This window comes from [Borrelia] turdi (assembly GCF_030439285.2).
GTDB lineage: Bacteria > Spirochaetota > Spirochaetia > Borreliales > Borreliaceae > Borreliella > Borreliella turdi.
Genome location: NZ_CP124018.1, coordinates 807,402 through 908,244, shown reverse-complemented (window position 1 = coordinate 908,244; position 100,843 = coordinate 807,402). Strand labels below are relative to the sequence as shown.

82 protein-coding genes, 1 tRNA gene and 1 pseudogene (1 of these 84 running past the window's edge) are annotated in these 100,843 nt (G+C 27.6%); 27 read left to right on the top strand and 57 right to left on the bottom strand.

Going from position 1 to position 100,843, the window contains the following annotated elements:
* The first annotated feature begins 1,865 nt into the window (after positions 1 to 1,865).
* Positions 1,866 to 2,795 carry a P12 family lipoprotein gene (locus QIA31_RS04815; RefSeq protein WP_301394444.1) on the top strand — a complete coding sequence of 310 codons (930 nt, stop codon included), beginning with the start codon at positions 1,866 to 1,868 and terminating at the stop codon, positions 2,793 to 2,795.
* Positions 2,796 to 3,203: 408 nt separating this feature from the next.
* Here the strand turns inward: QIA31_RS04815 and QIA31_RS04810 are convergent, their stop codons facing one another.
* From QIA31_RS04810 to QIA31_RS04800, 3 genes and pseudogenes are all read right to left on the bottom strand, one after another.
* A complete protein-coding gene (locus QIA31_RS04810; protein WP_363325308.1) occupies positions 3,204 to 3,761 on the bottom strand; it encodes a virulence associated lipoprotein in 558 nt (185 codons plus the stop codon).
* 97 nt (positions 3,762 to 3,858) lie between these two features.
* Positions 3,859 to 4,014 carry a hypothetical protein gene (locus QIA31_RS04805; protein ID WP_363325307.1) on the bottom strand — a complete coding sequence of 52 codons (156 nt, stop codon included), beginning with the start codon at positions 4,012 to 4,014 and terminating at the stop codon, positions 3,859 to 3,861.
* A 156-nt stretch (positions 4,015 to 4,170) separates the two neighbouring features.
* A pseudogene (locus tag QIA31_RS04800) lies at positions 4,171 to 4,436 on the bottom strand (zinc ribbon domain-containing protein); the annotation flags it as partial.
* Between the two features lie 268 nt (positions 4,437 to 4,704).
* On the opposite strand from QIA31_RS04800, the gene QIA31_RS04795 reads away from it, so the two are divergent.
* Positions 4,705 to 5,505, top strand: a complete 801-nt coding sequence (locus QIA31_RS04795; RefSeq protein ID WP_301394443.1) for a complement regulator-acquiring protein — start codon at positions 4,705 to 4,707, stop codon at positions 5,503 to 5,505.
* A 677-nt stretch (positions 5,506 to 6,182) separates the two neighbouring features.
* On the opposite strand, the gene QIA31_RS04790 is transcribed toward QIA31_RS04795, so the two are convergent.
* The 3 genes from QIA31_RS04790 to arcA all read right to left on the bottom strand — a co-directional run bounded on the left by QIA31_RS04790 (position 6,183) and on the right by arcA (position 9,928).
* A complete protein-coding gene (locus QIA31_RS04790; protein WP_301394442.1) occupies positions 6,183 to 7,607 on the bottom strand; it encodes a YfcC family protein in 1,425 nt (474 codons plus the stop codon).
* 43 nt (positions 7,608 to 7,650) lie between these two features.
* A complete protein-coding gene (gene argF / locus QIA31_RS04785; protein ID WP_151060481.1) occupies positions 7,651 to 8,634 on the bottom strand; it encodes an ornithine carbamoyltransferase in 984 nt (327 codons plus the stop codon).
* 64 nt (positions 8,635 to 8,698) lie between these two features.
* Positions 8,699 to 9,928, bottom strand: coding sequence for an arginine deiminase (gene arcA, locus QIA31_RS04780; protein ID WP_301394441.1), 1,230 nt, complete (start codon positions 9,926 to 9,928; stop codon positions 8,699 to 8,701).
* Positions 9,929 to 10,086: 158 nt separating this feature from the next.
* On the opposite strand from arcA, the gene QIA31_RS04775 reads away from it, so the two are divergent.
* From QIA31_RS04775 to QIA31_RS04765, 3 genes are read left to right on the top strand one after another with little or no spacing between them, the layout of a single operon-like run.
* Positions 10,087 to 11,700 (top strand): hypothetical protein, encoded by a 1,614-nt coding sequence (locus QIA31_RS04775; protein ID WP_301394440.1) that lies wholly within the window; start codon positions 10,087 to 10,089, stop codon positions 11,698 to 11,700.
* 13 nt (positions 11,701 to 11,713) lie between these two features.
* Positions 11,714 to 12,319, top strand: a complete 606-nt coding sequence (locus tag QIA31_RS04770; RefSeq protein ID WP_301394439.1) for a ribonuclease H family protein — start codon at positions 11,714 to 11,716, stop codon at positions 12,317 to 12,319.
* Positions 12,288 to 12,839 (top strand): hypothetical protein, encoded by a 552-nt coding sequence (locus QIA31_RS04765; RefSeq protein WP_301394484.1) that lies wholly within the window; start codon positions 12,288 to 12,290, stop codon positions 12,837 to 12,839. The genes QIA31_RS04770 and QIA31_RS04765 overlap by 32 nt, the downstream gene beginning before the upstream one ends.
* Positions 12,840 to 12,848: 9 nt before the next feature.
* Here QIA31_RS04765 and QIA31_RS04760 read toward each other — a convergent pair whose 3' ends face one another.
* The 3 genes from QIA31_RS04760 to uvrB are packed head-to-tail and all read right to left on the bottom strand — an operon-like array spanning position 12,849 to position 21,116.
* Positions 12,849 to 16,298, bottom strand: coding sequence for an LPS-assembly protein LptD (locus QIA31_RS04760; protein WP_301394438.1), 3,450 nt, complete (start codon positions 16,296 to 16,298; stop codon positions 12,849 to 12,851).
* Positions 16,253 to 19,105 (bottom strand): excinuclease ABC subunit UvrA, encoded by a 2,853-nt coding sequence (uvrA, locus tag QIA31_RS04755; RefSeq protein WP_301394437.1) that lies wholly within the window; start codon positions 19,103 to 19,105, stop codon positions 16,253 to 16,255. The genes QIA31_RS04760 and uvrA overlap by 46 nt, the downstream gene beginning before the upstream one ends.
* Before the next feature lie 16 nt (positions 19,106 to 19,121).
* Complete coding sequence (gene uvrB / locus QIA31_RS04750; protein ID WP_301394436.1) at positions 19,122 to 21,116, bottom strand: excinuclease ABC subunit UvrB; 1,995 nt, start codon at positions 21,114 to 21,116, stop codon at positions 19,122 to 19,124.
* Positions 21,117 to 21,247: 131 nt separating this feature from the next.
* Between uvrB and QIA31_RS04745 the strand changes: the two genes are divergently transcribed.
* From QIA31_RS04745 to QIA31_RS04730, 4 genes are read left to right on the top strand one after another with little or no spacing between them, the layout of a single operon-like run.
* Positions 21,248 to 22,957 carry a phospho-sugar mutase gene (locus QIA31_RS04745; RefSeq protein ID WP_301394435.1) on the top strand — a complete coding sequence of 570 codons (1,710 nt, stop codon included), beginning with the start codon at positions 21,248 to 21,250 and terminating at the stop codon, positions 22,955 to 22,957.
* A gap of 22 nt (positions 22,958 to 22,979) precedes the next feature.
* Entirely contained in the window at positions 22,980 to 25,199 is a 2,220-nt protein-coding gene (locus tag QIA31_RS04740; RefSeq protein ID WP_301394434.1) for an AAA family ATPase, read from the top strand.
* Between the two features lie 20 nt (positions 25,200 to 25,219).
* Positions 25,220 to 28,348: an isoleucine--tRNA ligase gene (ileS, locus tag QIA31_RS04735; RefSeq protein ID WP_301394433.1), complete on the top strand. Its 3,129-nt coding sequence runs from the start codon at positions 25,220 to 25,222 to the stop codon at positions 28,346 to 28,348.
* A complete protein-coding gene (locus tag QIA31_RS04730) occupies positions 28,342 to 29,172 on the top strand; it encodes a hypothetical protein (RefSeq protein WP_301394432.1) in 831 nt (276 codons plus the stop codon). The genes ileS and QIA31_RS04730 overlap by 7 nt, the downstream gene beginning before the upstream one ends.
* A 9-nt stretch (positions 29,173 to 29,181) precedes the next feature.
* On the opposite strand, the gene QIA31_RS04725 is transcribed toward QIA31_RS04730, so the two are convergent.
* The 3 genes from QIA31_RS04725 to QIA31_RS04715 are packed head-to-tail and all read right to left on the bottom strand — an operon-like array spanning position 29,182 to position 34,225.
* Positions 29,182 to 30,117: an ROK family protein gene (locus tag QIA31_RS04725; RefSeq protein WP_301394431.1), complete on the bottom strand. Its 936-nt coding sequence runs from the start codon at positions 30,115 to 30,117 to the stop codon at positions 29,182 to 29,184.
* Positions 30,118 to 30,150: 33 nt separating this feature from the next.
* Positions 30,151 to 32,997: an AAA family ATPase gene (locus QIA31_RS04720; RefSeq protein ID WP_301394430.1), complete on the bottom strand. Its 2,847-nt coding sequence runs from the start codon at positions 32,995 to 32,997 to the stop codon at positions 30,151 to 30,153.
* On the bottom strand, positions 32,984 to 34,225 hold the full coding sequence (locus QIA31_RS04715; protein WP_301394429.1) for an exonuclease SbcCD subunit D: 1,242 nt from the start codon (positions 34,223 to 34,225) through the stop codon (positions 32,984 to 32,986). Before QIA31_RS04715 ends, QIA31_RS04720 begins: the two co-directional genes overlap by 14 nt.
* Before the next feature lie 74 nt (positions 34,226 to 34,299).
* Here QIA31_RS04715 and topA point away from each other — a divergent pair, with 74 nt between their 5' ends.
* The 4 genes from topA (at position 34,300) to QIA31_RS04695 (ending at position 40,742) form a co-directional block, all read left to right on the top strand.
* Positions 34,300 to 36,849, top strand: a complete 2,550-nt coding sequence (gene topA / locus QIA31_RS04710; protein WP_301394428.1) for a type I DNA topoisomerase — start codon at positions 34,300 to 34,302, stop codon at positions 36,847 to 36,849.
* Positions 36,850 to 36,851: 2 nt separating this feature from the next.
* On the top strand, positions 36,852 to 39,323 hold the full coding sequence (locus QIA31_RS04705) for an ATP-dependent RNA helicase (protein WP_301394427.1): 2,472 nt from the start codon (positions 36,852 to 36,854) through the stop codon (positions 39,321 to 39,323).
* A 128-nt stretch (positions 39,324 to 39,451) separates the two neighbouring features.
* On the top strand, positions 39,452 to 39,967 hold the full coding sequence (locus QIA31_RS04700) for a hypothetical protein (protein WP_151060464.1): 516 nt from the start codon (positions 39,452 to 39,454) through the stop codon (positions 39,965 to 39,967).
* Complete coding sequence (locus tag QIA31_RS04695; RefSeq protein WP_301394426.1) at positions 39,960 to 40,742, top strand: phosphodiester glycosidase family protein; 783 nt, start codon at positions 39,960 to 39,962, stop codon at positions 40,740 to 40,742. The genes QIA31_RS04700 and QIA31_RS04695 overlap by 8 nt, the downstream gene beginning before the upstream one ends.
* Here the strand turns inward: QIA31_RS04695 and QIA31_RS04690 are convergent.
* Positions 40,735 to 41,280 (bottom strand): hypothetical protein, encoded by a 546-nt coding sequence (locus QIA31_RS04690; protein WP_301385970.1) that lies wholly within the window; start codon positions 41,278 to 41,280, stop codon positions 40,735 to 40,737. The two genes, QIA31_RS04695 and QIA31_RS04690, sit on opposite strands and share 8 nt — an antisense overlap.
* 80 nt (positions 41,281 to 41,360) lie before the next feature.
* Between QIA31_RS04690 and QIA31_RS04685 the strand changes: the two genes are divergently transcribed.
* Positions 41,361 to 41,732 carry a hypothetical protein gene (locus tag QIA31_RS04685; RefSeq protein ID WP_151073693.1) on the top strand — a complete coding sequence of 124 codons (372 nt, stop codon included), beginning with the start codon at positions 41,361 to 41,363 and terminating at the stop codon, positions 41,730 to 41,732.
* Between the two features lie 141 nt (positions 41,733 to 41,873).
* On the opposite strand, the gene miaA is transcribed toward QIA31_RS04685, so the two are convergent.
* The 9 genes from miaA to QIA31_RS04640 all read right to left on the bottom strand — a co-directional run bounded on the left by miaA (position 41,874) and on the right by QIA31_RS04640 (position 49,289).
* The gene (gene miaA / locus QIA31_RS04680; protein WP_301394425.1) at positions 41,874 to 42,794 is read right to left on the bottom strand and encodes a tRNA (adenosine(37)-N6)-dimethylallyltransferase MiaA; all 921 of its coding nucleotides are present in this window, start codon (positions 42,792 to 42,794) and stop codon (positions 41,874 to 41,876) included.
* A complete protein-coding gene (locus QIA31_RS04675; RefSeq protein ID WP_151060459.1) occupies positions 42,781 to 42,981 on the bottom strand; it encodes a DNA-directed RNA polymerase subunit omega in 201 nt (66 codons plus the stop codon). The genes miaA and QIA31_RS04675 overlap by 14 nt, the downstream gene beginning before the upstream one ends.
* Positions 42,982 to 43,020: 39 nt before the next feature.
* Complete coding sequence (gene cmk, locus QIA31_RS04670; protein ID WP_151073690.1) at positions 43,021 to 43,557, bottom strand: (d)CMP kinase; 537 nt, start codon at positions 43,555 to 43,557, stop codon at positions 43,021 to 43,023.
* Positions 43,554 to 44,420, bottom strand: coding sequence for a YicC/YloC family endoribonuclease (locus tag QIA31_RS04665; protein WP_301394424.1), 867 nt, complete (start codon positions 44,418 to 44,420; stop codon positions 43,554 to 43,556). Before QIA31_RS04665 ends, cmk begins: the two co-directional genes overlap by 4 nt.
* 10 nt (positions 44,421 to 44,430) lie before the next feature.
* Positions 44,431 to 45,837 (bottom strand): UDP-N-acetylmuramate--L-alanine ligase, encoded by a 1,407-nt coding sequence (gene murC, locus QIA31_RS04660; RefSeq protein WP_301394423.1) that lies wholly within the window; start codon positions 45,835 to 45,837, stop codon positions 44,431 to 44,433.
* Complete coding sequence (locus QIA31_RS04655; RefSeq protein WP_301394422.1) at positions 45,827 to 46,768, bottom strand: hypothetical protein; 942 nt, start codon at positions 46,766 to 46,768, stop codon at positions 45,827 to 45,829. Before QIA31_RS04655 ends, murC begins: the two co-directional genes overlap by 11 nt.
* Positions 46,743 to 47,690: an RluA family pseudouridine synthase gene (locus tag QIA31_RS04650; protein WP_301394421.1), complete on the bottom strand. Its 948-nt coding sequence runs from the start codon at positions 47,688 to 47,690 to the stop codon at positions 46,743 to 46,745. Before QIA31_RS04650 ends, QIA31_RS04655 begins: the two co-directional genes overlap by 26 nt.
* Positions 47,691 to 47,702: 12 nt before the next feature.
* Positions 47,703 to 49,037, bottom strand: a complete 1,335-nt coding sequence (panF, locus tag QIA31_RS04645) for a sodium/pantothenate symporter (protein ID WP_301394420.1) — start codon at positions 49,035 to 49,037, stop codon at positions 47,703 to 47,705.
* 75 nt (positions 49,038 to 49,112) lie between these two features.
* Positions 49,113 to 49,289: a DUF997 family protein gene (locus tag QIA31_RS04640; RefSeq protein ID WP_301385956.1), complete on the bottom strand. Its 177-nt coding sequence runs from the start codon at positions 49,287 to 49,289 to the stop codon at positions 49,113 to 49,115.
* A gap of 72 nt (positions 49,290 to 49,361) precedes the next feature.
* Here QIA31_RS04640 and coaBC point away from each other — a divergent pair, with 72 nt between their 5' ends.
* Entirely contained in the window at positions 49,362 to 50,534 is a 1,173-nt protein-coding gene (gene coaBC / locus QIA31_RS04635) for a bifunctional phosphopantothenoylcysteine decarboxylase/phosphopantothenate--cysteine ligase CoaBC (protein ID WP_301394419.1), read from the top strand.
* Between the two features lie 27 nt (positions 50,535 to 50,561).
* Here the strand turns inward: coaBC and QIA31_RS04630 are convergent, their stop codons facing one another.
* The 18 genes from QIA31_RS04630 to QIA31_RS04545 all read right to left on the bottom strand — a co-directional run bounded on the left by QIA31_RS04630 (position 50,562) and on the right by QIA31_RS04545 (position 77,814).
* Complete coding sequence (locus QIA31_RS04630) at positions 50,562 to 51,968, bottom strand: HEAT repeat domain-containing protein (RefSeq protein WP_301394418.1); 1,407 nt, start codon at positions 51,966 to 51,968, stop codon at positions 50,562 to 50,564.
* On the bottom strand, positions 51,965 to 53,485 hold the full coding sequence (murJ, locus tag QIA31_RS04625; RefSeq protein ID WP_301394417.1) for a murein biosynthesis integral membrane protein MurJ: 1,521 nt from the start codon (positions 53,483 to 53,485) through the stop codon (positions 51,965 to 51,967). The genes QIA31_RS04630 and murJ overlap by 4 nt, the downstream gene beginning before the upstream one ends.
* Positions 53,478 to 54,605 (bottom strand): tRNA guanosine(34) transglycosylase Tgt, encoded by a 1,128-nt coding sequence (gene tgt, locus QIA31_RS04620; protein ID WP_301385950.1) that lies wholly within the window; start codon positions 54,603 to 54,605, stop codon positions 53,478 to 53,480. The genes murJ and tgt overlap by 8 nt, the downstream gene beginning before the upstream one ends.
* 21 nt (positions 54,606 to 54,626) lie before the next feature.
* A complete protein-coding gene (locus QIA31_RS04615; protein ID WP_301394416.1) occupies positions 54,627 to 55,694 on the bottom strand; it encodes an LptF/LptG family permease in 1,068 nt (355 codons plus the stop codon).
* Complete coding sequence (locus QIA31_RS04610; RefSeq protein WP_301394415.1) at positions 55,691 to 56,980, bottom strand: LptF/LptG family permease; 1,290 nt, start codon at positions 56,978 to 56,980, stop codon at positions 55,691 to 55,693. Before QIA31_RS04610 ends, QIA31_RS04615 begins: the two co-directional genes overlap by 4 nt.
* On the bottom strand, positions 56,955 to 58,481 hold the full coding sequence (locus QIA31_RS04605) for a hypothetical protein (protein WP_301394414.1): 1,527 nt from the start codon (positions 58,479 to 58,481) through the stop codon (positions 56,955 to 56,957). Before QIA31_RS04605 ends, QIA31_RS04610 begins: the two co-directional genes overlap by 26 nt.
* A 7-nt stretch (positions 58,482 to 58,488) precedes the next feature.
* The gene (gene pnp, locus QIA31_RS04600) at positions 58,489 to 60,657 is read right to left on the bottom strand and encodes a polyribonucleotide nucleotidyltransferase (RefSeq protein WP_301394413.1); all 2,169 of its coding nucleotides are present in this window, start codon (positions 60,655 to 60,657) and stop codon (positions 58,489 to 58,491) included.
* 14 nt (positions 60,658 to 60,671) lie between these two features.
* Positions 60,672 to 60,938, bottom strand: coding sequence for a 30S ribosomal protein S15 (rpsO, locus tag QIA31_RS04595; protein ID WP_151060444.1), 267 nt, complete (start codon positions 60,936 to 60,938; stop codon positions 60,672 to 60,674).
* A gap of 167 nt (positions 60,939 to 61,105) precedes the next feature.
* The gene (gene truB / locus QIA31_RS04590) at positions 61,106 to 61,954 is read right to left on the bottom strand and encodes a tRNA pseudouridine(55) synthase TruB (RefSeq protein ID WP_301394412.1); all 849 of its coding nucleotides are present in this window, start codon (positions 61,952 to 61,954) and stop codon (positions 61,106 to 61,108) included.
* Positions 61,955 to 61,956: 2 nt separating this feature from the next.
* Positions 61,957 to 62,319, bottom strand: coding sequence for a 30S ribosome-binding factor RbfA (gene rbfA, locus QIA31_RS04585; RefSeq protein ID WP_151060442.1), 363 nt, complete (start codon positions 62,317 to 62,319; stop codon positions 61,957 to 61,959).
* Positions 62,320 to 62,343: 24 nt separating this feature from the next.
* Complete coding sequence (infB, locus tag QIA31_RS04580) at positions 62,344 to 64,929, bottom strand: translation initiation factor IF-2 (RefSeq protein WP_301394411.1); 2,586 nt, start codon at positions 64,927 to 64,929, stop codon at positions 62,344 to 62,346.
* A 2-nt stretch (positions 64,930 to 64,931) separates the two neighbouring features.
* Positions 64,932 to 66,398, bottom strand: a complete 1,467-nt coding sequence (nusA, locus tag QIA31_RS04575; protein WP_301394410.1) for a transcription termination factor NusA — start codon at positions 66,396 to 66,398, stop codon at positions 64,932 to 64,934.
* Positions 66,399 to 66,411: 13 nt separating this feature from the next.
* The gene (rimP, locus tag QIA31_RS04570; RefSeq protein ID WP_301394409.1) at positions 66,412 to 66,849 is read right to left on the bottom strand and encodes a ribosome maturation factor RimP; all 438 of its coding nucleotides are present in this window, start codon (positions 66,847 to 66,849) and stop codon (positions 66,412 to 66,414) included.
* A 100-nt stretch (positions 66,850 to 66,949) separates the two neighbouring features.
* Positions 66,950 to 67,567 carry a ComF family protein gene (locus tag QIA31_RS04565; protein ID WP_151060438.1) on the bottom strand — a complete coding sequence of 206 codons (618 nt, stop codon included), beginning with the start codon at positions 67,565 to 67,567 and terminating at the stop codon, positions 66,950 to 66,952.
* A 1-nt stretch (position 67,568) separates the two neighbouring features.
* Positions 67,569 to 70,160 carry a DNA mismatch repair protein MutS gene (gene mutS, locus QIA31_RS04560; RefSeq protein ID WP_301394408.1) on the bottom strand — a complete coding sequence of 864 codons (2,592 nt, stop codon included), beginning with the start codon at positions 70,158 to 70,160 and terminating at the stop codon, positions 67,569 to 67,571.
* Between the two features lie 215 nt (positions 70,161 to 70,375).
* Positions 70,376 to 70,909: an OmpH family outer membrane protein gene (locus QIA31_RS04555; protein WP_301394407.1), complete on the bottom strand. Its 534-nt coding sequence runs from the start codon at positions 70,907 to 70,909 to the stop codon at positions 70,376 to 70,378.
* A 21-nt stretch (positions 70,910 to 70,930) separates the two neighbouring features.
* Positions 70,931 to 73,396: an outer membrane protein assembly factor BamA gene (bamA, locus tag QIA31_RS04550; protein ID WP_301394406.1), complete on the bottom strand. Its 2,466-nt coding sequence runs from the start codon at positions 73,394 to 73,396 to the stop codon at positions 70,931 to 70,933.
* 17 nt (positions 73,397 to 73,413) lie between these two features.
* Positions 73,414 to 77,814, bottom strand: a complete 4,401-nt coding sequence (locus QIA31_RS04545; RefSeq protein WP_301394405.1) for a translocation/assembly module TamB domain-containing protein — start codon at positions 77,812 to 77,814, stop codon at positions 73,414 to 73,416.
* An 85-nt stretch (positions 77,815 to 77,899) separates the two neighbouring features.
* Here QIA31_RS04545 and tmk point away from each other — a divergent pair, with 85 nt between their 5' ends.
* Together tmk and QIA31_RS04535 are read left to right on the top strand one after the other, a co-directional pair.
* On the top strand, positions 77,900 to 78,508 hold the full coding sequence (gene tmk, locus QIA31_RS04540; RefSeq protein ID WP_301394404.1) for a dTMP kinase: 609 nt from the start codon (positions 77,900 to 77,902) through the stop codon (positions 78,506 to 78,508).
* A gap of 13 nt (positions 78,509 to 78,521) precedes the next feature.
* Positions 78,522 to 79,151: a hypothetical protein gene (locus QIA31_RS04535; protein WP_301394403.1), complete on the top strand. Its 630-nt coding sequence runs from the start codon at positions 78,522 to 78,524 to the stop codon at positions 79,149 to 79,151.
* Here QIA31_RS04535 and QIA31_RS04530 read toward each other — a convergent pair.
* From QIA31_RS04530 to QIA31_RS04450, 17 genes are all read right to left on the bottom strand, one after another.
* Complete coding sequence (locus tag QIA31_RS04530) at positions 79,148 to 80,254, bottom strand: thymidine kinase (protein ID WP_301394402.1); 1,107 nt, start codon at positions 80,252 to 80,254, stop codon at positions 79,148 to 79,150. The two genes, QIA31_RS04535 and QIA31_RS04530, sit on opposite strands and share 4 nt — an antisense overlap.
* A gap of 90 nt (positions 80,255 to 80,344) precedes the next feature.
* Complete coding sequence (locus QIA31_RS04525; RefSeq protein ID WP_301394401.1) at positions 80,345 to 81,826, bottom strand: hypothetical protein; 1,482 nt, start codon at positions 81,824 to 81,826, stop codon at positions 80,345 to 80,347.
* An 11-nt stretch (positions 81,827 to 81,837) separates the two neighbouring features.
* Positions 81,838 to 83,760: an ATP-dependent zinc metalloprotease FtsH gene (ftsH, locus tag QIA31_RS04520; protein ID WP_301385920.1), complete on the bottom strand. Its 1,923-nt coding sequence runs from the start codon at positions 83,758 to 83,760 to the stop codon at positions 81,838 to 81,840.
* On the bottom strand, positions 83,757 to 85,079 hold the full coding sequence (tilS, locus tag QIA31_RS04515; protein ID WP_301394400.1) for a tRNA lysidine(34) synthetase TilS: 1,323 nt from the start codon (positions 85,077 to 85,079) through the stop codon (positions 83,757 to 83,759). Before tilS ends, ftsH begins: the two co-directional genes overlap by 4 nt.
* A complete protein-coding gene (pth, locus tag QIA31_RS04510) occupies positions 85,079 to 85,645 on the bottom strand; it encodes an aminoacyl-tRNA hydrolase (protein ID WP_301394399.1) in 567 nt (188 codons plus the stop codon). The genes tilS and pth overlap by 1 nt, the downstream gene beginning before the upstream one ends.
* 4 nt (positions 85,646 to 85,649) lie before the next feature.
* On the bottom strand, positions 85,650 to 86,198 hold the full coding sequence (locus QIA31_RS04505; protein WP_301394398.1) for a 50S ribosomal protein L25/general stress protein Ctc: 549 nt from the start codon (positions 86,196 to 86,198) through the stop codon (positions 85,650 to 85,652).
* A gap of 23 nt (positions 86,199 to 86,221) precedes the next feature.
* Positions 86,222 to 86,293: transfer RNA gene (locus QIA31_RS04500), tRNA-Gln, on the bottom strand.
* 62 nt (positions 86,294 to 86,355) lie between these two features.
* The gene (gene spoVG / locus QIA31_RS04495) at positions 86,356 to 86,649 is read right to left on the bottom strand and encodes a DNA-binding protein SpoVG (RefSeq protein WP_301394397.1); all 294 of its coding nucleotides are present in this window, start codon (positions 86,647 to 86,649) and stop codon (positions 86,356 to 86,358) included.
* 103 nt (positions 86,650 to 86,752) lie between these two features.
* Positions 86,753 to 87,103, bottom strand: coding sequence for a ribosome silencing factor (gene rsfS / locus QIA31_RS04490; RefSeq protein WP_151060424.1), 351 nt, complete (start codon positions 87,101 to 87,103; stop codon positions 86,753 to 86,755).
* The gene (locus QIA31_RS04485; RefSeq protein WP_301394396.1) at positions 87,078 to 88,262 is read right to left on the bottom strand and encodes an LCP family protein; all 1,185 of its coding nucleotides are present in this window, start codon (positions 88,260 to 88,262) and stop codon (positions 87,078 to 87,080) included. Before QIA31_RS04485 ends, rsfS begins: the two co-directional genes overlap by 26 nt.
* Positions 88,259 to 88,840 carry a nicotinate (nicotinamide) nucleotide adenylyltransferase gene (gene nadD, locus QIA31_RS04480; RefSeq protein ID WP_301394395.1) on the bottom strand — a complete coding sequence of 194 codons (582 nt, stop codon included), beginning with the start codon at positions 88,838 to 88,840 and terminating at the stop codon, positions 88,259 to 88,261. Before nadD ends, QIA31_RS04485 begins: the two co-directional genes overlap by 4 nt.
* Before the next feature lie 85 nt (positions 88,841 to 88,925).
* Positions 88,926 to 89,912, bottom strand: coding sequence for a GTPase ObgE (gene obgE, locus QIA31_RS04475; RefSeq protein WP_301394394.1), 987 nt, complete (start codon positions 89,910 to 89,912; stop codon positions 88,926 to 88,928).
* Positions 89,913 to 89,958: 46 nt separating this feature from the next.
* A complete protein-coding gene (gene rpmA, locus QIA31_RS04470; protein ID WP_004791364.1) occupies positions 89,959 to 90,204 on the bottom strand; it encodes a 50S ribosomal protein L27 in 246 nt (81 codons plus the stop codon).
* Positions 90,204 to 90,524, bottom strand: coding sequence for a ribosomal-processing cysteine protease Prp (locus tag QIA31_RS04465; protein ID WP_151060420.1), 321 nt, complete (start codon positions 90,522 to 90,524; stop codon positions 90,204 to 90,206). Before QIA31_RS04465 ends, rpmA begins: the two co-directional genes overlap by 1 nt.
* 4 nt (positions 90,525 to 90,528) lie before the next feature.
* Positions 90,529 to 90,840 carry a 50S ribosomal protein L21 gene (gene rplU, locus QIA31_RS04460; protein ID WP_151060419.1) on the bottom strand — a complete coding sequence of 104 codons (312 nt, stop codon included), beginning with the start codon at positions 90,838 to 90,840 and terminating at the stop codon, positions 90,529 to 90,531.
* A gap of 57 nt (positions 90,841 to 90,897) precedes the next feature.
* A complete protein-coding gene (locus QIA31_RS04455) occupies positions 90,898 to 91,428 on the bottom strand; it encodes an adenine phosphoribosyltransferase (RefSeq protein WP_301385904.1) in 531 nt (176 codons plus the stop codon).
* A 69-nt stretch (positions 91,429 to 91,497) separates the two neighbouring features.
* Positions 91,498 to 92,052 carry a DUF2147 domain-containing protein gene (locus tag QIA31_RS04450; RefSeq protein ID WP_301394393.1) on the bottom strand — a complete coding sequence of 185 codons (555 nt, stop codon included), beginning with the start codon at positions 92,050 to 92,052 and terminating at the stop codon, positions 91,498 to 91,500.
* 260 nt (positions 92,053 to 92,312) lie between these two features.
* Between QIA31_RS04450 and flgF the strand changes: the two genes are divergently transcribed.
* The 10 genes from flgF to murG form a co-directional block, all read left to right on the top strand.
* Positions 92,313 to 93,161, top strand: coding sequence for a flagellar basal-body rod protein FlgF (gene flgF / locus QIA31_RS04445; RefSeq protein ID WP_301385901.1), 849 nt, complete (start codon positions 92,313 to 92,315; stop codon positions 93,159 to 93,161).
* Between the two features lie 12 nt (positions 93,162 to 93,173).
* Positions 93,174 to 93,971 (top strand): flagellar basal-body rod protein FlgG, encoded by a 798-nt coding sequence (flgG, locus tag QIA31_RS04440; protein WP_301385899.1) that lies wholly within the window; start codon positions 93,174 to 93,176, stop codon positions 93,969 to 93,971.
* A gap of 53 nt (positions 93,972 to 94,024) precedes the next feature.
* Positions 94,025 to 94,606, top strand: a complete 582-nt coding sequence (locus tag QIA31_RS04435) for a hypothetical protein (RefSeq protein ID WP_363321940.1) — start codon at positions 94,025 to 94,027, stop codon at positions 94,604 to 94,606.
* Positions 94,607 to 94,729: 123 nt separating this feature from the next.
* Positions 94,730 to 95,728, top strand: a complete 999-nt coding sequence (locus QIA31_RS04430) for a flagellar basal body P-ring protein FlgI (protein ID WP_301394392.1) — start codon at positions 94,730 to 94,732, stop codon at positions 95,726 to 95,728.
* Positions 95,718 to 96,038, top strand: a complete 321-nt coding sequence (locus QIA31_RS04425; protein WP_301394391.1) for a rod-binding protein — start codon at positions 95,718 to 95,720, stop codon at positions 96,036 to 96,038. The genes QIA31_RS04430 and QIA31_RS04425 overlap by 11 nt, the downstream gene beginning before the upstream one ends.
* A 152-nt stretch (positions 96,039 to 96,190) precedes the next feature.
* Complete coding sequence (gene rpoS, locus QIA31_RS04420; RefSeq protein WP_301394390.1) at positions 96,191 to 96,991, top strand: RNA polymerase sigma factor RpoS; 801 nt, start codon at positions 96,191 to 96,193, stop codon at positions 96,989 to 96,991.
* Between the two features lie 46 nt (positions 96,992 to 97,037).
* Positions 97,038 to 97,910, top strand: a complete 873-nt coding sequence (locus tag QIA31_RS04415; RefSeq protein ID WP_301394389.1) for a divergent polysaccharide deacetylase family protein — start codon at positions 97,038 to 97,040, stop codon at positions 97,908 to 97,910.
* Entirely contained in the window at positions 97,907 to 98,923 is a 1,017-nt protein-coding gene (gene tsaD, locus QIA31_RS04410) for a tRNA (adenosine(37)-N6)-threonylcarbamoyltransferase complex transferase subunit TsaD (RefSeq protein ID WP_301394388.1), read from the top strand. The genes QIA31_RS04415 and tsaD overlap by 4 nt, the downstream gene beginning before the upstream one ends.
* Positions 98,924 to 98,927: 4 nt before the next feature.
* Complete coding sequence (locus QIA31_RS04405) at positions 98,928 to 99,722, top strand: PfkB family carbohydrate kinase (RefSeq protein ID WP_301394387.1); 795 nt, start codon at positions 98,928 to 98,930, stop codon at positions 99,720 to 99,722.
* A gap of 147 nt (positions 99,723 to 99,869) precedes the next feature.
* Positions 99,870 to 100,843: the 5' portion of an undecaprenyldiphospho-muramoylpentapeptide beta-N-acetylglucosaminyltransferase gene (murG, locus tag QIA31_RS04400; RefSeq protein WP_301394386.1), read on the top strand. It continues 118 nt past the right edge of the window; only the first 974 of its 1,092 coding nucleotides appear in the window; its start codon is at positions 99,870 to 99,872; the stop codon falls past the right edge of the window.

The following is a 100,843-nucleotide window of genomic DNA, read 5'->3' as shown; positions in this document are numbered from 1 at the left end:
AATTTATAATTTTTTAGTATAAAACAACTAAGAACCACAATAAATAAATTAAATAAATAAATTAAATAAATAAATTAAATAAATAAATTAAATACTCTGAATTTAAATTTTCTATTTTAAATTAATTATTTTTTCAATAGTTATTGTGTTTTATAGTAAAGATTATATAGACATAATATCATGCAAAACAATTTTCGATATAAATATAAAGTATTTTATTATTTATTTAATTTATTATAATTTCTTCCATATTGGATACGCAATTAATAGCAAAATTTTCAAGGCTTGTTTAGGTGAATTTGTTCAATAAGCGTGTGTGATTTTAGAATTAATAAGTTTTAATAATTTTATGAAAATTTATAACATACCTTCTATTTTTTTTGAATACCAAATTTGATTTGATTAACAAATTTATACTTTGTCTTATAAAATGCTTTGTTTTGTTTGTTTCATTATGTATGACTTCCAAGGATTTAATTGTAGTTTTATAGCTTTCTAAAGAATTTAAAATAAAAGAAAATGCATCAAATAATTCTTTTTTTAATTCTAAACTAAATTTAGTTGTATTTTTTACCTAAAGAAGATAGAGAAAAATATGTACAAAAATTAGAAAAATAACCTGACAACTAATATGGAGTACAGTCTTTCAAACGCTTGTTTTGAGAAGACACATCTGAAAAAGATGCCACAGGCTATAAGATTGATTTTTAGCTATTTTAAAACATATTTCTAAAACTTTAGAGCATTATCGACAAAATTGCTTTACTATATTTAGAATAATAATTTGTTAATTTTAATTTGTAATATTATTTAGTATTTAGCAATATTGTAATTTTATTTTCTTTTCTGCATTTTTCATATCTTGATGCAAGTTACTAAAAATAAATGCAATGAAAATTATTTCAATAATGTCAAGTTGCCAATATCGGTGTCAATAAAAATCAAATAAAAACAAGATAGAATAATAGAAATATGAGTACTAATACTTTCTTTACTAGTACTCAGTACTCATATTTCTATTATTCTTTTTTTACTATTCTTTAATAAGATGCTTTTTTTATTGTTATAATTGAAGATTATAATCTTGCAATAATAATTTTATCTTTGATATTTGTTCTTGTGAAGATCATCAACGGGTCCTAATAAATAGATCAAAATATATTTATATATTTGACATTCTAACAGGAGAATGTTGTTTTAACATACTCATTAATTAAGTATAAATAAATAGAAAAAATAATAATATAGCAAAAGTTTTCTATACTATAAAAGTAAAAAAATTAAAATGAACACAAAAATAAATAGTTTTCCAATTTTGGCATTTTTATTTTTATCCATTAAAATCTGTATTTTTTATTTTAATAGAAATAAAAAGAAATATTTTAGCAGCGTTACAGATAACAGAGGAAGAAAACTGAGCTGTTCTCTTAGAACTTTGAATTTTTTATTTGAATAAAGCCCAAATTTTTATTTTTAACTAAATCGGGCAATAGCCAAGTTCAGTGATATTGAACTTTTTTCTTTTCTTAATTCATTTTTTATTTTTTTATAGTCACTAACTAAATCTAATATACTCAGATTATTGTTTTTTGATTTTTATAAGAAGGATTTTCCCTAATATTACAAGTATTCTACATAGAATTAAGCAAAAAAATTTATAAATATGAATATTTTTTAATTTTAAAAAATTTATTAATTTCTTTACTTATCAGATATTCTCCAAATGATTAAATAAATAAAAAAGTATAAAATATAAATTTTTATTTATATTTTATTGCAATTAAAACAAAATGATATATAATCTTAATTAGTAATTAATATTTATAATATAAGTTCTAAATAAATAGAAAAGGGGAATATTTTTCATGCAAAAAAATTTGTTTTTATATACATTGTTAACGATAGGATTGATATCTTGTAGTCTAGATTCTAAATTATTTGGTAATAAAGAACAAAAAAATAAAAATGATATAAAAAATGCCTTAGATAGTATTCAAAAAAATACTCTTAATAAGTTATATGATAATCAAGAAGAAAAAAAAGGTTTAAAAAATTTTGAGGAATTGAAAGATGGGAGTTTAATTTCCCCCACTCCCGCAGAATCCTTAGCGTCCACAAGGCCCACTATAGAGAAGGAGAATATAGGTCCTGTGGTATCTTTAAAAACATCTAACAATAAAGCTAGTATACCACCAACAACAACCATTCCAATTGAGCATAATCAAAAAAAAGAGATAAAACAAGAACAACTTTTCCCTTCTACTAATGAAGAAAAGAGAGCAGATAAAGAAATAGAAAATATAGAAGATGCTATTAGGGGCTCTGGATTTCCCAAGTTAATTGAGGATATTAGGTCACTTAAACGTGAATATACTTCGATAAAAAGTGATTTTTATGATGTAATAGGTAAGATTAACAATAAAATAACATCACTAATGAAAAATCCTCGTGAAAATAGAACTAAAATAAAGAAGCTGAGACAATTGCAAAATAATTTAAATACAAAAAACGAATTTGATGAAATCATGAATCACATTGATATTGCAGAACAAGATATAGGATCTGCAGCTTTATTCTTTAACGAAGCTAAGGAAAGTTTAAAAGAAGGCATTATTAAAAGATTGGAAAATGAAAATAAAACAGCACTACTATTATCTAAACACGCTTTAAATAAAGCAGAAGATGCTTTAAGTAAATTAGAAAATTATTCTTCTAAAAAGAATTTCGCAATGGGAAGAGATAAAATTATAAAAAAACTTATTGAACAGGCAAAAATTGCTTTAAGTAAGTCTTAAAATAGATAATAAAATATATAAATATATTAATATTTAAAATTAGTTAGAGCCAGAGCCTTTTCTTAAAGAAGGCTCTCTTACTTATGTCTTGATAAAATACCAATTATAAGCCTTTACTTTATCTATCAATTTTGACCTTTATTCTTTTGTTTTCTAGCTTTTTATATACTAGGAAGTTTTTTTATATTTTACTTTTAATTTTTAATTTTTAATATATTCAGGGGTATTAAGTTAGTTATAATAGTTATATCTTTTATATTTAGCTTGCATGTCGTTTAATCTTTTTTGAAATTTTTTTTAGATATTAATTGTGGTTCATATTAATTATAGATTATAATTTTTTTTATAATCTATAATTAATACTCTAAGCCTATCTTTTATTATAGATAAGCTTAGAGTATTTCAATTTTAATACACAACCCAAAGGGTTTTTATTGACAATAAATCATTTTTTAGCTTTTTTGCTTCGTTTTCTTTTTCTTCGATCTGTTTTTGAATTTTGGTTACATGAGATTGAAGCGTAGTGCTATTATTTGTTTTTATAGAATTTTTATCGTTTTTATAATCTATTAAAAGCTGGCTTAACGTTTTTGAGACGATTATCTTTATAGATAAGAGTTCTTCAAACCAATTTTTAAGCTTATTTAAATCTGAAATGTCTAATTTTTCTAGAGAATCTTTTTCAGGATATATACGATCAATTACTTCGTCAAAAATACTTACAAAAAGAGTAATAAGATTAAAGAATTTTGCCCCTTGTTCTAGCGATATCATCAGCATCATTTTTGAAAATTCTTTTAATTCATCAGGATGAATGGTATTTAAGATCTCGTAGGTCCTTCTTCTAAATTTAATAGATCTTTCAGTATTGTCAGATGTTAGTTCATTTGCTGGTGGTCCCCACTCCATTGCCTTAAAGATTGACATTCCATATTGATCTTTAGGTTCTTTTTTCATTTTTTCCATATATCTTTCTCTATCTTTGTAAGCTGTTTCTATTAAATTTTTTAAATTATCAAGCAGTGTGTTTTGGGTTTCTTTTATTGGGGTCTTCTTCTGGATTTTAACTTACTTCTTGATTAGGGGTTTCTTCTATTTTAGAGTTTAGGCTTTTATTATTAGATTGATGCTTAACGTATTTTTGATTGGTGTTAAAATCTGGATTGCAAGCAATTAAAAACAGAAAAACAAATATACTTGCAATTATATTATATTTCATAAATATTCTCCTCGTATTAGATCAAAAATTAAATATTCAATATTCAATATAATTCAATATCTAATATTTAATTATCATAATAATATTTTCATTGCTAAAAATTTTATAGTATTTTAAACTTTTCCAGGAACATATTAAATTCATTTCTATTGATTTTTATAAAATTAAGTTTTTACATAATAATAAAGCTTTAAGATTTAGAGATGAATTTATATCTCTATCATATAAATATTACAACTACCACAAGTGTTCACCTAGTATCACTTAATTTTAGAGTTGTATTTTTAATACCACAATTGTTGCATAGCTTGTTTAATGAAAAGTGCCTATCTAATTTATGCAAAAAGGATCCATGCCATTCTGGTTTATGATAATTGTCTTACAAAATAAGACCATACTAAATCATTAATACTTAGGTTAAATGCTATGAAACTATTTATCTACTAAATCAAACCGATTAATCCAAACAAAAAAATTAATATTCTGCGCTTAATATTTTTAAAAAGAGAAGTTAATTCTTCTCTTTTTTTTCATATAAGCTAACCAAGCCCAAACCAAAACCATGAAGTAGAAATTAAATTTTTAATGTCAAATAAGTTTTGATATCATTTGAAAATAATATCAAATTATTATATTATTTTTTATATTAAAATTAATAAATACTAATTATAATATAAAAAGGAGAATATTTTGAAAAAAAATAAATTAAATATCATTAAGCTTAACATTATTGCAGCAATATTAACATCAATTTGTATATCATGTGCACCTCTTAACAAGGTTAATCCAAACAAGCTAAAGAGCCATACCAATCCTAGAAAGCTAAAAAAAACAAAAAGCCGTACCAATTCAAAAAATCTAGCAGAAAATAATCAAAATCTTGAAAATGAATCTCAAAATTCAAAATTTTCAAATCAAAATTCTCAAGAAGAAATCTTACTCCTAAAATTAGCAAAAATTGATAAAGATCTGAAAGATCAAAAAAAACAGGAAGATATACAAATAGCTAATATTACAGAATATGATTTTCTAGAAACTTTTAAACTTCAAAGAGATGAAACTTTTATGTACAATACAAAAATGATATTAAAAAGAATAATTTACCCATCCTTAAATTACGAAAAAGAAAAAATATTGCTATTAAAAGAAATTTTTGAAAAACTTGATAACGATTATCAAAACCGAAAAATAGCTCGTACGCTTCTTGAAACATCTAGGGATATTCAACTTTATATAGAAAAAATACATTCAATAAAAATAGAAGATTTAAGCAAAAAAAAATCCGAAGAGCTGCTACAAGATATGGAACGTAGTTTAAAGGGAAAACAAAATTTCGCAAAAACCTTAAACGCAACCATTGAAGCTTATAGCAAAGATTCCAACAATCTTAAAACCAATCTAAAAAATCTAGCAACTCACATAAGAAATAAATACTACCATATTACTCTTTATATACCAAATAAATTCTACGGTTACAAGTACGGCAAATAAATTTAAAATTATTGTCTCTACTCTGTATTTGCTTTATAATAAGATAATATTTGAATAATGAATAACTAAAGAACATAAGGGAATATTAATGATAAAGATAAAAAGAAGTACTACAGGCGAAACCAAAAAGAACAAGAGTAACCCTGAAATACTTGCTGAATGCATCATTGATACCTACGGTAGTTGTTATGATTATAATAGATATTGGATGTTTTAGTACAGAGCCTTTTTAAAAAGCATAAAAAAGCTCTTGATGAACTAGAAAAAATAAACTTAGAAAAAGAGTATTCTAAGCTTAGTAAAATGCTAAAGAGTGCCTGATTGTTTCTAGTTATAAAGACAACACTTTAGAAAACGCAATAAAGAAGTATATGAAAGCTATAGAGCAAACTAGCAAAGCTTGAAAATAAAATAGAAAGGTAGTAAAAGATTGTACAGGGGCTAAAAGTGTTGCCGAAGAATAGAAAAAGAAAAAAAGCGTAGACCATTTAAAAACAGCTGGGGATATTATTCCTGTTATTAAAGAAACTATTGAAACAGCCTGCCTGTCTTATGCTGATACTTTTGTTACTGGTAACACCAGCTTATCTTGTAACGAATTTAAGCAAGCTATTAACGAGTTTAATGCTGCTGATATAATTGTGGGTCCTATTTCTGGGATGACATATGGTGAACTACTAAGAACTCAAATAAACGTTGGCTATAATAACTAAAATGGAAATAAAGAACTCAATAACAAATAATGGCAAAACAAACTTAAACCAAGTAGCATAACTTAATTTAGATATCCCTAATACAGCCATTATAACTCCGCTTGTAGGTGTTATTAAATTAATAAGTCCAGATGAAGTCTGCATAGCAATAACAACCGAAGACCTTGGCATTGACAAAAAATCGACAAGTGGCGCCATTATTGGCATAGTTAGACTAGCATGCCCTGATGAAGATGGAACAACAAATCCTATAAATATTTGAATAATTTCATTTAAAATGATAAAAAAAGGCCTGGGAAGATTATATAAAAAATTAGTAGCAGCGTTTAATATAGTAGCTGTAATCAAACCATCATCGCACACTATCATAACACCCCTAGCAAGCCCAATAATAAGAGCTGCTGTCATTACACTTTCAGAGCCTTTTACAAAAGCATCCCACATTTCAGATTCATCTAACCTACAAATAAAAGCGGCTATAATGGCAACTCCAAGATATAACATTGTCATTTCTTGCATCCACCAACCAAGCTTAACAATACTAAATACCAAAATCAATATCATAAGTCCAAATAAAAGTAAAACTAGTTTATGAGCAAAAGTAAAGTTAATAACATTCTGGGTATTGTTTCTAACAGAAAGCTCATTTTTTTCAACAAAATGTTGATAATGTTCATTTTTTTGAGAATAAACAAGTGATTTTGAAGGATCCTTTTTAATTTTAGATGCATAAACAGAAACATAAATTATAGCAATTAATACTGACACAAAATAAAGAACAATTCTAAAATAAAACCCATCCTGCAAACTAATAGAAGCTATTTCGGATGCAATTCCTGTAGCAAATGGATTTACAGTAGAAGCCATAGTACCCACCCCAGCTCCCAAAGCAATAATAGACGCTCCAACAAGACTATCATAACCCAAAGCCACTATCAGGGGAATAATAACAAAATAAAAAGGAAGGGCCTCTTCGCTCATTCCTGTTACAGTTCCACCAATTGAAAAAATAAACATTAACAAAGGAATAAGCAACTTATCCTTATGTCCCAACTTCTTAATTAAACAATAAATTCCTGCATTTATTGCTCCTGTTTTCATAATAATCCCATAAGCACCTCCAACAATTAAAACAAAAATAACAACTTCGGCCGCATGTTCCATGCCTTTTGACATTGCGGTTAAAATAGTCATAATAGGGTGTAAAAAACCTCTGGGACCTCGATCTATAGATTGATAAGTTCCGGCAACGATTATTTCCCTTTTAGAGCCATCACTTATTTGCCTAAATTCTTTATCAAACTTACCAGCAGGAATTATATATGTTAAAATAGTAACAAATACAATTAAAGAAAATATCATTGTAAAACTACTTGGCATTTTGATCATAACGTTTATTCCTTCTAAATAATTTCATATAAATAAATTACCATTATCCCAAAGTCGATACCATAATAGCCTTAATAGTATGCACCCTATTTTCAGCAACATCAAAAACAACTGAATTTTTACTTTCAAAAATTTCTTCTGTAACCTCAATTCCATTAAGTCCATATTTATCAAAAATATCTTTACCAACCACAGTATTTAAGTCATGAAAAGCGGGTAAACAATGCATAAATATTGCATCATCTTTTGCTATGCTCATCAATTCTTTATTGACCTGATAAAACTTTAAAAGATTTATTCTATCTTCCCAATTACTCTCACCCATAGATACCCAAACATCCGTATAAACAACATCAGCGCATCTAACAGCCTCTTCTTTAGAATCTGTAATTGTAATTTTACCCCCACTCTTTAAGGCCAAAGACTTGGCCTTAAGCGTCAAATTGGGATCTGGAAAAAGCTCTTTGGGGGCAAAAATTCTGAAATCAAGACCCATAATGGCGCAGCCTTTCAATAAAGAGTTGGCAACATTTCCCCTGCCATCGCCACAAAAAACTATTTTAATTCCTTTTAAACTTCCCTTGTGCTCTTTTATTGTCATTAAATCGGCTAATATTTGAGTTGGGTGAGAAACATCTGTCAATCCATTGTAAACAGGAACATTAGAATAATTAGCCAAGCATTCAACACTTTGTTGAGAAAATCCTCTAAATCCAATGGCATCATACATGCGCCCCAAAACTCTAGCAGTATCTTTAATAGACTCTTTTATGCCTATTTGACTGCCTTTAGGTCCTAAATACGTAATATTTGCTCCTTGGTCATACGCTGCAATCTCAAAAGCACACCGAGTTCTTGTTGAATCTTTCTCGAAGATTATAACTATATTTTTACCTTTAAGCTTCTGCACCTCAATTCCTGCATATTTTGATTTTTTTAAATCGATCGATAAATCAAGTAGATATTCAATATCTTTGCTTGTAAAATCTAAAAGATTTAAAAAGCTCCTATTTCTTAAATTATACATAATAACCTCTAACCTTTACAATTAATTAATTTTTAAATCTTATTTAACTAATTTAGCCCAAATATTAAATATCTTCTCTTATTAAAGGCATAGACATACATCTTGGACCACCACGCCCCCTTGAAAGCTCGCTAGACGGAATTCTATGAACCTTAATACCATTTTCTTCAAACAACTTATTAGTCAGGTGATTTCTAGAATACGCAATTACTTCGCCTGGAGCTATAGCTAAAACATTAGCACCGTCACTCCATTGTTCTCTTGCAGCATGTATTAAATCTCCACCTGCACATTTTATTATGTCAATCCTTCTACCAAGATAGAAGCTCAAAACATCTTTAAGTCTAGCCCTTTCCTTTTTAATATGAATTTTACTGGAACTTGAATTATAAGTTAAAACATAAATCGAGAAATGCATATCATCACTCGTAAAACTTGTAAAAACGCTATAATCAATTTGAGTAAAAACTGTATCTAAATGCATATAAGCCCTATTCTTTGGAATTTTAAAAGCCAAAATTGTGTTAAATGAGGTCTTATTTTCAAAAAGACTAGTAGCTAATTTTTCTACAGACTCTGCTGATGTTCTTTCAGAAATCCCAATAACCAAAAGATCTTTATTTAAAACAAACTCATCTCCACCTTCTAAAGAAGTCTTTTCCCATCTGTTAAACCAAATTGGAACATTTTTTTTATAAACGGGATGGTATTTGAAAATATATTCCGCAAATATTGTCTCTCTATGTCTAACTTTAGTAAACATTTTATTTATTGTAATTCCATTGCCAATACTAGCAAAAGGATCCCTAGTAAATAAAACATTAGGCATAGGATCAATAATAAAAAGACTTGCTCCATTAACCATATCATCAAGAGAAGATACATAATTTTTAAGCTCCTCTCTTGCAACACCCGAAATCATTTTAGAGACCATAATATCGATAGTCAAACTAGAAAAATAATCTTTTAAAAAATCAATTGTACAATCTGTTTTTACTTCTGCCTCCAGAATAAATTGAGATATAAATTTATTTTTGAGCGATACAGAAGAAGCAAGAACCTCACTAACAAGATCCTCAACATACTCAATTTCAACTGAATTATTTTTCAAAATACCTACAAAGACTTCGTGCTCTTGTCTTGCAACTTCAAGATAAGGAATATCATCGAATAAAAAATTTTTCATAACAAAAGGCGTTAAATTTTCCAATTCTTCTCCTGGTCTATGAAGCAAAACTTTTTTCAAACGGCCTATCTCAGAAAATATATTTATTGGGTTTAAACATCCTTTCATAGATTTTCCCTTTATAAAATTGCCATATATTGAAATATTATACTTTATATTCAAAAATATCAATTATATATTAGGTAGAAAACTTACTAAAAACAAAAAAGCTCTAAAATAAAGCTTTAAATCAAAAACATTGATAAGAATTATGCTAAAATACTACCATGAAGAAAATCAATGGATTAATATTAATATTAGCTATACACATCTTCACATTCTCTTGTGCTTTAATTGCGAATAACAAACCAAAAAATCTAAGCACATCAGAAATCATATTAACACAAAACACACCACTAGAAAGCTCTTTAATAAAGAATCCTTCTAGTACAGAATATCGAATACCAATATCTAGCATCCAAGAAATTTTGAACAATAACAATAGTTCTTTTTTAATAAAACAAACAGCAGCAAAAATAAAAATAAGCCCACAAAAACTAGAAGAAATCAAAAACTATTTAAATGCTTACAAAAATTATTTAAACAATGAAACAGAATGGATAAAATTTATAAATCAAAGCAGCGTCAATGGCAATCTAACAATTAAAATTGATACTGCTTTTGAAAAAAAAACAAATTTTAATCACACAAATTCAGATAATGAAAAATTGATAGCATTAATAGAATTACAAATGCATCTAGAAAAAGAAATTTTAAACCTAATTGAACAAACATTCCATGATAAAAATTTGGGATACATACAATTAAGCCATATCAATTCATTTTTCCCTCAAAAAAATATAAATTCAATAACAAAAGAAATAATAGATGGGGAAGAATATGTTGCACCGCATACAATAGCAAATCAATTATTAAAAATAAAAGATAAAAAATATTTTGAACAATTTATGTATTTTTTAAAAGTTGAAAACAACATAATAAAAACAATACTTGAAAAACAAAGAATTGCAGATCTTCACAATGAATTGTATTATTCAAAACAACCACCAAGAAGAAGGAAAAGATCAACTATTGATAATTCCGATAATAAAAATCAATATGATCTAATACCCAAAATAATAGACCCAAATACAGGCATTGAAATAACCCCTAAAAAATTAAGATCTCTTTTATCAAATGGCGATATAATATTAATAAAACCAAAAATAGATTGGACAGAGTTTTTTTATTTTTGGCAACATGTAGGAATATTTGATGAAGAAAAATACGAAGCTACTAAAAAAATTGCATTTGATGGAAATGATAATTTTGATATAAAGTCAATAATTACAAGCAATCAAATCAAATTTGATACAGCATCTACTCAAGGATCAGGATATGAAAAACTTTCAACATACGTACAATCAAGAATATTAAAAATATTCTCACCAATAACAGACACAAGAACAATTCAAAAAGCTATTAATTTTGGAAGAAGCAGATACATTGACAATAACTTTGGATATATGATTCCATTAATATCCTCTAATTTATGGACAGATTCATTTAATCTTGAAGAAATTCATAACAAAACCTATTGTTCTTTAGTAGTTGATAGAATATATAAAATAGCAGGACTTAATGTATCAAGAAATTACGAAATTTCAGGAATAATTACTCCTGGAGAAATAAATGCAGCCGCTTACAATTTTTACATGTCTTATACGATTACAGGAATACTCCCAAGCGTGCTTCCAAAAAGACTCATTAAACCAAGCTTAAAAGAAAAATTCATTGGTTATAACAAAGAAATAGTAGATACAATGGAATTTAAAAAATCGAAAGAAAAAATCTTTGGAAGAGCTTGCAATATAATAAACCTCTGGTGTTTAGGAAGTTAATACTACTATCCATATGAAAAAATATTATGCATGCATTTTGATCAATAGTAATGAAAAAATTATTTTCAAATCATGGGAAGAATGCAAAAATACCATTAAGGGGAAAAATAATAAAATAAAAAGTTTTAAAACAATAGAACAAGCTCAAAATTGGTTATTCTATAATGGGAATGAGGATAAAATTCATCATCACCCAATTGGTATATATTTTGATTCTGGAACAGGAAGAGGAAAGGGTGTAGAAATTAGGGTTGTAAACGAAAAAAAGATTTCAATATTGGATAAAATCCTAGATAAATCCTTGATTAATGAATATGGCAATCATTATGTCAAAGATTTTCAAGGGATTAGTAATAATTTTGGAGAACTGCTTGCCTTATATGCAGCACTCAAAATAGCATTAAAAGAAAATGTAACAAATATATTTGGCGATAGTAAATTAATAATTGACTATTGGTCAAAAGGAATCTATAATGGCAAAAAATTAAAACAAATTACTATTGATTTAATCAAAAAAACAGTTAAACTAAGGAAAAAATTTGAAGAACAAGGTGGAAAAATTTCTCTTATTTCAGGAAATGAAAATATTGCAGATCTTGGTTTTCACAAAGCTAAGTAAAAATAGTACCAAAAAATACATAAAAACAATATTCCTGATTTCAATGGCTTATTTTTATTGTTGCACTACAATAAAAATAAGCCCAGATGATTATGAAACTAATTTTAAAGTTTTAGATTCTCCCTTTAAATACATTGACATAGATATAATCAAAGGAACAAATGAATATATTTATATTCAAATTACAAACAATAGCTTAGACCCAGTAAAAATAAATTGGCAAAACACTAGCCTTAACAATAATAAAATTGTCTTAAAAAAAGAAGATCTTACAATAAACAATGAAACAAGGTATAAAAATAAATATAGTGAATTTTTTATTGGCCCCAAAACTTCATTTAAATTTGAAGCATATCCACTAAAAACTTTCTCTAAAGACAAAAATAACAATATCTTAAACTTAGCTATTAAATATCCATCTATTTTTAAACTCAACATAACAAAAATAGGTATTGACACAAAAAAAACAATAAATATTTTAATAACAAGAACTATAAAAACCAATGTTACCAATATATAAAAACCGTTATTATTTTTTTGCTTTTCTATTAATGATAAGATCGTAGTTTGTGTCTTTATTGTTTTCAAATGATGCTTTTACAGGAGCAAAAAAATTCCAAGAAATATAAATTGTAAAATTATTTCTCCAAATGGGAGAATAAATCCCATCAGATCCTTTTATCAAATCTGGCTCTAAATGATATTCGCCAACAAATTTCCAATCATAAAAATTGAATTTAAAGCCCGATGAAAATTTTTTAATTTTAAAAAGTGAATTTTTTCTGTCTTGAAGATTAAAGAAATTAAAAGATTTCAACAAATCAGTAAAGATATTAACGGTTTCAAGACCAATTTGATCCATATATACTTTGAAGTATCTAAAAATCTTAGTATTGACAGAAAAAGTAGAAAAGTAAATTTCTAAAAATTCTGTATATTTAAATTTAAAAGTTAATGCAGACCAAAGTTCATTATCAGTAAATTTCTGCAAATTTATTTTCCAGCCAGCATCTATCCCCAAAGTAAAAGAAAGTTTCTTATCAAACAAATTTAAAACGCTAAACTCCTTCTTATAACTAGAATCTAAAGAATACGGAACAAGTTTAGTCGTAATACCAATCTTAGAAAAATCCCCTTTTAAAGAATCATAATTATATTCAAAATCATCTTTCATAGCAAACAAAACCTGAAAATCAAAAACATTAAGTTTAAACGAAAGTTCAGAAATTCTATTTATCAAAGGATCATAAGCAGCTAAAAAAACAAATTTAAAATAGTTTAAATATTTCGGCTCAATTTTATAATACAAAGCAGGAGACATTTCTAAATTTTTATAAGGTGATGATGGCTTTTGAGGCTCCAAAGGATTCAATAAAGATTGCTTAACAGAAATTTCGGAGTTTTTAATGGGGTCTTCTTTAAATTTTTTATAATATTTAATTCCAATTCCAGCTTCTTGTAACAAATAAGGAAAATCTAAAGAAAATTTAAGCTCAGAAGAAACCTTAATATCTTCAAAACTATTTTTTAATTCACCTGAAAGATCAGCATTAAAATAATTATAATCATAAACAAAAGAAGCTGTTAAGCTTTGATAAAAAGTTTCCGGATCAGATAAAAAAATACTACCATTCTTATTAACTAAAGATTTTGCATCAGTATCATATTTCTTATTAAATGAATACAAAGTAGACTTATTTTCAAACTTTAAAATACTTCTAGAAAATAAAGGATACCTAATAAACGGAAGCAAGTTTAAATTTATTTGATTAATAATAGAGTGTTCACTTTTTTTATCTTTATCTTCAACTTCAAAGTTTTTATTTAAAGGATTGTACTCAACAGTATTAAGATATAATGAATTTTCAAAAGTAATTAAACGATTATAAAAATCTGCATGAATTTTTATATCCGTTTTATTTTTTATATCAAATAAATAATTTTTTATCTCATAATTAAAGTCCTTTGGACTTGTAATACCATAATTATTGAAAAAAACATTATTTCTTAAATAAGGATTAATGCTAAACCTAATAAAAAAAGAATCAAATTGATCAGTATTTTCCAAAGTAATTAGTTCTGGGGGAACATATAAATTTTTATTTAAATCTTTTATTTTTTCGGCCTTTTTGTCTTTTGCACTCTGTTTATTATTATCCTTATCTTTTAGATTTTTAATTTCTGGGCCCATTATCATTTCTTTAGTATCAGCTGAAAATGTCCATTGATTATTGTAAAGGTCTTTTTGAAAATTCAAATCAATATATGGGATATAAATTCTCTCTAAATAAAACCATTTTCTTGTAGGATCATTAATCCCTTTTGGCTTCTCTAAAGGAGATCTAATATAAAGATTATCATAATCTGACAATTTGAAACTTAAGCCCAAATTATTTAATTTGTAATCTAAAATTGAACCATCATCAAATTTCCGACTATAAAAAGAAGATAAATTCCAATCAAAAGTGTTAATTTTAGTTTGCTCTTTAACCAAATCTTTATCTAAATTTAAAAGAGAAAAAAATGAAGCACTCTCTATTCTATCTCTAAAATCAATATTAACATATGGATCAGAATAGTGTTCTAAAACAACTGAAAAAAGTGCATCGCTTAAAAGGAATTCTGTTTTTAATTTAAGTAAATATCTAAAAGGAACTTCAAACCCCAATATATCTCCTTTGTTAAGATTAGAAAAACTAAAAAGGGATTGTTTTAAAGTTCTATTGTCAAAAGGATAATATCCTTCATCGTAACTATAAACATTCCTAGTAAAACCTAATCCAAAATTTACTTCCAAAGTTTTAAAACGCCCAAAAGTATTGCTTAAATCAAAATCAATTCCAGAATAAAATCCTAAATTAGCATAAATATCAAAAATCACCTTAACATAATCTTTATTAAGATTATGTGCTAAATTTTCTGCAAAAAAATAAGTTAAATATCCATTTCTTATATAAGGTTTTTTACCTGAATTATAAACAGAATTAAAATCAAAATCTAAAAAAGAAGAATCTTCACTTGAAGATTTATTGCCAAAAAGATAAATAGTATTAAAAACAGAAAAACCTTTTCGTGGATTTAAACCTAAAGATGGATTAAAAAATAAACTATCTCCCGGCCTGAAAAAAAAAGGAATATAAAATACTGGGACTCTTCCCATATAAAATATAGCATTTAAAAAGCCAAAATCTCCTGAAGGCAATACCCATATTTTAGCAGCTTTGATCGAGTAGTAAGGTTCAGGAATTTTACTAGTTGTTGCAAAAGCTTGCTCCAAAATAGTAACATCATTGTCTATCTTTTTTATAACCTTTCCTCCAAACGAAAGAATATGATCTATTTGATTTTTTTGCATTTTTTTTTGAAGAATACCATCTTTTAATAGAAAATTTTGAGAATCAAAATCAACAAAAAATTCATTACCATAAAAATAAAGCTTTTCATTGCTATCTATATCAAGAATATATTCAACATTTCCAATAGAATAAAGTTTTTTAGAATCCTTATTAAGGACTATCCTATCACCTTTAATATTATGTTTCTTATTCTCTTTAATATCTTCAACCAAGATATTAACTCTTCCTTCGAAAACAATACTTTCGTCCTTAGTAAGCCCATAGGTAAAATTTTCAAGATTGTCTGTAGCTTCAATTATTATTTTATATCTACCAGATCCAACAAGTCCTTTTCCTTTGACAAAAAGCCCAGGATCTATTCCAAACTTTTTTAAAAGCAATTCTCGTATTTTTAAAACATCCGTTTCTTCTAGGCCTTCTTGTAAGGCCCATTTTTTCAAATCTTCATCAGTTGAAAGCTCAAGTTCTCTTAAATAAGATTTTTGACTTAAAGTCAGCTTACTTCTTTTTTTAGAATTTTCGTCATTTACAGTTTGAGCAAAAATTACATTAGAAAATGTAAAAAAAATTAACAATATTACAAAAAATTTTTTAAAAACATTCCTGTATAGGAATTCTCGCATTTTGCAACCTCTTCAGGAATACCAGAAACAACAATATTTCCCCCTGCCAATCCACCATCAGGCCCCAAATCTATTATATAATCTGCCTGTTTAATTACATCCAAATTGTGTTCTATTAGTACAACTGTATTGCCATTAGAAACTAACTGCTGCAAAACCTCTAACAACTTCTTTATGTCATCAAAATGCAATCCAGTTGTAGGTTCATCAATAATATAAAAGGTTTTGCCTGTACTCTTTTTGCTCAACTCAAAAGCTAACTTAATGCGTTGAGCTTCGCCTCCTGACAAAGTTGTTGCAGATTGCCCTAACTTAATATATTCAAGCCCAACTTCAATTAAAAATTTCAAATAATGGCTAATTTTTGGAACATTCTCAAAAAAATTTCTAGCTTCAAATACACTCATCTCTAAAACATCATGTATATTCTTTCCCTTATACCTAACTTCTAAAGTTTCCTCATTAAATTTTTTTCCCTTGCACAAATCACAAGGAACAAAAACATCCGGTAAAAAATGCATCTGAATATTAAGATATCCGTCCCCTTGGCATTTCTCACACCTTCCACCTTTAACATTAAAAGAAAATCTACCAGCTTTAAAACCTCTTGACTTTGCTTCCGGTAGTCTGGCAAAAAGCTCTCTAATTTCTGTAAAAAATCCTACATAAGTTGCTGGGTTTGATCTTGAAGTTCTGCCTATTGGTTTTTGATTTATTTGAATAATTTTATCGATTTTTTCGTATCCAACAATATCTTTAAAACCATCACAATACTTTTCATCAAGCTTTAATCTGCTATCAAGAGCTAGAAAAAGTACTTCGTTAAGCAAAGTACTTTTTCCGCTACCAGAAACACCTGTTATTACAGTAAAAACTCCTAAAGGGATGCTTACATCTATATTTTTAAGATTGTTTTTATTAGCTCCTAAAAGCAAAATTTCTCCCTTATTTGTCTTTCTTCTAGAGTCTGGAACATCTATTTTAAACTTACCGCTTAAATATTGCCCGGTTAAACTATTTTTACTATTTAAAATATCAATTAAAGCTCCCTTTGCAACTATTTTCCCCCCAAGAATTCCAGCACCGGGGCCCATATCAATAATATAGTCTGCGGTACGCAAAGTTTGCTCGTCATGCTCAACAACAATTACTGTATTGCCAAGATTTTTAAGATTAACAAGAGTAGAGATTAATTTTTCATTATCTTTTTGATGAAGCCCGATACTTGGTTCATCAAGAACATAAATAACACCCGAAAGTGCTGACCCTATTTGAGTAGCAAGCCTAATGCGCTGAGCTTCACCTCCAGATAGACTGCCTGATATTCTATTTAAATACAAATAAGAAAGACCAACATCAATTAAAAATTTAAGCCTACTTTTAATTTCCTTTAAAATTTCTTTAGATATTTTTTCATCCACCAAATCAAGCTGTAAATCTTCAAAAAACATATAAGAATCAAATACAGATAAATTACTAAGATCTTGAATGTCTCTCCCATTGATTTTCACAGTTAAAGCTCCAACGCTTAAACGCTTGCCCTTACATGAATTACAGATTTTTTTAGACATCAAATTTTCATAAAAAATTTTAGTACTCTCTGATTCTGTTGTAAGATATCGTCTTTTTAAAAGAGGTAAAAGCCCTTCAAACTTTTTAGAATAATGAAACCCTCCATCTACTGCCTTTGCTTCCATTTCTTTAGACTGGTAAATAAAATCTATTTTTTCATTTGAGCCGTATAAAATTTGTTTAAGAACTTTGTCTGGAATGTCTTTTACAGGAGTATTTAATTCAAAATTAAAATGCTTAGCAAGTCCTTTAAAAATAGCCAAGGACCAAGATGAACTTGTCTTAAACGTAATAAAAGCATCATCATTAAAAGAAAGGCTAGTATCAGGACAAATACTCTCAAAATCAAACTCAAGTGTAACACCAAGGCCAGAACACTCACTACAAGCACCAAATGGGCTATTAAACGAAAAAAGCCTGGGCTCTATAAAAGGAAGCGAAAACCCACATAAAGGACAACTATTATGCTCTGTAAAAAGCTTATCTATTTTTTCCAAATCATTCTCAATTTCCGCTCGCAAATATCCATTAGAAACAAGAAGAGAAGTCTCAATAGATTCTGCAAGCCTAACTCTAGCATTATTGTCAAGTTTAATCCTATCAACTATAATTTCAATGGTATGTTTTTTATTTTTATGCAAATTTAAATTAAGTGCATCTTCTATTAAATAATCTTCAGAATTTATTCTCACTCTATTGAAGCCTTGATTTAATATTTTTTCTAAAACTTTTTTATGAGAACCTTTAGAACCCCTTACAATTGGTGCAAAAAGTATAACCTTAGATCCCTCAGAATAACTTAAAATAGTATTAACTATTTTATCTAAAGATTGCTTTTCTATTAATCTACCATCATTTGGACAGTATGCTTTGCCTATTTTGGCAAATATTAGTCTATAATAATCATAAATCTCAGTAATTGTTCCAACAGTAGAACGAGGATTATTGCTTATTGTTCTTTGCTCAATAGCTATAGAAGGAGAAAGTCCATCTATATAATCAACATTGGGTTTTTTCATTACACCCAAAAACTGTCTTGCATAAGCTGAAACAGACTCCATATACCTTCTTTGCCCTTCTGCAAAAATAGTATCAAAAGCCAGAGAAGATTTACCAGAGCCACTCTTGCCAGATATTACAACTAAACCATCTTTTGGAATATCCACATCAATGTTTTTCAAATTATGTTCTTTTGCTCCCCTGACGATAATTTTTTTTTCCAAATTTTTTACCAAAGATTATACCTCTCTTTTATTTACTACTAGCTGCACTAATTTTGCTACTAAGCTCTTTTATTTTATCTCTTAAAACAATTGCATCTTCAAATCTTTCATCATTAACAGCTTCTTCTAGCTCAAACTTAAGCTTATCAATAAGCTTTTTTTTAGACAATCTCTTGCCTGAAATAATTTTTTCAAGGTCATAATTAATATTTTTATTTTTATTATTAAGTTCTTTTTCTAAAAAATTTTGAATCTTCTTAACAATTGTCTTAGGAATAATATTATTCTTCTTATTATAATCAATCTGAATTTGACGCCTTCTATTAGTTTCTTCAATTGCCTCCTGCATAGCTAAACTTATTTTGTCGTAATACATTATTACAAATCCATTAGAATTTCTAGCAGCCCTACCAATTGTTTGTATTAATGAAGTAGTAGATCTTAAAAACCCCACCTTATCAGCATCTAATATTGCAACAAGAGATACTTCTGGAATATCTAAGCCTTCTCTAAGCAAATTAATACCAACAATAACATCAATTTCAGATTTTCTAAGCAATGAAATAACTTCCACTCTTTCAAGAGCGTCAAGTTCTGAATGTAAATATCTTGCCTTTACGCCAAGATTTATTAAATATTCAGTTAAATCTTCAGACATTTTTTTTGTCAAAGTAGTAACTAAAACCCGCTCTTTAAGAGCTACTCTTTTTTTAATCTCGCTATAAAGATCTTCCATTTGACCATCAGAATGCCTAGTAATAATTTCAGGATCAACAAGCCCTGTAGGTCGAATTATTTGATCAATAACCACACTGCTCTTTGAAATCTCTTCAAAGCCTGGAGTTGCAGATATAAATACAACCTGATTAATCAATGTATCAAATTCATCATATCTAAGAGGTCTATTTTCAAGTGCTGAAGGAAGCCTGAATCCGAAGTTAACAAGATTTAACTTTCTAGAATAATCTCCATTATACATTCCCCTAAATTGCGGCAATGTAACATGAGATTCGTCTACAAATAATAAGTAATCTTTTGGGAAAAAGTCAAAAAGACAATAAGGCCTTCCCATTGTACTTCCACTTAAATACTTAGAATAATTTTCAATACCCGAACAAAATCCTGTTTCTCTAAGCATTTCCAAATCATATTCTACCCTCTGCCTAAGCCTCTTAGCTTCTACAAGCTTACCATTATCTTTAAAATATTGACATTGAAGATCCAAATCATAAGATATTTTAGGTATTGCTTCTAATACTTTTTGATAAGGAATCACAAAATAAGATTTAGCAAAAAGAATAAAACTATTTGTGATTCCTAAATTTTTTTTAGAAAATGAACTAATCCTGTATATTCCAACAATTTCATCAAAATCTAAACAAATTCGATAAGCAAACTCTCCGTGCTCACTACTAGGCCAAATTTCAACAACATCTCCCTTAATTGAAAATTTATCCCTTTCTAGATTAATCAAAGTTCTCTCATAATAAAGCTCTACAAAAATATCTGATATTTCTTTAATAGAAATTTTTTGGCCTACAAAAAATTCCCGCGCTGATTTTTTAAAAAAATCTGGAGATCCAAGAGCATAAATCGAAGATACAGTTGCAACAACAATAACATCTCGTCTTTTAGCAAGAGACGTTACCGCCCTTATTCGCTTAATTTCTATCTCAGTATTAATAGTAGCTTCTTTTTCAATAAATAAATCTTTTGAAGGCACATAGGATTCTGGCTGATAATAATCATAATAAGAAACAAAATATTCAACAGCATTGTTTGGAAAAAAATCTTTAAATTCTCTATAAAGTTGTGCCGCTAATGTTTTGTTATGACTGACAACTAAAGCAGGCCTATTTAGATCTTTAATTATATTTGCAATTGTAAAAGTCTTTCCACTCCCTGTAACACCCTTTAATGTTTGATACTTATTCCCCAGCAAAATAGAATTTTCAACCTCTTTTATTGCCTTAGGTTGATCACCAGCAGGAAGATATTCAGACTCCAAAAAAAAATCTATCATTAATTTAACGACCAAAATTTAATACACATTCTCATAAATTATCTAATAATAAATTCTATATCAAGTATATAATTCATTATAAATCAATATAATTTAATTAATCTTTATTAAAAAAATAAAAGGAATAATTTATGCAAAAAATCGAAGCCAAAAAAAAATTGAAAAACTATATTCTGCTTGAAGAAGATTTGCATTTTAAAGAAGAAGCAATAAAAATTCAAAAAACAAATAATGAGACAGAAATTCTAAACAGATTTTATAAAGATCTAGAATTTGGTACTGCTGGAATGAGGGGTATTATTGGGGCTGGAACATGCTACATAAATACATATAATGTAAAAAAAATAAGCCAAGGAATATGCAACTATGTACTTAAAGTAAATCAAACCCCCAAAGTTGCAATAAGTTATGATTCAAGATACTTTTCAAAAGAATTTGCTTACAATGCTGCTCAAATTTTTGCCTCAAATAATTTTGAAACATATATATATAAAAGCTTAAGACCTACCCCCCAACTATCTTATACAATAAGAAAATTTGATTGTGATGTTGGTGTTATGATAACAGCAAGTCATAATTCAAAAGAATATAATGGCTATAAAGCATATTGGAAAGGTGGAATTCAAATGATGCCACCTCATGACACACTAATAACTGATGAAATTAAAAAAGTGAAAAAAATAATAAATACAATTACTATAAAAGAGGGTGTTGAAAAAAAGATTATCAAAGAACTAGACGATGAGATCGACCAAGAATATGTGGCAACAATCAACAAAGAATTCCCTGATTTTGAAAAAAACAGTAGAAAAACAAACTTAAAAATAGCCTACACAGCGCTACATGGCACCGGTGGAACTATAATAAAAAAACTCTTTGCAAATAGCAAAATACAACTTTTTTTAGAAAAAAGTCAAATAATGCCTAACCCTAAATTTCCAACAATAAACTATCCTAATCCAGAAAAAAAAACATCAATGCTTAAAGTAATAGGGCTTGCAAAAAAAAAAGATTGTGACATTGCTCTTGCAACAGATCCAGATGCTGACAGAATAGGGGTCGCATTTAAAGATCAACACGAATGGATATTTTTAAACGGAAATCAAATATCATGCATTTTAATGGACTATATACTTTCAAAAGAAATAAATCCTAAAAATACATTTGTAATATCATCCTTTGTAACAACACAAATGCTAGAAAAAATTGCAAAAAAATATGGTTCTCAAATTTTTAGAACTTACACAGGATTTAAATGGATAGGAAATTTAATTGATGAAATGGAAAAAAATGAACCAAATAAAAAATTTGCTTTTGCCTGCGAAGAAAGTCATGGATATCTAATAGGAAGAAAAGTTAGAGATAAGGATGCATTTTCAGCCATAAAAGGGATTTGTTCTTTAGTACTTGATTTAAAAGCTAAGCAACAAACAATTAAAAATTATCTTGAAAAGATATACAAAGAATTTGGATATTATGAAGAATTTAATATAGAAAAAAACTTTGAAGGGGTTAATGGAGAAATTCAAAGAGAAGAACTAATGTCAAAGCTAAGAAAAGAACAAAAAATGCAATTCGCAGGAATTAAAATAATTGAAAAATTAGACTATAAAACTCTTAAAAAAATTAACTTCAAAAAAGAAATTTCAGAAATTGAAGAATATAGATATCCTATAAACGCAATAAAATTCATACTTGAAAATGAAATTGTAATAACCATAAGACCCTCTGGAACAGAACCAAAAATTAAATTTTACATATCTGTAAAGCTAGAGTATAAGGAAAAACATAAAATATTTGATATAATAAATGCAATAAAGATGGAGATAAAAAAATATTAACATAACAGAAAATTTAATAAATTTGGTAGAAATAGATTCAAAAGAAATTGCAAGAAAAAATAAAAATAAAGAGGTTTCAATTTGGCATCTATTAATGTCTATAGTTACTACTCCTAAAAAATCTGAAATAAAATTTATAGATACCAAAACTCTAAAAAGCATCAAACAAGAAGTTTTATGTGAAATAGATAAATTAGAGAAAATTTTAATAGAAAAAAATGAAATAATTATTCCAAAAATCAATAAAGAAGTCTTTACTCTTATAAAGGAAGCTAAAAAGGAGTTTAAATCTAAACCCTTAATAGGGGCAAAAGAAATTTTTTATCAAATATTAAAAAATAAAAAACTTTTAAAAAAGTACAAACTAAGTAAATCTAGCTTCGACTTTAAAGATCAAAATATATTAGAATACATGGAAAAAAATAAAATAAGATTAATTGAAACCTACAAAGAATTTGACGAAGAAATACGCTTTGAAAACGAACACTTCGAAATTGAAAAGTATGTCAAAAATTTAACAGCGCTTGCAAAAAATAAAAAATTGGATCCCTTGATTGGAAGAGAAGCGGAGATTAAAACTCTTACAAATATACTCTTAAGAAGAAATAAAAATAGTGCAATGTTAATAGGCGAGCCTGGGGTAGGAAAAACAGCAATAGTTGAAGGACTTGCATCAAGTATAGTACAAAAAAAAATAAGTAGCAAACTCCAAAACAAAACAATTCTAATGCTTAAAGTTTCAAACTTGGTATCGGGAACAAAATATAGAGGTGAATTTGAAGACCGCTTAAATAATATAATTAAATATATTGAAAAAAACAAAAACACAATAATATTTATTGATGAAATACACACTTTAATAGGAGCTGGAAATTCCGAAGGAGCTCTTGATGCATCAAATATATTAAAACCATCGCTCTCTAGGGCTGAAATACAAATTATTGGAGCAACCACTTATAATGAATATAGAAAATATATCTCAAAAGACAAAGCATTTGCCAGAAGATTCCAAACAATTACTGTAAGAGAACCTAATGAAAAAGACACACTAAAAATAATCAAAAATATTGCAAAAAATTTCGAAGACTATCATGGAGTGATCTATGAAAAAAGTGCGCTTATAGATATAATAAAACTTTCATCCAAATATCTAATAAATAAAAGATTTCCGGATAAAGCAATAGATATAATAGACATTGCCGGCGCAATTAAAAAGGAAGAACCTACAAAGGACAATATTGTAACATCAAATGATATACAAAAAGCAATAAATGAAATACTATCTATTAAAGCAACAAATAACATAAAAGAAGAAATTTTAGAATTAAAAGAAGTAGAAAGCAAAATAAATCAAAAAGTGATCGGACAAAAACATGCAGTAAGCGAGCTTATTAAAGAAATTATTAAAGTCAAACTTGGACTTAATGACGATTCTAAACCTTTAACTTCAATATTGCTAATAGGATCAAATGGATGCGGAAAAACCACTTTAATTGATGAACTATCTAAAAAAATTATCAAGGATCAAAATTCAATATTAAAACTAGATATGTCAGATTACAGAGAAGAAAACTCTATTTCAAAATTAATTGGCACAAATCCAGGATACGTAGGCTATTCTGATGGAGGCATTCTGACAAACAAATTAAAACATTCATTTGAAACTTTAATATTGTTTGAAAACATTGAAAATGCCCACAATTCTATATTAAACTTAATAAGTCGAATGCTTGAAAATGGAGAACTTATTGATAGCAAAGAAGATAAAATATTATTTAAAAACACAATTATAATAATGACTACAAACGTTGGATCTAGAATGCTGCTTGGAGAAAAAAATATGGGATTCAACAAAAATCAACAAAAAATCGCAGAAATAAAAAACTTTAAAGAAGAAATCAAACAAGATCTTGAGAAAAGATTTAAGCTATCCCTTTTAGACAGAATTCAAAAAAAAATTATACTAAATGTCCTTACAAAGGACAATGTAGAAGAAATTTGTAAAAACTACTTAAATACTCTTAAAACAAAATTTAACTCTAAAGGAATAGAAGTAGAAATAAATAAAGATGTTAACAACTTTATAACTACAAAATACTATAAAAAAAATTCGGGATCAAGAAGCATAATTGCCGCAATAAAGGAAAAAATAGAAGAAAATATTATCACAAAAATAGCTGAAAATCAAAACATAAATAAAATAATAATTTATTTAGAAAAAGAAAAAATAATAATAGAGTAAAGGAGAATTATAATATTAATATGTTTAAAAAAGTAGAAAACAGGGAAAATTTTCCTAAAATAGAAGAAAAAATATTAAAATTTTGGACTGATAACAAGATCTTTGAAAAATCAATGGAACAAAGAAAAGGATGTGAAGAATTTACATTTTATGACGGACCGCCTTTTGCAACAGGACTTCCTCATTTTGGACATTTTGTTCCAAACACAATAAAAGACATAATTCCAAGATATAAGACAATGCAAGGTAAATATGTTAAAAGAAATTTTGGATGGGATACTCACGGACTACCTGTTGAATACGAAGTAGAAAAAAAATTGGGAATTTCTGGCAAATACGAAATAGAAAATTATGGCATTGAAAATTTTAACAAAGAATGCAAAAAAATCGTACTTAGATATACAGAAGAATGGAAAAATATAATCTTAAGGCTTGGAAGATGGGTAGATTTTGAAAAAGGCTACAAAACTATGGATATAGACTTCATGGAATCTGTGTGGTGGGTATTTAAAAGTCTTTATAATAAAGGTTTAATCTACGAGAGTTATTATGTACTACCCTATTCTCCAAAACTAGCAACTCCGCTTTCAAACTTCGAAGTGAATCTTGGAGAATATAAGGAAGTCAATGATCCATCATTAACAATAAAATTTAAAATAAAAGATAAAAACGAATATCTACTAGCATGGACAACAACTCCTTGGACATTACCTTCAAACCTTGGAATTGCAGTTGGACAAGAAATAGAATATACTAAAATTTTTGACAAAAAAAAAGAAGAAATTTTAATACTTGGATCAAGAAAACTTAATAGCTATTATGATGATGAAAATCTATATACTATTATAGAAAAATTCAAAGGAAGCAAGCTTGCGGGTATAGAATATGAACCTATTTTTAACTACTTTTTAGAACAAAAAAATAAAGGTGCTTTTAAAGTCCATACAGCCGATTATGTTACAACTGACGATGGAACAGGAATTGTTCATATTGCTCCTTTTGGGGAAGAAGACTACAAGATACTTAAAAAACATACAAATGTCGATATAATAGATCCCTTAGATGCTGAATGTAAATTTACAAATCAGGTAAAAGATTTTAAAGGACTTTTTGTAAAAGATGCTGATAAAAAAATAATAGAAAACCTAAAATTACGCAATTTTTTATTCAAAAGAGAAAATTATCTACACAGGTATCCATTTTGTTACAGAACAAACTGCCCAATTATTTACAGACCAATAAGCTCATGGTTTGTAAATGTAGAAAAAATAAAAACCAAACTCTTAGAAGTAAATGAAGAAATTAATTGGATGCCAGCTCATTTAAAAAAAGGAAGATTTGGAAAATGGCTAGAAAATGCAAAGGATTGGGCAATAAGCAGAAACAGATTTTGGGGCAACCCAATTCCAATTTGGATATGCTCAAAAACAGGAAAAAAAATTTGTGTTGGATCTAAAAAAGAGCTTGAAGAGCTATCTGGTCAAAAAATCGAAGACTTACATAAAGACAAAGTAGATAAAATAACCTGGCCAAGCGAAGATGGCGGCACATTTATCAGAACAAACGAAGTTCTAGATTGTTGGTTTGAATCTGGAGCAATGCCTTACGCAAGCAATCATTATCCATTCAAAAATGAAAGTAATTTTAAAAATGTATTTCCTGCTGACTTTATTGCAGAAGGCCTAGATCAAACAAGAGGGTGGTTTTATACTCTTACAATTTTAGGAACTTCTCTTTTTGAAAACACAGCATTCAAAAACGTCATTGTAAATGGACTTGTACTTTCAAGTGATGGAAGAAAAATGTCAAAATCTTTTAAAAATTATACAGACCCAATGGAAGTGATAAACACCTTTGGAGCCGATGCCTTAAGGCTTTATTTAATAATGAGCCCTGTAGTTAAAGCTGATGATTTAAAATATAGCGACAATGGGGTAAGAGACGTTCTTAAAAATATAATAATACCAATTTGGAACGCTTATTCCTTTTTTATAACTTATGCAATAATTGATAAATTCAAACCTCCAAAAAATATAAGCTTGGTTAAAAGCAATAGCCTTGACAAATGGATCATAAGCGAACTTGAGAGCCTAAAAAAAATACTAAATAAAGAAATAGACAAATATAATTTAACAAAATCAATAGAATCTTTACTTGAATTTATAGATAAATTAAATAATTGGTATATAAGAAGATCTAGAAGAAGATTTTGGAAATCAGAAAATGATAAAGACAAAAACGATGCCTACGAAACATTATATTATGCAATCAAAACTTTAATGATTTTACTTGCACCATTTATTCCATTTATAACAGAAGAGATTTATCAAAATTTAAAAACAGATGAAGATAAAGAATCAATACACCTTAAAGATTATCCAAAAGCAAATGAAAATTTCATCGACAAAACAATTGAAAAGAAAATAAATCTCGCAAGAAAAATAACTTCAATGGCAAGATCACTCAGATCACTACACAATATAAAAATACGCATGCCTATTAGTACAATATACATTGTCACAAAAAATGAAAATGAACAAAATATGCTAATAGAAATGCAAGAAATAATATTAGATGAAATAAATGCAAAAGAAATGAAAATAAAATCTAATGAAGAGGAGCTTATAACTTACAAAGCAAAGGCAAACTTTAAAGCACTTGGGAAAAAGCTTGGAAAAAATATGAAAACGGTGTCTACTGAGATTAGCAGGCTAAAAAATGAAGACGTAATAAAAATAATAAATGGAATATCTTATGAAATAAAAGTGGATAATACAAAATATTACTTATCATTAAATGATATAATATTAGAAAGAGAAGAAAAAGATAACTTAAAAGTAATAAATGAAGGGTCTATTACAATAGGAATAGACTCACTAATAACACAAGAATTATATTTAGAAGGGCTTACAAGAGAATTTGTAAGACAAATCCAAAATTTAAGAAAAGAAAAAAATTTTGATGTTAGCGATAGAATAAACTTATACATAGAAAATAATACAACATTGAAAGAAATACTTAATAAATTTGAAAAATATATTAAATCTGAAACATTAACCTTAAATATTATATTAAACAAAAGCAAGCTAGAAAAGAAAATAAACCTTGACGATAACATATTTACAGCAATAGGAATTGAAAAATGTTAAAAACATTAACAAAAATAATTACAATTTCATACCTCATAATAGGATGCACCAGCCTGTCTTACAGCCCTCCCCAAAAAAATCTAAATTACTTAATGGAACTTTTGCCCGACGCAAATTTATATGCCCATGTAAATTTAATTAAAAATAGATCTATTTACAAATATTTGAGTCCTAAATATAAATCCATTTTAGGACTTATAAACGATTTATACTTCAGCTATAAAAAAGAAAATAACGACTTTGCTCTACTAATAATGGGCAATTTCCCAAAAGATATTTTCTGGGGAATTCACAAAAATAAAAATATGAAATCAATAGGCAATATACTTACAAGCCCAAAATGGAAACTTAAAAATTCAAACATATACATTACTCCAAATAGAGCTAGAACCAGTATTACAATAAACCAAAAAAAAGATAATACCCTAAAAGAACACAATATACTAACAACAAAATACATTAAAGAAATAGAAAAAAATGAAATGTTTTTTTGGATTCAAGATTCAGCATTATTGCTCCCAGACCAAATAGCAAATAGCAATAAAAATTTAATTCCTTTTAACGGGGGAACCCTGTCTATAAACAGCCTAAATCAAAACGAATATATTTTTAAATCTTTGCTCAAAACAAATAACCCATCAGTACTAAAAGTATTGTCAAAAAAGTTAATCCCAACTATCTTGACAAACACGACTAATCTCACAATATCGAACAACATAAAAGCTACAATAAAAGACCAAAATACAGTAGAAATAGAATTTAATATTCAAAAATCTAGCGTTGAAAGCTTTATTACAAAACTAGCTAAAAATATTCAAACCTAAAATAAACCTCTAATAAGAGAAATTATTTTGCTTTTTGCAAGTAAAATAATGATACAAAGCTCCAATTTTACCAGACTCATTATTAAATTTAGTCGGCTCAAGTGTTACAAGATTTTTTATATCATTATTATTAATAAAAGCCATTTCTAAAGACCATAAATTTTCTAATTTTTCATATATTCTATCTATTAAATCAGGCCTTGCACTTATTCCTCCTCCAATTAAAATTTTTTCAGGATTTAAAATAAAAGTTAAATTAAAAATACCAAATGATAAATTCTCAAAAAATCTGTCAACCTCATTTTTGGCATGAATATTTCCATTCTCAGCAAGATCAAAAACATACTCTCCTGAAATTTCTTTTAAAGGCTTCTCTAGGCGCATAGCAACTCTTTTCCTTAAGGCTAAAACAGAAGAAATGGCTTCCCATCTACAATTAAAAGGAATATTATTGCTAATACCTCTAGTAATCATAAATCCAACCTCTCCAGACATAAAAGAATTTCCTCTTAAAAGTTTACCATTTGTAAAAATCCCAGCACCAATTCCTGTACCAATAGTTATAGCAATAAAATCATTAGAATCAATAGCATTACCCTTAAATTTTTCTGCTAAGGCTACACAATTAGCATCATTTTCAATCTCTGTACTTACTCCAGTTAAAAATTCTAATTTCTCTTTCAAAGGATAATTAACAAACCCAGAAATAGCATTTACCCTAATGACATTTCCCTTAATATCAACAAACCCAGGGATACAAATTGCAACTCCCGCTATATTACTCGATTCCCTGTAAGAATTAATAAGGTTAACTAAAATATTTACTTGTTCATCAGAAGTAGCAGCTGTACTTATTTCATTTTTATCAAAAAAAACACCACTTGAATCTGCAAGCGAATACTTAGTGCTAGTCCCACCAATATCAATTGCTAAATAACATTTCATACTCACCCTCAAAACTTAATTTTATATAAATGATCATAAATTTTCCATAGCAATATAAGAAATTTTAGAAATCTTGTTTATAACTATTTGTGCTTTAATCATCTCCTTCAAATAAGAAACATGAGAAATTATACCGATTTGTCGTCCAGTCATTATTTGAAACTTAGAAAGCTTAGGCATAATTTGAGCTAAAGTATCTTCATCAAGATTGCCAAACCCTTCATCTAGAAAAAAAGCTTCAATCTTTAGCTCGCTATCCCTTATTTTATCCGACAAAGCTAAAGACAAGGCTAAAGATACAAGAAATTTTTCACCCCCAGACAAAGTTTTTACCGTTCTTATTCTATTAACATCTTTTTTGTCTTCAATTAAAAAATCAAACTCCTTACTCTCTTTATTAGTTTTAAGCTCAAAATCAGGGAAAATCCACCTTAAATACTTTTCATTTGCTAGTCTTAAGATATCATTAATTAAAAAAGTTTGAACATAATATTTCAATCCAGAAGCCCTAATAACCACCTTTCTCAAAACATCTAGCTTATCTTTCCTTTCTTTGGCAAGATTTAATTCTCCTCGTAGCACGTCTAAATTAATTTTTTGTTGATTAATCTTTTTTTGAAGAGCTTGAAAATTTAAAAACTTTATTCTATACTTTTCAATGTCTCTAGATAAAAATTCAAACTTAGAACTAATTGACACGCTCAATTTTTGCAATAAATCAAGACTATTCTTATTGATTTGTTCTAAGGCAGTTTCTGATTCAAAAGAAAATGAACTAAAAAAAATGCTTTTTAAATCTGAGACTATATTAATAAAACTATTTTGCTCTTCTTTTAGTCTTGCTTTTAAAGTTAAAATAGATTTCTTTATAAATTTAATTTGGGTTTCGGTTTTAATTTTTAAATCTTCTAAACTTTTAAGATTTAAAACAAGCGTATTCCATTCATTTTCTACACTTTTTTGCCTAGCCAAAATAACATTAAATTCTTTTTCCAAGGAGGAATAATCGCTAAAACTCAAATTTAAATTAAATTTTAATAATAAGCTTTTAATTTTTAAAAGATTTTGATCAAAATTCTGATTTTTTAAAGAAATCTCAATTTTTAAATCTTTTTTTCTAGCCTTAAATTGCTCAAACTTTTTCAATTTATTTTCAAATGCTAAAATTTTTTCCCTGTCAAAATAATTTATATATTTATCAAATAAATTTTTTCCAATCAATCTTAAAATTTCAGCATTATTCTTTTTAAATTCCAAAGTATTAATCTCTTGCTTAGAAATTTCTTCTTGCCTACAAGATAACTGATATTTAAGCTCATCAATTTGACTTTGTATCAAATGAAGTTTTGAATTTAAAACGTAAAGCTCTTTCAAACTACAAACCGATAATTTATCTTTATGCTGATAATTTTCATATTCAACCTCAATATATTTTAACTTCTCTTTATCACTCTCAATAGAAAAATTTTTATCATTAAAATATTTTAACAACTCTTTATACAAATCAATCTTAATAATATTTTTTTCCTTATTTTTATTAAAAGCTTCTTTGTCAGTAGATTTTAATAAAAATTCCAACCTATCCCTATATTTTGAAATCAACTCATCATTAAAAGTTTGAAATAATTTCAACGCTTCATAATAAACATATTTGTCAAAATCGAAATTAGATTTCTCAGAAGAAATACTTTTAATCTCATCATTTTTTCTGCTTTGAGCCTTCAATAATTCTTTTTTTTCATCTTCAAGACTATTTTTCCTTAAAAGCAAACTTTGGCAATTATTCTCAACAAATTTAAAATTAAAAATATTGCAATTTTTATTATAAAGCTCCTTAACATAATTAAAATTAAAATTATTAATATCCAAATCTTTAATTTCTTTTAAATTATTCATCACTTTTGAAAGTTCTAAATCAAGTAATCTAATATCATTAAATAACTCGCCTTGCATAGCGACAAGATTTTTCAAATTCCAAAAATCTGAACACAAATAAATTTTTAAATCCAAATCCAACTCTTCTTTTAATTTCTTTTGAAAAGAATAGTCCGCCTCTAAAGAATCTTGGTATTTAACCTGAGAAGACAATTGATCTTCTAAAGAAGATATTTCAACTTCTAAACCTAAATATCTTTCATTAAATACTATTGCCTGATTACACAAAGAAATAGCTCTTTTAATATTTTCAAGATCAATTTCCAATCGACTAATATCAACTAAATCCAAATAATCCTTAAGAGATTTATATTCCTTCTCATCATAATCAAGGATTGATTTTTCATAAGACTCAGAATTTAATAATTTATCTATGCTGAACTTTGTACGTTCAAAGTCACTTTTTAAATAAAATTCTAAATTATCATATTTTTTCAAATTAAAAATATTATCAATTATTGCGGCTTTTTCTTTAGGAGTCGATGTTAAAAATTCTTGAAAATTACCTTGTGGCAAAATTACAGTTTGACAAAATTGATTAAAGTCTAATCGACAAAGACTTTTAATATGCTCTAAAACATCAGTTCGACCCTCAATAATCCTATCATCAAAAAAACAACTAAGAAACATGCTCTTGGGAGTCTCTATGTTTTTTACATTAAGCTCAATAAAAGATTCATAAATCTTACCAGAAATAGTAAATGTTAATTTAACATAAGCACTGGTCTCGCCTTTTGATATAATATCCACAATTTTTTTTCCAAGTCTATAAACACGCGCATATAATGCCAAAGTTATACAATCTAAAATTGTGCTTTTACCTGATCCAGTATTGCCAGAAATTAAAAAAATGCCCGATTGCCTTAACAAAAGAGCATCGAAATTTAACTCATGCTCACCCTTATAAGAAGCAATATTTTTAAATATGAGCTTATTTATCCTCATATTCGCCTAAATATCCTTTAGATAAAACCTCATTAAAAAGAGAAATAAGTTCTTCTTCCTTAAATTTGATATCCTTAATAACGCCACTTTCAAAATCTCGTCTCAACTTTTTCTCAAAAAAATATTTTTCATCCATTTCAAGCACTTCAAGTTCTCCAATAAAACTAGAATCGTCTTGTAAATTCTGACTTAAGAATAAAGAATAGGAAATAGAAACTAAATTCATAAAATTAAGCTTTGCTAAATCATAAATAGTCTCCTCAGCACTAGTATCAATCGCTTCATTAAGTTCAATTTTCAAATAAATCGCAAAAGACTCTTCTTTTTTAAAATTGGTCAAAAAGTCAAGAACTTCATCCAAAGAACCTTTAAAAAAAATTAATTTATTGAAAACCGGCACAAGAAATGCTTTTTGCAAAATTAATTTGTTGTCATTGAAATGTAAAACATTTATATATTTGTCATGAGCCTCATTAAATGAATATTGCATAGGAGACCCTGAATAAACAATATTATCCTTTAGTTTCATGAATTTATGAATATGCCCAAGAGCAACATAAGAAAAACTATTTCCAAAAACATTAAAAGGAATAATATAACTACCTCCCAAGGTATCAATCTTTTTACTGTTAGCAAAAAAAGAATGTGCCATTAATATTTTAGGAATTCCTTTATGATTGTTTTCTAAAAAATTAGATAAACTTAATATCTTTTTTCTGTAAGCATTTTCTAAATTTTCAAGAAATAGATTACTGGAAGGCTGATCTTCTAATCCAAAGGCATTGTCAAAATTTTGCCCTAAAATAAGCCTTTCATTTATATGTGGAAGACAAACAACAATAAACTTAAGATTTCCATTATCTTTTAAGAAAACTATTTGCTCATCAGAATCATACTCTGTTATTAAAAAAAAATTAAATCTCGAAAGAAGTTTTTTATTAATACTCAAATAATCTTTTTTGTCATGATTTCCAGAAATAACCACACACCATTTACAAGAAGTAAAAGAAAGATCATAAAAAAAATTATTTACCAATTTTTGCTCTTCAAATCCGGGCCTTTTGGAATCATAAACATCCCCAGCAACAAGTAAAAGATCTATCTTTTCTTTTTGAATAAATTCTAACAGAAAAAATAAAAATTTTTTCTGTTCCTTAAGTATTGAAAAATTTTCAATTTTTTTTCCAATATGCCAATCTGAAGTATGCAGAATTTTATAATTGCTCATGAAATACTCTCACTTTTTTTAATTCTTAAATTATGTTTATATATTATAATACAATATATAAACATAAGGAATTTATGCAAAATAAAAAATTAATAATAGTTGAATCACCAACAAAAGCTAAAACAATAAAAAAGTTTCTTGATGACTCATTCTTGGTAGAAGCATGCATTGGACATATAGTAGATCTACCAAACAATGCAAAAGAAATTCCCAAAGAATATAAGAAATACGAATGGGCAAATATTTCTATAGATTATAACAATGGATTTAATCCAATTTACATTATTCCTAGCAATAAAAAACAAATTGTATCAAAACTAAAAAAATTAGTACAAACAATCAATGAGATATATCTTGCAACTGACCAAGACAGAGAAGGAGAAACTATAGCATTTCATTTAAAAGAAGTATTAAAAATTAAAAATTATAAACGGATGGTATTTCATGAAATCACAGAAACTGCAATAATCGAATCACTAAAAAATACTAGAAATATAGACATGAACCTTGTTAATGCCGGGGAAGCTAGAAGAATATTGGACCGACTGTACGGATATACCATCTCTCCGCTGCTTTGGAAAAAAATAGCTTATGGACTTTCTGCTGGAAGAGTACAATCTGTTGGTTTAAAATTATTAATAGAAAAAGAAAACACCAGAATAGATTTTAAAAAGGCTAATTATTATACAATTTTACTTCAATGTAAACACGAGAAAAAAGATTTGTTGTTTGAAACAAAATTAGAAGAAATTGACGGCAAGAACATAGCAGAGGGTAAAGACTTTACAAACGAAACGGGAAAACTTAAAAATAGCGAAAAGACAATAATAATAACTCAAGATTTAATGATCGAGCTTCAAAAAGAATTAAAAAATGGACAAAAAATTGAATTAATTTCAATAGAAACTAAAGAAATAAAAATACCTCCTCCAAAGCCATTTACTACATCCACACTTCAACAAGAAATAAATAAGCGCCTTAAAATTGGAACAAAGCAAATCATGCAACACGCCCAAAAACTTTACGAACACGGATACATTACCTATATGAGAACAGACTCTCATAATATTGCTAAAATTGCAAAAGACAAAATAACAAAAATAATAAAAAACAAATACGGAAAAGGCTATATAGAGGAAAAAGATAGAATTTATAAAAAAGAAAAAATGACTCAAAATGCACATGAGGCAATAAGGCCTTCTGAAATGTTTATTCCAAAAGAAAACATAGAAATAGAAAGCAAAACCGCTAAAGAAATTTACAAAATAATATGGGATAGAACTATTATTTCTGGAATGAAAGATGCAATAAAAGAAAATATAAAGCTGACTTTTAAGTATAAAAACTTAATTTTTAAATCAAATTTTACAAAAATAATTTTTGATGGATTTCTTAAACATACTAAAGAAAAAGATGAATATATTAACATAAACTTTGACTTAATTGAAAAAGGAGATACATTTTTTATAGTCAAAATGAAAACAAGTGAGCATGAAACAAAAGCTCCATTTAGATACACAGAAGCATCTCTTGTGCAAAAAATGGAAAAAGAAGGAATAGGTCGTCCTTCAACCTATTCTACAATTATATCAACACTTTTGGAAAGAGAATATGCATTTAAACTCAAAAATACATTAATACCAACTATAAAAGGCGCTGCTGTAATAAATCTTCTTGAAAAATATTTTCCAGTACTAATTGAACTAAATTTCACCTCTAATATGGAAGAAAAATTAGATAAAATAGCAATAGGAAAACTAGATAAAATAAAATATCTAAGTAAATTCTATAATGGTAAAAAAGGACTTAAAGATACAGTAATGCAACTAGAACCTAAAATTAATTCTTCTGAATTTAGAACTGTTATTGAAAATAAAAAAATAGAAAATAAAGATAATAGCATTAATTACACAATAAACATTGGTAAATATGGGCCTTATTTAATATTTAAAGGGAATAATTATTCAATTAAAACAACAACTCCATTAGAAAATTTGTACAAAAAAGATGAAATAGAAAAAATAATAAATGAAAAAGGGCTAAAACCAAATATACTTGGTATTGATCCTTTAACAGGACTTAATGTAATCTTTAAAAATACAATTTATGGAAACATTGTACAACTTGGAGAAGACACTTATGCTCCTCAAGAATATACAAAAAAGGGAAAACCTAAAAAATTAAAAATAATAAAAGCAAAAAAAGCATCAACTAAAAAAATTGATCCTGAAAACATAACATTAGAGCTTGCTTTAAAATTGCTTTCACTTCCAAAACAAATCGGCAAATATCCTCAAACCAATGAACAAATCATTGCTGCAACTGGTGTTTTTGGAGATTATATTAAAACTGAAAGCGGGAGTATTGCTTGCTCACTAAAAAAAGATATAAAAGCATATGACATAACGCTAGACGAGGCTATCAATCTACTTAACGAAAGAGTTAATAAAGTAGGGACAATAGTTAAAATAATCGCATTTTCTAAAAACAGAATTGGCAACAAAATATATATTTACAAAAAAAACGACAAATTTTATGCTAAAATTAAAAGAAAGAAGATTGATTTACCTGATAACATTAGTCTTGACGAAATAAATGAGAAATATGTATTCAGTTTGTTGTAAATATGAATGATTTCAAACTCCCGATTTATAAATATAAAGATGAATTAATCAAAGTATTAAAAAGTAATAATGTTTTAATTGTTGAAAGTCCAACAGGCAGTGGAAAAACTACCCAACTACCAAGAATAATATATGAAGCGGGTTTTGCAAAATTAGGAAAAATTGGAGTAACTCAACCAAGAAGAATAGCTACAATATCAATAGCTGAATATATTGCCAAGCATATTGGTGTAAACGTTGGAGAAGAAGTTGGTTACAAAATAAGATTTGAAGAAATTACAAGCCCAAAAACTAAAATTAAATTAATGACTGACGGGGTGCTTTTGCAAGAGCTAAAAAAAGATACATTGCTTTATGAATATGATGTAATTATAATAGACGAAGCACACGAACGAAGTTTAAACATCGATTTTATACTAGGCCTTATTAAAGATATTTCAAGAAAAAGGGACGATTTTAAAATCGTAATTTCATCTGCTACAATAAACACAAAAATATTTTCAAAATATTTCAACAATGCACCGGTTGTTAGCATTGAAACTATTGCGTACCCAGTACAAATAATATACAATCCTCCTCTTTTAAGCACATCAAAAGGAATGATATTAAAAATAAAAGAAATTGTCTTGAACGTAATAAAAGAAAAAAAAGCAGGGGATATTCTTATATTTTTATCTGGAGAAAAAGAAATAAAAGAAACTATAAAAGAATTACAAGAATTAAACTCAAAAAAAAATTTAATAATATTTCCTTTATACGGTAGGATGCCTAAAGAAGCTCAAGAACAAATATTTATAGCTACTCCTAAAAATAAAAGAAAAATAATAGTCTCAACAAACATCGCAGAAACTTCAATCACAATTGAAAATATTAAAATAGTAATCGATAGCGGAAAAGTTAAAACAAACAAATTCCAAACAAAAACTCATACCTATTCACTCCAAGAAGTTCCAATTTCAAAATCATCAGCAACTCAAAGAGCCGGTAGAGCAGGAAGACTTTCAAAAGGAACTTGCTACAGACTTTACAAAAGAGAAGATTATCAACTAAGAGAAGATTATCAAAAAGAGGAAATATATAGAACAGACCTATCTGAAGTAGTACTGAGAATGGCAGATATTGGAATCAGAGATTTTACACACTTTGACTTCATATCAAAACCATCAACCCATTCGATTCAAACTGCAAGCAAAATATTAAAATCTCTAGATGCTATAACCAATAGCAACGAACTTACAGAAATTGGTAAATATATGATACTATTCCCATTAATTCCAGCACATTCAAGAGCATTAGTCGAAGCAATGATAAATTACCCACAAGCTATCTATCAAACTACAATAGGTCTATCATTTTTATCCACAAGTGGGGTTTTTATATTACCTCAAAATGAAGAGATGGAAGCTAGACAAGCCCACTTAAAATACAAAAATCCAATGGGAGATTTAATTGGATTTATTAATATCTTTGAAGATTTTGTAAAAGCTACAAATAAAGAAGCTTTTACAAAAGAAAATTATTTAGATCTACAAGGACTTGAAGAAATAGTAAATGTACAAATGCAGCTTGAAAACATTATTAGCAAACTAAATATACCAATAATACAAAAAGATACTCTTGACAACGAGGGATATTTAAAATCTATAATGAAGGGAATGAGAGATTACATTTGTTTTAAAACCTCAAAAAAGAAATATAAAACAATCAAAGCTCAAAACGTAATAATTCATCCTGGATCACTTATTAGTACTGATTCTGTTAAATATTTCGTTGCAGGAGAAATTATAGAAACTACAAAAATGTATGCAAGATCCATTGGCGTATTAAAAAAAGAATGGATTGATGATATTAACCTTAATGAAGAGTTTAAGCATAAAAACATACCTGAGAAAGAGAAACAAATAACAAATACCAAACAGACAAAACTTGTCAACGAAATCAAAATAGGAAAAAAAATTTTCAAAGTGGAGCACAAAAATAACATTTATGTAATAAAAATTAGCATAGAAGAACTAAAAGAAATAATTTCAAAAAACGAATTAAATAATCAAAATAATGAAAATTTTGAAAAAATTAAAATACAATTAATGCATAAGAATGTAACAGTTTTCAGCAATAAAAAATTTTTAGAAACTATAGAAATAGTCAAAGGTATGGGAAAAAATTGGCATTGTATAAAAAAATATGAAACAAGCAATGTAAACATTAATGAACCTGAAAAAATGAAAAATCTTTTAGAGTGTACAATGCAGTTTATAATCTCTCCTCCCAAAAAAAATGCTCTTTTCTTATCATTAGAAACAGATCGCTTTGGAAATTTCAGACTAAAACCCAAACAAAATTTCATAATGGCAATAGAAGAATCTATGGAGAGTATAAAAAGCCTAATAGAAAACAAAGAATACATACAAAAGTTACATTCTATAAAGAAATTAATAAATAAAGTTTACAAAAAATTAAATTATTTTTTTTAAAAACTGAACCTTGAAAGCCTTATTATAATAGAAAAAATAATAATCAAATATTATTCATTATTATCAACAATGCTAAGAATGATTTTAAATTATTTTCATTATTCTCAAAACAAAGTTTATAATAAATTATGAACTACTTATCCTTTTTTTATATTTTATTACTTTTATTAATTGCTCCTTTTGCATTACAAAGTAATAATAAGGAAAATACAGAAAATTTAATAAAGCTATATATGCTTTATGATTTAACTAATAACTTACCAAAAGAATTAGAAATAATAAATAAAATTAAAGATTTTGACTTAGAACAATATTACCTACTAATTACAAAATACTATCTAAAAATAAAAAAATACAAAGAAGCCAATGATTTTTTAAACAAAATAAATAAAAAAAAGATTAACAATCAAAAAATAAAAAACGAAATTATTTCACTAAAATTAAGAATAAATGAAAATAATATTAATGAAAAAGAAATTGCAAAAATTTTAAATAATGAAAAAAATATAGATGTCAAAATAATTTATCAAATATTTAATCTTATAAAATTTAAAAATAAAAAATTAGCAGCACAGATTAAAAATCTCATACTGACAAGCTATCCCAAAAGCATTTATTCTTATAAAATAAAAAGAAATGAATAAAAAAATATTAACAATACTAATATTTATTTTAAGTATTTCATCAGGACTAATGCTGTCCAACTCAATTGCTAAAAAAGTTAAATACAAAATTATTAAAGGGTATTTCATAAATAGCAATTATGTTCTAGTAAAAATTGAAAATAAAGATCTAAGATTCACCATATCAAAACCTATTTACAATAAAAAGCTAAATAATTATTACTTTAAAGGGCAGACAACAAGTCATTTCTTAATCTCCAACAATGTTGACATTGCAATTAACACAAGTCCATACGAAGTTAAACAAAACATGTTTTTTCCAAAAGGGCTATACATATATGATAAAAAATTGATTTCAAAACAAATAACTAACTATGGGGAGATTACAATAAAACACAATAAAATTGTATTAAATCCCGAAGAAGAAGAAATAAAAGAATCCGATTACGGATTTAGCGGATTTTTTGTTTTAATCAAAAACGGAAATTATAAAAAAAACTTCAAAGACATAAGACACCCAAGAACAATAATAGGAACTGACAAAAATAACAAATACTTATTTCTTGCTACAATAGAAGGAAGAGGCGTCAACAATAGCAAAGGGGCTTCTCTAAATGAAGCTATTGATTTTGCATTAAGTTATGAAATGGACAATGCCATTAACCTAGATGGAGGGGGCTCAAGCACACTCGTTGTAAAATCAAATAACGCTCCTCACAAATTAAACTTCACTACAAACATCTTTGGACAAGAAAGATATGTCCCATTTCATTTAGGAATAAAACTTCCTAATTAGAAAATCTCCAACCAATATTAAATCCAAGCATAATCTCAGTTGTTAATCCAGAAAAATTTTCATAATTAGAAAATGGAGAAATAGAAAGCATAAACAAGGGCCTAATGTATAAACCTTCAAAATCTGGGATAAAAAGATCAGCAGCAAGCCCCATGCTTAAGAAAAAGAGATTGTAGCTATTAGAAGTCAAATCAAAAGCATATTTAAATCCAATTAATGGAAAAAGCATTCTAACTTGTTCTTTAAAAACCATTGGATATGTTCCATAAAGCCCAAACGAGAAATATCTCCCATTATGAGTATTAACAAAAGCATCTTTGTAAGACATTTCAAAAAATACATAATTTGCATCAAAAAATAAATTCAAATTAATCCCATGATCTGTCCTAGTAAAATTTGGAGCAAATTTATTGGAGCCTGTTTTATCAGTATAATTAGTAAATTGATAAGAAAGCCCCCCACCAAAAGAAAGTGGATAAGAAATAATTAAATTATTAGAAGAGATGAGAAATAAAATAAAAAAAAGATATTTCTTCATTAACAATCCTTAAAAATTCTAAAAAATACTATATTATTATAGTAATATACTAAAGTAGTATATAAAAAATCAAGGAAATTATGAATACAAAAACATTATATTTAATATCCTTAATTCTTTTAGCTTGCAATAAAAATAACAAAATTCCTCTAATTCAAAAATTGAACTTGCCCAAAAGTAGCATTCTTGGCTTTAGCAATAAAGTAGGTATAATAATAAAAGACTATACTTTTCTTAGTAAAAGCACTAAGAAAAATAGCGAATTGGATTATGACTACGCAATTCTACTTAGAAAAGACGAAATCGTAAAAATTGAAAAAACACTAGAAAAAACAGAACGCTATGGAATTAAAGGGAATTGGATCCTAGTCAATTATAAGGGAACTAAAAGCTACATCTTTAGCAAAGACATAAACATAGTCAATAACATAATAATTGAACATTCTAAATAGTCTCCACTACATAACCAAAAAAAGTCCTATCAATAAAACAAATTATTTATTTTTTTTCTTATGTCTATTTTTCCTTCTTTTTTTCTTCCTTTTATGAGTAGAAATTTTTTTTAATTTTCTTTTTCTTCCGCAAGGCACTCCTTAAATCTCCTTATCAACTTTAAAAATTAAATTCAAAATGTTGTCCAAATCATCCTCTGGATGAAGCCATAAAACATTAGAAATCTTCGCAAAAAAGGTCATTTGCCTTTTTGCATATAAAAATGAATTTTTATTTATCAAACTTATTATATCATTTAAACCATAACAAGGTCTACTTTTCCATAATAAAAACTCATTATAGCCTATCCCTTTAAAAGCGGGAGTATTTTCATTGTAACCCTTTCTAAACAAACCTTTAATCTCAGAAAGTAATCCACTATCGAGCATTTCATTAATTCTTATTGATATTCTAGTTTTTAAATCTTCAAAAGACCTTTTAAGCCCTATAATCATAATATTTTTAAATTCGCTATTTTGTTTTTTTTCAAATTGGCTAATAGGAATTCCTGTTTGGTAGTAGACCTCAAGAGATCTTTTAATACGATAAATATCATTCTTATTTAACATATTAAATCTAATGGGGTCTACATTTTGCAATTCTTTTAAAAGATAGTATTTACCTTTAAGATCCAAAAGATTATTTACATAAATTCTTATTTCAGAAGTAACCAAAGGCGTTGAAGGAAATCCATCTTTTAAATGCTTAAAATAAAAAGCGGTACCTCCTACAAATATAGGAATTTTTTTTTTCTGTCTTAATTCTTTTACTATTCTTAAAGCTTGCTCGTGAAAAATGCCAAGAGCATACTCTTTTTCGGGATCTAAAAAATCTACTAAATGATGCTTTATATGCTTCATTAAATTTTTACTTGGCTTTGAAGAAGCTATATTAAACTCTTTATATACTTGAATAGAGTCAACATTAATAATTTCTGCTTTATTTCTTGGAAAATGAAACAAAATATTGCTTTTGCCCACAGCTGTAGGGCCAAAAATAAAAACTATTCTATCTTCCTTCAATTGAATAGATAAATTTACCAGTCAAAACATCATTAAAAGCTTGTCCTAATATTTTATCATCATAGACAACATGTTCTGCTAAAGAAATATTGTCTATGATTTGTTCTGTACGCATTATAGTTGCAACAACAAGTTCATAAAAATTTCCATCAAAATCTTGTATTTTTTTTAAAGGCACTTTAGTCATCTAATCTCCTTACAAACTAAACATATTAAATAAGTTTGGCTAATTTTTTAAGTTTCTTTTATCAATTTCATCTCGAATTAATTCAAAAACTTCATTTGAACTGATATTTGTAACATCAATCACTAAATCGGTCTGCGAAGAATAATCATCAATATCTATATTATAGATAGATAAATATCTTTTTTTATCATTTTCATCTCTATTAAAAGTACTACTTAAAACATCAGAATACATCCCCCCCTCTCTAGTCATTATTCTCTCAGCTCTGACTTCCATTTTAGCATAAAGATATATTTTTAAATCAGCGCTCTTAGAAATCCAAATAGCAAGGCGCGAAGCAAGCACTGTATTGTTTTTTTTAGAAAGTAAAGACAATCTTTTATCAAGATACCTATCCCAATAATAATCATCTCTTCCTATTATCTCTTTCTTGTAAAATTCCGAAAAAGGAATATTATGTTCTCTTGCAATATCGTGAAAAGTATAATTAATAAACTCAAGACCATAATGTTTTGCAAGCATATTACTAACAGTAGTATTACCACAACCACTCTTACCAGAAAGTGCTATTTTCATTCAACATTCCTTATTTGCTCTTTTATTTTTTCTAAATTTAACTTGATATTAAAAATCAAATTTTTAATATCAAGATCAACTGCCTTATTACTCATAGTTGTTATTTCTCTATGCATTTCTTGAGAAATAAATTCAAGAACTTTACCACATATCTCATATTCAAGGTTTTTATAAAAAGTTTCTATATGAGAATCTAAACGCATGATCTCTTCATTGATATCTAGACGAATTGCCATTTTAGCTGCCTCTTCTGCAATACTTATATCTCTAAATTCATCCATCAATTTAGAGATATTTTCTTTAATACTTGCAAATAATCTGGCATTTATATCATTACAAGCATCCTTAACAACCTTAAGATCCTGCTCTATTAGCACAAGGGTTGACACTATATCTGATTTAGTATTTTCTCCTTCAAAACTTCTCCCATTATTATAATGAAATAAGGTTTCCTCTAAAACACCTTTAAACAACCCATAAATCTCTTCTTGATGATCACTATCCTCATCTATTATCAAAGCTCCTTTTAAGGATAAAAAATCACCCAAACTTAGTTCGTTTTTAATATTAAGATTAGTATGCGCCAAAGAATCTCTAAGTCTAGAAATAGCTTCAATATAATTAGGATTAACCGTAAAATTCATACGAGGAACCAATTCTTTATATCCTACATTTAAAAAAACATTACCTCTACTGATATATTTCGAAATCAAATTTCTTATATCAAGATCATACCCAGAAAAAATTTCTGGCAACCTAAATTTAAATTCTAAAAATTTTCCATTATAGGATTTCAAATTAACGCTAAACATATAGTTACCGATTATCTTTTCCAAATAAAAAAATCCCGTCATGCTTTTCACTATAATACCCTTACAGAAAATCGTGTAAAATAAAATTATTTCCAGCGCCCATTGTAATAAACAAATCTCCTGATATTAATAAACTTTTTATAAAGTTAATAGAGTCTTTGACATCTTTAAAAAGATAAGTGTTTTTATTTATTTTTTTAATATTTGAAAATAATTTAACAGAAAGTTCGTCTGGATTAAAATTCTCTCTATTAGTAAGATATATATTGTGCAAAATTAATATATCAGCAACACTTAGAACTTCAACAAAATCATCAAAAAATTCTTTTGTTCTTGTAAAAGTATGGGGCATAAAATCCAAAATTATACGCCTGTTCTTATAAAAATTTTTAACACCCAAAAGCGTTTCTCTAATTTCCCTAGGATGGTGAGCATAATCGTCCATATAAATTACTCCCTTTTCCTCTTTAACAACTTCAGCCCTTCTTTTTATCCCACTATAATTTTTTGCAACTCTCTTTACCGATTCTTCAAAATTAAAAATTGATTTTCCCTTACTTTTCAAAAAAAAATTTAAAGCCAAAAGCGCTGCTGAAAAATTTAATACATTATGAAATAAAACAGTCTTAAGCTCAATATTACAAAAGCCTAAAAAAGAAAAACAAAAATATTCATTCTTAACTGCAATGTTACTTACTTGAAAATTCGACAAATCTCTAGATCCAAAGCTAAAAATATTTATATCTTTTCTATTGATTTTCCTTTTAATCTTAAGTAAATTATTATCATCAGAATTAATTATTAATATTCCATTTTTTTTCAAATTATTAATATATTGTAAAAAAGCATCTTCGAGGGACTCATAATTTTTAAAAAAATCAACATGTTCATAATCAACATTGGTTAAAATGAGCATATTGGGAATAAAATGCAAAAAATGTTTTTTATATTCACAAGTCTCAACAATAAAAATATTACTAATACCAGCTATTGCAGAATTATCTTCAAAATCTTTAACACTTGATCCCACAATAACATTGGGATTCAATCCTAATTTGTTAAAAAGAATACCTAAAAACGCCGTAGTAGTGGTTTTACCGTGAGAGCCTGCAATTCCAATACTATAGTATTTTTTAGAAAGTTCACCAAGAACCTCAGGATAAGATAAAATAGGTATATTCAATTCTTTTGCTTCAAGTAAAACTTGCAAACCATCCTTATCATAAGCTGAAGAATATACTATTAAATCAAAAGACCTATCAAGCTCCTTTAATGAAAACTCATAAATATTTTCATAATAAGAAATCTTATTATTACTCAAAATCTCATCAGTATAAAATTTATCGGGAATATCTACCCCTTCTATAAAATAACCTTTTGAATTTAAAAAACAAGCTAGAGAACAAACTCCACTCCCCTTTATTCCTACAAAAAAAATATTATTCAAACTGTCAAAATTAATTTTCATAGCTCTCTTCTAAATAATCTTTTCTGTCATAAAATTTATGTATAACTATATCAATAGACAATATATTAATTATTGTATACTTAAGTACGTTCGTAATAATATAAGTCCTAAGCATTTCTGTATTATTGAATAAGTTATTTCCAAGAGGAACATTCAAAAATAGCTTAAAAAGATAATTGCTTCCATCTTTTTTAATTTTAAGATCATAAACAATATAACTTCTATCATACTCAGAAACACAATGCTCAATAATTTGCCTTACAGCTCTTTTAGAAATAGATAAAACCCCTTCTTCATAAAAATGAGGCCTTACAACAGATCGAATATAATTTCTCTTCTTAGCAAAGAACCATCCGCTTTTAAAAAAAACTTTAATTGGATTTAATAGTAAATTGGGTCTAACAGACCTTATTTCAAAAGCAGCTGCTGGTACAACATGCTCTCCCATTTGCCTTGAAATCCTTGCTTTTTCTATTTCCTGTTTAGTTGAAACATCTGTTATGTAAATAATCTTATAAACATTTGGCAATAAAAGCCTTGAGATTATTTTATCTATCATTTTAAGACTTGTTCCTAATATTAATATTTTATTAAATTCTTCTCTTCCAAGAACTTCAAGCACTTCACTGCAATGAGCATAATCTTCAAATACAGATCTCTTTACTGCCCTAAAAACATTATCTTCAAACTTAGCAGAACTCCCAGCAATAATTTTCATATCCTTGATTAAAACGCCATCATCAATTATTAAAGGTATTGAATACTTATCTGCTACTAAATGTGATCTAAAGCTCTTGCCAGTTCCAGCAGATCCTACTAGTGCATACACCTTAACCCTAATAAATTTATGCTTAATGCTAGTTGCAAAGTTTTTAACCTTGCTTAATATTTTTTTTAAAAAAAAATCACTTGAAAAATTCTGAAAATTCATAAACACCAAAAATATCTTTTATTTGTTTTAAAAATTCTAAACCGGGCTTAGCATAAAATACATTCTTTTTAAAGAATGCTTGATTAAATTTTACCAAAAAAGCATGTAAAAAGTAATTGCTTTTTTTGAATTTATCACAGTACTTCTTGTCATTAACTAAAGGATGATTGTTAAACGAACATTGAGACCTTATTTGATGAGTAAAGCCCGTTTCAATAACAATCTCAGCAAGAGTAGCTCTTTTGGAAGATAATATTGGATTAACCCTTGTAATTGCATTAATAAACTTTTTATCCTCTAAAACAAAAGTTTTTTTCAGTCTTTTATTTCTAAATAAATGATTCTTATAAACAACAGATGACTTAACCTCACCCAAAAGTATTGCGAAATATTTTTTAGTTATAGATCCGCTACTAAATGCTGTACTTAGCTTCCTTGCAGTATTTATATTTTTTGCGAAAATAATAATACCAGAAGTATTTCTGTCAAGCCTGTGAACTGCCGAAGGCTTAAAGCTTAGAGATCTTAGGCCTTCTCTTAAAAGATAAGCATTTACTAAAAAATCAAGAGAGCTTCTGTCTCCATGAACTAAAATGCCTCTTTGCTTATCCACAACAAGTAAATCACTGTCCTCATAAATTATTCTTTTTCGAATAGATTGAAAATCAATATTGCTTTTATAAAATTCATCCATAGTTAAGTTCAAACTTTCGGCTAAAGATTTATACAAATAAATTTTATCACCTTCACAAACTCTATATGAAAAATGTGATTTGAGCCCATTCAGCCTAATGTCACCCTTTCTTATATGTTTTATTATCCTAACTTTAGACAAATTTAAAATTTTAATTAAAATTGAATCTAATCGCTTGCCATTATCATTAGCAAGAATTTCTAAAAAAATATACTTATCTAAACGCAAAAAATAATCATCCTAATAAACTTTGCTATTTTTTTTACAAAAAAAATTAACTATTAAAAATGTAAATATAGAAATAAAAAATGCTGGAACAACAGGGTGAAAAAACCAAATATTAAAACCAAAGCATAAAATGCACAAATAAGATATCAAACCCAAAAACATAGATGCAAATGCTGCTATTTTGCTTGCAAAATTTAAATAAAGTCCAAAAACAATAATAGGGAAAAATAAAACTTCTAAAGCCCCAAAAGCAAAAATATTAACAAAGAATAAAAAATTGGGAGGAAAGAAAGAAAATAGAAGTATTACTAAAATAAAAAAAACATTAGAAATCATTATTACCCTACTAACCTTTACGTCTTCTTTTAAATCTTTTTTATAAATAAATATTGACTTTATTAAAACAGATGTTATTAAGAGCAAATTTGAATCTACTGTGGACATTATTGCAGATAAAAGGCCCATAAAAAAAATAAAACGGGAAAAAGGATTTAAAACTTTTAAAGCTACATTTAAAACAACTTTATCATTTGGATTTAAATCTGGAAAAAGAATAATAGAAAAAAACCCTATTAAATGCATTAAAACAATTAAAAAACTGATAATAAAAGTAGAAATGGGAAGAGAAAATTTTATGGCATTCTCATCTTTAAATGCTATAAAATTATTAATAATCTGAGGCTGTCCCAATATTCCTATTCCTATTAATATCCAAAAAGAAATTATATATTGTGGTCTTAGATCAACATTTGAAGGGAGCAATAGGCTTTTATCTAAACTAGACACCGCTGTCTTGAACAAATTATTAATACCCCCTCCCAAATCTAACATTTTAGAAAACAAAATAACAGATGAAACTAGCATTAAAAATCCTTGAATCAAATCTGTATAGGCTACTGCTTTAAATCCACCAAAAAATACATAAATAAAAACCAATAAAGCAAAAAGCAAAAGACCCGCCGCATAATCAATACCTAAAAAAACTTCTATAAGCTTAGCGCCACCTATTAATTGGGCAGAAATCAAAAACATCGAAAAAAAAATTAATACACATCCACTCATTATCGCCAAAAAATCACTTTCATATCTATATCTAATATAATCAACAATATTTATTGCATTAATTTTTTTTGATTCGCGATTTAATCTCTCCCCAACAATAATAAAAGTAATTAAAGTCGTAGGAATTTGTATGGTAGCTAATAATATAAAAGATAAACCATACTTATAAACAGAAGAAGGACCAGAAATAAAGCTGCTAGCACTAATATAGCTAGAAGAAAATAACAAGGCCATAACAATAAAATTAATATTTCGATTTGCAAGAAAGTATTTATTTAATAACAAAAAACTACCTCTATTTATTTTTTAAAAAATCTAAAAATAAAAAATTATCAATAATATATTAAATTTTACTAATTACTAAAATAAAAAAACAAACCAAAAAAAAATTATAACGGGAAACAAAATTCCTGACCAAAAAAACCACAAAGGAATATTAAATATAGTAGCTGATCTATCAATAAAATATGCAAAACAACACCATAAAAAAAATATACAAACATACAATAATACAACATATAAAATCCTATTTCTCATTTAAAACAACCTTAGCAAAAGGATATCAAAACTTATAAATTCAAACATAATGTATATTATATAATATATTATATGAATAAAAATAAGCATATATTAGTTGGTATATGTGGAGGCATAGCCTCTTATAAGTCAGTTTACATAGTCTCTAGCTTAGTTAAATTAGGATACAACGTCAAAGTTGTAATGACAAAAAATGCAACTAAATTTATTACTCCATTAACTCTAGAAACCATCTCTAAGAACAAAATAATTACTAATTTATGGGATTTAGACCATAATGAGGTCGAACATATAAAAATTGCAAAATGGGCTCACCTAATTCTTATTATTCCTGCTACCTACAATACAATATCTAAAATTGCATCAGGAATTGCTAATGACGCGTTAACTACAATAATATCTGCAAGCACAGCCCCTACTTATTTTGCAATGGCAATGAATAACACAATGTATTCAAACCCTATTTTAAAAGAAAACATAAAAAAGCTTAAAACTTATCATTATAAATTTATTGAGCCTGATAAAGGATTTTTGGCTTGCTCATCAAATGCATTAGGACGCCTTAAAAATGAAGACAAAATTATAAAAACAATATTAAATGAATTTAACCAAAAAAATTGCTTAAAAAGCAAAAAAATACTTATAACGGCATCTAGAACTGAAGAATTAATAGATCCAATTCGCTATTTTTCAAATACATCAACGGGAAAAATGGGATTTTGTTTGGCCCAAGAGGCTATAAAGCTAGGAGCCCAGGTCACAATTATTACAGGACCAACTAATGAAAATAAACCTGAAGGGGTAAATATTATAAAAATAAAAACTGCAATGGAAATGTACAAAGAGGTTCTCAAAATATATAATAAATTTGAAATAATAATTGGAGCTGCAGCTGTTGCTGATTTTAGACCCAAACACATTTTTAATAGTAAAATTAAAAAAAATAAAACAAATAGATTATATATAAAATTAGTAAAAAATCCTGACATAATCCAACATATAGGACACAATAAACTTAAAAACCAAATTATTGTTGGATTTTGCGCTGAGAATTCTAAAAATTTAATTCAAAAAGCAAAAGAAAAACTAAAAAAGAAAAATTTGGACTTTATTATTGCAAATGAACTTAAATATTTCGGCTCAAACTTAAACAAAATTTATATAATAAATAAACACAGCATAAAAGAATTACCAGAAATGGAAAAATCAAAAGTAGCTAAAGAAATTTTAAAAATTTTATACTAATACTACTTTATAATAGTTTATCAATAATCAATAATCTTTTAAAAGCATTTTAATATATTCAGAGTTAGTTTCACTTTTAATTTTTTTAAGTTTATCAGAAAGTGATGAGGATTTATTGTAAATAGCTCCTTTTAATGCGAAATGCCTTAAATCAACATTTTTACTGTCAATGATTTTAGAATAAAAATTATCAAAATTACCCTTTTTACCAGCCAACATTGAAGCAATACCTTTTAAAACATTTGAAGGTCTATTAACATTTTCTTTGTTAACAATTTCTAAAGCAATTGACAATGCTTTTAGAGAGTCCTTATCTAAAAGGTAGCTAAACATTGATATTTTAAAACTATTATCAATCTTAAAATCAAATATGATATTTTTAATCTCAATATCCCCAAGATCCATATCAATTAAAGCCTTAGCAGAAGCCTCCCTAACCTTAAAAGATGGATCGCTTTTAACCTTGTAAATCAAAATATCCTTTGCTGAAGAGTCCTTATGACCTTTAATTGCATTAATAGCTTTAAATCTAATATTATCATCAGAATCTCTTAAAAATCCTTGTAAAATCTCTTTGGACTTCAAAGAAGGATCTTTAGATAAAGAAGCGATAATAGCCAATTTAACATTTAAATTATTATTATTACTCTGAAGATACAAATCAGCATTTGTAGTCACTTTATCTGGGGCAAGATATGACAACGCTTCAATTGCGGCAGCCTTAATTGATGGGCTCTCATAGTTATCTATAGAAATTTCATGAATTTTATTCTGATAATCAACAGCGGACATTTTTCCAAGAGCAATAAGTATTTCTTTTCTAGTGCCATCATTTCCAGAATATTTTTCAAAAACTTCCATCATATTTTTAGAATATTCAAGAGAATTAAGTTCTCCTAGATAATAAGCTGCAATAGATACCACATTACCCTCTTTATTTTCAAGAATCTCAATAAGAGTTTTTTTTAATTTATCTTTATCACCAAACTCCTTAAGATACAAAATTGCCAAACTAAATAAAGCATTTGAATATCTTTTGCTCTCATAATTTTCAAGAATATAATTTGCCGTATCAATACCCCCTGAATACTTAAGAGAAATAAACAATTCAAGTATTTCCTTTTTGATCTCGGCATTAAAGGTTTTTTCAAGTCTTTTTTTAAGAGAAAAGTTATATTGACTGTCACTTGATTTTTTAAGAGCTTTTATAATGTTTGTAACTTGACTATCAAGTCCGTAAAGAATTGTATCGTTAACATACTTACTATCTAAACCAACATTAGAAAAATTATCGCCTTTAGAAAAATTTTCTCTCTCAAGCTTATTTTCTATAACTTCAGGCAACAAAGGGGGCTTAGGAAGAACTGGGGAATTAACATTTTGAGCATACACATTTAAAATAAACAAAAAAAATAAAAAATTAAAGAATTTCATAAAGCATCCCTCCTAATAAACTTAAAAAGTTTATTTATTCCTAAAAGAAAATAACAAACAAACAAAATAAAAATACTAACAATTCCTGCCAAAATTAAAAAATAAAAATTTTTAAAACTAAAACCCACATCCCACTGAAACTTTTCAAAAATTAAATAAACTATATATAAAGGGAAAAGAGTTAAAATTGACTTCACAAGAATAAATAAAATTTCAATTAAGTCAATTTTAACTCCACTTTTTAATATTATAAAATAAAAAACAATTACACAAATCATAAAAGAAATAGATTGGGCTAATGCCAAAGCATTCAAACCATAATAATTAATACCAAAAACAGAAAGTAAAATATCAAGAATAGAAAATAAAACACTCAAATAAAATGGTGTTTTTGCATCGCGAATAGAAAAATAATATTTTTGAAAAAAACTAAACATCGAATAAAAAAGTAAACCTAAAAGGAAACATTTTAAAACACCCGCTGTTTTTTGAGTATCATAAATAGAAAACTTACCCCCCATAAGAAATAAATTCAAAATATAATCAGACCAAATAAACATCAAAAAAGACACTGGAATAAAAATTAACAATAAAATTTTAATTCCATCTACTAAAAGTATGTTTAATTTTATATTATTATCCAAAACAGCATACTCTGCCATTTTAGGAAAAATTACTGTTGCAATAGAAATATAAAAAATTCCTACAGGAAGCTGATAATAAACTATAGCATTACTAAGAATAGAAACACTTCCTATCTCAAGGGTAGATGCTAATGCAAATGAAATCTGCTGAGTAACGATTGAAATAGAAAATCCAAAAATCATACGAATCCATCTACTTAAAAAATTTAAAAATACCTTTTCTTTAAAATAAAATGTTGGCTTCCAATCAAAACCAATCATAAGGCAATTTACAAAAGGAATCAGAAATTGCAAAAACCCACCAAAAATTACTCCAATAACAGCACTATATATTCCAAAACGATCATAAAATAAAAATATGCTCAATATTATTCCAAAAGAAAACATAATAGGTGAAATTGAAGGAATAAAAAAAATTTTATATGAATTTAAAACAGATATGAAGATTGATGATAGACTTATTAATAAAATATACAATACCAAATAACTAAATATAGAACTTGCAAAAATTAAGTTTTCTCCCCTATAATAAGATAAAAAATACATAATAGGCTTTGCAAAAATAATCATAACTAAAACAATTAAACCAATAGAAATAACATTAAAAGTTATAACAGTCCTGAAAAAAGAAACGGCTTTATCTTTCGATTTGTTTTTTTCATATGTAAATTCGGGTAAAAAGGCTGAGGTCATTGCGCCCTCTGAAAGAATTTTGCGCAAATTATTAGGAATATTGAAAACATAGTTAAAAATATCAGCATCAAGATTTGCACCAAAATAATAAGAGAAAATCTTTACCTTTGCAAATCCCATTATTCGTGAAAAAAAAGTAGAAATCATGACCAAAACTGTAGAAACAATATATTTATTCATCAAAATTTCCCTCTTCATACTTTTTTAAATATGAAGTTCTAAAGTTTAAAAAATTATCATTTAAAATTGAGGTTCTGATCTTTGAAATCAACCGAAACATATAGTGAATATTATGTTCACTTGCCAAAATTATCCCAAAAAGCTCTCTTGATTTTATCAAATGCCTTAAATATCCTCTTGAATACCTTTTACATAAAGTACACCCACAATTTTTCTCTACAGGAGAAGTATCCTCTTTGTACTCTTTCTTACTAATACGCATTATCCCATTGTCTGTTAAAAGAGACCCGTGCCTAGCAATTCTTGCAGGATTAACACAATCAAAAATATCAATGCCATAGTATATAGCATCAAGTATGTAATGAGGAGTACCAATGCCCATTACATATCTTGGCTTTTCTTTTGGTATAAGAAAAGAACTATATTCAAGAATTTCTAAATATTTTTCTCTTGGCTCTCCAACAGAAATACCCCCAATAGCAACACCTGGACTATCTAATTCTAATATATCATTGATACTTCTTTTCCTTAAATCTTTAAAAAAATTTCCCTGAGTTATTAAAAATAAAAGACCGTTGTATCCTTCTTTTTTATTTTTATAAGACTTCAATGTACTACGAGCCCAATTGGTTGTAATATTTGTATATAAATTAGCTTCATTATAATCAATCCCATAAGAACTACAAATATCAAGTGGCATAATAATATCACTGCCAAAAATTTCTTGCATAGCAAATACTCCCTCAGGAGTAAAATAATGATAAGATCCATCCAGATGAGATTTAAAATGTACACCTTTTAAATCAATTTTTCTCAGACTAGAAAGAGAAAACACCTGAAATCCGCCCGAATCAGTTAAAAAATTTTTATTCCAAGTTGTAAAATTATGAAGACCGCCATATTTTTCAATAGTTTCAATACCCGGCCTTAAATATAGATGATAAGTATTTGCAAGCATCAAATTACATTCTAACTTCTCAAGAACAGTATGCTTTAATCCTTTCATTGCCCCCAAAGTACCAACTGGCATAAAACAAGGGGTATCTACTCTGCCATGAGGAAGATTTAAAAATCCAACCCTTGCATTAGAATGTTTGTCATTCTTAATTACTCTAAACATATAAACATCCTAAATAATATATTATTTCCTAACAATCCTATAAACAAAAAAATTAACAATCAAAAAAAATATAGTTGTAAAAGAGCTTGCCACATATATATCTAAATAACCAAGATCCGCTAAAAAATTAAAAATTACAATAGATATGACATAAACAACAGCAAAAGCGATACTATTTAATAAACTGAGTATGAAAATATTTTTTTTAAGAGCAAGAGCAATAAAGCCCACAGTAAAACTAAGAAGTATTAATCTAAATGAAAAAAATACCCTATTTAACAAATCAAACAATGCATTAGAATAATTTAAATGTTCACTTTTGAGAAAACTTATCCAATTAATAAGTTTAGTAAAATTTAACGCCTTTGATGACATCATCACAGTTCTTATGTAGTCAGGTTCTAGCTTAATAATTCCTGTCCCATCAAGAACATCATAGGCATTCTCTTTAATTTTTCTACCCGCCTTAACAAACTCTCTAATACCATAAAGCTTCCACTTATTATCTTTCCATTCAGCTTTATCTATATCATATCTTATTTGAAACTCATCTTTACTGTTTTTAATTATAATCATTAAGTTAGAAAAAGAATTCTCATCAATATCATAAGATTTAATATTATAAATTTCTCTAGCAAGATCTCTAATTATTATAGTTTTATCACTAGATCCACTATTGCCAATACTATTCCTAATAAGAATATCTCTTCTTGCTACAGTATCTACTACCAAATAATTATCAAAAAAGAAAAGAATAAATGAAATAAATGCACTAATCAAAATTATTGGTCTTAATATTCTGGTAAGTGAAACTCCACAACTAAAAAGACCTATTATTTCATTTCTCATAGAAAGATTACCAATAAGATTAGAAATAGCAAAAAGAAAAGATAAAGCAACTCCATCAGAGAAAGCTTTTGGCAAATACAAATAATAAATATAAAGAATATCCTTAAAACCAACATTCTTTTCAAGATAATTGAGAAGATTAACAAATAAATCACCAAGCATAATTAAAATCATGAAAAGTAAGTTCATGGATAAAAAAGTAAGAATGATGCTTCTTACAAAAAGCTTATCTATTTTCATTTTTTCAATAATCTCAAAAAGAGAATTGCTCCTGCAATAATTAAAATTAAATTTGGTAAAATAGTAACAATAATAGGATTTGGTGCATACTGCACAGTATAAACTTTCCCACCAATAAACATTACCCAATAAAAAACACAAACGATAATTGAAATTACAAGCTCAAGAATAATAGAATACTTCCTATTAGAACACATTCCCATTGAAAAAGCTAAAAAAATAAAAAATAAAACTGAAAGTGGTAAACTAATTTTTTGATAAAATTCAAGATTAAACAGAGCCAAATTTTGGTTCATGCTTTTATCCTGATAAGGCTTAAAATTTAAATTTAAATTATACATATAGTTTAAATTTTCAAAAACATAAGATTCATCTGCATAATAGTTTTGGTTGTATAAGTAATTTAAATAAAGATTTGAAAAATTTAAACTTAAAAAGTCCCCTTCTAGATTATTTTTTATATTTGAATCTACGATTAAATTGTTTTGCTTTTTAATTAATTTTATAACATCTCTCATGCTCATTTGAGAAGGAGTCACATAATTTAATAAAAAACTATCGCTAAATGTAACTTGATCAATTGAATATTTCATCTTATCTGCATAAAAATAATCATAAAATCCACCTTCGCTGTCTGTTAAAGCAATAGAGAGAACATCATTTAAAATAAAATAAACTTGAAAATTTTCTTTTCTAATATCAAGATTTTTTGCCATAAATATTCTATCAAATCCCTTAAGCCTTGTGTTATCAAAAAAAGTTACATTTTTATAACCATTTTCCGATTTCTCACCAGAAACAAAAATTAAATCTCCATACTGTTTGCTTGAATAAGGTTTTAATACTAAATGGGGGACTTCTTCTTTTATTTCATTGAAAATTTTCAGCCTACCAATAGATCCAAGTGGAAGTAAAATATCATTAGATATAAAAGATATAAAAACAATAACTACTCCCAATTTAAAAAATGGAATAATCAAATCAAAAATTGATATACCAATTGAACGAAAAGCTAAAATTTCATTGTTAATCTTGAATTTATGAATAGTAAGAATTACTGAAATCAAAGAAGCAAAAGGGGGAGAAAGCGCAATTACCATAGGAAGAGAATATATAATAAAAATAAAAGCTTTAAAAAAGGGAACATAATTTTGAAGAAGTATTCTCATAAAGAATAAAATTTGATTTATAAAAAATACGAAAAAGAAAAATAAAAACGTAATTAAAAAATATTTAAAAAATTCAGTAATTATGTAAGACTCATAACTGTTTTTTAATATTTTCATCTACAAAAACCAAGCCATTATTAAGAGTAGCCAATATAACATAATTTTCAAATCTAGAAACTTTTATTAAATTTAAATTAAGAAGTCCATTATTAGGCCCAAAATAATCCCAATTGTCATTTTCAGAATCATAAATCAATAGCCCATGATCAAAGGTTGCAAACAACAGCTTTTGATCTTTAATCTCCATATCCATAAAATAATTAACATTAACATTATTGGCAATAACGTGCTTTTTATAGCTATTTTTACTTAAATTTAATTCAAAAAGACCCCCACCATATGTTCCAATAAAATAACTATCTTTATATCTTTTTATAAAATTAATATTTTTTTCATTATCATTCTTGCTAAAAAAATCCAAATGCTCAATCTTCCCTAAATTACCGACATTAATACTGTAAATAGCCTTGTCAACTGTTCCAACTAATAATAAATTTTTCACACTATCAAAGCACATTGAAGAAATTTTATTAGATCCAAGTGGTATATTTTTCCAATTTTTTAAATCATAAAACCATAGCCCAGAATTTAAAGTGCCAACAAATACTCCATTTTTAACACCAAGCAAAACTTGTACATTGCTAAAATCAGCATTATTAGGAACATTTATTTGCTTCAAATCTCCATCAGTATTATCTATATAATAAACAACATTTTTTCCCCCAATATAAATTGTTCCATTATACTCTGAAAAACCCCTAATGCCATTTAGAAAAATGCTTTTTTTATCTTTAAGGTAGACTCTATAATCATTTTTTTTAATATTGTACCTTAAAAGCCCACCCAATATATTAGTTACAAATATATTCTCGTTAAAAACAAATATATCAAAAACACTATTGTCAAGAAAGCCTAAGGATTCTAAGTTTAAATGACTTACCCCAAGCTTATTACTTAAAAAATCATAAATCTCTTTATCATAGCCTGAAATAGAAAATTCATTAATCTCTTTAAATGCAGAAATTGCATCTGATTTTTCTTTAACAAGATATTTCAATTCAGCTAATCTTAAGCTAGCATGAGAATATTTATAATTTTTTAAAAAGAGATCAAAATTATATTCAGAAAGATCATAAAAGCCATTCTCATAATTTACATATCCAAAAAACAAATTTGCCTTAGCTAACAATTCCCTATCATGCTGATTCTCATTAGCCACTATTTTGTTCAAATAATAGCTAGTCAAGCCAATATTTTTCTTAGCATAACTTTCTCTGGCCTTTTTAAAATAAAAATTATCTTCATTTAAAAAAGCATTACTAAGGAAAAAAAATTCATTATCTTTTAATCCTACCAAATAGTCTCTTTTAAATTCACTCTCATTAACAACATTATTATCATCAATGATAACCGCTTCTTTTTTCTTTTCTACAAAATCACTAATTTTAGAATCTTGAATAACCCTATTTTGAATAGATCTATTTGTAGTAAGACAGGAAAAAAATAAGACAAAACATATAAGATAACCTTTAAATAAATTATTTAAAACAAATTTCATATTAATTTTAATAATCTTTATCTCTAACAATTTCAAGATCAATTTTTCCAAATTTGTCTATATCAATTATTTTAACTTTAATTTTCTGCCCTTCTTCTAATTTTGGAGGTCGAACTAATCCTGCATTACCCCTTATATTGTCCCCACTACCACCAAATCTGGAATATCTATTACTATTCCCAAATCTTCCAGAACCATACTTGCTATCCCTGGATTTCAAGCGAGTACTTAAAAATCCTTCCTTTGTAGGAGTAAGTTCAATAAAAGCCCCAAAGCTATTAATCTTTTTAACAATCCCTTCATAAATTTCACCTACCTTTGGTTCCCTTACAATACTCTCTATTTTTTCCCTAGCCTTTTGCATCTTAAAATCATCATCGCCGAAAAGAATAATTTTCCCATTTTGTTCAATTTGAACCTTAACTTCAAATTCATCTGTTATGGCCTTAACAGTTTTCCCAGTAGACCCTATTACAAGAGATATCTTGTCAATATCAACTTGTAGCTGAACAATTTTAGGAGCATATTTAGATATACCAGCTCTTGAATCCGGAATCACGGCATTCATAATAGAGAGTATATGCATTCTTCCTATTCTTGCCTGTTCAAGAGCATCCTTCATTAAATGTTTAGTAACATTTTCAATCTTAATATCCATTTGAAATCCAGTAATTCCATTTTTTGTACCAGCAACTTTAAAGTCCATATCTCCTAAATGATCCTCTTCTCCAAGAATATCACTTAAAACTACATATTTATCCCCTTCGCTAATAAGCCCCATGGCTATTCCTGCAACTTGCCTTTTAACAGGAACCCCTGCAGACATTAAAGACATACTCCCAGCGCAAACAGTAGCCATTGAAGAAGATCCGTTAGACTCCAAAATCTCAGAAACCACTCTAATAGTATACGGAAAATCATTTTTTCCAGGCACCATTGATTCTAAAGCTCTTTGAGCCAAATGGCCATGGCCAATCTCACGCCTACCAGTCATAAGTCTACCAGTTTCACCAACTGAAAATGGAGGAAAATTGTAATGAAGCATAAAATTAAGACGCTTATCACCATCAATATCATCCATTATTTGCTCATCGATACTTGTACCAAGAGTAGTTACCGCTAAAGCTTGCGTCTCCCCTCTTGTAAAAAGTGCAGATCCATGCGTTCTATTTAAAATATCAACTTCTGCAAGAATATCTCTTATCTCATTAGGAGCTCGACCATCTGTTCTAATCATATCGTTAAGAATAGAATTTCTAACAATCTCTCTTTCAAAATCATCAAAGGCTTTATGGAAAAGAGACTCATTGCTCTCAGTCAATTTCTCAAGAGAAAAAAAATGCTCATAAGATTTATTTCTCAACAAAGTTATAGCTTTATCTCTATTAAGCTTTCCCTTAACAAAACAAGCTTCTTTAAGGTCAGCATAAATAAAATCCCTAAGCTCCTCTTTAAATTCAAATATTTTTTCTTCAAAAGCTAAAGGAAGCTTTTCTTTTTTCCCTACAATATCTAAAAATTCTTTTTGAGCATTGCAAATTTGTTTAATATATTCATGTGCAGCATCTATTGCTGACAACAAAATATCCTCACCAACCTCATTAGCGCCGCCTTCTACCATTGTAATTCCATTTAAACTTCCTGCAACAACAATATCAAGATCAGAATCATGAATCTCTTCAAACGAAGGATTTACTATAAACCTACCATTCAAATAAACCATTCTAACAGCTGCAATTGGACCATTAAACGGAATATCTGATAAAAAAACTGCCGTAAAAGCAGCATTCATTCCAACAATATCAGGAGGATTGAGCTGATCTGTAGCTAAAGTTGTAGGAATTACTTGAATTTCTCTACCAAATCTTTTATCAAAAAGAGGTCTCATTGGTCTATCTATTAATCTAGAAACAAGTATTTCTTTATCTTTGGGCTTTCCTTCTCTTTTGATAAATCCTCCTGGGATCTTCCCAGCTGCATAATATTTCTCATTATATTCAACAGAAAGCGGAACAAAATCTAAATCTTCTCTTACATTGCTTGAACAACAAACAGTTGCAAGAACAGAAGATCCTCCATAAGTTGCAAGAACCGATCCATTAGCCTGCTTAGCCATAAATCCCGTCTCAAATACCAACTCGTCTTTGCCTATTTTCAACTTTAATATTTTCCTCAAAATTCAACCTCTTTTTATTTTCTAAGCCCAAGCTTAGATATCAATATCCTATAAGCTTCTAAATCTTTTTTCTGGTAATACCGCAATAAACTTCGTCTTTGCCCTACCAACTTTAACAAGCCCCTTTTTGAACTGTGGTCTTTTTTATTTATCTTTAAATGTTCAGTTAAATACTTTATTCTACCTGTAATAAGTGCAATCTGAACCCCAACAGAACCAGTATCGTTTTCATTTTTCCCAAATTCAGAAACTATTTTTTGCTTTTGCTTTTTATCTATCATAAAGCAACTCCTATACCATTATAGCAAAGCTCTAACAACCTATTGCTATAATTTAAATTAACTACTATGATAGATTATAATCTTTTTTCTAAAAAATCACAAAAACAATTTACCTTTTTAAAATTATTTTTAATAATAAACTATTAAATTGTTTAAAAAAAATAAAATTATAATATAACAACATATTTATATTTATTCAAACCTATTCCTTGAATGACCGCTAATACTTCCTCTTCTCTAGATTTTAAAACCTTAAATTCATTAATATTGACTTGAATTTCAACGTAAGCCCCATTTTTAACAAGGTTTACCTTGTTAGAATCAATGTAAACCTTTTCAAAAATTCTTAAAGATTCTAAACTAATCAAGGAAGCTTTACTCAAATTTTCACACAACGTGGAATCTTCTAATCTAAACATACCTACCTTAGTTCTTTTTAAATTGCTAACATAAGCGCAAGTATTTAAAGAATAAGCTAAATCTCTTGCAATGCTCCTAATATAAGTACCTTTTGAACAACTAATTTTCAAACTAAGCAAAGAAGAAGCACAATCGTAACTTAATCTTTGAATATCATAAACATTTACTCTTCGCTTTTTAATTTCAAAAATCTTTCCATTCAAAGCAAGTTTATAGGCCCTGCTGCCATCAATATGAACAGAAGAAAATCTAGGGGGACTTTGATAAATCTCTCCCACAAAATCTTTAAGCTTTAAATCTATATCCTCTAAATTGGGAATATAATCTTTTTTATCAACTATTCTTCCATTTGGATCAAGAGTATCTGTTTCTAATCCAAATCTAAATTCTGCTATATACTCTTTATCTAAAGAAATAAAATAGCTTGCAAGCTTAGTATATTTTCCTACAAGAGCAATTAAAATTCCACTTGCAAATTTATCAAGCGTACCAGAATGCCCAACATGATTTGTATTAAAGTACTTTTTTATAGGAAAAAGAGTTTCAAAGGAAGTTTTGCCTTGTTCTTTATTAATTAAAAGGAATCCGTTTTCCAAATTTAATTCTCTCTTGTAATATTTAATCCTTCGATTATTTTATTAACATAAAACGATTTAGAAAGAGAATCATCCTTAACAAATAATAATTTAGGAGTACTTCTAACTTTAATTCGCTTAATAATTTGACTTTGAATAAATCCCTTAGCATTATTTAAAGCTTTAACTGCATTATCCAAAGAAGCACCCTCTTTGATAGAACCAATAAACACTTTGGCATTTATTAAATCTTTTGAAAATTCTACTTTAACCACAGTCAAAAATGAATGAATTCTGGGATCTTTAATTCCCCTACCCACTATTAAATTGCCAATTTCTTGAGCAATTAAACTCTCGAGTTTAAATTTTTTTATATTCTTATACATAAACACATATAAATAAAAGCAATGCTAAGTTTTAAAAGATTTTTTTACCCTTTTTACCTCAAATGCTTCAATTATGTCTCCTTCTCTAATATTAGCATAGTTGTCAATCATAATACCACACTCATATTGTTCAGCAACTTCTTTAACATCATCTTTAAATCGCTTTAAAGATGAAATTTTACCAGAATGTATCTGCAAACCATCTCTCATTACATTAGCAATCGCATCTCGTTTCATTAAACCCCGAGAAACATAACAACCGGCTATTACCCCAACTTTAGGAACATTAATTACAGCTCTTACTTCAGCAAAGCCAATAAACTGCTGCTCAATATCTGGCTCAAGCATACCCTCAAGAACTGATTTAACATCACTTATAGCATCATAAATAACATTATACTTTCTAATTTCAACTTTTTCCTGATCTGCAAGTATCTGGGCTTTTACAGTAGGTCTTACATGAAACCCAATAACAATAGCATCGCTTGCTGAAGCAAAGCTAATATCTGTTTCAGTTATTACACCCACTGATGAGTGCACAACTCTTACTCTAACCTCATCGTTTGTTAATTTTTCAAGAGAATTCTTTAAAGCTTCGACTGAGCCTTGAACATCTGCTTTTAAAATTATTTTAAGTTCTTTAAGCGCTCCTTCTTTAATTGAATCATAAAGATTTAACATAGTAACTTTCTTTACATTTTTAGAAGATTCATACTTTTTAAGATCTTGTCTTTTAGAACTGATCAATTTTGCTTCTTTCTCAGTTTTAGTTACTTGAAAAGGATCCCCAGCCTGAGGCATTGAAGAAAATCCTAAAACACTAATAGCTTTAGCGGGTCCAACACTCTTAACAGGAACACCCTTATCACTAATTAATGCCTTAACTTTACCATAACACGCTCCACCCACAAAAGAATCTCCTACATAAAGGGTCCCATCCTCAATAATAACAGAACAAACTATTCCTCGCCCCAAATCAATCTTGGCATCAAGTACTTTCCCAATAGCTCTTTTAGATGGGTTTGCCTTTAATAACATCATATCTGCCTGCAAAAGAATCATATCAATAAGCTTAGTAATTCCTATATTTTTAAGAGCAGAAATCAACACAAAAATAGTGTCTCCCCCCCAATCTTCAGGCACCAAGTCGTACTCTGAAAGCTGATGTTTAATTTTATCAGGATTTGAATCTGGCAAATCAATCTTATTTATAGCAACAATAATCGGAACATTTGCTTCTTTTGCATGATTAATAGCCTCAATAGTTTGAGGCATAACTCCGTCAATTGCTGACACAACAAGAACAACAATATCTGTAACTTGAGCCCCACGACTTCTCATCGTGGTAAAAGCTTCATGACCAGGAGTATCTAAAAATGTTATTTCTCGATCATTATAAACAATAGTATAAGCTCCAATATGCTGAGTAATGCCGCCAGATTCTGTTTGATTTATATCTATATTTTGAAGCACAGAAAGTAGTTTGGTTTTACCATGATCAACATGTCCCATTATTGTAATAACAGGGGGTTTTTCAATTCTTTTGCTATGATCTTCTATCTCTTCTTCTATAACCGTTTCATCATAAATAGAAACAACATTGACTTTTGAGCCATATTCTTCAACTAAAATAGTTGCCGTATCAGAATCTATCTTTTCATTAATAGTTACCATTACGCCCAAAGCCATTAATTTGGCAATCAAATCAGAAGATTTTAAATTCATCTTTCTTGCAAGATCAGAGACAGTAATGCTACCCATAATGTCAATTGATTTTGGAATAGGGTTAGCTAAATTTTCTCTTTTCTTTTTTTGAAGTTGTTCAAAAACCTTTTGCTCAATTGTCTTACTCTCAGTTTCTGCTTTTTTCCTCTTATAGCTTTTTTGACTTTCTTGTTGCTGTTTTTTCTTCTCACCAAGCTTACGATTTAATTCTTTACTATTCTCAGAATCTACTGAAGACGTGCTGCTAACAATAGAAGGAACTTTGGCTTTTATAACTCTTCTAAAAGACATGGGAGCAGTATATTTATTTTGAGGGTTATTTTTGGCAACATATGTTTTCTTTATCGAACCTTGATATTGAGAAGCTAAGCTGTCTCTGCTTTGTGCATACCCACCAGCTCTGTTGTCTCTGTTTTGTGCATACCCACCAGTTCTGTTGTCTCTGCTTTGTGCATACCCACCAGTTCTGTTGTCTCTGTTTTGTGCATACCCACTAGTTCTGTTGTCTCTGCTTTGTGCATACCCACTAGTTCTGTTGTCTCTGTTTTGTGCATACCCACCAGTTCTGTTGTCTCTGTTTTGTGAATACCCACCAGTTCTGTTGTCTCTGCTTTGTGCATACCCACCAGTTCTGTTGTCTCTGTTTTGTGCATACCCACCAGCTCTATTGTCCCTATTTTGTGAATATTCACCAGTTCTGTTGTCTCTATTTTGAGAATATCCAACTTTGTTGTTGTATTTATGCAAATCATCAATAGAACTATTTGAATTATTTTTACTGCTTAAATCGTTATGCGTTACAATCTTTACTACTTTCTTTCTTAACTTAATAATCTTAATTTTTTTACCATCTTCATTTTTATTATTATCAATATCTTTCGACAAACTTACTCCTCCTCAAACTCGAAACTAAGCCCTATTTTACAACCCGGACAGGAGGTCATATTTTCATTAATAACAACACCACATTCAGGACAAAGAAGCTCTTCCCCTTCACCTTCTTCTATTTTTTCCATAGACTCACCATTGTCATTGTCATTGTCATTAGAAATTATTATCATCCCCTCTTTTAATATTTTGTTAATTTCTTCTTGTTTTTCATAACTTACTCCAAGGTTAAAAAGCAGTCCCTCATCTGCTTGTAAAAAATTGTTAATATCATTAAGTCCCTCTTTTGATAAATTAGAAATCACAAAAGAATCAAGCAATTTAAGATCGCTTATTTTACTAATCTCCTCAAATTGTTCTTCTTCAACAACATCCTGCATAACTTTATCAAACATTTCAAGTGTTTCTTGCTTAAACTCTGAATTAGCTTTCATTTCTGCAAATTGACTACTGGTTTTAACATCAATAGCCCAGTCAAGAAGTCTATTAGCAAGCCTAACATTTTGACCCATTTTACCTATAGCAAGGGAAAGTTGATCATCACTAACGACTACTAAGGCCTTATGTAAATCCTCATCAAGAATATAAACATGCTCTATCTTAGAAGGGGTCAAAGAATCTTTTATAAATTCTTTAATATCTTTACTATAAGGGATAATATCTATTTTTTCTCCTTCAAGTTCCTTAATTATAGATTGAATTCTAACACCTTTTTGTCCTATGCAAGGACCAATAGGATCAATCTCTTCTTTTTCAGAATAAACAGCAACTTTAATTCTGTAGCCCGGATCACGAACTATTTTATGAATCTTAATAATGCCTTCTTCAATCTCGGGAATTTCAAGTGCTAAAAGCTCTTCAATAAACTTTGGATGAGTTCTAGAAAGAATAACCTCAATACCATTTTTACCCTTTTTGACATTATGAACTAAAACTCTAATCTTATCATTAAGGCTATAAACTTCCCTTGGCGACTGATACTTTTTAGGAATTATACCATCAGTATTACCAAGATTAACATAAAGATCTCCATTTCTATTTTGTTGAACATACCCAATAACAACCTTATTCAACTTGCTTTTAAATTCTGATAAAATCTCATTATCCTCAATTCCTTGTAAATCATTTTTGGTTCTTTGTTTTGCAACCTGAATAGAAAGCCTATCAAAAACTTTAGGATCAATTTCAATGTAAGCATAATCACCTTCTACAATATTTTCTCTTGAGATATCTTTTTCCAATATTTCAAGCAAAGAATCTTTCACCTTTTCTACAATTTTCTTTTTTGCATAAACCACCAAATCCCCAGTATCATCATCAAACTTAATAAAAGCATTCTCATTACTCCCAAAATACTTTTTATAAGCTATTAATACTGATTCTTTAATTGTTTTTCTAATAGACTCTACGCTCATACTGCGATCATTTGCAATACTTACAATCATATGTCCCGTGCCCTTTATCATCCAAAATTCCTCCTTAAACTAGTCTAGCCTTCTTAACATCACTATAAAAAACATTTAATTCTCTGCTATCTGTTTTAAAAATAAAACTTTTTAATTTTGCTTCTAAGATAAAACCCTCTTCAAATTCATTATCTAGCATCAACTTAATCTTTTTACCTTCAAAAATTTGGAACTCTCTGTCACTTTTTATCCTTCTACCTATTCCTGGTGTAGAAAGCTCTAAGGTAAAATTATATTTAAGATTTGCTTCCAAAATTAATAAAATCATCTTATGCAAATCAGTCATCAAATCAATACCTAAAGAAAAATCTTTACCATAAAGAACTATTTGAATTTTTCCGCCATTTTTATTTCTAAAAATATTAATTTCTAATATTTCAACATTTAAACGCTCTGCTAAATTTTTTATTAAATTATAAACTTCATTATTTTTATCAAAACATTTAATCAACTATATTCCTAAAAATAATAAGGTTCTTTTAAAAGAACCTTATTAAATACATAACTAAACCTTAAATCAAGGTTAACACTTGAAAAAAATAATGTCAATATTAAAGCAAATTATAAGATTTGGCCAAAGAAAGCCTTATAACATTATAAGCTCCACATTGCATAACAAGGTCTTCACAGATACACATAGATGTTCCTGTGGTAACAATATCATCAAGCAAAACAATCTTTTTAAATTGGAAATTTTTATACTTTGATCTTAATTTAATTTTATTTTCAAGATTTTTAAATCTAAGATTCCCTTTCATTAACTTCTGACTTTTCCCATACTTTCTTGAAAAAATATTCATATAATTAAAACCAAAACGGCTTAATAAAATACCAATATATTCCATGTGATCAAAACCATAAAATAATTTTCTTTTAAAGCTACAAGGAACAGTTACTATTTGATCAAAATCAATATTACTTAAACATTTAGCAATTCCACTTGCTAAAAATCTGCCAATTGATTTTTGACCATCTCTCTTATAAGACAAAATTAAAGATTTATAATGCTCTTTATATTCAAAAAAATAAATTAAATTCTCATCAAATTTAATTTTAAAATTAAAAAGCGATTTGCATTGGTTGCAAAGAGCATTTGAAGATACATATCTTTTTCTACAAAAAACACAAAAAGGCAAAAATATACTTCTTAAAACACTTAAATAACTCATACTAACTAGACTGAGAAACAACTTTTAAAACAATTTGATTTAGCAGCTCAATTGACTGAAAAGGGGTAATATTATTAATATCTATGTTAGAAATAAATTTTTTCAACTCTAAATACTCATTTAATTTAACATGAACATCAGCGTCATTTTTCAAGATCTCTTTATCACAACCATTAGAAGAAATATAAGGAATAAATTCCAAACAAGAGCTACCCTCTCGGCTCAACAAACTTTTTAGAATAGCATTAGCCCTGTCTATTACCCTTAAAGGAAGTCCTGCTATACGAGCAACATAAATCCCATAAGAATTAAGAGATGGTTTTTCTTCAACTTCTCTTAAGAAAATAAGATCATTACCTTGCTTTTCAATTTTCATTGAAAGATTGATAAAAGCTTTATGATTAATAGCCGATAGTTCATGAAAATGTGTGGCAAATAAACTTCTAGCTTTAATATGCCCTAAAATATATTCTATAATAGAATAAGCAATAGCAAGTCCATCGTTTGTACTAGTACCTCTTCCAACTTCATCCATAATTATTAAGCTCTTTTCTGTTGCATTTCTCAAAATATTAGCTGTTTCGTTCATTTCAACCAAAAAAGTAGATTCCCCTTTAGCAAGATTATCACTTGCTCCAATTCTGCAAAAAATTTTATCTGTAATACCTATTACAGCATTAGAAGCTGGCACAAAAGAACCTATATGTGCCATTAAAGTAATTAAAGCTACTTGACGCAAATAGGTTGATTTACCCGCCATATTAGGGCCAGTAATCAAACAAAAATACCCTTCTTTACTAATCCTTACAAAATTTTCAGTAAAGATTTCGGTGTTTTTTACATAACGCTCAACAACAGGATGACGTGACTTGTCAAGAGAAATTTCTTTATCTTCTGTCAACACAGGTCTTTTATATTCATTTTTTTTTGCCAAATACCCAAAGTTAACAACCAAATCAATATATGCAAAAAATTCTGAAACCTTTTTAAGAACTTTATTATGCTTAACAATATTTAATGCTATTTCATCAAAAATTTCCTGTTCAAAAGCAACCACGCTGTCCTCAGCATTATTAATATCCACTTCAAGAGAAATAAGTTTTTCTGTTTTATATCTTTTTGAAGAATTTAAAGTTTGGCTTTCAATAAAATGTGTTGGCACTTGAGCATAATTACTCTTTGTAACTTCAAAAAATAATCCCCTATTATTAGTTTTTCTAATCTTTAAATTATTAATCTTGCTAAGCAGTCTCTCTGATTCAAGATATTCATCAATATATTTATTTGCATTAATCTTTAAATCTTTTAAACTATCAAGTTTTAAATCATAACCTCTTTTAATAAGCTCATCTGATGAGCTTGAAATTGCACTCTTTATTAAAAAACAAACTTCAGAAATATTATCCTCTTCAGACTTATCAAAATCCCAATAATCAAAATTATGTTTATCAAATAACTTTTTTACCAAAAAAAATACAGAAAGTGCTTTTTCAATAAATAAAAAATCTTTTTTAAGATATCTTTTCATCTGAATCCTAGATATTATTCTCTCAATATCCCATATATTAACAAAAGCTTCTCTTAAAGTCACAGTTAGGCTAATATTTTTGCAAAAAAATTCAACATGATCTAGCCTAGTATTGATTTCAGAAATATTTAAAATTGGATTTAAAATAAATTCACGCAAAAGCCTCTTTCCCATTGCGGTTTTACAATCATTTAAAACAGAATATAATGAGTGTTGAGAAGAAAAATCTTTATTATTTTTTACAAGCTCAAGATTCACTTGAGTTACATCATCAAGAAACATATGCAAAGAATCATTATTAATATCTATTTTATCAATATTGCTTAATAAATTTTTTAAATTATTTTTTATATGATTTATAATGAGAAAAATTGAAATGTAATAAGGTTTCTCCTCATCAAAACCAAGAGAACTCAATCCAAGTATCTTAAAATGATCCTTTATTGCTTTTATTGCAACATCCTTGTCAAGATGCCAATCAGGGACCCTGTTAATTAAAAACCGACTAAGATTAAGCTTCTCTGAGTATTCATAATAAAAGTTCTCAGAAATTATTATCTCTTTAGGAGAGTATTTCTCAAGATCCCTTTTAAGTTTTTCAAAAAAACTATTCTCATAAAACATTATCCCAAGACTAGAAGTAGATAAGTCTATATAAGAAAACGAATAATAATTTTTGTAATCACTAATAGCAACTAAATAGTTATTAACGTCATCATTTAAAAAATCTTCATCAATAATAACACCCGGGGTTATTACTTCAACAACCTCTCTTTCTAAAGGCCCACCTCCAGAAGCAGGATTAGACACTTGTTCACAAATTGCAACCTTTTTATCAAACAAAATCAATTTTCTTATATATTCCTTGCTAGTATGGTAAGGGACTCCACACATTGGAACATTTTCTCTTTTTGTCAATGTTAAATTAAGAAGTTTACTTGCCTCAATTGCATCTTCGAAAAACATTTCATAAAAACTTCCTACTCTAAAGAAAATAATAGAATCTTTATATTTTTTTTTGATATCTAGGTATTGCCTCATCATTGGGGTAACATTATTTTCCATATATTTCCTAAATAATATTGAATTATAATTGATATTATAAAATAAATATATTTCAATTAAAAATAAAGAATATAAAATGGGAAAAGAACTCTATCTAAAAGTAATATTTTATACAATTAAAATAACCCAATTATTGGCAAGTTGACTGTTTTAATGAACATGAACAATAAAAAAATTTGCAGTCTAATTACAGCAAATTTAATAAAGGAAAAGTCTTAAGGATTTTTATTATCCTTTTCTAAAAGATACTTAACAACACTGTCTGTTATATCAACAGTGCTGTTATGATAAAGAATATACGGATTATTTTTTTTCATGATCAAAGAAAACCCATTAGCTTCTGCAATATATTGAATACCATGAAGTATTTTGCTTAAAGCTTCACTATTATTGTTTAAACTATTAATATTAGCCAATCTTTGTTGTTCTAAATTATTCTTTGCTAAACTAGATATTCTCTTTATCTCATCAACTTTCAAATTATACTGGTTTCCAAAAGATCTTGCATTATCTAAATCATTATCGGCAATTGATTTATCATACATCTGCTTCAAATTCTTGAGCTCTAAATTTAACAGATTTATTTGCTCTTGATACCTATTTTTTATTTGATCAAGATTAGCTTTCAATTGAGGATTTAAAACTTCAATCACAATCCTATCAAAATCAACAATGCCTATTTTAATAACATCTATTGAAAAAACATTTAAAGACAATAAAAAAAACAATGGTAAAATCAAAAAACACACAAATTTCCCTATAGTATTATATCAGTATCTCATCTCAATTCCTAAGAAAAATTTAAATCCAGAAAAATATTTATAATAACTGTTAACTTTATCATTGTCAAAATAAAAAGGATAAGCTATTACAAAAGAAAGTGGCAACTGAGGCAAAAGGCTTCTAATTCCAGTTCCCCAGCTAAAAGCAAAACTACTAAAAGGTCTAAATAAAGAATTTTCTTGCCCTTCTAAAGAATAAGAAGCAAAATCTATAAAAAAAACATCCCAAACTAAAATATTTTTTAACAAAGGAATAGATATTTGAACAGTATTTACAAAAGAACTATAAATATTTTTCAAAATCCCCCAACCTCTAGCCTGCATAAAATTTTCACTAAGAACTATATGATGATGGGGTTGAATTTCAATTTCAAAACCATTGCCAAGAGGAGGCAATATATTTGAATAGACACTCCTTAAAGTTAAAATAATGTCAAAATAAGGACTAAAAACATCCTCATATCCTAAAAGAGAAAAATATCTTTCAAAGGTTGTAGCTGATTTAATAAAATGACTCTGACCAAATAAAAACCCGCCGAAAAAATCAAACTGCTGCTTAAGTAAAAATCCATTATTAGACAAAGAAGTAGAATTTCTTGTATCCCAAGCCGCACTCAAACTAAGAGAATTTTCAAATCTAAAAGTCTTATAATTATCTCTTAAATAATAATTTGAAGGCCTGTTAACCTCATTATCATAAAAAACATATTTCAAAGCAGTTTGCAAAGTCCCAAGAAGAGTCTGCTTACCAAGATAATTAGAAAAAGTATATCCTGTAAATCCTCCAAAACTAAGTTTAAGCAAAGAATAATTCATAGCATTAAAATCGGAAAAGCTTTTGGCATCTCGATATTCTTCCCAACTTGTAAATGGATCAGGAACTTCCCTTTTGCCAGAAAAAATAGGTCCATTAATATCCTGATAAGCAGTATTAACAGAATGTGAAAAATCTACAAATCCACCTACGGTCCATCTTTTTTGAAAAAACCAATTATCTCTAAATGTTAAACTTAGACTTTGCTCTAAAAAAGATAAATTTAGTCTTGCAGCAAAATAATAGCCTTCGCCCAAAAAATTAGAAAGCTCCCATTGTCCAAATACTGAGAATGGGAAAGAAGAATTTGAATTGCCTCCAAAATTCATACCAAATCCAAAATTACTTGTTGCTCGCTCCTCAATGTTTAAATTTATTTTCATAAGCCCTTCTGTATTGCTTGGAACAATGTCAGGGATTACGTTTGAAAAATAACCAAGCTGTTGTAAATTTACCATGCCCATCTTAAACTTATCCAAGCTAAAAACATCTCCCTCTTGAAGGGGAATCTCTCTAAGTATTACATGTGAGGCTGTATTTTTATTTTTAGAAACAGTAATAGACTCAATATGAGCTTTATCCTTTTCTAAGATTTTAATTAAAAAATCAACAAACTCTCCTCTTATCTTTTGTGAAGGAATAATTTCTGTAAAAATATACCCTTCCTTAAAATAACTTTCCTTAATTTTGATAAAATCCTGCTCAAATTTAGAATTATTAAAAATATCGCCTTCTTTAAAGGTGATAAAACTTTTTAATTCTTCCAAACTAAAAACTGAATTACCAAAAATTTCAAGCTTTCCAAATCTAAAAACATTGCCTTCTGAAAGAAAATATTTCAAAAAAACTTCCTTTTCTAACCTTTGAGAATCTTTAAGAGAATCTTTAATATCAACAGTACTATTTATAATCTTAATATCAATATATCCATTATTTTTATAAAAAGACTCTAATTGTCGCTTATCCTTATCAACATTACTTTTTAAATATTTACCATCTGAGAAAAGAGATACTACTCTTGATGCTAAAGATTTTCTCAAAGTACTACTTTTAAAGCTTAAATTTCCTTCAAAATCAATACCTTTAATAACATATTTGGGCCCAGCTACTATCTTAAAAACAATATCAACTAAATTTCCTTCTTCCTTGATTTCAAAATTTGCAGAAACCTCAAGATACCCCATATCTTTATACATCTCTTCAAGCTTGTTAAGACCTTTGTTAACACTTGCAAGGTTTAAAGGCTCATTAGTTTTAATATTTACCTTCTCAACAAGTTCACTATTCCAAAAAACTCTACTGCTATCAGAAAAAACAACAGAATTAACCAAAGATTTCTCTTTTACAATAAATGTAATAAAAAGATCCTCACCATCTATTTTGAAAATCGGCTTAATAAGCCCAGAAAAATAATCAAGAGAATAAAGATCGATTTGCAATTTATCAAAAATTTCATTAGAATATGCTTTACCAATGTAAGGTTTTAAGATATTAATAAAATCTACCTCTTTCTTATTCTTAAGTCCTTCAAAATTAATACCCTTTATTATTTTCCCTTTGTAATTTTCAACTTGAGCAAAACCAAAAACAACAAAAAACATTAAAAAACTTATAAAAAATAAACCTCTAATTGAACCCATCTTAACCTCTTAACAATTTAATATTTAAATTTCCAAGAAATACCTATATTATTTCCTATTCCATCTAAACCTTTTTTCATAAAATTGTAATCAAACTCATAATTAACCAAAAAAAATGGAGAATCAAACTCAATACCTAAATTAATAACAAAATTTAAATCTTTTGAAAAAGGGGTCATTTGCTCTTTTAAAAACCCAAAACCCCCACTAATAAAAACACCCTCAACAAGATATTTCCCGACCTTAACGCTTGTATTGTCAAGAACATCAACAAAAGTAGGATTTCCAATTTTAAAAAAATTACTATTAATAGAATTTTTCAATATATCTGTCTTTATACTCAACAAATCTAAGTTTAATACAGAACGCATATAATCTTCAATGGGTTGAATTAAAAAATCAAGAGCAATGTCACTTACTATTCCAATTGCCATTTCAGCAGCATTAGTCCCTGCCGATCGCAATCCCCCTTCAGACCCCCCCCCCATTGTTGAACCTGAAAGCAAATATTTAATCTCCTGTTCAGTTCTAGAAGGATAAGACATAAACTCAATTTTCCATAAACTCAAAGGACAATCAATACCTATTGTAACAAGCAGCTTATCATTTCTATCTTTAATAGTATTTGTAGCCTCTGCTTTTATCCATGGATCAAATTTAGTTCTGCTCTCATTAAAGGAAATATAAGAGCCACTTTTAAAGATAAATTTTTTATTATTATAATTAACAAAACCACTTGCAATATTCAAATCTCCCTTAAGAATAAAATCATCTGTTTTTGTATCAGATTTTATTATAAGCTTATCCCCTCTTGAAATAGTAGCTTGTAAAAACGAAATATTACTATCTGGCCAATGAAAAGTAACGCCACTGTCAAAATTTATCTCAAGATGGGTTAAAATATCAAAATCTCGAATATTAACATCAACTGTTTGCGCTTTTTTTACTTGCTTGAAAGGATTTATCAATAAATTAACAATAGAACTTTCAAGGGAATAAACCCAAGCATTTGAAACATTTAAAACGCCTTTAAACATAATTTCATCAGGATTTCCTTCAATTGAAAAATTGCCTAAAGCATAACCTGTAAAGCTTAAAGCAATTTTGTCAAACTTAATAGGAACTCCTGTTCTACCAGTCACATTAATATCTATTTTGTAATAATCAATAATAGTATCACTTAGAAAATTTAAATTTAAGCTGGTAGAAACAAAAACTTTAGAGTATCGATCTAGATTAAACTCATTACTAAAAATGATTTTATTATCCTGAATTTCAACTGGCACATCAAATATTTCTAAAACCCTATCACCACCAAACTTTCTAAAAGCTTTTAAATACTCAGTACTTATTGATCCTTTTTGAATATTTAAACTTCCATTAATATTAGGATTATACAAATCTCCATCAATATTAAATTCACCATTTAAAACAAGATCATAAAGAATAAAATGGGTGTCAATATTAAATAAAAAATGTGAATCTAAAAAATCTTTAGTTATTATTTTTGAATCAAATTTAATATCTTTAACATTCCCAAGAATTTTATTTTTAATTATTTTGCCTGACGAATTAAAACTAAGAGGAAAATAATCTTTTAAAACAAAACTATATTCTCCACTATCATAATGATATAAAATATTAATAAGATCATAATCAATCGAAGTCATATTAAATTTTTCAAAATCATTGCTAAACTCAACTGTAAGATTAGATAAAAACTCATTTTTATATTTAATATCTCTAAAAGAGAATTCGCCCTCTGTTTTGGTTTTCAAAATTCCAAATCGATCTTTGTCTCTACTTTCAAAGTTTCTAAAATTTGCACTAAACTTATAAGAAAACAAGTCGCTATTAAAGACCATATTAGACACACCTATAGAACTGCTCAGATCATATCTTAGGCTGCCAGTAAGAAACTCTTTTTTATTGCGTTTAGCCCTTATATCATATATGTTAAGTTTATTGTCCAATAATCCTAAATTCAGAGAAAACTGAACAGGAATGCCTAATAAAATTAATTTATCGACCTCAAGATATCCGCTCAAAGAATAATTTTTAAAATCATTGTTTTTAAAATTTAGTAAAAAATTACCATTGACCTTCCCCTCTAAAAGGGACAAAGAATTAAAATTGCAAAAATCTAAATCTTGGAATTTAAGCAAAAAATAACTTCCATATTCATCAGAATTAACCCCTAAAAAATATCGTTCTGAATTTACGCTAGAAAATAGATTCAAACTCCCATTAAAATCATCTTTTAAATTGAATTGTCCGTATCCTTGCAAATTTGAAAGTTTGTTTACAAACTTAACATCAGAAATGTATAACTTATCATATTCATATAAACCCTTAAAACCAAAATTAAAATTATAAGCGGGCATTTTAGAAACTTTTATTATATTAAACTTATCTATTTTAAATTTCAAATCATTATTAATACCTAAATAGTTTCCATGAGAATTTATATTTATCAAAAGATCAGAAGTTTTATTATAAACCTTAAAACCATTAACATTAAGAGCATAAATTATTTTAGAATCAAAATAATTTATATCTAATTTAATACCAAGAGGAGATTCTCCAACAATAAACTTATCTTTAAGATTCACATTAAAATTCAAAAGATAACTTTTGTCCAAATAAGAAAAGTTCATACCAATATAAAACCCACTTTCAAATAACTCAACAAATAAATTAGAATGCAAATTGTAATCATTGTACTGTAAATCAAAGTTATTTGATTTGTAAAAATTTTTTTCTCCACTAGCATCAAATATGAATCTGAAATTATCTAACTTTGAAAATACTATAAAATTAAATTTTTTTAATCTATTTTTATGATAGTCAAATTTGTTTAAATCAAAATCAGAAACTAAATTTAAATATTTACCTGAAAATAAAATCTGGGGAAAAAAATTTATTAAGTAAGAACTAGGAATGACTTCTTTTAAAAAAAGCAAAGGAAACTCTTTAATGCCTAAACTAAAAGAAAATTCCTCATCATTAAGATCACCCTTTAAATAAATTTGAGAATTTTTATTTTCTAAATAAATCAAATAGTCAAAAAAAACTTTATCCTTTAAAAAATAAGTTTTTAAGCTTAAATTTTGAAAACTAAGATTTCCAAGGCTAAAATTATTAGACTTAACTGAAAAAATATCCTTATCTTTCTTAAAATCCAAATACCCATTTAAGTCGTTAAAGTTTAAAATTTTTGCAGACTTAAAGCTAAGGCGTCCTATTGGAAGCAAGTCTTTTAAAGAATAATAACCTTTATAGTTTACAACTCCCCTTTTGAGCTTTAAAAAAGCATTCTTAACAATTGCAATGCTTTCATCCCCTTTGATTTCGAGTTGTAAACCTTGAATTTCTTTACCTATAGTATCTACATTTAAAGAAGAATTTATTATCCCTGCATATCTTAAATCTTTATCTTTAAAATCATAAGAAAATGCCACCTGCCCATTTAAACTTATATCAAAATAATCTTTATAAACTTCAAAGTCTTTGTTTAACTTAATCCAATTTAAAAGATTAACATTAAAAAATAAAGCATCTAATCGAATAAAACCATTAGCTTTGTCATAACTTAAATTAAAATCAAAATTCTCCCTTCGTAAATTAAAAATTTTTAAATTTCCTTTTGAATAATTTATTTGGAATCCTTGCTCAAGAAAAGAAAAATATCTTGTTTTAAATTCAAAAAAACTAAAATTAACATAACCATCCTCAAAGCCTTTTTTAAATTTTCCCTCAAAATAGAAAGTTGAATCTAAGATTCCATCATCAACTCTTTCAGGCGGTAAATTAATTTCTAAATTTTTAAAAGCACTAAAATCAATCACAGAGCTAAATAAAAAATCTTCATCTACGGTGCTTAAGGAAAAATTTTTAACTTTAAAATTCAACCAACTATTATTATTAAGCCTAATATTAATATTGATATTTTCTAAATTAATATTTAACCTATAAAGATAGTTTAAAACTTTATTAAAAATTACATTTCTCTTATTGTAAGCACTGCTAGAATTTGAATCATCAAATAAACCAAAATCACTTATATCAAAATTCAAATTACTCCCTTTAACATAAACATTTAAAATAATATTTTCATCACCTAAAATTAATTTAAACAGATTTAAATCTACCCTAACGACATCCATTAATATTTTATCTTTTCCATCCAAGCTTAACTCTAAACCGTCTATTTTAATAGATGATAAAAAATACGGTGAAATTTTATCATATTTAATCTTAAAGCCAAATTTTGACTCAAGATATTTTACAACAAAAAACTTGGCAGAATAAATTTGAACTTGAACAAATAAATTAATGGAAAAAATTATTAAAACAAAAACAAAAAATGCTAAAATCAACAATAGAAACGATTTATTTTTCAAAAATCCCAAATTCATACACTCATATATTGATAATTATTATTATATAATAATTATCAATAACCTAATTATTGACGCCAAAGGAAAGGAAGAAAAAATATTTGTGATTAAAATTTTAAAAAACTTTTATTGCATAGAGGGAATTGATGGAAGCGGGAAAACAAGCATAATTAATAAACTAAAAGCTCTTTGCGACGATAAATCAAGATATTATTTTACAAAAGAACCATCAAGCGGAATAATTGGAGAAATGATAAAAAAGCAATTAATGAATTTTAAAAATCCTCTAAAAGAATCAACATTTGCATATCTTTATGCAGCAGATCGACACGATCATTTATATAAAAAAGGTGGAATACTAGAAATTTTAAAAACAAAGTCCATAAAAATAATAACCGATCGCTATTTATTCTCATCAATTGCCTATCAGGGAGAATTAGGATATGAATTAAATAAAAATTTTCCACTGCCTGAAAAAGTATTCTTTATTGAAACAGCTCCAAACATAGCTTACGAAAGAATACAAAAATATAGAACACAAAGTGATCTTTTTGAGCTTGAAAGATACAATACTTTTGAACAAATTGCTCTAAAGTATTCAAAAGCATTAAAAATCCTAGAAAAAAAAATTGATGTGATTTACCTTAATAATTCAACAAAAGATAATTTAAATAAAAACGCAAAAAAAATTTTTAATCTAATAAAGTTCTAATATAATTAATCGTATGATTAATTATATTTTCAAAAGTATAACTTTTCAAATAAGTTTATTTCTACTCCTTTTAATAGCAGTTGCAAAGATAAATGCATTGTCCAAATTTTATTATGCAGAACAATGGTATGTAATCTTTAGCGCTCAAATGAAAAAAAACCCTGAAAACTATAAAAAAAATATATTTTTTCTTCAAAAAGCCTTAAAATACCCATTTGGAAATCCAAAATACTCACTAACTAAAATAGAAACAAAAGAGCAATGGACAAAATATAAACTTCTTTTCAAAATGCATGTAAATCTGCTCCTAGTTAAACAAAACTTATATCTGGGAAATTTATTTGACACAAGAAATTTATATTTTTTCAAAACTCCAGAAAAAAATGGAATTATTCTCAATTTAGAAAAATCAAAAAAAATATATAAAATGGCTATTAACTACTACGATGAAGCGCTGAAATACCATAAAAAACTTGAAAGCTACAAATTTATCAAGCTAGAAACCGATGGAATAACAAATTGGGAAAACGAATATCACAAAATCTCTCTTAAAGAGTTAGATTACTATGACATTATCAAAAAAGAACTACTAAGAATTGACGAAACTAAAGCATTTTTTGAAAAAAGTTTAAACTATTTTTAAAAAAATTCTTTGCCATCTTTGGAAAAAAAAATTTTATTTATATAATCCTTATTTAATGAAAACTTAAAAACAAGATCTTTAAAATTTTCTTTACTCAAGATACTATATTCTGAAAAAAGAGTTATTAATGCTCTTTCTGCTAAAAAAGGTAATTCTATAATATTTCTCAAAATTTCAGCCCTAAATTCACACATTTTTTCGCTATTTAAAGAATTTACAAAATTGGAATTTTCAACATCAGTACTTAACTCTACAATTTCATTTTCAAGAAATTTTTTATCTCCTTGTGAATACAGTAGAGCAAATGGCTTTAAAAAAGAAAAAAAATATTCTTTACCCACAAGATAATGATGCATTGAACATCTTGTAGCATAATTTGGATAAATAGCAGATTCAATATCTTCGTCACCACCAACAATAAGCAAAGGATCAAAATAAGGAGCTGGAATTTCTTTATTGTTGTAAAAATAATACCTATACGAAAAAAAAGATTCTTCCATGCAATCAATGTGACCACAATAAGCCCCAAGCTTATAAATCTTATCTGAATATTCTACCAAAAGTTTAGCAGTATCATTAAAAGACTCTTTTCTAAAATTATAAAGTAATGTGGGTAATATAAATAAAATATTCTCATTTAAAGAAATTTTATTTAAAACAAAAATCAAACGTTCATCATAAAAACATGCCTCATCAATAATAAAAGTACCACAACTAGGATTAGAAGCTATTAAGTTTTCAATATCAAACGAGCTGCTGGCAAAACCAATCTCATCAATTTTATCTTTTCCACCGCCTCTATATGGTATTACATTTTCTGGATAATCCTGAAATCTCCTCTTGTCTAAAAAATTTCTAATAAAAAATACATTAACCCTGCTCCTATTACCTTTAATAACATTGCCTAACACCTTGAAAGATTTTTTTCTTACAACAAGAGAATCTTTATAAATTTTTGCAGCATATTCTGTTTTTCCACTTCCCATAGGACCAACTACAAGAATCAAATTTATTTTGGCTTTAAAATCAAAATGACTAACAGAGATAATGTTATTTAATAATTTAGTATCTTCTTTATTAGCAAAGTCTAAACAAAAACTCAAAAATCCTCCCCGAAGTAAATTCAAATTCAATTATACAAATAAAGAACAACAAAAAACCTAAGATTAATAATTAAGGCTCTATTAAAGTCATCATTCAAAAGAATAATAACTTTCAAAACAATCATCATCTAATAAAACTTTTTTTATTTTTAATTTGCCCTTCTCATAAATCTCAATATAATTAAATCTTGTAGAACCATTAACTTTTCTATAAATTGAAACCAAACTTCCAACCACATAATTTTTAATTTCTACTAAATTAAATCCAAAGTATTTTTTTTTACTTATCAAGCTTGATCTAATATCTAAAACAGAAATTTTTTCAAAAAATAAATTCAAAGCAGTAGGTGGGAAAAAATCTTTAATATTAATCAAGAATAATTCTCTGATCCCAAGATTATTAAAATCGTAACCTAAATGATTAAAAAGATTGAACTTAAAAGAATGTAAAGCAAATGTATAAACATCTCTTTTATTAGGATATTGAACCTCAATCATATCAACATAAGGATAAACAGAATAGTTTATTTTATAACCAAATAAACTATTCTCATAATAAACTGGAAACTTATCTTTAAAATAAACTTTACTAAAATATCTATTATTTAAACTAAATTTATTGCCAAAATCTGCTGTTCCTGAAAAAACACCTACTAAAATTCCATCTTTGAGTATGGCAATATTATTTTTATTGTCAATACAATAAATTCCTGACAACCTTTTATAATCTTCTAAAAATTTACTCTTCATCTCAGGATCTTCTAAAAGATCATAAAACATTTTATATTCATTTATTGTCTCAGGAGGAAATTTTTTAAAAATTCTATAAGCTTCAACGGGGTCTAAAAGCTTGTATTTTAAAAAATAAATGCCATGAATTCCATTATATTCTTTAATTTTACCCTTAAGAAAAGAAAACAAAGAAACAGAATTGTCATAATTAAAATCTGAATTTCTAAATATATAATTAATATTTTCAGTTGTAAAGAAAAAATCTTCTTTTGATCTAATAGCATTAAAAATGCTGAAAAAAAACCTATCTTCTTTTAAGAACCACTTAAAAAATAAAAAATCATTGCCATACAAAGAAAAGGCTTTAAATAAAACTTTTTTAAAATCATTCCCAAAGCTTTTAAGCCTTCCAGAAGCTTCAAGTCTCATGCAAATTAAATTTTTATCTATTTGTAATTCTTCATTTAAGCTTCCATACAAAGTAATAATTTCTTTATACATATCCTCATTATTGTTTTGCCTTAAAAGCAATGCAAAATAATAAGTGTATATTTCTTTAGTAGCTATTATTTTAAAGTTATTAATCTTAATTGCTTCTTTTAATAAATAAATTCTATCTATTAAAGCAATATCCTCTTTTAATGCAAGCTCATAAAGAGAGTCTGATGCTAGCAAATTAAAATCAAGAGATCCATAAATCAGGTCACTTCCTTTTTGAAAATTGGAAAAATTTTTAGACTCATTAAAAAGAATACTTGAAATATCTTCATCTTCTTTGATTAAAGCTGCATTTAGGTTTATAGAAATAAAAAGAATCAAACCCATCTTTAAATAAAACATAAACACTTATCCTAACCTTTTATCTCTTCCTCCTTTACTTCTTTTGAAGTAGCAGAATCCACTACAAATAAATCGTGCTCATCTTCACTAACTTCAAAACCCAAAAGCTCTCTTACTTCTTTATCTGTCAAAGTTTCCTTTAAAACAAGTTCTTTTGCAAGCTTAACAAGCTGATCCTTATGCTTTACAAGAATATCTGATGCTTCTTTCAAACATTCTTCAAGTATTCTTTTTACTTCTCTGTCAACTTTATCAGCAGTGTTCTCAGAATAAGCCTTAGCCTTTGAAAACTCTTTTGGAAGAAAAATGGGTGCTTCATCATCTACTAAAAATATTGGCCCAACCTCTTCGCCCATTCCCCACTCCGTAACCATTTTCTTAGCCAAGCTAGTAGCTTGCATTAAATCATTTTGAACACCCGCTGTTGTAAAGCCCAAATTTATTTGCTCACTAGCATAACCACCATAACATATTTTTATTTTATCAAGAATTTGGTACTTGTTTATTGAAAGTCTATCTTCTCTTGGAAGCGAAAATGCAACACCAAGTGCCCTGCCTCTTGGAATAATGGTAACCTTATGGAGTGGATCGGCATGTTCAAGATAATAATGAAGCAAAGCATGCCCTGCCTCATGATAAGCAGTCTCAAGCTTTTGTCTATCAGTAATAGTCATAGATTTTTTTGCAACTCCCATCAGTATTTTATCTCTGGCCTCTTCCATATCCTTCATTAAAATTTCATCTTGATTATTCCTTGCAGCTATTAAGGCTCCTTCATTAATTAAATTTGCAAGATCAGCACCACTAGCTCCAGGAGTAGCTCTTGCTATTACATGCAAATTAATATCCTTTGAAAGCTTTGTTTTTGAAGAATGAATATTTAATATTGCCTCTCTTTCTTTAATATCAGGCAAAGAAACTGTTACTTGTCTGTCAAATCGCCCAGGTCTAAGCAACGCAGAGTCAAGAACATCTGGACGATTTGTGGCAGCCATAACAATTACATTGGTATGTGTTCCAAATCCATCCATTTCAACCAATAGTTGATTAAGAGTTTGCTCTCTTTCATCATGACCACCGCCAAGCCCCGCGCCACGACTTCGACCAACAGCATCAAGCTCATCAATAAAAATAATACATGGAGAATTTTTTCTAGCATTATCAAATAAATCTCTAACACGACTTGCACCAACTCCCACAAACATTTCAACAAAATCTGAACCTGACATGTGAAAAAAACTAACCCCAGCCTCACCAGCAACAGCTTTGGCAAGCAAAGTCTTGCCGGTACCTGGAGAGCCAACCAAAAGCACTCCTTTAGGAATTTTTGCGCCTATTTTTTCAAATTTTTTTGGATTTTTAAGAAATTCAACAACTTCACGAAGCTCTTGCTTAACCTCTTCTTGCCCAGCCACATCTTTAAAGGTGATTTTATTCTTTCCAGCTTCGTACTTTTGAGCATTGCTTTTCCCAAATGTAAAAACTTTTCCACCACCACCTTGGGTTTGACGAAATATAAAGAAAAAGAAAATAAAAAATAAAATCCATGGCAAAGTTTGCAATAAAACCCCAATTAATGAAGCTTGACTTTTTCCTGAGCTAAGCTCAACTTTTTTACTTTTTAATTCTGAAAGCAAATTTATATCAAGATAGGGAATAGTGGTAGAAAAATAAGATTTTACAAAGTTGGAGCCCTTAACAACAAATTGAATCAAATTTTTATCAATTATTACTACAGACTCAACTAAACCATTGTCCAAATAACTCTGAAAAGTGCTATAAGGAACATTTTTATAGCTTTCCCCTCCCCTTATAAAATATGACATAAATATTGCTGAAATTAAAAAAATAACAACAAGTCCTAAAATCCAATTTTTATTCTTCTTTTTGTTATTAGATTTGCCATTATTATTTATATTATTATTGCCATTCATTCCTTTAAAAGCCCTCCAATCAAAGATATACTAATTTTTTTAAGAATGCTTTTTTCACTCCATACTAAGTTTAAAGTATTTAAATCAATAATTCCAATCAACCTATTATCTAATGCTAACAACATTAAATAAATCGGATTGAACCTTATAAACTTAGAAAAAAATTTTTTTGCTTTCAACTTATTTTTAAAAAATTTACATCTAAGCTCATAAGAACAACATTCTAGCCTTGATACAGAAGCCGTATTGCACTCTAAACATTTTAGCAAAATCTTACCTAAAGATAAACTATGCCATTTACCAACTTCTAAAATAAAATTAAAAGGTTTGTAAAGTTTTTCATCCCTTTTAAAAATTAAATTAATTTTATTATGCCTTTTTTCTAAAAAAAATTCATTGGTTTTTAACAAAACATTGTTTTTCTTTTTACTAATCTCTACTTTAAACACTTCATTAAGAGCTTTATAGGAAACTTTAGTTACAATTCCTTCTGAGTTTAAAATTTTAAAAATCAATCTAAATACCAAATACTTAGGAAAATCTAAAAAAGCTTCCAAATCAAAAGAATAATAGTATCTACCTTTCTCAACAGGAAAAAATTCATCTTTTTCAAAATAATCTGAAAATTCTTTTGAAAATTCAGATATTCTCTTAAGACATTTTTCATACCCTTTAAAAATCTTTTCTATAGAAGGTAATAAATTATTTCTAACTCTATTTCTTAGATATAAATTTTGAGCATTTGTACTATCAACAAAAAAACTGATTTTATTCAAATATAAAAAATTCTCAATTTCTAGTCTTGAAACCTCGAGTAATGGCCTTATAATATTTTTGTTAATACTAGGAATGCCTGCAAGACCATCCAAAAAAGATCCTTGAAAAAATCTCATAATTATTGTTTCAATTTGATCGTTCTCGTTATGAGCAAGTGCAATATAATTTGCATCATTTTCTTTAAGGGCATTTTCTAAAGCATTATATCTACATTTCCTTGCAAGTTCTTCAATAGATACTCCCAACCTGGCTGATTCGCTTTTTATATCTATATCGCATTTTTTAATTTGCAAAGCAATGTTGTAAAAATCGCAAAACTCCTTTACATGCTTTATTTCTTGATTTTGCTCATTATCAGACCTAATAAAATGAGCAAAATAAAATGCAATAATATTATTGTCCAAGTAACATTTTAAATTCAATAATAAAGTTGTAGAATCGGCTCCTCCAGAAAAAGCAACAATAACCCGATTTTTATTTAAAGAATTTTTTTTATAAAATTTATCTATTTTAATTTGTATATTATCGTCTAAAAAATGCATTAAAAATTACTAGAATTGATTTTTTGAACCTTATCTTTAAAATTTGCCTCGCTAATATCAATTAACTCATCACTTAAAAAGTCATACAATTTTTCAAGCCTATTTATTTCATCCTTGCAAAATTTAGAAAGAACAAAGCTCTTCATATCGTTCACAATATTGCTCCCAATCCCAATATAAAGTCTACTGTAGTTAGGGCTTCCAAGAGCACTTGAAATTGACTTAAGACCATTATGAGTAGACGCACCACCCCGCTCTTTAAGTCGACATTTTCCCAAAGGAAGATCAACATTGTCAATAACAACTAATAAATTCTTTACACTCATATAAAAATCTGAAAATATTGAAGGAAATAAAGATCCGCTTAGATTCATATAAGTCAATGGCTTAACCAAAATTACCCTTCTAGAAATCATTCTTAACTCTGAATATTCATACTTTTTTTTTCTCTTTAAAAAGAGGCCATTCTTAGAAGCAATTTTATCTAAAAGAGAAAAGCCAACATTATGCCTCGTTAAAGAAAATTCTAATCCAGGGTTTCCTAATCCAAGTATCAACAACCCCATAAAATCACTTTATAATAACAACTTCCAAATTTTCATCACTTTCTGCAAGCCTAACATTAGAAGGCAACACAAGGTCTTTAAGAAGAACGCTATCTCCTTTTTTAACAGGAGTTAAATCAAGCTCTATGAATTCTGGCAAATCCAAGGGTAAAGACTTTACCTTAACTTTCTCTTTCAAAACAGTCAAAATTCCACCCTCTTTAACCCCAACAGAAGCCCCAATAAGCTTAATAGGAATATATCTTTCAAGCTCAACACGCCTATCTACTTCATAAAAATCAATATGATAAATGAGATTGCTGGCAATATTTTCAGCAACATCTTTAATAAAAACGCATCTTTCAAGCTTACCGTCATCTAATATTAAGACAGTATTATCTGTAAACTTTGCAAATTTCTTATTAAACTCACTACTCTTAATTTTCAAGTGTGAAACATCATTACCCTGTCCGTAAACAACCGCCGGTATTTCATATTTAGATCTTATTCTTCGAGCACTAGAAGAGCCAAAGCTTGATCTACATTTACAACTCAAAATCCTGCTATTTTCCACCAAAAAACTCCTAATGTAAAATACTGGGACGGAAGGATTCGAACCCTCGAATGACTGGACCAAAACCAGTTGACTTACCGCTTGTCGACGTCCCAAAATACCTTAATACTTACAATTGACAAGCATACAAGATACAACACGCTTTGTCAATAATTATCTAAAAATCTAATTCAAGCTCAAGATCGGCTGGATTTTCTCTTATATATTCCTTAAAAATAGAAGTTTGCAAAATTTTCCTAAAATCCTGATTGATAGGATGTACAATGTCTTTATATTCGCCAACTCTAGTCCTTCTGTTAGGCATAGCAATAAATACTCCCTTTTGCCCTTTAATAACTCTAATATTGTGAAGAACTAAGCAATTGTCAAAAGTAACTGCAACGTATGCTAGCAATTTAGAACCAGAATTTTTACTTTCAACTTTCTTAATCCTTATGTCTGTAATATCCACTTATAAGCCTCCCGCAAAAAGTACATACCTTAAATCTAAAATATTTTCTATTTTTTGTAAACACATTTTTATGATATTTTTAGTTTTTTTAATTAAACAGTAATTAAGTATAAATAATAATTCCCTTGGACCATATTTTTTCAAGCTCATAGTATTCTCTAGCCTTTTCGCTCATTAGATGAATTACCAAATTTCCACCCGAAACAACAGACCAGTCATAAACCAACCCTTTTCCTTGAACATTAAAATTAATTTTCTTTTCTTTAAAAAATTTAACTATCTTATCAAAATACAAAGTTTCCATCTGCTTAAATGATACAAAGGTAGCTATTATAAAAAAATCAGTCCAATTGCAAATATTACTAACATTAATACCTATAACGTCAATTCCATTAAAATCGCTTATTATTTTGCATAAATTATTAATATCACTGGCTTTTAACATATCTTCCATCAAAATCAGCTCCTAAAATAACTATTACATCGGGATTAATATCAAAGTTATCAAGCTCTAAGAATCTTTTAGTTTGAACTTCAGAAATTGGCTTAATATTTACAGCTTTAATTACCTCCCCAACTCTAACAGCCATTTCCAAATTATCCGAATTATTTATAATCAAGGTATTTTTATAAGAATTTTTATCTGCATTGCCAAATTTTAAAACTTTAAATTTTAAAGAATTAAAAATATTTGCTGTTTTTTTTGCAAGCCCAGCAACTTTTGTTCCATTTAAAACAACAATCTTTACTATCTCTTCTACACCTTCATTAACCAACTCTTTATTCAATTTATCAACAGATTCTTTTAAAATAGCGCCCCCATAATAAGGGAAAACCACTTTTATTAAATTATTATCACTATCCTTAAAAATCTCTTCTTGTCCTTTAATATTAATAGAAATAATTTTATTATTATTTATTTTATAATTTTTAACAATATATTTAAAAACAACCTCTGAAAGGTTAGTATCTAGCATGGAATATATTTTAAAAAAATTGTCATTTTCAATGCCAAAATCTGAAATTTGAAAAAGAAGTTTTTTAAAAAACTCTTTAAAAAACTCAACTCTCTCTTCAAACTGATTAACATTATTAAAATATCTTAAGTAATCGTATGCTTTATCACCATCAAAATTAGAAGTGCCAGAGGGTATTAAAATAGAATCCTCAAAGCTATAAACTTTTACTGGGTTTTTAACAAGAAGCCTAACTCCTCCCAAGTAATCAATAAGTTTAACAAAATTTTCTTTTTGAAAACGAATATAATAATCTGATTCATGAGATAGTTGTGTATAAATTTTAGATAAAAATTTATTAAAAGAATTTTTTTTATAAAGATCTTTAAACCAAGATATATTACCTTTTAAATCCTCATATCCAGTATGAATTGGAATATCTAAAAATCCAATATTTCCTGTTTTTATATTAATAAAAATTTCTTGCATACTTACAAGGTTTTTGTTAAGATCTTCTACTAGAAACAAAAAACTAATATTGCTCTTTGTATTAAGCTCAAAATAAACCAACTCTTTTTTAGAACTTCTAATAAAAAAAATTACTACACCTGCTATTATAAGAATAATTAAAAGTAAAAAAATTAAATCTTTCCTCAAATACTTACCTTTTTGACATACAAATTATTATCTTTAATGTATTTTAACACACCAAAGGGTAGTAAATAGCTAACAGGAAATCCATTAGCAATTCTATTCCTAATCTCTGACGAAGAGATCGGTATTATTTTATTGTCTACATAAATATGCTTAAAAGAACTTTTTAGCCTCTCTTTGTAAATTCTGTGAGCAATAACAAGATCAACAGAACTTGCAATGCTTTGGGGGTCTTTCCATGAATCAAAATTTTGAAAAAGATCATCACCAATAACCAAAAAAAGCTTATCGTTTTTATATTTTTTCTTAACACAAGAAACAGTATCAACTGTATAAGTTATTCCGCCATTTATTATGTCACAATCGTCTACGAACATTTTATTTTCATTTTCTAATGCAAGCTTAAGCATATCTATTCTATTTTTAACACTAACGTCCCCCCCAATCAATTTATGAGCAGGATTACAAGTAGGAATAAATATTATCTTATCAATATTTAATAAAAACTCTATCTCTTTAGCCAAAAAAATATGTCCAATATGAACTGGATTATAAGTGCCTCCTAATATTGCAATTCTCATAAGTTATTTTTCCCTAAACAAATGAATTTGACATCCAAAAACCAAGTCTTAAAAATAAAAACACCGACAATAAAATCGGTTATTATTAAAAAGTTTTAGCCAAAATAAAAAATTCTTTAATAAGTTCATCAATCCCTTTGTTCTCATAAATAGAAATGCCCAAAATCTTTTCTTTCCTCAAAGTTTTTATCAAGTAATCAAAATTCTTCTTAGAACTATCCAAATCAAGCTTATTGGCAATAATAATTTTTTTTTTATTAAAAAGATCAAAGCTATAAGATTTTAATTCATTTAAAAGAATGTTATATGATTCTAAAAAATTTGCTTCGGAAATATCAATTACTAAAGCTAAAATTTTAGTTTTAGTAATATGTTTTAAAAACTTAGTCCCAAGTCCTACTCCAAAACTAGCACCTTTAATTATTCCCGGAATATCTGCAATTATTAAATTATCATAAGAATATCTGAGTACACCAAGATGAGGAATCTTTGTTGTAAAAGGATAATTTGCAACCTTAGATTTTGCTGAAGTTATTCTATTAAGAAGAGAAGATTTACCAGCATTAGGAAGACCAACAAGTCCAATATCGGCCACCAAAAAAAGCTCAAGACGCACATTTAAGTTAATACCTGATTCTCCAGGTTGAGCAAACCTTGGCGCCCTTCTAATTGAAGTTTTAAAATTCCAATTACCAAGACCGCCTCTACCGCCTTTTAAAATAACAAATTCGTCATTTAATTTTTCAAGCCTACATAAAAGAGTTCCATCATCTTCATTATAAATATCTGTATTTGGGGGAACAAAAAGAATTAAATCTTCACCATTAGCACCACTTTTCTTAAAGCCCATTCCAGGTTTACCATTTTTAGCACAAAGCACATGACCATTTTTATAAGAAGCTAAAGTGCGAAGATTTTCTCTCACCTTGAAAATTACACTCCCACCACTCCCACCATTTCCACCATCCGGACCGCCCTTTGCATTAAACTTTTCACGCAAAAAAGAAACGCACCCAGAACCGCCATTGCCTGAAACTACTGTTATACTTACAGAGTCCTTAAAGTTATACAAACTTTCTCCAATTTTTCAAACATTAAAACTAAATATTATTTACATACTAAATAATATTTACATATTTTCGTCCCTTCAAAGTTTTAAACTCTACCTTACCAGATGAAAGTGCAAATATTGTATAATCTCTTCCAAGGCCTACGTTTTTACCCTTATGAAATTTCGTACCTCTTTGTCTAACAATTATTTCTCCAGCCTTAACAAACTGACCACCACTTCTTTTAACTCCAAGTCGTTTAGATATAGAATCTCGCCCATTTTTTGAACTACCACCACTTTTACTTGTTGCCATTAATTTTCCTCCAAAACTAATTTAATATCATTAGGATACTCAAAGCACAAATCATTTATGCCTCTAATTAAAAATCTGCTATAATAAAAAAGGCTTTCTTTACTTAAATCCTTAAAAAAGGACTTAAATTCTAAATAACCTCTTTTTGAATTCTTTACAATAAAAGCCTCACCCTCAAGATCAAGAACACTGAAAAAGGTTCTCAAAATAAAAGAAAAAGAAGAACAGACAACGTTGACATTATTCTTACTTATAGCATGCCCATTGGCTAAAAGATAAATGATTACATCATCTTTTACTTTTACTAAAACATCAATCAATAACTTAAGAAACTATTTCATCAACCAAAATGTAAGAATAGGTTTGTCTGTGTCCAACTTTTCTCTCGCTTGATTTTCTTCTTCTATATCTATAAGAAATAACCTTCTTATCTTTTTTATCTTCTTTATAGGTACACCTAACAAGAGAATTTATAACATAAGGCTTTCCTATTTTAATCTCTCCATCTTTACTAACAAGCAAAACGCTATTAAATTCTAACTTCTCTTTTTCAATAGGAGAAATTTTATCTATTTTTAAAAATTCGCCCTCAATAGCCTTATATTGTTTGCCATTTATTTCTACCAATGCATACATTACATTACCTCAACTAAATATTGTAAATTTAATAAAAAAGAAAAGTCAAGCATTAAATTAATTGTACCTTACAAGGGAATTAACTTCATAGCCTTTAAGGATGTGTCTGCCATTAATACCACAAAGCTCAATAAAACAAAAAATATCCTTAACTCTGCCTCCAGATTTCTCTAGCAAAATTGCAGATGATTTTAAAGTTCCACCAGTAGCTAATATATCGTCTATTAAAAGAATATTGGAATACATTTTAACATCGTCTTTGTGCACCTCTATTCTCCCAAAACCATATTCAAGCTCATACTCTTCGCTAAAAACCTCTCTAGGCAATTTACCCTCTTTTCGAATTAAAACAAGAGGAAGTTGCATTTTTAAAGACAAAGGGGCGCCTATTAAATATCCCCTAGACTCAACAACCGCAATGCAATCAATTTTTTTAAAATTATAAAAAGAATATGCCTCATTTATTAATGAAGTATAAACTTCGGGTTTTAACAAAACACTAGTAATATCGTAAAAAAGAACACCCTTTTTAGGAAAATCGGGTACTTTTGTAATAAATTGATCATAATACTCTGCTTTATTTTTCATAAACCTACTTATCCCATCTATATGCTTATGTATTTTTTCAAAATAGTAAAGTAAAAACAAAAACCAAATTTATTCTTTTAAAGGAGGAGCTGGAACAAGATTATGCAAGTCTACTTTTGGCATTTCATCAACTTCAGCTCTTGTCCAAATTTTACTTCTGCCAAAAATCCAAATTTTACCCTTAGTGATAAGATTACCGGTTTTACTATCAACGCTCATTTCAGAATTATAAATTTTGCCGTTTTTAGGATCTATTATTTTACCCCTATCCCACTTTTTAAAAGAAGGAGAATACTTAAGCCCCCACATAAAATCAAGGCCTTCTATTGCAAGATTTTCAAACCCAACCACAGTGTCTCCTGAAGGACTTTTAGTATCATACTTTTTACCATCTTTTATTACAATTAAAATTCGTCCATAAACTTCTTCATTATATTTATAAATATAAATAATAGAATTTTTTATTTTACTTGCATCATCATACCCGACCCAATATCCTAAAACCTCATCTCCAGAATTAAGGTTTTCAGCCTTATTAATAATTTTACTTTCATTTAAATCTTCTGAATTTGCAAATAAAAACATTGCAAAACAAAAAAAAAACTTTGATAAAATCCTATTCATCAATTCTCCTTAAAACTAATAATTCTAAACTATAGTTCTTTTTTTTAAAATTACTCATTTAAGATGGCTAATTGAAAAATTAGCCACAAAAATCATTATACAACTTATTTTATAAATTTTAATTATTAAGGTAAAAACCTAAACAAAAGTTGACCCAAAAAATATAATAATTAAGCAAAAAAACAATAGATCAATTAATTGTTATATAAGACAATTAATGGTAGTATTAATAAAGTTAATTGTCTTTAAGGATTTAATTCGTGATAAGAGGAATTTATACAGCTGCCAGCGGAATGATGGCAGAAAGGCGCAAGCTTGATGCAGTGTCAAACAATTTGGCAAATATAGATCTTATTGGGTATAAAAAAGATTTGTCCATTCAAAAAGCATTTCCAGAAATGCTAATAAGAAGACTAAATGATGATGGCCTTTATAAATTTCCCAAAGGGCATCTTGAAACAGCTCCTATTGTAGGCAAACTGGGAACAGGAGTTGAAGAAAATGAGATATATACAATATTTGAACAAGGCCCATTAAAAACCACTGGCAATCCATTAGATTTGGCGCTCACTGATCAAGGATTTTTTGTAATACAAACTTCAGATGGAGAAAGATATACAAGAAATGGTTCTTTTACTATTGGAAAAGAGGGAATCCTCGTTACAAAAAGCGGATTTCCTGTTCTTGGAGAAAAAGGATATATATATTTAAAAAAAAATAATTTTAAGATAACGCCCCAAGGACAAATCTTTTACAATTCAAACTTTGAACCAAACCCTAAAAGACTTGTTAGCGAACGTGAAAATTCTTGGGAAAATTACGAACTGCTTGATACCATCAGAATTGTAAATTTCGAAAATCCCAGATTTCTCAAAAAACAAGGAAATTCTTTATGGATTGATACAAAAACATCTGGCAAAGCACAAGAAATTAATATATCATTAAGGCCTAAAATAGAAACAGAAGCACTCGAAGCTTCCAATGTTAATGCCGTTAAGGAAATGGTTTTAATGATTGAAATCAATAGAGCTTACGAAGCTAATCAAAAAACAATACAAACTGAAGACGGTCTTTTAGGAAAATTAATAAATGAAATTGGAAAATATTAAGGAGCATATTTTATGATGAGAGCATTATGGACAGCAGCAAGTGGAATGACTGCACAGCAATACAATGTAGACACAATTGCCAATAATCTTTCAAATGTGAATACTACAGGATTTAAAAAAATAAGAGCAGAATTTGAAGATTTGATTTACCAAACCCAAAACAGAGCAGGAACTCCTGCAACTGAAAATACTTTAAGACCGCTTGGAAATCAAGTTGGCCACGGAACAAAAATTGCTGCTACTCAGAGAATATTTGAACAAGGAAAAATGCAATCCACCAATTTACTCACTGATGTTGCTATTGAAGGAGATGGATTTTACAAAATTCTTTTACCTGATGGAACTTATGCGTATACTAGAGATGGGTCATTTAAAATCGATTCTAACCGAGAGCTTGTAACAAGTCAAGGATACAAATTACTGCCTAATATATTCTTCCCAGAAGAATATATCCAAAACTCAATTACAATATCTGAGCAAGGAATAGTGTCGGTAAAAATTGATAACAACAACGAACAAATAGAACTTGGACAAATTGAAATATCAAGATTTGTTAATCCTGCAGGACTAAGTGCTATTGGAAGCAATTTATTCAAAGAAACAGCTGGATCCGGCCAAGAAATAGCAGGAATACCGGGAAGCGAAGGCATGGGGATATTAAGACAAGGCATTCTTGAAATGTCAAATGTATCTATTGCTGAAGAAATGGTAACAATGATAGTAGCTCAAAGGGCTTATGAAATAAACTCAAAGACTATCCAAACTTCTGACAATATGTTAGGAATCGCAAATAATTTAAAAAGGCAATAAAAATAAAGAAAAAATTATTTATTTTTATTTTATTCTTAACAACAAAATCAATTATGAGCATTGCTCATGATTTGTGCTTCAACATAACTCCTAGTAAAGCATATTTTTTTTCAAGAAAGTATTCAAAAATATGCAATAATCAAAACTTATCAAAAATATATATTCCTCCGCATTTAAATAAAAAGTCAATAATTTTTGAAATGATTTATTACATCACAAAAAATTTATCAAATGAAAATATTTACATACTTCAATTCAACTTTGATGAATCTGAAATAAACATAGACGATAAATTTTTCAAAAAAATAAAATTTAAAGTAAAAAGCAACAACTCATATAAAAATATTCCAATTCAAAAAACTCTAGTTTATTATGCAAAAAACTTTGAAAGCTACAAAAGACACAATTACGTTAACATGTATATTGATATAATTGAGCCTATTGTATTTGCAAAAGAAAATCTAAAAAAAAATGAAATCCTTAATGAGCATAATATCTACTTTAAATATAAAATAAACACAACTGGAATAAATGATGTTTTAAGTCTAAATGAATTAAATAATAGTAAATATAAAGTTATACGCAACACAATCAAAAATGAAGAAATACTATTAAATAACGTACAAAAAGAATAATGCTTTATTTTGTCAATTTAATAATTTTAAGACTAATTAGCAATTAACCAAAAAAATTCATTAATTGCAATAATTGATATAAAATAGTAGATGTTAAAAGAAATAAAATCAATAGGGTAAAGAATGAACAAACTAATGTTAATGTTAATTGCATTTACAACAAGTCTATTAGCCCAAACAAATAAAGCTTCAATGGGATTAAAAACAGAACAATCATTTAACAACAAACTATCTGAAAGCATAAAATTAAAAGAAATTGCTAATATTTGTCCTACCAGCACAAATTTTTTAACAGGTATTGGAATAGTAGCGGGCCTTGCTGGAAAAGGAGATTCTTTAAAACAAAAAGACCTTATAAGTAAAATTTTAGAAGAAAATAATACAATAGATGAAATAAACTTTAATAACATAGAAAGCAAAAATATCGCACTAGTAAGTGTAAGCCTCCAAGTAAAAGGCAATACGATCAAAGGCTCAAAACATAAAACTTGCATTGCACCAATGTTAAACTCAAAAGATTTAACAAATGGAATACTTTTAAAAACAAATCTTAAAAATAAAGAGGGAAAAATAATAGCAATTGCATCAGGAATTATAAAGACTAATAACAAATTAAAAGGTTCTGGATACACTCTAGACAGTATAATAATAAATGAGGATCAAGATATTAATTACAGTTATAATATAATTCTTAAAAAAGGGAATTATACATTGGCAAACAAAATTCATAAAATATTGACCTCTAAAAAAATCAACAACAAAATTAAATCGGAGAGCACAATAGAAATAGAAGTGAAAAACATAGGCTTATTAGAAGAGATCGAGAATATTAAAATAGAAACTAATCCTAAGATACTAATAGACAAAAAAAATGGTATTATCTTAGCAAGTGAGAATGCTAAAATAGGAGCGTTTACATTTTCCATTGAAAAAGACAACCGAAATATTTTAAACGGTAATAATAAAATAACAATTCAAGTAAATTCAATGAAATTAAACGAATTCCTATTGAAAAATTCTAACAATCTTAGTAGTAAAGAATTAATTCAAATAATTCAGGCTGCACAAAAAATCAATAAATTAAATGGAGAACTTATCTTGGAGGAAGTTGATGGAAACTAAAATTAATTCACAAAATCTAAAATTTAAAAATCAAATAAATAATTTTAAAAATCCCGTAGAAATAAAAAAATCCTTTCAAAAAAACGAAGAACTTCAAAAAGCCTCTTTAGAATTTGAAGCTATATTTATCAAGCAAATGCTTGATAGCATGAAAAAAACTCTTAACAAAGATCAAAATCTGCTAAGCGGAGGTCAAGTAGAAGAAATTTTTGAAGACATGCTTTACGAGCAAAGAGCCAAGCAAATAGCACAATCTCAAAGCTTTGGAATTGCCAATTTGATTTACGATCAATTACAGAAAAATAAATAATTCGAAAACACTCCTCACCTAAAAAATTATAGCCAATTTAATTTAAAGATATTATTAAACTAAATTGGCACAATTTTTGCATGGAAGTCAAAGAAGTTAAGTAGTAAAAACTTAATCACAATATTCAAGAAAGGGGAGAAAAATATACTACTATGAACATATTTAGCAACGAAGATTTAAACATATATTTAAAATCGGTAAGAGAACATAAGCTAATTACTCACGAAGAAGAAATTAAACTTGCAGGACAAATACAAAGAGGCAGCGCAAAAGCAAAAAACAAGATGATAAACGCAAATTTGCGACTTGTTTTGAAAATAATAAAAAGATATACGGGAAAAGGACTAAAAATTGAAGACTTAATTCAAGAGGGCAATTTAGGATTAATAAGAGCTGCTGAAAAATATGACCCGAATAAAAACACTAAATTTTCAACTTATGCATCTTTTTGGATTAAGCAATCGCTACAAAGAGCATTAAACACTAAAACTAGATTGGTAAAAGTCCCATACAGAAAAGAAAATCTAATACTACAAATAAATAAATACTTAACAGAAGAAGAAAAATCGCCCAAAAAAGAAGAAATAATGAAAAGATTTAATTTATCTCCTTCTCAATATATTAAAATTATTCCTTATCTTGAAAAAGAATATTCTCTGGACAAAGAAATAGAGGGATCTGAAAATTCAACACTTTTAAATCTATACGAGGACAATTCTTTTAATCCTGAAATTACTCTTAAACAAGACTCAACTCTAAAACATTTGAATTATATACTTGAAACAAAATTAACCGAAAAGGAAAGATATATAATCAAAAAAAGATACAACCTAGACAATAGTCCAAAAAAAAGCACCTTAAAAGATATTTCAACAGAACTTGGAATATCATCAGAAACTGTAAGACAAATTGAAAAAAGAGTTCTTAAAAAACTAAAAGAAGAGATAAATTAACATTGACATTCATGACATGTTCTGATCTACTTTTAAGTCAGTGGTCATGAATGTTTATTTTTATGTTAAAAAAAACAAGTTTATTATTGTAATTTTTATTATAATTTCTATTGTTATTGCAAGAACTCAAGCACTTACAAATTTTTTCTATTTTAACAATAATTCAAAAGTTGCAAATGCACCACTTAAAGATGAGTTCCAAAAAATACAAACAGACAGCTTAATAATAAAAAATAAAAAAGCCAAACTTAAGCCTAAGTTTTACTTAATAATTGACGACGTAGGTTATGATGAATTTATGTTAGAACGATTTATAAAACTTAACCTTGAAATAAATTATGCAATTATTCCATTTTTACCAAAATCAATGAGTTTATATAAAAAACTAAAAAACAATAACAAAAAAGTAATAATACATTTCCCAATGCAATCAAAACATAGAAATTCAATAGAAAAATTTCATATAAACATAAAAGATAAAAAGGAAGAAATACATAAAAAAATAGAAAAAACATTTAAAATGTATCCTGATATAAAAATAATGAATAACCACATGGGTAGTTTAATTACTTCAAATAAAGATTTGATGAAAATCATTTTAATAAAGCTTAAAGATATTGACAGATATTTTTTCGACAGCGTGACTATTGCAGGAAGCGTACCAGAAACAATAGGCAAAGAAATTGGAGTTAGAGTAGAAAAAAGAGACGTATTTCTTGATAATAAAGACACAGAAGAAGCCGTATTCAAGGAACTTGAAAAAGCAAAAAATATTGCTAGAAAGCATGGAATAGTAAAAGTAATCGGGCACATTTGGTCTAAAAATACACTAAAAGTACTCAAAAAAGAAGAACCTAATTTAAACCAAGAATTTGAATTTGACAACTTATTAAATCTTTACGAGGAATCAATCAGATGAAAGTACTTGGAATAGAAACCTCTTGTGACGACTGTTGCATAGCTGTAGTAGAAAACGGCATTCGTATTTTAAGCAATATAAAATTAAATCAAAAAGAACATAAAAAATATTACGGCGTAGTACCTGAAATTGCCTCAAGACTTCATACTGAAGCCATTATGTCTGTTTGTATAAAAGCTCTAAAAAAGGCAAACACTAAAATATCTGAAATTGACTTAATAGCTGTAACATCTAGACCTGGACTCATTGGGTCTTTAATAGTTGGATTAAACTTTGCCAAAGGTCTAGCAATTTCATTAAAAAAACCTATTATTTGCATTGACCATATCTTGGGCCATCTTTATGCCCCTTTAATGCACTCAAAAATAGAATATCCATTTATATCATTATTACTAAGCGGCGGACATACATTGATTGCTAAACAAAAAAATTTCGATGATGTTGAAATACTTGGAAGAACTTTAGATGATTCTTGTGGTGAAGCTTTTGATAAAGTAGCAAAACATTATGATATGGGATTTCCAGGAGGCCCAAACATCGAACAAATATCTAAAAATGGAGATGAAAACACATTTAAATTTCCAGTTACCAACTTTAGAAAAAAAGAAAACTGGTATGATTTTTCATACTCTGGACTCAAAACAGCTTGCATACACCAACTCGAAAAATTCAAAAACAAAGATAATCCAACAACAAAAAACAATATAGCTGCAAGCTTCCAAAAAGCTGCCTTTGAAAATCTAATTACACCACTAAAAAGAGCAATAAAAGATACTCAAATCAACAAATTGGTAATAGCAGGCGGCGTTGCAAGTAACTTATACTTAAGGGAAAAAATAGATAAGCTTAAAATACAAACTTACTACCCCCCTCTTGATCTTTGCACAGACAATGGAGCAATGATTGCAGGACTTGGATTTCATATGTATTTAAAATACGGAGAAAGCCCAATCGAAACTGATGCAAATTCAAGAATAGAAAATTATAAAAACCAATATAAGAGGAGAAAATAGCAAATTGAAAAGAGTTTTAGCAATGCATGATATTTCAAGTATGGGAAGAACATCTCTTACAATATGCATGCCCGTAATATCTTCGTTTAATATTCAAGTGTGTCCTTTCGTAACAGCTGTCCTTTCTGCTTCCACAGCTTATAAAAAATTTGAAATAGTTGATTTAACTAATCATTTGGAAAAATTTATCAAAACATGGAAAGAACAAAATGAACATTTTAACATGCTCTATACAGGATTCCTAGGAAGTGAAACACAACAAATAATAATAAAGAAAATAATTAAATTGATAAAATTTGAAAAAATTATAATTGACCCTGTATTTGCTGACGATGGAAAAATTTATCCTATATTTAATAATAAAATAATTAGTGGATTTAGAAAAATCATAAAGTACGCAAACATAATAACACCTAATATCACAGAACTTGAAATGCTAAGTAAAAGCTCAAAACTTAACAACAAGGATGATATCATAAAAGCAATATTAAATCTTGATACAAAAGGTATAGTAGTTGTTACAAGCGTCAAAAAGGGAGATCTTTTAGGAAACATCTGCTACAATCCTAAAAACAAAGAATACTCAGAGTTTTTTTTAAAAAGATTAGAACAAAATTTCAGTGGAACAGGAGATTTATTTACTAGCTTACTTATAGGATACTTGGAAAAATTCGAAATGGAACAGGCTCTAGAAAAAACAACAAAAGCTATTCACTTAATAATAAAAGACTCAATTAAAAAAAATGTTTTTAAAAAAGAGGGGGTTCAAATTGAAAATTTTTTAAAAAATACATTTTAAATTTTAATTTCATTAAATTTAATTTAAAAGATTGAATCGATTTTTTATTACAAAAGCAATATTTGCATTGTAATATATTGTTAAAATAGCATGTATAAAAATCTGTTACAAAGCAAGTCTTTATTATTTTTATAGGTAAATAAATATATGTCAAATAGAAAAATAATATTTTTTACAGGAGGGGGAACTGGGGGTCATGTATTTCCAGGAATTTCCATAATACAAAAATTAAAAGAATTTGACAATGAAATTGAATTTTTTTGGATAGGTAAAAAAAATTCAATAGAAGAAAAAATAATAAACGAACAAAATAATATTAAATTTATTTCAGTTCCATGCGGTAAACTTAGACGCTATTTTTCTTTTCAAAACTTTACTGACTTTTTTAAAGTAATACTTGGAATAATAAAAAGCTTCTACGTTTTAAAAAAATATAAACCTCAAATTGTCTATGCAACTGGAGGATTTGTATCAACTCCTACAATTATTGCATCTAGTTTGCTAAAAATAAAAAGAATAACCCATGAAATGGATTTGGATCCTGGACTTGCAACAAAAATTAACTCTAAATTCGCAAATAAAATATACACAAGCTTTAAAGAAAGTGAAAAATACTTTAAAAACCACAAAAAAATTATTTATACAGGATCTCCTATAAGAAAAGAATTTTTAATCCCAAATCCAAAAATAATCAAACAATTAACTCAAGATACTAACAAACCAATTGTTAGCATACTGGGGGGATCTCTTGGCGCTAATGCTTTAAACAACCTTGCGCTCTGTATTAAAAAGGATGCTGAAATCTACTTTATCCATCAATCAGGAAAAAACTTAAATGACCTCAGAGAAGATAATTATCTGAGAAGGCAATTTTTTAATGCGGAAGAAATGGCAAGTATAGTTAAATTTTCCAATATAATAATAAGTAGAGCTGGTGCTGGAGCAATAAAGGAATTTGCAAATGCTTGCACATGTGTAATTTTGATTCCATTTAAAAAAGGCTCTAGAGGGGATCAAATTAAAAATGCAAAATTACTAAAAAATCAAAATGCTTGCATTTATATAGATGAAGATAAAATTTTAAATACAAATATTTTAAAAATTATAAAAGAAACTTTAAA

Coding starts and splice junctions, on each gene's coding strand:
- QIA31_RS04805 (WP_363325307.1), bottom strand. CDS start 4,014: ATGAAATATAATATAATTGCAAGTATATTTGTTTTTCTGTTTTTAATT.
- QIA31_RS04535 (WP_301394403.1), top strand. CDS start 78,522: ATGATTAATTATATTTTCAAAAGTATAACTTTTCAAATAAGTTTATTT.
- QIA31_RS04810 (WP_363325308.1), bottom strand. CDS start 3,761: ATGGAAAAAATGAAAAAAGAACCTAAAGATCAATATGGAATGTCAATC.
- tgt (WP_301385950.1), bottom strand. CDS start 54,605: ATGTTTAGAGTAATTAAGAATGACAAACATTCTAATGCAAGGGTTGGA.
- QIA31_RS04725 (WP_301394431.1), bottom strand. CDS start 30,117: ATGAAATGTTATTTAGCAATTGATATTGGTGGGACTAGCACTAAGTAT.
- QIA31_RS04695 (WP_301394426.1), top strand. CDS start 39,960: ATGAATAAAAAAATATTAACAATACTAATATTTATTTTAAGTATTTCA.
- rpmA (WP_004791364.1), bottom strand. CDS start 90,204: ATGGCAACAAGTAAAAGTGGTGGTAGTTCAAAAAATGGGCGAGATTCT.
- QIA31_RS04775 (WP_301394440.1), top strand. CDS start 10,087: ATGAAGAAAATCAATGGATTAATATTAATATTAGCTATACACATCTTC.
- QIA31_RS04690 (WP_301385970.1), bottom strand. CDS start 41,280: ATGAAGAAATATCTTTTTTTTATTTTATTTCTCATCTCTTCTAATAAT.
- mutS (WP_301394408.1), bottom strand. CDS start 70,160: ATGGAAAATAATGTTACCCCAATGATGAGGCAATACCTAGATATCAAA.
- QIA31_RS04525 (WP_301394401.1), bottom strand. CDS start 81,826: ATGTTTTATTTAAAGATGGGTTTGATTCTTTTTATTTCTATAAACCTA.
- ftsH (WP_301385920.1), bottom strand. CDS start 83,760: ATGAATGGCAATAATAATATAAATAATAATGGCAAATCTAATAACAAA.
- uvrB (WP_301394436.1), bottom strand. CDS start 21,116: ATGATAGATTTTTTTTTGGAGTCTGAATATCTTCCTGCTGGTGATCAA.
- QIA31_RS04700 (WP_151060464.1), top strand. CDS start 39,452: ATGAACTACTTATCCTTTTTTTATATTTTATTACTTTTATTAATTGCT.
- murJ (WP_301394417.1), bottom strand. CDS start 53,485: ATGAATAAATATATTGTTTCTACAGTTTTGGTCATGATTTCTACTTTT.
- QIA31_RS04705 (WP_301394427.1), top strand. CDS start 36,852: ATGAATGATTTCAAACTCCCGATTTATAAATATAAAGATGAATTAATC.
- QIA31_RS04675 (WP_151060459.1), bottom strand. CDS start 42,981: ATGACTAAAGTGCCTTTAAAAAAAATACAAGATTTTGATGGAAATTTT.
- QIA31_RS04430 (WP_301394392.1), top strand. CDS start 94,730: ATGAACAAACTAATGTTAATGTTAATTGCATTTACAACAAGTCTATTA.
- QIA31_RS04435 (WP_363321940.1), top strand. CDS start 94,025: ATGAGCATTGCTCATGATTTGTGCTTCAACATAACTCCTAGTAAAGCA.
- nusA (WP_301394410.1), bottom strand. CDS start 66,398: ATGATAAAGGGCACGGGACATATGATTGTAAGTATTGCAAATGATCGC.
- cmk (WP_151073690.1), bottom strand. CDS start 43,557: ATGAAAATAGCACTTTCTGGTAAGAGTGGTTGTGGTAATACTACTGTT.
- pth (WP_301394399.1), bottom strand. CDS start 85,645: ATGGGGTTGTTGATACTTGGATTAGGAAACCCTGGATTAGAATTTTCT.
- QIA31_RS04685 (WP_151073693.1), top strand. CDS start 41,361: ATGAATACAAAAACATTATATTTAATATCCTTAATTCTTTTAGCTTGC.
- QIA31_RS04605 (WP_301394414.1), bottom strand. CDS start 58,481: ATGAAATTTGTTTTAAATAATTTATTTAAAGGTTATCTTATATGTTTT.
- nadD (WP_301394395.1), bottom strand. CDS start 88,840: ATGAGAATTGCAATATTAGGAGGCACTTATAATCCAGTTCATATTGGA.
- QIA31_RS04565 (WP_151060438.1), bottom strand. CDS start 67,567: ATGAGTTATTTAAGTGTTTTAAGAAGTATATTTTTGCCTTTTTGTGTT.
- rpsO (WP_151060444.1), bottom strand. CDS start 60,938: ATGATAGATAAAAAGCAAAAGCAAAAAATAGTTTCTGAATTTGGGAAA.
- tilS (WP_301394400.1), bottom strand. CDS start 85,079: ATGCATTTTTTAGACGATAATATACAAATTAAAATAGATAAATTTTAT.
- QIA31_RS04655 (WP_301394422.1), bottom strand. CDS start 46,768: ATGAATTTTCAGAATTTTTCAAGTGATTTTTTTTTAAAAAAAATATTA.
- QIA31_RS04415 (WP_301394389.1), top strand. CDS start 97,038: ATGAATGTTTATTTTTATGTTAAAAAAAACAAGTTTATTATTGTAATT.
- rbfA (WP_151060442.1), bottom strand. CDS start 62,319: ATGTATAAGAATATAAAAAAATTTAAACTCGAGAGTTTAATTGCTCAA.
- coaBC (WP_301394419.1), top strand. CDS start 49,362: ATGAATAAAAATAAGCATATATTAGTTGGTATATGTGGAGGCATAGCC.
- QIA31_RS04760 (WP_301394438.1), bottom strand. CDS start 16,298: ATGCGAGAATTCCTATACAGGAATGTTTTTAAAAAATTTTTTGTAATA.
- QIA31_RS04720 (WP_301394430.1), bottom strand. CDS start 32,997: ATGAGGATAAATAAGCTCATATTTAAAAATATTGCTTCTTATAAGGGT.
- murC (WP_301394423.1), bottom strand. CDS start 45,837: ATGAAAATTAATTTTGACAGTTTGAATAATATTTTTTTTGTAGGAATA.
- QIA31_RS04545 (WP_301394405.1), bottom strand. CDS start 77,814: ATGAATTTGGGATTTTTGAAAAATAAATCGTTTCTATTGTTGATTTTA.
- QIA31_RS04640 (WP_301385956.1), bottom strand. CDS start 49,289: ATGAGAAATAGGATTTTATATGTTGTATTATTGTATGTTTGTATATTT.
- bamA (WP_301394406.1), bottom strand. CDS start 73,396: ATGGGTTCAATTAGAGGTTTATTTTTTATAAGTTTTTTAATGTTTTTT.
- QIA31_RS04770 (WP_301394439.1), top strand. CDS start 11,714: ATGAAAAAATATTATGCATGCATTTTGATCAATAGTAATGAAAAAATT.
- QIA31_RS04615 (WP_301394416.1), bottom strand. CDS start 55,694: ATGAAAATAGATAAGCTTTTTGTAAGAAGCATCATTCTTACTTTTTTA.
- ileS (WP_301394433.1), top strand. CDS start 25,220: ATGTTTAAAAAAGTAGAAAACAGGGAAAATTTTCCTAAAATAGAAGAA.
- QIA31_RS04630 (WP_301394418.1), bottom strand. CDS start 51,968: ATGAAATTCTTTAATTTTTTATTTTTTTTGTTTATTTTAAATGTGTAT.
- QIA31_RS04730 (WP_301394432.1), top strand. CDS start 28,342: ATGTTAAAAACATTAACAAAAATAATTACAATTTCATACCTCATAATA.
- QIA31_RS04815 (WP_301394444.1), top strand. CDS start 1,866: ATGCAAAAAAATTTGTTTTTATATACATTGTTAACGATAGGATTGATA.
- topA (WP_301394428.1), top strand. CDS start 34,300: ATGCAAAATAAAAAATTAATAATAGTTGAATCACCAACAAAAGCTAAA.
- arcA (WP_301394441.1), bottom strand. CDS start 9,928: ATGAAAGGATGTTTAAACCCAATAAATATATTTTCTGAGATAGGCCGT.
- QIA31_RS04610 (WP_301394415.1), bottom strand. CDS start 56,980: ATGAAAATATTAAAAAACAGTTATGAGTCTTACATAATTACTGAATTT.
- rpoS (WP_301394390.1), top strand. CDS start 96,191: ATGAACATATTTAGCAACGAAGATTTAAACATATATTTAAAATCGGTA.
- QIA31_RS04790 (WP_301394442.1), bottom strand. CDS start 7,607: ATGATCAAAATGCCAAGTAGTTTTACAATGATATTTTCTTTAATTGTA.
- QIA31_RS04455 (WP_301385904.1), bottom strand. CDS start 91,428: ATGAAAAATAAAGCAGAGTATTATGATCAATTTATTACAAAAGTACCC.
- QIA31_RS04715 (WP_301394429.1), bottom strand. CDS start 34,225: ATGAGCAATTATAAAATTCTGCATACTTCAGATTGGCATATTGGAAAA.
- QIA31_RS04745 (WP_301394435.1), top strand. CDS start 21,248: ATGCAAAAAATCGAAGCCAAAAAAAAATTGAAAAACTATATTCTGCTT.
- rsfS (WP_151060424.1), bottom strand. CDS start 87,103: ATGGAAGATATGTTAAAAGCCAGTGATATTAATAATTTATGCAAAATA.
- tsaD (WP_301394388.1), top strand. CDS start 97,907: ATGAAAGTACTTGGAATAGAAACCTCTTGTGACGACTGTTGCATAGCT.
- argF (WP_151060481.1), bottom strand. CDS start 8,634: ATGTATAATTTAAGAAATAGGAGCTTTTTAAATCTTTTAGATTTTACA.
- QIA31_RS04450 (WP_301394393.1), bottom strand. CDS start 92,052: ATGAATAGGATTTTATCAAAGTTTTTTTTTTGTTTTGCAATGTTTTTA.
- rplU (WP_151060419.1), bottom strand. CDS start 90,840: ATGTATGCATTGGTAGAAATAAATGGCAAACAATATAAGGCTATTGAG.
- flgG (WP_301385899.1), top strand. CDS start 93,174: ATGATGAGAGCATTATGGACAGCAGCAAGTGGAATGACTGCACAGCAA.
- QIA31_RS04425 (WP_301394391.1), top strand. CDS start 95,718: ATGGAAACTAAAATTAATTCACAAAATCTAAAATTTAAAAATCAAATA.